The 113610-nt window shown below is 61.8% G+C and carries 105 protein-coding genes and 3 pseudogenes (2 of these 108 running past the window's edge); 52 read left to right on the forward strand and 56 right to left on the reverse strand.

Annotated features, from left to right (window positions below):
- Nucleotides 1-869 carry the 5' portion of an NAD(P)H-dependent flavin oxidoreductase gene (locus KI237_RS12205; protein WP_212800020.1) on the reverse strand. Its footprint begins 205 nt before the window's first position, so the window shows 869 of its 1074 coding nt (coding positions 1-869); the start codon lies at nt 867-869; its stop codon lies off the left edge, out of view.
- A gap of 147 nt (nt 870-1016) precedes the next feature.
- Here KI237_RS12205 and KI237_RS12210 point away from each other — a divergent pair, with 147 nt between their 5' ends.
- The gene (locus tag KI237_RS12210; RefSeq protein ID WP_212800021.1) at nt 1017-1505 is read left to right on the forward strand and encodes a GyrI-like domain-containing protein; all 489 of its coding nucleotides are present in this window, start codon (nt 1017-1019) and stop codon (nt 1503-1505) included.
- Here the strand turns inward: KI237_RS12210 and ada are convergent.
- The 5 genes from ada to KI237_RS12235 all read right to left on the reverse strand — a co-directional run bounded on the left by ada (nt 1469) and on the right by KI237_RS12235 (nt 4672).
- Nucleotides 1469-2542, reverse strand: a complete 1074-nt coding sequence (gene ada, locus KI237_RS12215; protein ID WP_212800022.1) for a bifunctional DNA-binding transcriptional regulator/O6-methylguanine-DNA methyltransferase Ada — start codon at nt 2540-2542, stop codon at nt 1469-1471. The genes KI237_RS12210 and ada overlap by 37 nt on opposite strands.
- 88 nt (nt 2543-2630) lie before the next feature.
- Entirely contained in the window at nt 2631-3311 is a 681-nt protein-coding gene (alkB, locus tag KI237_RS12220; protein ID WP_212800023.1) for a DNA oxidative demethylase AlkB, read from the reverse strand.
- On the reverse strand, nt 3298-4017 hold the full coding sequence (locus KI237_RS12225; RefSeq protein WP_212800024.1) for a 2OG-Fe(II) oxygenase: 720 nt from the start codon (nt 4015-4017) through the stop codon (nt 3298-3300). Before KI237_RS12225 ends, alkB begins: the two co-directional genes overlap by 14 nt.
- Nucleotides 4018-4168: 151 nt before the next feature.
- Nucleotides 4169-4339, reverse strand: coding sequence for a hypothetical protein (locus KI237_RS12230; RefSeq protein ID WP_165826019.1), 171 nt, complete (start codon nt 4337-4339; stop codon nt 4169-4171).
- 30 nt (nt 4340-4369) lie between these two features.
- Nucleotides 4370-4672, reverse strand: coding sequence for a DUF1883 domain-containing protein (locus KI237_RS12235; RefSeq protein WP_212800025.1), 303 nt, complete (start codon nt 4670-4672; stop codon nt 4370-4372).
- A 203-nt stretch (nt 4673-4875) separates the two neighbouring features.
- Between KI237_RS12235 and KI237_RS12240 the strand changes: the two genes are divergently transcribed.
- Together KI237_RS12240 and KI237_RS12245 are read left to right on the forward strand one after the other, a co-directional pair.
- Nucleotides 4876-5226 carry a hypothetical protein gene (locus KI237_RS12240; protein WP_212800026.1) on the forward strand — a complete coding sequence of 117 codons (351 nt, stop codon included), beginning with the start codon at nt 4876-4878 and terminating at the stop codon, nt 5224-5226.
- Between the two features lie 109 nt (nt 5227-5335).
- A complete protein-coding gene (locus KI237_RS12245) occupies nt 5336-5566 on the forward strand; it encodes a hypothetical protein (protein WP_212800027.1) in 231 nt (76 codons plus the stop codon).
- Between the two features lie 3 nt (nt 5567-5569).
- Here the strand turns inward: KI237_RS12245 and KI237_RS12250 are convergent, their stop codons facing one another.
- Nucleotides 5570-5851: a hypothetical protein gene (locus tag KI237_RS12250; RefSeq protein ID WP_212800028.1), complete on the reverse strand. Its 282-nt coding sequence runs from the start codon at nt 5849-5851 to the stop codon at nt 5570-5572.
- 126 nt (nt 5852-5977) lie between these two features.
- Nucleotides 5978-6193: a hypothetical protein gene (locus KI237_RS12255; RefSeq protein ID WP_212800029.1), complete on the reverse strand. Its 216-nt coding sequence runs from the start codon at nt 6191-6193 to the stop codon at nt 5978-5980.
- 236 nt (nt 6194-6429) lie between these two features.
- Here KI237_RS12255 and galU point away from each other — a divergent pair, with 236 nt between their 5' ends.
- The 4 genes from galU to ahpF all read left to right on the forward strand — a co-directional run bounded on the left by galU (nt 6430) and on the right by ahpF (nt 11383).
- Nucleotides 6430-7269 carry a UTP--glucose-1-phosphate uridylyltransferase GalU gene (galU, locus tag KI237_RS12260; protein WP_003182953.1) on the forward strand — a complete coding sequence of 280 codons (840 nt, stop codon included), beginning with the start codon at nt 6430-6432 and terminating at the stop codon, nt 7267-7269.
- 330 nt (nt 7270-7599) lie between these two features.
- Nucleotides 7600-8958 (forward strand): glutathione-disulfide reductase, encoded by a 1359-nt coding sequence (gene gorA / locus KI237_RS12265; protein ID WP_212800030.1) that lies wholly within the window; start codon nt 7600-7602, stop codon nt 8956-8958.
- A 174-nt stretch (nt 8959-9132) separates the two neighbouring features.
- Nucleotides 9133-9696, forward strand: coding sequence for an alkyl hydroperoxide reductase subunit C (gene ahpC, locus KI237_RS12270; RefSeq protein ID WP_020294651.1), 564 nt, complete (start codon nt 9133-9135; stop codon nt 9694-9696).
- Between the two features lie 124 nt (nt 9697-9820).
- Complete coding sequence (ahpF, locus tag KI237_RS12275) at nt 9821-11383, forward strand: alkyl hydroperoxide reductase subunit F (RefSeq protein ID WP_212800031.1); 1563 nt, start codon at nt 9821-9823, stop codon at nt 11381-11383.
- Between the two features lie 214 nt (nt 11384-11597).
- Here ahpF and gloA read toward each other — a convergent pair whose 3' ends face one another.
- A complete protein-coding gene (gene gloA / locus KI237_RS12280; RefSeq protein WP_212800032.1) occupies nt 11598-12119 on the reverse strand; it encodes a lactoylglutathione lyase in 522 nt (173 codons plus the stop codon).
- A 194-nt stretch (nt 12120-12313) separates the two neighbouring features.
- Between gloA and KI237_RS12285 the strand changes: the two genes are divergently transcribed.
- Nucleotides 12314-12841 carry a DUF4946 domain-containing protein gene (locus KI237_RS12285; RefSeq protein ID WP_212800591.1) on the forward strand — a complete coding sequence of 176 codons (528 nt, stop codon included), beginning with the start codon at nt 12314-12316 and terminating at the stop codon, nt 12839-12841.
- A 93-nt stretch (nt 12842-12934) separates the two neighbouring features.
- On the opposite strand, the gene KI237_RS12290 is transcribed toward KI237_RS12285, so the two are convergent.
- Entirely contained in the window at nt 12935-13300 is a 366-nt protein-coding gene (locus tag KI237_RS12290) for a histone-like nucleoid-structuring protein, MvaT/MvaU family (RefSeq protein WP_212800033.1), read from the reverse strand.
- A 447-nt stretch (nt 13301-13747) separates the two neighbouring features.
- Nucleotides 13748-14611, reverse strand: a complete 864-nt coding sequence (locus KI237_RS12295) for a LysR family transcriptional regulator (protein WP_212800034.1) — start codon at nt 14609-14611, stop codon at nt 13748-13750.
- Between the two features lie 240 nt (nt 14612-14851).
- Here KI237_RS12295 and KI237_RS12300 point away from each other — a divergent pair, with 240 nt between their 5' ends.
- Nucleotides 14852-15796, forward strand: a complete 945-nt coding sequence (locus tag KI237_RS12300) for a DMT family transporter (RefSeq protein ID WP_212800035.1) — start codon at nt 14852-14854, stop codon at nt 15794-15796.
- A 250-nt stretch (nt 15797-16046) separates the two neighbouring features.
- A complete protein-coding gene (gene hppD / locus KI237_RS12305; protein ID WP_212800036.1) occupies nt 16047-17123 on the forward strand; it encodes a 4-hydroxyphenylpyruvate dioxygenase in 1077 nt (358 codons plus the stop codon).
- Between the two features lie 177 nt (nt 17124-17300).
- On the opposite strand, the gene rarD is transcribed toward hppD, so the two are convergent.
- The 3 genes from rarD to KI237_RS12320 all read right to left on the reverse strand — a co-directional run bounded on the left by rarD (nt 17301) and on the right by KI237_RS12320 (nt 20697).
- The gene (gene rarD, locus KI237_RS12310; protein ID WP_212800037.1) at nt 17301-18185 is read right to left on the reverse strand and encodes an EamA family transporter RarD; all 885 of its coding nucleotides are present in this window, start codon (nt 18183-18185) and stop codon (nt 17301-17303) included.
- A gap of 52 nt (nt 18186-18237) precedes the next feature.
- Nucleotides 18238-19278 carry an aldo/keto reductase gene (locus KI237_RS12315; protein ID WP_212800038.1) on the reverse strand — a complete coding sequence of 347 codons (1041 nt, stop codon included), beginning with the start codon at nt 19276-19278 and terminating at the stop codon, nt 18238-18240.
- A gap of 108 nt (nt 19279-19386) precedes the next feature.
- On the reverse strand, nt 19387-20697 hold the full coding sequence (locus KI237_RS12320) for an MFS transporter (protein ID WP_212800039.1): 1311 nt from the start codon (nt 20695-20697) through the stop codon (nt 19387-19389).
- A 184-nt stretch (nt 20698-20881) separates the two neighbouring features.
- On the opposite strand from KI237_RS12320, the gene KI237_RS12325 reads away from it, so the two are divergent.
- The 7 genes and pseudogenes from KI237_RS12325 (at nt 20882) to KI237_RS12350 (ending at nt 28698) form a co-directional block, all read left to right on the forward strand.
- Entirely contained in the window at nt 20882-22006 is a 1125-nt protein-coding gene (locus KI237_RS12325; RefSeq protein ID WP_212800040.1) for a sugar diacid recognition domain-containing protein, read from the forward strand.
- A gap of 284 nt (nt 22007-22290) precedes the next feature.
- On the forward strand, nt 22291-23427 hold the full coding sequence (locus KI237_RS12330) for a glycerate kinase (protein ID WP_212800041.1): 1137 nt from the start codon (nt 22291-22293) through the stop codon (nt 23425-23427).
- Between the two features lie 193 nt (nt 23428-23620).
- Nucleotides 23621-24391: pseudogene (locus KI237_RS30965) on the forward strand (MCP four helix bundle domain-containing protein); the annotation flags it as partial.
- The gene (locus tag KI237_RS30970) at nt 24383-25246 is read left to right on the forward strand and encodes a methyl-accepting chemotaxis protein (protein WP_502937111.1); all 864 of its coding nucleotides are present in this window, start codon (nt 24383-24385) and stop codon (nt 25244-25246) included. The pseudogene KI237_RS30965 and the gene KI237_RS30970, both read left to right, overlap by 9 nt.
- Before the next feature lie 41 nt (nt 25247-25287).
- Entirely contained in the window at nt 25288-26472 is a 1185-nt protein-coding gene (locus KI237_RS12340) for a pyridoxal phosphate-dependent aminotransferase (RefSeq protein ID WP_212800043.1), read from the forward strand.
- A gap of 218 nt (nt 26473-26690) precedes the next feature.
- A complete protein-coding gene (locus tag KI237_RS12345; protein ID WP_212800044.1) occupies nt 26691-27392 on the forward strand; it encodes a response regulator in 702 nt (233 codons plus the stop codon).
- A 4-nt stretch (nt 27393-27396) separates the two neighbouring features.
- Nucleotides 27397-28698, forward strand: a complete 1302-nt coding sequence (locus KI237_RS12350) for an ATP-binding protein (protein ID WP_212800045.1) — start codon at nt 27397-27399, stop codon at nt 28696-28698.
- A 93-nt stretch (nt 28699-28791) separates the two neighbouring features.
- Here the strand turns inward: KI237_RS12350 and KI237_RS12355 are convergent, their stop codons facing one another.
- The gene (locus KI237_RS12355) at nt 28792-29433 is read right to left on the reverse strand and encodes a DUF1345 domain-containing protein (protein ID WP_212800046.1); all 642 of its coding nucleotides are present in this window, start codon (nt 29431-29433) and stop codon (nt 28792-28794) included.
- A gap of 41 nt (nt 29434-29474) precedes the next feature.
- Nucleotides 29475-30128, reverse strand: a complete 654-nt coding sequence (gene pncA, locus KI237_RS12360) for a bifunctional nicotinamidase/pyrazinamidase (RefSeq protein ID WP_212800047.1) — start codon at nt 30126-30128, stop codon at nt 29475-29477.
- Between the two features lie 359 nt (nt 30129-30487).
- Between pncA and KI237_RS12365 the strand changes: the two genes are divergently transcribed.
- Nucleotides 30488-32566, forward strand: a complete 2079-nt coding sequence (locus KI237_RS12365; protein ID WP_212800048.1) for a putative bifunctional diguanylate cyclase/phosphodiesterase — start codon at nt 30488-30490, stop codon at nt 32564-32566.
- Between the two features lie 7 nt (nt 32567-32573).
- Here the strand turns inward: KI237_RS12365 and KI237_RS12370 are convergent, their stop codons facing one another.
- Nucleotides 32574-33686: a DNA alkylation repair protein gene (locus tag KI237_RS12370; RefSeq protein WP_212800049.1), complete on the reverse strand. Its 1113-nt coding sequence runs from the start codon at nt 33684-33686 to the stop codon at nt 32574-32576.
- A gap of 289 nt (nt 33687-33975) precedes the next feature.
- Between KI237_RS12370 and KI237_RS12375 the strand changes: the two genes are divergently transcribed.
- Nucleotides 33976-34284 carry an RcnB family protein gene (locus tag KI237_RS12375; RefSeq protein ID WP_212800050.1) on the forward strand — a complete coding sequence of 103 codons (309 nt, stop codon included), beginning with the start codon at nt 33976-33978 and terminating at the stop codon, nt 34282-34284.
- Here the strand turns inward: KI237_RS12375 and KI237_RS12380 are convergent.
- Together KI237_RS12380 and KI237_RS12385 are read right to left on the reverse strand one after the other, a co-directional pair.
- On the reverse strand, nt 34281-34604 hold the full coding sequence (locus KI237_RS12380) for a protealysin inhibitor emfourin (protein WP_212800051.1): 324 nt from the start codon (nt 34602-34604) through the stop codon (nt 34281-34283). The two genes, KI237_RS12375 and KI237_RS12380, sit on opposite strands and share 4 nt — an antisense overlap.
- Nucleotides 34604-35665, reverse strand: a complete 1062-nt coding sequence (locus KI237_RS12385) for a M4 family metallopeptidase (RefSeq protein ID WP_212800052.1) — start codon at nt 35663-35665, stop codon at nt 34604-34606. The genes KI237_RS12380 and KI237_RS12385 overlap by 1 nt, the downstream gene beginning before the upstream one ends.
- 146 nt (nt 35666-35811) lie before the next feature.
- Between KI237_RS12385 and KI237_RS12390 the strand changes: the two genes are divergently transcribed.
- Both KI237_RS12390 and KI237_RS12395 read left to right on the forward strand, forming a co-directional pair.
- Nucleotides 35812-36153 (forward strand): FKBP-type peptidyl-prolyl cis-trans isomerase, encoded by a 342-nt coding sequence (locus KI237_RS12390; RefSeq protein WP_053122889.1) that lies wholly within the window; start codon nt 35812-35814, stop codon nt 36151-36153.
- A 168-nt stretch (nt 36154-36321) separates the two neighbouring features.
- Nucleotides 36322-37077: an ArsR/SmtB family transcription factor gene (locus KI237_RS12395; protein ID WP_212800053.1), complete on the forward strand. Its 756-nt coding sequence runs from the start codon at nt 36322-36324 to the stop codon at nt 37075-37077.
- A gap of 249 nt (nt 37078-37326) precedes the next feature.
- Here the strand turns inward: KI237_RS12395 and KI237_RS12400 are convergent.
- Nucleotides 37327-38117 (reverse strand): annotated as a pseudogene (locus KI237_RS12400) (AraC family ligand binding domain-containing protein).
- A gap of 109 nt (nt 38118-38226) precedes the next feature.
- Between KI237_RS12400 and KI237_RS12405 the strand changes: the two are divergent.
- Nucleotides 38227-39156, forward strand: coding sequence for a DMT family transporter (locus tag KI237_RS12405; protein WP_212800054.1), 930 nt, complete (start codon nt 38227-38229; stop codon nt 39154-39156).
- Nucleotides 39157-39220: 64 nt separating this feature from the next.
- Here KI237_RS12405 and KI237_RS12410 read toward each other — a convergent pair whose 3' ends face one another.
- The 5 genes from KI237_RS12410 to KI237_RS12430 form a co-directional block, all read right to left on the reverse strand.
- On the reverse strand, nt 39221-40240 hold the full coding sequence (locus tag KI237_RS12410) for a branched-chain amino acid aminotransferase (RefSeq protein ID WP_212800055.1): 1020 nt from the start codon (nt 40238-40240) through the stop codon (nt 39221-39223).
- Nucleotides 40241-40496: 256 nt separating this feature from the next.
- The gene (lpdA, locus tag KI237_RS12415; protein ID WP_212800056.1) at nt 40497-41879 is read right to left on the reverse strand and encodes a dihydrolipoyl dehydrogenase; all 1383 of its coding nucleotides are present in this window, start codon (nt 41877-41879) and stop codon (nt 40497-40499) included.
- 18 nt (nt 41880-41897) lie between these two features.
- Entirely contained in the window at nt 41898-43175 is a 1278-nt protein-coding gene (locus tag KI237_RS12420; protein ID WP_212800057.1) for a dihydrolipoamide acetyltransferase family protein, read from the reverse strand.
- Entirely contained in the window at nt 43176-44234 is a 1059-nt protein-coding gene (locus KI237_RS12425) for an alpha-ketoacid dehydrogenase subunit beta (protein WP_014337843.1), read from the reverse strand.
- A 1-nt stretch (nt 44235) separates the two neighbouring features.
- Nucleotides 44236-45471 (reverse strand): 3-methyl-2-oxobutanoate dehydrogenase (2-methylpropanoyl-transferring) subunit alpha, encoded by a 1236-nt coding sequence (locus KI237_RS12430; protein ID WP_212800058.1) that lies wholly within the window; start codon nt 45469-45471, stop codon nt 44236-44238.
- Nucleotides 45472-45663: 192 nt separating this feature from the next.
- On the opposite strand from KI237_RS12430, the gene bkdR reads away from it, so the two are divergent.
- Nucleotides 45664-46152, forward strand: coding sequence for a Bkd operon transcriptional regulator BkdR (gene bkdR, locus KI237_RS12435; protein WP_003202929.1), 489 nt, complete (start codon nt 45664-45666; stop codon nt 46150-46152).
- 885 nt (nt 46153-47037) lie between these two features.
- Here the strand turns inward: bkdR and KI237_RS12440 are convergent.
- Nucleotides 47038-47901: an MBL fold metallo-hydrolase gene (locus tag KI237_RS12440; RefSeq protein ID WP_212800059.1), complete on the reverse strand. Its 864-nt coding sequence runs from the start codon at nt 47899-47901 to the stop codon at nt 47038-47040.
- Between the two features lie 137 nt (nt 47902-48038).
- Here KI237_RS12440 and KI237_RS12445 point away from each other — a divergent pair, with 137 nt between their 5' ends.
- Nucleotides 48039-48839: a sulfite exporter TauE/SafE family protein gene (locus KI237_RS12445; protein ID WP_212800060.1), complete on the forward strand. Its 801-nt coding sequence runs from the start codon at nt 48039-48041 to the stop codon at nt 48837-48839.
- 40 nt (nt 48840-48879) lie between these two features.
- Here KI237_RS12445 and KI237_RS12450 read toward each other — a convergent pair whose 3' ends face one another.
- From KI237_RS12450 to KI237_RS12480, 7 genes are all read right to left on the reverse strand, one after another.
- Nucleotides 48880-49749, reverse strand: coding sequence for an aldose 1-epimerase (locus KI237_RS12450; protein ID WP_212800061.1), 870 nt, complete (start codon nt 49747-49749; stop codon nt 48880-48882).
- Between the two features lie 93 nt (nt 49750-49842).
- A complete protein-coding gene (locus tag KI237_RS12455) occupies nt 49843-51123 on the reverse strand; it encodes a TRAP transporter large permease (RefSeq protein ID WP_212800062.1) in 1281 nt (426 codons plus the stop codon).
- Nucleotides 51123-51650, reverse strand: a complete 528-nt coding sequence (locus KI237_RS12460; protein WP_212800063.1) for a TRAP transporter small permease — start codon at nt 51648-51650, stop codon at nt 51123-51125. Before KI237_RS12460 ends, KI237_RS12455 begins: the two co-directional genes overlap by 1 nt.
- Nucleotides 51651-51726: 76 nt before the next feature.
- Nucleotides 51727-52695 (reverse strand): TRAP transporter substrate-binding protein, encoded by a 969-nt coding sequence (locus KI237_RS12465; RefSeq protein WP_212800064.1) that lies wholly within the window; start codon nt 52693-52695, stop codon nt 51727-51729.
- A gap of 60 nt (nt 52696-52755) precedes the next feature.
- Nucleotides 52756-53658, reverse strand: a complete 903-nt coding sequence (locus KI237_RS12470; protein WP_212800065.1) for an SMP-30/gluconolactonase/LRE family protein — start codon at nt 53656-53658, stop codon at nt 52756-52758.
- A gap of 42 nt (nt 53659-53700) precedes the next feature.
- Entirely contained in the window at nt 53701-54522 is an 822-nt protein-coding gene (locus KI237_RS12475) for an NAD-dependent epimerase/dehydratase family protein (RefSeq protein ID WP_212800066.1), read from the reverse strand.
- A gap of 173 nt (nt 54523-54695) precedes the next feature.
- Nucleotides 54696-55880 carry an OprD family porin gene (locus KI237_RS12480; RefSeq protein WP_502937112.1) on the reverse strand — a complete coding sequence of 395 codons (1185 nt, stop codon included), beginning with the start codon at nt 55878-55880 and terminating at the stop codon, nt 54696-54698.
- Nucleotides 55881-56755: 875 nt separating this feature from the next.
- Between KI237_RS12480 and KI237_RS12485 the strand changes: the two genes are divergently transcribed.
- Complete coding sequence (locus KI237_RS12485) at nt 56756-57106, forward strand: DUF6124 family protein (protein WP_212800067.1); 351 nt, start codon at nt 56756-56758, stop codon at nt 57104-57106.
- Nucleotides 57107-57305: 199 nt separating this feature from the next.
- On the opposite strand, the gene KI237_RS30450 is transcribed toward KI237_RS12485, so the two are convergent.
- Together KI237_RS30450 and KI237_RS30455 are read right to left on the reverse strand one after the other, a co-directional pair.
- A complete protein-coding gene (locus KI237_RS30450) occupies nt 57306-57773 on the reverse strand; it encodes a hypothetical protein (protein ID WP_249410728.1) in 468 nt (155 codons plus the stop codon).
- On the reverse strand, nt 57770-58363 hold the full coding sequence (locus KI237_RS30455; protein ID WP_249410729.1) for an RHS repeat-associated core domain-containing protein: 594 nt from the start codon (nt 58361-58363) through the stop codon (nt 57770-57772). The genes KI237_RS30450 and KI237_RS30455 overlap by 4 nt, the downstream gene beginning before the upstream one ends.
- 271 nt (nt 58364-58634) lie before the next feature.
- Here KI237_RS30455 and KI237_RS12495 point away from each other — a divergent pair, with 271 nt between their 5' ends.
- Nucleotides 58635-59255, forward strand: coding sequence for a TetR/AcrR family transcriptional regulator (locus KI237_RS12495; protein WP_186729398.1), 621 nt, complete (start codon nt 58635-58637; stop codon nt 59253-59255).
- Nucleotides 59256-59399: 144 nt separating this feature from the next.
- Here the strand turns inward: KI237_RS12495 and preA are convergent, their stop codons facing one another.
- The 3 genes from preA to hydA all read right to left on the reverse strand — a co-directional run bounded on the left by preA (nt 59400) and on the right by hydA (nt 63645).
- Complete coding sequence (preA, locus tag KI237_RS12500) at nt 59400-60674, reverse strand: NAD-dependent dihydropyrimidine dehydrogenase subunit PreA (RefSeq protein ID WP_212800068.1); 1275 nt, start codon at nt 60672-60674, stop codon at nt 59400-59402.
- Nucleotides 60675-62042 (reverse strand): NAD(P)-dependent oxidoreductase, encoded by a 1368-nt coding sequence (locus tag KI237_RS12505; protein ID WP_212800069.1) that lies wholly within the window; start codon nt 62040-62042, stop codon nt 60675-60677.
- Between the two features lie 163 nt (nt 62043-62205).
- Nucleotides 62206-63645 carry a dihydropyrimidinase gene (gene hydA, locus KI237_RS12510; RefSeq protein WP_212800070.1) on the reverse strand — a complete coding sequence of 480 codons (1440 nt, stop codon included), beginning with the start codon at nt 63643-63645 and terminating at the stop codon, nt 62206-62208.
- Nucleotides 63646-64258: 613 nt separating this feature from the next.
- On the opposite strand from hydA, the gene KI237_RS12515 reads away from it, so the two are divergent.
- From KI237_RS12515 to KI237_RS12530, 4 genes are all read left to right on the forward strand, one after another.
- Entirely contained in the window at nt 64259-65737 is a 1479-nt protein-coding gene (locus tag KI237_RS12515) for an NCS1 family nucleobase:cation symporter-1 (protein ID WP_212800071.1), read from the forward strand.
- A gap of 239 nt (nt 65738-65976) precedes the next feature.
- Nucleotides 65977-67260 (forward strand): Zn-dependent hydrolase, encoded by a 1284-nt coding sequence (locus tag KI237_RS12520; protein WP_212800072.1) that lies wholly within the window; start codon nt 65977-65979, stop codon nt 67258-67260.
- Nucleotides 67261-67344: 84 nt separating this feature from the next.
- Entirely contained in the window at nt 67345-68829 is a 1485-nt protein-coding gene (locus KI237_RS12525; RefSeq protein WP_212800073.1) for a helix-turn-helix transcriptional regulator, read from the forward strand.
- Nucleotides 68830-69067: 238 nt separating this feature from the next.
- Nucleotides 69068-69316 (forward strand): DUF1652 domain-containing protein, encoded by a 249-nt coding sequence (locus tag KI237_RS12530; protein ID WP_212800074.1) that lies wholly within the window; start codon nt 69068-69070, stop codon nt 69314-69316.
- A 163-nt stretch (nt 69317-69479) separates the two neighbouring features.
- On the opposite strand, the gene KI237_RS12535 is transcribed toward KI237_RS12530, so the two are convergent.
- Entirely contained in the window at nt 69480-70865 is a 1386-nt protein-coding gene (locus KI237_RS12535; RefSeq protein ID WP_212800075.1) for a sensor histidine kinase, read from the reverse strand.
- The gene (locus tag KI237_RS12540; protein ID WP_003202897.1) at nt 70843-71526 is read right to left on the reverse strand and encodes a response regulator transcription factor; all 684 of its coding nucleotides are present in this window, start codon (nt 71524-71526) and stop codon (nt 70843-70845) included. The genes KI237_RS12535 and KI237_RS12540 overlap by 23 nt, the downstream gene beginning before the upstream one ends.
- Before the next feature lie 268 nt (nt 71527-71794).
- On the opposite strand from KI237_RS12540, the gene hcnA reads away from it, so the two are divergent.
- Genes hcnA through hcnC form a run of 3 tightly spaced genes read left to right on the forward strand, consistent with a single transcriptional unit; the run spans nt 71795 to nt 74782 of the window.
- Complete coding sequence (gene hcnA, locus KI237_RS12545; protein WP_212800076.1) at nt 71795-72121, forward strand: cyanide-forming glycine dehydrogenase subunit HcnA; 327 nt, start codon at nt 71795-71797, stop codon at nt 72119-72121.
- Nucleotides 72118-73527 (forward strand): cyanide-forming glycine dehydrogenase subunit HcnB, encoded by a 1410-nt coding sequence (gene hcnB / locus KI237_RS12550; protein ID WP_212800077.1) that lies wholly within the window; start codon nt 72118-72120, stop codon nt 73525-73527. The genes hcnA and hcnB overlap by 4 nt, the downstream gene beginning before the upstream one ends.
- Nucleotides 73520-74782: a cyanide-forming glycine dehydrogenase subunit HcnC gene (gene hcnC, locus KI237_RS12555; RefSeq protein WP_212800078.1), complete on the forward strand. Its 1263-nt coding sequence runs from the start codon at nt 73520-73522 to the stop codon at nt 74780-74782. Before hcnB ends, hcnC begins: the two co-directional genes overlap by 8 nt.
- Nucleotides 74783-76088: 1306 nt before the next feature.
- Here the strand turns inward: hcnC and KI237_RS12560 are convergent.
- On the reverse strand, nt 76089-77012 hold the full coding sequence (locus KI237_RS12560) for a MurR/RpiR family transcriptional regulator (protein ID WP_092349270.1): 924 nt from the start codon (nt 77010-77012) through the stop codon (nt 76089-76091).
- Nucleotides 77013-77325: 313 nt separating this feature from the next.
- Between KI237_RS12560 and KI237_RS12565 the strand changes: the two genes are divergently transcribed.
- From KI237_RS12565 to KI237_RS12625, 13 genes and pseudogenes are all read left to right on the forward strand, one after another.
- The gene (locus tag KI237_RS12565) at nt 77326-79263 is read left to right on the forward strand and encodes a bifunctional 5-dehydro-2-deoxygluconokinase/5-dehydro-2-deoxyphosphogluconate aldolase (RefSeq protein WP_212800079.1); all 1938 of its coding nucleotides are present in this window, start codon (nt 77326-77328) and stop codon (nt 79261-79263) included.
- A gap of 145 nt (nt 79264-79408) precedes the next feature.
- Complete coding sequence (gene iolE, locus KI237_RS12570) at nt 79409-80302, forward strand: myo-inosose-2 dehydratase (RefSeq protein WP_212800080.1); 894 nt, start codon at nt 79409-79411, stop codon at nt 80300-80302.
- Entirely contained in the window at nt 80299-81108 is an 810-nt protein-coding gene (gene iolB / locus KI237_RS12575; RefSeq protein ID WP_212800081.1) for a 5-deoxy-glucuronate isomerase, read from the forward strand. Before iolE ends, iolB begins: the two co-directional genes overlap by 4 nt.
- A gap of 30 nt (nt 81109-81138) precedes the next feature.
- Nucleotides 81139-82641 carry a CoA-acylating methylmalonate-semialdehyde dehydrogenase gene (locus KI237_RS12580; protein WP_212800082.1) on the forward strand — a complete coding sequence of 501 codons (1503 nt, stop codon included), beginning with the start codon at nt 81139-81141 and terminating at the stop codon, nt 82639-82641.
- Nucleotides 82642-82676: 35 nt separating this feature from the next.
- Nucleotides 82677-83513 (forward strand): TIM barrel protein, encoded by an 837-nt coding sequence (locus tag KI237_RS12585; RefSeq protein ID WP_212800083.1) that lies wholly within the window; start codon nt 82677-82679, stop codon nt 83511-83513.
- A 152-nt stretch (nt 83514-83665) separates the two neighbouring features.
- Nucleotides 83666-85597 (forward strand): 3D-(3,5/4)-trihydroxycyclohexane-1,2-dione acylhydrolase (decyclizing), encoded by a 1932-nt coding sequence (gene iolD, locus KI237_RS12590; protein WP_212800084.1) that lies wholly within the window; start codon nt 83666-83668, stop codon nt 85595-85597.
- Nucleotides 85598-85629: 32 nt separating this feature from the next.
- Nucleotides 85630-86640 carry a bifunctional inositol 2-dehydrogenase/D-chiro-inositol 1-dehydrogenase gene (gene iolG / locus KI237_RS12595; protein WP_212800085.1) on the forward strand — a complete coding sequence of 337 codons (1011 nt, stop codon included), beginning with the start codon at nt 85630-85632 and terminating at the stop codon, nt 86638-86640.
- A 735-nt stretch (nt 86641-87375) separates the two neighbouring features.
- Nucleotides 87376-88427, forward strand: a pseudogene (locus KI237_RS12600) (Gfo/Idh/MocA family protein).
- Between the two features lie 346 nt (nt 88428-88773).
- Nucleotides 88774-89700, forward strand: coding sequence for a sugar ABC transporter substrate-binding protein (locus KI237_RS12605; RefSeq protein WP_212800086.1), 927 nt, complete (start codon nt 88774-88776; stop codon nt 89698-89700).
- Between the two features lie 77 nt (nt 89701-89777).
- Nucleotides 89778-91331 (forward strand): sugar ABC transporter ATP-binding protein, encoded by a 1554-nt coding sequence (locus tag KI237_RS12610; protein ID WP_212800087.1) that lies wholly within the window; start codon nt 89778-89780, stop codon nt 91329-91331.
- Between the two features lie 34 nt (nt 91332-91365).
- Nucleotides 91366-92388 carry an ABC transporter permease gene (locus KI237_RS12615; RefSeq protein ID WP_053122794.1) on the forward strand — a complete coding sequence of 341 codons (1023 nt, stop codon included), beginning with the start codon at nt 91366-91368 and terminating at the stop codon, nt 92386-92388.
- Nucleotides 92389-92714: 326 nt separating this feature from the next.
- Entirely contained in the window at nt 92715-93119 is a 405-nt protein-coding gene (locus tag KI237_RS12620; RefSeq protein WP_003202859.1) for a TraR/DksA family transcriptional regulator, read from the forward strand.
- 558 nt (nt 93120-93677) lie between these two features.
- Nucleotides 93678-94901 (forward strand): methyl-accepting chemotaxis protein, encoded by a 1224-nt coding sequence (locus KI237_RS12625; protein ID WP_502937113.1) that lies wholly within the window; start codon nt 93678-93680, stop codon nt 94899-94901.
- Nucleotides 94902-95045: 144 nt separating this feature from the next.
- Here the strand turns inward: KI237_RS12625 and KI237_RS12630 are convergent, their stop codons facing one another.
- From KI237_RS12630 to KI237_RS30975, 3 genes are all read right to left on the reverse strand, one after another.
- On the reverse strand, nt 95046-95282 hold the full coding sequence (locus tag KI237_RS12630; protein ID WP_212800089.1) for a DUF2789 family protein: 237 nt from the start codon (nt 95280-95282) through the stop codon (nt 95046-95048).
- 87 nt (nt 95283-95369) lie between these two features.
- A complete protein-coding gene (locus KI237_RS12635) occupies nt 95370-95600 on the reverse strand; it encodes a hypothetical protein (protein WP_212800090.1) in 231 nt (76 codons plus the stop codon).
- A gap of 131 nt (nt 95601-95731) precedes the next feature.
- Nucleotides 95732-95968 (reverse strand): hypothetical protein, encoded by a 237-nt coding sequence (locus tag KI237_RS30975; protein ID WP_502937083.1) that lies wholly within the window; start codon nt 95966-95968, stop codon nt 95732-95734.
- A gap of 427 nt (nt 95969-96395) precedes the next feature.
- Between KI237_RS30975 and KI237_RS12640 the strand changes: the two genes are divergently transcribed.
- The 3 genes from KI237_RS12640 (at nt 96396) to KI237_RS12650 (ending at nt 98617) form a co-directional block, all read left to right on the forward strand.
- Entirely contained in the window at nt 96396-96845 is a 450-nt protein-coding gene (locus KI237_RS12640; RefSeq protein ID WP_212800593.1) for a hypothetical protein, read from the forward strand.
- Between the two features lie 184 nt (nt 96846-97029).
- A complete protein-coding gene (locus KI237_RS12645) occupies nt 97030-98040 on the forward strand; it encodes an ABC transporter substrate-binding protein (protein ID WP_212800091.1) in 1011 nt (336 codons plus the stop codon).
- A gap of 139 nt (nt 98041-98179) precedes the next feature.
- Nucleotides 98180-98617: a DUF3995 domain-containing protein gene (locus tag KI237_RS12650; protein ID WP_212800092.1), complete on the forward strand. Its 438-nt coding sequence runs from the start codon at nt 98180-98182 to the stop codon at nt 98615-98617.
- Between the two features lie 194 nt (nt 98618-98811).
- Here the strand turns inward: KI237_RS12650 and KI237_RS12655 are convergent, their stop codons facing one another.
- From KI237_RS12655 to KI237_RS12685, 7 genes are all read right to left on the reverse strand, one after another.
- Nucleotides 98812-99174 carry a Na+/H+ antiporter subunit G gene (locus tag KI237_RS12655; RefSeq protein WP_212800093.1) on the reverse strand — a complete coding sequence of 121 codons (363 nt, stop codon included), beginning with the start codon at nt 99172-99174 and terminating at the stop codon, nt 98812-98814.
- A complete protein-coding gene (locus KI237_RS12660; RefSeq protein ID WP_003202841.1) occupies nt 99171-99449 on the reverse strand; it encodes a K+/H+ antiporter subunit F in 279 nt (92 codons plus the stop codon). Before KI237_RS12660 ends, KI237_RS12655 begins: the two co-directional genes overlap by 4 nt.
- Entirely contained in the window at nt 99446-99934 is a 489-nt protein-coding gene (locus KI237_RS12665; protein WP_212800094.1) for a Na+/H+ antiporter subunit E, read from the reverse strand. Before KI237_RS12665 ends, KI237_RS12660 begins: the two co-directional genes overlap by 4 nt.
- Complete coding sequence (locus KI237_RS12670) at nt 99931-101616, reverse strand: monovalent cation/H+ antiporter subunit D (protein ID WP_212800095.1); 1686 nt, start codon at nt 101614-101616, stop codon at nt 99931-99933. The genes KI237_RS12665 and KI237_RS12670 overlap by 4 nt, the downstream gene beginning before the upstream one ends.
- Nucleotides 101613-101957 carry a Na+/H+ antiporter subunit C gene (locus KI237_RS12675; protein ID WP_003202835.1) on the reverse strand — a complete coding sequence of 115 codons (345 nt, stop codon included), beginning with the start codon at nt 101955-101957 and terminating at the stop codon, nt 101613-101615. Before KI237_RS12675 ends, KI237_RS12670 begins: the two co-directional genes overlap by 4 nt.
- Entirely contained in the window at nt 101957-104881 is a 2925-nt protein-coding gene (locus tag KI237_RS12680) for a monovalent cation/H+ antiporter subunit A (protein WP_212800096.1), read from the reverse strand. The genes KI237_RS12675 and KI237_RS12680 overlap by 1 nt, the downstream gene beginning before the upstream one ends.
- Nucleotides 104882-105008: 127 nt before the next feature.
- Nucleotides 105009-106013 (reverse strand): DMT family transporter, encoded by a 1005-nt coding sequence (locus tag KI237_RS12685; protein WP_212800594.1) that lies wholly within the window; start codon nt 106011-106013, stop codon nt 105009-105011.
- A 12-nt stretch (nt 106014-106025) separates the two neighbouring features.
- On the opposite strand from KI237_RS12685, the gene KI237_RS12690 reads away from it, so the two are divergent.
- Together KI237_RS12690 and KI237_RS12695 are read left to right on the forward strand one after the other, a co-directional pair.
- Nucleotides 106026-106589, forward strand: coding sequence for a helix-turn-helix domain-containing protein (locus KI237_RS12690; RefSeq protein WP_003202826.1), 564 nt, complete (start codon nt 106026-106028; stop codon nt 106587-106589).
- Between the two features lie 15 nt (nt 106590-106604).
- The gene (locus KI237_RS12695; protein WP_212800097.1) at nt 106605-108053 is read left to right on the forward strand and encodes an FAD/NAD(P)-binding protein; all 1449 of its coding nucleotides are present in this window, start codon (nt 106605-106607) and stop codon (nt 108051-108053) included.
- Nucleotides 108054-108234: 181 nt separating this feature from the next.
- On the opposite strand, the gene KI237_RS12700 is transcribed toward KI237_RS12695, so the two are convergent.
- The 3 genes from KI237_RS12700 to KI237_RS12710 all read right to left on the reverse strand — a co-directional run bounded on the left by KI237_RS12700 (nt 108235) and on the right by KI237_RS12710 (nt 111431).
- On the reverse strand, nt 108235-109350 hold the full coding sequence (locus KI237_RS12700; RefSeq protein WP_212800098.1) for a Gfo/Idh/MocA family protein: 1116 nt from the start codon (nt 109348-109350) through the stop codon (nt 108235-108237).
- A gap of 221 nt (nt 109351-109571) precedes the next feature.
- Nucleotides 109572-110339, reverse strand: coding sequence for an SDR family oxidoreductase (locus tag KI237_RS12705; protein WP_003180553.1), 768 nt, complete (start codon nt 110337-110339; stop codon nt 109572-109574).
- Nucleotides 110340-110363: 24 nt separating this feature from the next.
- Nucleotides 110364-111431 carry a phosphotransferase family protein gene (locus KI237_RS12710; RefSeq protein ID WP_212800099.1) on the reverse strand — a complete coding sequence of 356 codons (1068 nt, stop codon included), beginning with the start codon at nt 111429-111431 and terminating at the stop codon, nt 110364-110366.
- 190 nt (nt 111432-111621) lie between these two features.
- Between KI237_RS12710 and KI237_RS12715 the strand changes: the two genes are divergently transcribed.
- Nucleotides 111622-112017: a DUF4280 domain-containing protein gene (locus KI237_RS12715; RefSeq protein WP_212800100.1), complete on the forward strand. Its 396-nt coding sequence runs from the start codon at nt 111622-111624 to the stop codon at nt 112015-112017.
- A gap of 227 nt (nt 112018-112244) precedes the next feature.
- Here KI237_RS12715 and KI237_RS12720 read toward each other — a convergent pair whose 3' ends face one another.
- Together KI237_RS12720 and KI237_RS12725 are read right to left on the reverse strand one after the other, a co-directional pair.
- A complete protein-coding gene (locus KI237_RS12720) occupies nt 112245-112787 on the reverse strand; it encodes a toxin-antitoxin system YwqK family antitoxin (RefSeq protein WP_212800101.1) in 543 nt (180 codons plus the stop codon).
- A 13-nt stretch (nt 112788-112800) separates the two neighbouring features.
- Nucleotides 112801-113610, reverse strand: the 3' portion of a protein-coding gene (locus tag KI237_RS12725; protein WP_212800102.1) for a type VI secretion system Vgr family protein. It continues 1200 nt past the right edge of the window; the window shows 810 of its 2010 coding nt (coding positions 1201-2010); the start codon falls outside the window, past its right edge — the gene reads right to left on this strand; the stop codon is at nt 112801-112803.

The raw sequence follows: 113610 nt of genomic DNA on the forward strand, positions 1-113610 counted from the left end.
TCGCGCATCACCCGGTTGACGATGCCCCGGGCCGGGCGGCCGGTGAACAGGTTGGTGACAGCCGTCTGGCTTTCCTTGGCCGTGCGCAGCGCGCGGTGATGGGACGCGCTGATCTTGGCCTCAGGGGTGAACAGATAGGCGCTGCCCAGTTGCGCCGCCGAGGCGCCCAGGGCAAACGCCGCGACGATCCCCCGCGCATCGCCGATGCCGCCGGTTGCGATCACCGGCACCTTCACCGCATCCACCACCTGCGGCAGCAAGGCAAACAGCCCGACTTGGGTGTTGAGGTCATCGCTGAGGAACATCCCGCGATGACCGCCGGCTTCGTAACCCATGGCAATGATCGCGTCGCAACCATGTTGTTCCAGCCAGATGGCCTCCTCGACGGTGGTGGCCGAGGAGAGGATTTTTGCCCCGGTGGCCTTTACCCGGTCCAGCAGGGATTTCTCCGGCAGGCCGAAATGGAAACTGACCACTTTGGGACGCATCTCTTCCAGCACCCGGCAGGCGGCATCATCGAAAGGCGTGCGGTTGGACACTGGGGTCGGCGCGTCGAAGTCGGCGCCCAGTTCCTGGTAGTACGGCTTGAGCCGTTGCTTCCAGGCCTCGGCCCGTTGTTCGTCGAAGGCCGGAGGCTGGTGACAGAAGAAATTCACGTTGAATGGCTTGTCGGTCTGTTCGCCGATGGTCGTCAGCGCCTGGCGCAGTTGTTCGACATCGAGCATCGCAGCTGGCATCGAACCCAGCCCGCCGGCATTGCACGTCGCGACCACCATGGCCGGCCCGGTCACCCCGGCCAGTGGCCCCTGGATAATGGGCAACTCGATACCGAGCAGGTCAAGAATGCGAGTGTCTGGCCACTGGCTCATGTGGGGTCTCCGACGGCAGAAGGAAACAGTGTTTTTAGCAGGTGTGGGCCGGCGAGGGCCAGTCGAGTTTTTCAATCGTGCGCTGCAACTTGATCCCGACGACCGGAGGGTTACCATGCGGGCTTCATACATCAAGGAGCCCGACCCATGGACGTGAAACTCAAGACCGTCGAACCCTTCACCGTTGCCGGTTTGCAGGTGCGCACCCGCAACACCGACGAACAACAACCCGACACCGCCCGAATCGGCCCGATGTGGCAGCGATTCTTCACTGAAGGGCTGTTCGACACGATTCCAGCCCGGCAGTCGGAGTCGTTCGTCTACGGGGTGTATTCCAATTACGAGTCCGATGCCACCGGCTACTTCGATGTGACGGCCGGGGTTCAAGTGGATGCGACCAGCGCAGGCTACCCCGCCGTGGACATCGAGGGCGGGGATTACCTGATGTTTGCGGCCAAGGGGCCGATGCCCGACTGCGTGATCCAGACCTGGGGCCTGATCTGGGCGTACTTCGCCGACAACCCGCAGACGTTGCGCCGTTTCACCACCGATTTCGAGGTCTACAGCAGCCCCGATTCAGTGGCGATCTACATCGGTGTTCAGTCCTCGGACGAGCGCTCCAGCGCCAGCAACTGACGCTTGCGCTCCACGCCCCAGCGATAGCCCGACAGGTTGCCGTCGCTGCGCACCACCCGGTGGCAAGGGATCGCCACCGCCAGGCTGTTGGCGCCGCAGGCCTGGGCCACGGCGCGCACGGCCTTGGGCATGCCGATGCGCTGGGCGATCTCGGCGTAGCTGGCGGTGCTGCCTGCGGGAATGTCCCGCAAGGCTTGCCAGACCCGTTCCTGGAAGGCGGTGCCGCGCAGGTCCAAGGGCAGGTCCAGGCCCAGGGCCGGCGCTTCGATAAAGCCCACCACCTGGGCGATCAATTGCTCGAACTCGCGGTCGGCTCCGATGAGGTTGGCCCGGCGGAATTTGTCTTGCAGGTCGCGCACCAACGCGTCCGGGTCGTCTCCCAGCAGGATCGCGCACACACCACGCTCGCTTTGCGCCACCAGGATCGCCCCGAGGGAACATTGACCGACGGCGAAACGGATGTCGGTGTTCTGCCCGGCGGCGCGGTAGTCGGTGGGTTTCATGCCTAACACCTTGTTGGCGGCTTCATAGAAGCGGCTGTTGGAGTTGAAACCGGCGTCATACAGCGCCTCGGTGATCGTGCCACCATCGGTCAGGCGTTCGCGCACCTTGCGTGAGCGGTGGGCGGCCGCGTAACCCTTGGGGGTCAGGCCGGTGACTGCCTTGAAGACCCGATGAAAATGGAAGGGACTCAAGCCCGCGCTTTCTGCCAGCTCATTGAGGCCTGGCAACTCCTCGGCCGCCTCGATCTGCCGGCAGGCGGCGGCAACCCGTGCCGCTTGTTGGGCGGCGATCTGGGTCTGGTCCCGGGCTGCGCGCTTGCTGGGTCGGTAACCGGCTGCCTGGGCTTGCTCCGGCGTGTCGAAGAATTCGACGTTGCGCGGGTTGGGCAGGCGCGACAGGCTGCTGGGGTGGCAATAGATGCCGGTGGTTTTCACGCCATAGACGAAGGTGCCGTCGGCGCGTGGATCCCGGGCGAGCACGGCGGCCCAGCGAGGATCCAGTTCAGGGGCGAGATTGTTCGAAGTGCTGTTCATGGTCGTTATGTCCATTGGCCCGTTTTGTCTACCGTAACGAGCCATCCAAGTGACGACACTCCGGGTCTTGCGGTTGAATTCTGCGCTGTCATCCGGCGGTGCGAAACGTCAGGTTGATCCGCTGGGCGCCCAGGCGCGGGTGCTGGCCTTCCTTGAGCGGCAACACGCCGTGGTAGCGCAACCGGTCCACGCCGCCCCAGACCACGATGTCGCCATGGAACAACGCAATGCGCAGGCTTTTGTCGCTGCGCTCCAAGCCGCCGAACTGGAACACGGCCGGCAAGCCCAGGGACATCGAGACGATGGGGGCGGCGAGGGAGCGTTCGTTCTTGTCCTGGTGCAGCGACATTCGCGCGCCGGGCACGTAGCGGTTGATCAGGCAGGCGTCGGGTTCGAAATGCTCGAAGTGCGCCTGCCGGGCGGCGGCCTGGGCCAATTCGCGAAACACCGCCGGCATGTCGGGCCAGGGTTGGCCGGTCTGCGGGTCGTGGGCGGTGTAGCGATAGCCGCTGCGGTCGGTGGTCCAGCCCAGCGCGCCGCAACTGCTCAAGGCCACCGACATGGTAAAGCCACCGGGCGTGACCATTTGTCGGAACGGCGCGGCCTGCAAGACGCTTTCCAGCGCCGGCAGCAAGCGCTCGAGCCAGGGCAGGGCGAACCCGCGCAGCACGAACGCTTGCTGGCCGATCTGTTCGACCTGGCCAGGCGTGGTCGGCGCCTGGTCGGCGAACAGGTCCAATGTGAGCGGTGTGTCATTACTGCGCATCATGAAAAATGATTCCCAAGGTGTGCCGCCTGCCGCTGTGCACGCAGCTGACGCCATGGCGCATGTTCACCCGATAATACCCGCGAACGCCTTTGACCGGCCGTTGGTGCACGGCAAATATCACCGCGTCGCCCTGTTTCAGATCGATGACCTGGGGCCGCGACTGCATGCGCGGGCGCTGTTCGGTGAGGACAAATTCGCCGCCGGCAAAATCCCCGTCCGGTTCCGACAGCAGGATCGCCACCTGCAGTGGGAACACCTGCTCGCCATACAGATCCTGGTGCAGACAGTTGTAGTCCTGCGGACCATATTGCAGCAACAACGGCGTAGGCCGCGATTGCCCGGCGGCGTGACAGCGCCGGATAAAGTCAGGGTGTTCGTGGGGGTAGCGCACTTCAATACCCATGTGTTCATTCCAGCGGTTCGCCAGCGGCACCAACGCCGGATACAACGCCTGGCGCAACTGCTGGATGAGGTCGGGCAGCGGATAGCGAAAATACTGATATTCGCCGCGCCCGAACCCATGGCGGGCCATGATCACCCGCGAACGAAAAAGCCCGGGTTCGGCGTACAAACCACTCACTAGCCGGCACTGCGTTGCCGGTAGCAGGTTGCGGATGATGGCGCTGCCGTCCTGATCGAGGCTGTGTTCCAGGGCGGGCCAGTCCAGGTTGGCGAGGTGTGGGAGCAGGGAAGGTGTAGGGGGCACGATGGCAATCCTTGGTGGAAGGACTGTTCAGTCTGCGCAGTGCTGGGTTGCCGGGCACTCCGATTCTTGCGGTGCGACGTTTCGCTAAATCCCCTCGCCACAAAAGCATCGTGCCCAGCCAGATGGCACAAAAAACAATCAGGGTGAGCCGTTACAGCGCCTTGCTGACCTTGAGATCGCTGATCACATCGTCGGTTTCGCCGTGCAGCTTGTGCAGCGCCGCCCTGGCTTCTTCCTCGGTACCGGTTTGCAGTTGCGCGAACTCGAAACGGCGTTCGCCATTGAGCTTGTACTTGATGACGTATTTGGTCGTCTGGGCCACGGTTTTGCCTGTCTTGAAAGTGGGCGAGGCTCAGCTCAGTTTCGAGCTGGAACGCCGGATGATCTTGATCTTGTGGGTCAGGGTCGGCTTGCGCGTGACGCTGATTGCACGGTGGTTGACGGTGTCGATGGTAATGTTCCAGAAACCGGTGCTAGGGGCAGTGATCCGGGCCGGGAAGGTGTCGAACGCGCCGCCGTGATACGTGTGCCGGCCGCCGTTCTTGAAGCTACGGAAGTTGGCGTCGTTCATCAAACGAATGTTGCACATTTGGGAGCATTCGATGACGACGATGTCGTCTTCGTTCAGGTGCTCGCGCTGGTGGATGAATTTCATGGGCGCCTCCAGAAGGGCTTTTTCTACAAAATCAAAACGATAGAAAGGGGCAATGATGCGCAGTTTATCAGCCCCGAGTGTTAATATCCGACCCGCGCGCCAGGCTTTGTTCATTTATTGCAGGTTGCGGGAAAAATAAAGCGGTGCGGCACCGGAGAAAAACGGCGTCTGCACTGTCGGAGGATCTTTATCGGAGGAATCATATGAAGCGCAGCGTGTGGGTGTTGGCATTGGCCATGAGTGGATGTGCATCGGTATCGGACATCAACCAGACGCCCCCCACCATGAGCGTCATCTCTGGAAAGAAACCTCACGAATATGCCAAATGTATTTCCGACAAGCTGGCCAGCAGCCGTGGTTCGCTGCAAATGGAGCCGCACAAGAACGGCGTGCGACTGATCGTTCCGGGCAAGCTGTCGACCTTGCCGGCAGCGGTGTTCGACATTGATGAGCGCTCCAGTGGCAGTAGCATCAAGCTGCACGAAAGCATGTCAAACGTGCCTGTGCGTCCTGGCGACGTGCAGGACGCGGCCAACGCCTGCATTTCCGGCTGATCGCAGGCCGCGCCTGACGAGTGGGCCTGGCATCGGATAAACTGCAGCCCTCGACAAAAAATGCCGCCACGGTTCACGTTGGCGGCATTGTCATTTATGGAGCCAGTCAATGAAACGCGAGCAGGTGCGCGAGCGCCATGCAGAAGGTCTGATCTTTGCGACCCACGTGATTCAGAATCCGGCGAGCCCGGGTGAATGGATCGTCTTCTTCAAGAAAAGCGCCGGGCGCAGTTTTTTCCTGGTGGATGAGCAGGATGAGGTCGAGTCCTTCAGCAGCCTCGACGAACTGGTCGAGACGATACGCGGCCTGGGCATCAAGTTCGCCGAGATCCACATATAGTTCTTACTTGCACACCACCACGACGCTGCGGCTGGTGTAGTTGCCGACGTCGACACCCAGGGTCTTTTCGCTTTCCTTGGCCTGCGGTGTGCCATCGGTGCCGACGATGCGATAGCCGGTGCCAGCACAGGATGCATCGGCTTTTTCATAACAGGTGGCCCAGTCATTGGCTTCGCCGGAGCAATCGATGGTCAGCCCCTGTTCGCCATTGTCCAGGTAGGTTTTTTCGGCAGAGGCACAGCCTGCCAAGGCCAGGACTGCAAACAGCGCCAGAAGTGTTTTCATGGAATAGTCATCGAGAAGGGAGGGGCAGGCGCGAGATTATAGCGAATGGCCATTGCGGTACAGCTAAAGTACAGCTAAACCAGCCTCGTTCAATGCCCGGGTGACATCTACTGGAGGCTCGTCTGGTTACTTCTTGCGGCGGGGGCTGCGTGCGGGAGCGGTGTCGCGTTCTTTCGCCGCGGGGGCCTCGCGCTCATCCTGGAATACCGCGGCCACTTCCACTGCCATGGCCTTGCTGGGCAAGGGACCGGCGACCTGCTCACCGTGGTAGTTGATAATCCACCATTGGCCGTCCTTGCCCTGGCTGACCGAATAACCGTTTGCGTTTCTTGTTGCCGACATCTAGTTGCCTCAATTGGCGTGATCAAGGGCACCATGATACGTCAAATGCTCGCAAACAGCGCCTACTGGCGTACAGTGGGGGCCGCTGCAGCCATCGAAACGAAAGGCGATTGAACTATCCGCCGTTTTTTATTTCTCTATGATGGCACCGGTTGGCCAGTGCGGGCATTGTAAGGTGCCTGTTGCCTGATTAGACTGCGCCGAAACTCGTACACACCGCCTTTTCAAGGACTTATATGATCAAGAAATGCTTGTTCCCAGCAGCCGGTTACGGTACTCGCTTCCTGCCAGCGACTAAAGCCATGCCCAAAGAAATGCTGCCGGTGGTGAACAAGCCACTGATCCAGTACGGCGTCGAAGAAGCCCTTGATGCGGGCCTGACGGAAATCTCCATCGTCACCGGTCGCGGCAAACGCGCCCTGGAAGACCATTTCGACATCAGCTACGAGCTGGAAAACCAGATCAAGGGCACCGACAAGGAAAAATACCTGGTCGGCATCCGCAAACTGCTGGACGAGTGCTCGTTCTCCTACACCCGTCAGACCGAAATGAAGGGCCTGGGCCACGCGATCCTGACCGGCCGCCCACTGATCGGTGACGAACCGTTCGCCGTGGTCCTGGCGGACGACCTGTGCGTCAACCTCGAAGGCGACGGCGTACTGACCCAGATGGTCAAGCTGTACAAGCAGTTCCGCTGCTCCATCGTGGCGATCCAGGAAGTCGATCCGCAGGAAACCAACAAGTACGGCGTGATTGCCGGCGAAATGATCCGCGACGACATCTACCGCGTTCACAGCATGGTTGAAAAACCAAAACCTGAAGACGCACCGTCGAACCTGGCGATCATCGGCCGCTACATCCTGACCCCGGACATTTTCGACCTGATCGAACAGACCGAACCAGGCAAGGGCGGCGAAATCCAGATCACCGACGCCCTGATGAAACAGGCCCAGAACGGCTGCGTCATGGCCTACAAGTTCAAGGGCAAGCGTTTCGACTGCGGTGGCGCCGAAGGCTACATCGACGCGACCAACTTCTGCTTCGAGAACTTCTACAAGACCGGCAAGGCTTACTAAGCCAGCGCCACGCCTTGAAAAACGCCCCGACTGGTTCGGGGCGTTTTTTTGCGTGGGGAAAAGTCTTTCGAAAATCATCGATCACACAAACAAACCCCCTGTGGGAGCGAGCTTGCTCGCGATAGCGTCGGTACATTTAGCATCGATGCAAGCTTAGCCACCGCCATCGCGAGCAAGCTCGCTCCCACAGGGGTTGCGCTTAACTTGAGCATTGCTGCCAATTCGATCCGGTCCAGCTGGCTTTTTGGTTTTCCGCCCCCATAACCAACAGCATCGCTGCCTCAGGTGAAAACAGCAGGTATGCTGATGACCTGCCGAAGGAGATAGAAAATGGCCTACGATTTTGACTTGTATGTGGTTGGCGCCGGTTCCGGTGGTGTGCGGGCTGCGCGGTTTGCCGCCGGTTTCGGGGCCAAGGTGGCCGTGGCGGAAAGCCGGTACCTGGGCGGTACCTGTGTGAACGTGGGCTGCGTGCCGAAAAAACTGCTGGTCTACGGCGCGCATTACGCCGAGGACTTCGAGCAGGCGTCGGCCTATGGCTGGACAGCGGGCGAGGCGAGTTTCGACTGGGCCACGTTGATCGCCAACAAGGACCGGGAAATCAATCGCCTCAACGGCATCTACCGCAACCTGTTGGTCAACAGCGGCGTCGTGCTGCACGAAGGTCACGCCAGGCTGACCGGGCCCAATGAGGTCGAGATCAACGGCCAGCGCTACACCGCCAGGCACATCCTGATCGCCACGGGCGGTTGGCCGGTGATCCCGGACATTCCGGGGCGCGAGCACGCCATCAGCTCCAACGAGGCGTTCTTTCTCAAGGAGCTGCCCAAACGCGTCATCGTGGTGGGCGGTGGCTACATTGCGGTGGAGTTCGCCGGGATCTTCCACGGCATGGGCGCGCAGACATCCTTGCTCTATCGCGGTGAGCTGTTCCTGCGTGGCTTCGATGGTGCGGTGCGCAAACACCTGGCGCAAGAGCTGGACCGTCGTGGCCTGGACCTGCAATTCAACGCCGACATCGAGCGCATCGACAAGCTGGACGACGCCAGCCTCAAGGTGACTCTCAAGGACGGTCGCACGCTGCTGACCGACTGCGTGTTCTACGCCACTGGCCGACGGCCGATGCTCGACAACCTTGGGCTGGAAACCACCGGCGTCACGCTGGATGAGAAGGGGTTTGTCCAGGTCAACGAAAAATACGAGACCACCGAGCCTTCGATCCTGGCCATTGGCGACGTGATCGGTCGCGTCCAGCTCACCCCCGTTGCCCTGGCTGAAGGCATGGCGGTGGCGCGGCGTCTGTTCAAGCCCGAGCAGTATCGATTGGTGGATTACCGGATGATTCCCACCGCCGTGTTCAGCCTGCCGAATATCGGCACGGTGGGCTTGACCGAAGAGCAGGCTCGGGAGGAAGGGCATGAGGTGGAGATTTTCGAAAGCCGCTTCCGGCCGATGAAGCTGAGCTTGACCGAATGCCAGGAGCGCACCCTGATGAAACTGGTGGTGGATGCCCGCACCGACAAGGTGCTGGGTTGCCACATGGTCGGGCCGGATGCCGGTGAAATCGTCCAAGGGCTGGCCATTGCCCTCAAGGCCGGTGCCACCAAGCGCGACTTCGACGAAACCATCGGCGTGCACCCGACGGCTGCCGAAGAGTTCGTGACGATGCGTACCCCCGTAGCCTCCTGAATCCCCGACGAACCTATGGCGAGCGAGCCCGCTCGCCATATTATGTTTTCTTCTATCTATTTAGCGGCTGATAGCCAAAACCAATCATTCACATCAGGTTTGCCAATGAGCCAGCCTGGGGATGAGTGGTTAAGATCCTCTCCATCAACTTTCAACCCTGATGGAGAAACATCGATGCCTATCATCAACAGCCAAGTCAAACCGTTCAAAGCTACCGCCTTCAAAAACGGCGCATTCGTTGAAGTCTCGGACGCCGACCTGAAAGGCAAGTGGTCCGTCGTCTTCTTCTACCCAGCCGACTTCACCTTCGTTTGCCCAACCGAACTGGAAGACCTGGCCGACAACTACGCCGAGTTCCAGAAACTGGGCGTCGAGATCTACAGCGTCTCCACTGACACTCACTTTGCCCACGCCGCCTGGCACAACACTTCGCCAGCCATCGGCAAGATCCAGTACACCATGATCGGTGACCCAACCCTGACCATCTCCCGCAACTTCGACGTGCTGATCGAAGAAGCCGGCCTGGCCGACCGCGGTACGTTCGTGATCAACCCGGAAGGCCAGATCAAGATCGTTGAAATCAACGATGGCGGTGTAGGCCGTGACGCTTCCGAGCTGCTGCGCAAGATCAAGGCTGCCCAGTACGTTGCCGCTCACCCGGGCGAAGTCTGCCCAGCCAAGTGGAAAGAAGGCGAGGCCACCTTGGCTCCGTCCCTGGACCTGGTCGGCAAGATCTAAGTCTGTGAGTCATCCGAGGGCGATCCGCTCTTAATCAAGTAAGCCGCTTCGCCCCAAAAAACGCCCGGGCGAGATTCGCTCGGGCGTTGTTTTTTCTGAAATTCAAAAAATGGAAATCGCCCGTATGTTGGACGCCAATCTTAAAGCTCAGTTGAAGTCATACCTGGAACGGGTCACCCAGCCGATCGAGATCGTCGCCTCCCTCGACGACGGTGCGAAATCCCAGGAAATGCTCGCGTTACTCCAAGACGTTGCCAGTCTTTCCCATCAGATTACCTTGCTCGACAACGGCACCGATGCGCGCAAGCCTTCGTTCTCGTTGAATCGCCCGGGAGCCGATATCAGCCTGCGTTTTGCCGGCATTCCCATGGGCCACGAATTCACTTCGCTGGTGTTGGCCTTGCTGCAAGTTGGCGGCCACCCTTCGAAGGCCAGTGTCGAAGTGATCGAACAGATCCGCTCCCTGAAAGGCGAGTTCAACTTCGAGACCTATTTCTCGCTGTCGTGCCAGAACTGCCCGGACGTGGTCCAGGCGCTGAACCTGATGGCGGTGCTGAACCCCAACATTCGTCACGTCGCCATCGACGGCGCGCTGTTCCAGGCCGAAGTCGATGAACGCCAGATCATGGCCGTGCCAAGTGTGTACCTCAACGGTGTGAACTTCGGCCAGGGCCGCATGGGCCTGGAAGAGATTCTCGCCAAGATCGACACCAGCGGCATCGAACGCCAGGCCGAGAGACTCAGCGCCAAGGATGCCTTTGATGTGCTGGTGGTCGGCGGTGGCCCGGCCGGCGCTTCGGCGGCAATCTACGCGGCTCGTAAAGGCATCCGCACGGGCGTGGCGGCCGAACGTTTCGGCGGCCAGGTGCTCGACACCATGGCCATCGAGAACTTCATCTCGGTCCAGGAAACCGAAGGGCCGAAACTGGCCGTCGCCCTGGAAGAACACGTCAAGCAGTACGACGTGGACATCATGAACCTGCAACGTGCCGACGCCTTGGTGCCAGGCAAGGACGGCGGGCTGCATGAAATCAAGTTCGCCAGCGGTGCGAGCCTCAAGGCCAAGACTGTGATCCTGGCGACCGGTGCCCGCTGGCGTGAAATGAACGTGCCGGGCGAGCAGCAGTATCGCAACAAGGGCGTGGCGTACTGCCCGCACTGCGACGGTCCGCTGTTCAAAGGCAAGCGCGTGGCGGTGATCGGCGGTGGTAACTCCGGCGTCGAGGCGGCCATCGACCTGGCCGGTATCGTTGCCCACGTCACGTTGCTGGAGTTCGATGTGCAATTGCGCGCCGACGCGGTGTTGCAGCGCAAGCTGCATAGCCTGCCAAACGTGACGGTGATTACCAACGCCCAGACCACCGAAGTGACTGGCGACGGTCAGAAGGTCAATGGCTTGCGCTACAAGGACCGTCCAAGCGGTGAAGTGCGGGACGTGGTGCTGGAGGGGATCTTCGTGCAGATCGGCCTGTTGCCCAACACCGACTGGCTCAAAGGCACCGTCGAGCTGTCGCCGCGGGGTGAGATTATCGTCGACGCCCGCGGTGAAACCTCGATCCCTGGTGTGTTTGCCGCCGGTGACGTGACCACCGTGCCGTACAAACAGATCGTGATTGCCGTAGGCGAGGGCGCCAAGGCTTCGCTGAGCGCCTTCGACCACCTGATCCGTACCTCTGCGCCGGCCTGAATAGCCAATAGCGGAAAAAACAAAACCCCATGAGCCTGGCTCATGGGGTTTTGTTTTGGATCACACATAACCTGTGGGAGCGAGCTTGCTCGCGATAGAGGTCTGTCTGACACATCAATGTTGAATGTGCTGCAGCTATCGCGAGCAAGCTCGCTCCCACAGGGGGGCTAATGTGGTTGTAGCGTTTGTGTTTCCTGCAAACCCTACTGTGGGCCTAGAGCGGCGCCGGCTGGATGATTTCGACCCAGTAGCCATCCGGGTCCTTGATGAAGGCCAGGCTTTTCATGCGACCGTCGCTCAGGCGTTTCTGGAAATCGCAGCCCAGTGCTTCGAAGCGCTCGCAGGCGGCGACGACGTCCGGTACCGAGATGCAGATGTGGCCGAAGCCGCGTGGGTCGGTGTTGCCGTTATGGTAGGCGAACGCCGGGTCGCTTTCGGTGCCGTGGTTGTGGGTCAGTTCCAGGATGCCGGGGATCGACTTCATCCATTCGGTCCGCGCCGCCGCGTCTGCCGGGATCTGGTTCTTGTCCACCAGTGCCAGGAAGTACAGGCTGAATTCGGCTTCCGGGAAGTCGCGTTTCTCCACCAGCGAGAAACCCAGCACACGGGTGTAGAAATCCAGGGACCGGATGATGTCCTTGACCCGCAGCATGGTGTGGTTGAAGACGAACTTGGCCGTGGCGGCGTCGGGTTGGGCGGTGACGCCAGGGAAAGTATTGAGTTCGTGCAGGCTCATGGGCCCTCCGGAAATAAGTGGGGCAAACGGCGTCGCAAGCTTGCTTGCGACGGTTCCTGGGCTTGCGTCAGACAGCTTCCTTGCAGGTGTGCCCATGATACGCAAGGGGCGCGGTGTCGCCAAACCGCGCGTGGCTATTGCCTGCTGCTGCCTCGGGCTTCAGACTTTATGATTCGCCCTTGAGTGCCAACGCAATGATTCGACCGTTCCTTTCGCTGTTTGTCCTGTTGTTTGCCTGGATTGCGAGTGTCGGCGGCGTCCAGGCGGACGAACCGCAGATTGCCTGGCCCCAAGGCTGGGTTGCCGAGCCGCTGCCCGCCGATGCAGCGGCGCCGGGGCCGTTGCGACAACGTGCAACCAAGAGCGATTCGGCAGGCAACGCCGTGATGGTCATGGAGTTGACCACGACTGCTGTCGAGCCCGATCACCAGGTCAACTTGCAAGGCGTGTTGTTGGAAATGCGCAAATCGATCCAGAAGGATTTCTTCCAGGACGGTTACCAAAGTGTCTGCACTAAGATCCATGCTTCCATGTTGGGCGGCGTAACTGCGTTGGAAACCACTTGCACGATCACGCAAAACGGACGGCATGTATTGTCTCAGGCACTCGTCGCGGCACTAAATGAGGGCAAGGCTTATGTGCTGTCCTATGCAGGGCAGGCGCAGGTGTTTGTTGAAAGCCAGGATGAAATACAGTCGGTGCGAAACAGTTTGAAACTATAACGCCGTCAGCATAATACGCTCGGGGTTTAACCCAAAAGTTTAGCCCATAAAAAAGCCCTGAGTGTATTCAGGGCTTTTTTTGCATGGGGGCTGTCAACCGCGCAACCAGGAGTCGACGGTAGCTGCACCGTACTGTTCTTTCCAGGCTTTCAGGCCGCGGTGATTGCCGCCCTTGGTCTCGATCAACTCGCCGGAGTGCGGGTTCTGGTAAACCTTTACCACTCGCGCACGGCGGGTCTTGGTGGGTTTGGTCGATTGCAGGCTCGCCTTGGACGGGTTCGGGTCGAGGATCGCGACGATGTCGCGCAGGCTCTTGCCGTAGGTTTTCATCAGTCCCTGGAGCTTTTCCTCGAATTCGATTTCCTTCTTGAGCCCGGCATCGTTCTTCAGCGATTCCAACTGCTTGAGCTGTTCTTGAAGGGCCTTTTCGGCTGCACGAAATTCAGCGAGTCTGGACAAAATCGTTACTCCAATCAAAATATTTGGCTGATACCAACCGCAAACAAAGCTATAAGCCGAGCGTCTGGATGTTAATGACTCTCCTGCTATCTGGCACAGGTAGAAAAATTGTAGTAGTTAATCCGGAAAGTGTAAATCGTAACTTTTTCGTTATGTAACAACAGCAAAAGCTTTTTATCAGTTGGGCATCATCGTCAATTGATCGGCGGCGGTTAACTGCCATTATGGCCGGGCAAGGTCTCAATGAACGCCTGCCCGCTAATCGGTCGGCCAAATAGATAACCCTGAAGAAAGTTCACCCCGTGGGCGCTCGCGTAGTCGTTTTGCTCGACGGTTTCAACACCCTCGACATCATGTCCAGGCCCAGCTTGCCCTACAGTTCGATGATGCTGTCGATGGCTCGCCGAATGCTTGCCTTGCCTGCAATTGATGCAAGCTGGCAGAAACTCATGACTGCCGGGCCAGCTCGATAAACGCCAGGGTGGCGGGCGAGGCCTGGCGGCGGTCCAGGACTGCCAGGCCGATCTGGCGCGGCACCCGCGGCGACAAGGGGCGCGCGACGAAGCCCGAGCGCTCGTCCTCCGGCAACGAACCTTCTGACACCACGCTCACCGCGTCGCCACGGCTGACGATATCCAGGGTACTGAGCAATTGCGAACAACGGAAACGCACATTCGGGGTCAGCCGGGCGGCATTGAACAGGCGCGAAACCAGCTCCGACGATCCGGCCTCGGTGAGCACGAAGGGGTCGTTGCACAGGTCCTTGAGGCTCAGGCTGGCCTGGGCGGCGAGGGGATGGCGAGTGGGCAGCAGGGCGACCATCTGATCTTCCATCAACATGAACGTATCGAAACGCTCCTCGGGCAGCACCACGAAGCCGACGTCGATACGCCGTTCGTCCAGCCATTGGAGGACCTGCCTGTCGGGCCCTTCGTCGATGTGCACTTCGATGCCTGGGTGCAAGTCTCGATAGCGCCGCAGGATACCGGGCAACAATTTCATCGATGACGTTGGCCCGAACGAGCCGATGCGCAAGGTGCCGCGGCGCATGCCCCGGGCATCGGCGGCTTCCTGGCGCAAGGTATTGGCCAGCCCGAGCATGGCCCGGGCCCGCAGCAGCAACTGCTGGCCAATGTCGCTGAGCTCCACCGCTGACTGATGTCGCCTGAGCAATTCAACGCCCAATTCTTGTTCCAGGGATTTGATGGCGTGGGATACCGCTGACTGGCCGATGCCCAGACGCGTTGCCGCCGCCGTGAACCCTCGCAGCTCGGCGACCAGGGAAAAGATTTCGAGTTGGGTGAGGGTCATGAGGGATTACTCATTTTACGATGATCAAATATGAGCTCAATACTGACGTATCTGACTTGAATCAGGAAGCCGCATCGCCCTGTTGTGTGGGAACCTGTGGAAGTAAAGCTTGCTCGCGATGAACGATGACTCGGTTTGCCTGCTGAATCGCACCGCCTCCATCGCGAGCAAGCTTTGCTCCCACAATCAATCCCCTCACCACAGGTTTATGTCGTTCTCATTAGCGTGCCGTGGTGAACCATGAAAACCCTCGAACAAACCCTCCCAACCCCCTCGGACCTGCCGGTCTACCTGAAGCTCGCCATGGTCACCATGATCTGGGGCGCAACCTTCGTCGCTGGCCGGATCCTTGCCGATGCCCTGGCACCGATGTTCGCCGCCAGCCTGCGTTTCCTGTTGGCGAGTATCGCACTGCTGTCGTTTCTCGCTCTGGCCGGGATCCCGCTGGCCAGGCCCAGTGTGAAGCAGGCGCTGCAATTGGCGGCGCTGGGGTTCTTCGGCATCTTTTTCTACAACCTGTGCTTCTTCTATGGCCTGCAGTACATCACTGCGTCGCGGGCTTCGCTGATCGTGGCCTTGAATCCCGCCGTGATCGGACTGGCGTCCTGGTGGTTGTTCAAGGAGCGGCTGAACCGCTTGAAGGTGGCGGGCATCGTGCTGTGCATCGGCGGGGCGGGATTGGTAATCGTCAGCCGTGATCCGTCCTTGCTGCAAGGCGCGGCGCAGGGCTGGATCGGTGACCTGCTGATTTTTGGCTGCGTGTTGGGCTGGGGCATCTATTCGCTGTTTTCGAAAAAGCTGAATGACAGCCTCGGCCCCTTGCAGACCGTGACCTGGTCGATTCTGCTGGGCACGCTGATGTTGTGGCTGGCCTGCGCGGTGGCGGGCGAGATTCGTGTCCAAGCCCTGCGCGCGCTGGACGTGGAGCAATGGCTGAGCCTGTTGTACCTCGGCGTGCTGGGCTCGGCCCTGGCCTATATCGCCTGGTACGACGGAATTCGCCGGATCGGTGCGACCCGTTCCGGGGTGTTCATTGCGCTTAATCCGTTGACGGCGGTGCTGTTGGGGGCGCTGCTGCTGGACGAACGGCTCACGGCCTTGATGTGTGTCGGCGGGGGCGTGATTCTGCTGGGGATTTTCCTGTGCAACAAACCCCTTGCGCGGTCGAAGGAAAAGGCGATTTGATACACAGGGCGGACAAACCTGGTTACGCTGTGTAGAATCGAGTTACGCATATAAGAATAACGTCTTCTGGCAGCAGAAGCCTCGCCCGCAAGAGCCTTGGGTCGACAATGAAGATACTTGGGTTTCAACTGATCTATGGCGATTTCCTCGCCCGCAGCGTTCGTGGCATTTCCTGCGCGCCGCCCCGTGTCCTCAGCATCGCCAGCAACTAACGTTTTTTGTTAATTGACCCGACTGATGAGGCGCCGACATGGCAGATATATACGAAAACCCCATGGGCCTGATGGGCTTTGAATTCATCGAATTCGCATCCCCCACACCCAACACCCTGGAGCCGATCTTCGAGATCATGGGCTTCACCAAAGTGGCCACCCACCGTTCCAAGGACGTGCACCTGTATCGCCAGGGCGCGATCAACCTGATCCTCAACAACGAACCTCACAGCGTGGCGTCATACTTTGCCGCCGAGCACGGCCCGTCGGTGTGCGGCATGGCGTTCCGGGTCAAGGATTCGCAAAAGGCCTACAAGCGCGCCCTGGAACTCGGCGCCCAGCCGATCCACATCGAGACCGGCCCGATGGAGCTGAACCTGCCGGCGATCAAAGGCATCGGCGGTGCGCCGCTGTATCTGATCGACCGTTTCGGCGAAGGCAGCTCGATCTATGACATCGACTTCGTGTTCCTCGAGGGCGTTGACCGCAACCCGGTGGGCGCAGGCCTGAAAATCATCGACCACCTGACCCATAACGTGTATCGCGGGCGCATGGCCTACTGGGCCGGCTTCTACGAGAAACTGTTCAACTTCCGCGAGATCCGTTACTTCGACATCAAGGGCGAATACACCGGCCTGACCTCCAAGGCCATGACCGCCCCGGATGGCATGATTCGCATCCCGTTGAACGAAGAGTCGTCCAAGGGTGCCGGACAGATCGAAGAGTTCCTGATGCAGTTCAACGGCGAAGGCATCCAGCACGTGGCCTTCCTCACCGATGACCTGATCAAGACCTGGGATCACCTGAAAAGCATCGGCATGCGCTTCATGACCGCGCCGCCGGACACCTACTATGAAATGCTCGAAGGCCGCCTGCCGAACCACGGCGAACCGGTGGATGAACTGCAATCGCGGGGTATTCTGCTGGACGGTGCTTCCGAGCAGGGCGACAAGCGTCTGCTGCTGCAGATCTTCTCGGAAACCCTGATGGGGCCGGTGTTCTTCGAATTCATCCAGCGCAAGGGCGACGATGGTTTCGGCGAAGGCAACTTCAAGGCGCTGTTCGAATCCATCGAGCGCGACCAGGTGCGTCGTGGTGTGTTGGCGACCGAATAAGGCCTGAACCATGAAAAAGCCCGCCCGGCAGTGATGCCGGGCGGGCTTTTTATTGGCCACACACAATCCCTGTGGGAGCGAGTTTGCTCGCGATAGCAGTGGTTCAGCTTGCATCCATGTTGAATATCCTGCCGTTATCGCGAGCAAGCTCGCTCCCACAGGGGACAGGCGGGGATCTTACGTTCGGCGCTGCTGCCGCACCAAGTGCTTGAACCCTTCGAACACCAGCACCGCGACCGCCATCCAGATGGGGATGTAGGTCAGCCATTCACCGGCCTTGATGCTTTCGCCCAACAGCAACGCAACGCCCAGCAGCAACACCGGCTCGACATAGCTCAACAGCCCGAACAGGCTGAACGGCAGTAATCGACTGGCGACGATGTAGGACACCAGCGCGCTGGCACTGATCACCCCGAGCACCGGGATCAGCAGCGACAGCCACGGGTATTGATCAAAAACGTCGAGGCCCTGTTCGCCGCTTTGCACGAACCACAGTGCAACGGGGAGCATGAGGGTCATGTCCAGCCAGAGTCCACCCAGGTTGTCGGTCTTGATGCGTTTGCGCAGGATGAAATAGATCGGGTAGCCGATCACCACCAGCAAGGTTGCCCAGGAAAAACCGCCTACTTGGTACAGCTCGTTGAACACGCCAAGGGTGGCGAAGAACACGGCGACTTTCTGCAGGTAGGAAAGGCGTTCGCCATAGACGATGCGTCCGGTCAGGACCATCGACAGCGGCAACAGGAAGTACCCCAGCGAAACGTCCAGGCTGTAGCCATTGAGCGGTGCCCACATGAACAGCCACAGTTGCGCGCCCATCAGTGCCGAGGAGGCTATTGCCGCGATCAACAGCCGTGGCGTGGCGATCAGGCGTCGGATAAGCGCCGTGACCAGTTTCCATTCCCGTGCCACGAGCATGAATAGGGTCATGCACGGCATCGTCAGCAGCATGCGCCAACCGAAGATCTCCACGCCGGTCAGGGGGGAAAGCAGCGAGGTGTAGTAGTACATGACGGCGAACAGCGCAGAGGCCGAGACCGATAGAACGATGCCTTTGGACACGTTGATTCTCTTGAGGGCGATTAATCAACACCCAAACTGTTGGCTGGCAAATTTATTCATGGGAGCCAGTTTGTGGGAGCCCGGCTCCCACAGGCACCCGCCCCGGTACGAAATGGCTCACATCATTGAACCCCGGTGTCGAAGCATGCCCCGGCGTCACCAGCGAATCGATGAAGGCTTCGTCTTCTGCGCTGATCTTCACCGACTGCGCCTTGGTGTACGAATCCCATTGTTCCTCGGTGCGCGGTCCGACGATGGCCGAGGTCACGGCGCTGTTGTTCAGCACCCAGGCGATGGCGAACTCGACGATGCCCACGCCGCGGCCCTGGGTGTATTGCAGGATCTGCTGGGCAATGCGCAGGGACTCGACCCGCCACTCGGTTTCCAGGATGCGTTTGTCCTGGCGTCCGGCGCGGCTGTTGGCGTCCGGCGCCACGTCTGGCGCGTACTTGCCGCTGAGCACGCCTCGGGCCAGGGGGCTGAACGGCACCACGCCGAGGCCATAGTTCTGCGCCGCCGTGATCTGCTCGGTTTCCGCTTGGCGATTGACGATGTTGTACAGCGGTTGGCTGATCACCGGTCGGTCGATGCCCAGGCTGTCGGCGATCCGGATCACTTCGGCGATGCGCCAGCCACGGTAGTTCGACAGGCCCCAGTAGCGGATCTTGCCTTGGCGAATCAAGTCGCCGATGGCCGACACGGTGACGTGCAACGGGGTGTTGTGGTCTTCGCGGTGCAGGTAGTAGATGTCCAGGTAATCGGTGCCCAGGCGCGTCAGGCTGGCCTCGATACCGTTGAACAGGTGCTTGCGGCTCAGGCCGCTGCGGTTGGGCACCCCGTCCGCTGGGCCGAAGCCAACCTTGGTGGCCAGCACCCATTCCTGGCGACGACTGGCGATCGCCTCGCCGACGATTTCTTCGGAGCGACCGTTGGTGTAGACATCCGCGGTGTCGATGAAGTTGATGCCCTGGTCCCAGGCCTTGTCGATGATCCGCAGCGAATCCTCGGTGCTGGTCTGTTCGCCGAACATCATGGTGCCCAGGGTCAGCGTCGAGACTTGCAACCCGGAATGGCCTAGCGTGCGGTAGCTCATGACAAGATCCTTTTATCCATGGGGAAAAGCTCAATCAAACCCCAGAACCACCGCACGGATCAAACACAATTCTCAAGCACTTCCAAATCAACTGTGGGAAAAAGCGTGTCAGGCCTTTAGGGTGCGGGTCATGCGCAACGCCAGCAGGCTGCCGCAGACAATCACGCCCGCCAGAAGGTACAGCGCCGCGTCGGTCGAGCCGGTGGCGTCCTTGACCCAACCCACCAGGTACGGGCTCAGGAATCCCGCCATCTGCCCCATGGAGTTGATCAACGCCAACCCACCGGCCGCCGCGCCCGCGCTGAGCAGGGCCGTGGGCACGGGCCAGAACATTGGCAGGCCGGTGAGGGCGCCCATGGTGGCGATGGACAGGCCAATGATGGCGATGGCCGGGGTGGTGGCGAAGTTGACGGCGATCAGCAACCCGACGGCGCCCATCAGCATCGGCACGACAAGATGCCAGCGGCGCTCCTTGTGCAGGTCCGCCGAGCGGCCCACCAGCAACATGAACACGGCCGCCAGCAGGTAAGGGATTGCACTCAGCCAACCGATCACCAGGTTATCGCTGAAGCCCAGGCTCTTGATGATCGACGGCAGCCAGAAGTTGATCGCGTACACGCCGCTCTGAATGCAGAAGTACACCAGGCCGAAGGCCCAGATCGCCGGGTTCTTGAACACCGCCAACAGCGAGTCGGTGGTGGTCTTTGGCTTGTTGGCCAGGTCTTCGGCGTGGTCGGCGGTGAGCACGTCGCGCTCCTGGTCGGTCAGCCACTGGGCGTTGGCGAAGGTGTCGCTGAGCAGGAAGAACGCCAGCGCCCCGAGGATCACCGTCGGAATGCCTTGCAGCAGGAACATCCACTGCCAACCCGCCAGGCCGCCCTGGCCAGCCGCGAAGTGGTTGAGGATCCACCCGGAAAACGGACTGCCCAGCAGGCCGGACACCGGGATGGCCGACATGAACAACGCCATGATCCGGCCACGTCGGAACGTCGGGAACCATTGCGAGAGATAAAGCACCACGCCAGGAAAGAATCCGGCCTCGGCGGCGCCGGTAAACAACCGCAAGGTATAGAACTCGGTGGGGGTGGTGACGAACAGCAGGCAAGTCGACAGGGTACCCCAGGTGATCATCATCAGCGCGATCCAGCGCCGCGGGCCGAATCGGGTCAGGGCCAGGTTGCTCGGCACGCCGCACAGTACGTAGCCGATGAAAAAGATCCCGGCACCGAGGCCGTACACGGTTTCGCTGAATTTCAGGGCATCGAGCATCTGCAACTTGGCGAAGCCAACGTTGACCCGGTCGAGGTAGTTGAACAGGTAGCAGATGAAGATGAAGGGGATCAAGCGCAGGGTGATGCGCTTGTAGACGGTATTTTTTTCGTCGGGGGTAGCCAGGAGGGCTATTGCGCTCTGGGACATGGCGGGTCTCTCTTTATTATGATTTTCGCGAGCCAAGGGGTAACGTTGACCGCCCCTTGAGTCTCGGCCAGCCCAGGTGCCCGTGTCTTTGTGCCAGGGCACAGGGTTTGAATGCAGACCCTGTGCGCCGGACCAAATCCATGCCTAAAACAACAATCCACGCCGTTTGCAAGGAACACCGCCCATGTTCGAACTCGATCACGACCTGGCGCAGGACATCGTCGACCGGGCGATGGCGATCCTGCCGTACAACGTCAATGTCATGGACAACCAGGGCCTGATCCTCGGCAGCGGCGAGTCCGAGCGGGTCAACACCCGTCACGAGGGCGCGCAACTGGTCCTGGCGAACGGTCGGGTGGTGGAAATCGACGAGCACACCGCGATGCACCTCAAGGGCGTGCAGCCGGGCATCAACCTGCCACTGATGCTCGATCAGCGGCTGATCGGCGTGCTGGGCATCACGGGTGAGCCTGCGCAACTGCGCACCTACGCCGAGCTGGTGCGCATGACCGCCGAGATGTTGGTGGGCCAGCGTAACCAGCAGGCCGAGCAGCAGTGGCGTCGCCAGCGGTGTGATGACTTGCTGGCGCTGCTGCTGGGCGATGCGGGGGATTCGCCGCGTTTGTTGGACGAAGCCCGGCAAATGGGCCTCAAGCCGCAGCTGTCGCGGGTACCGTATCTGTTCGAACTGGGCCTGGAACATGGGCCCGGGCAGACCGTCGAGACGTTGAGCGCGTGGTTGATGTCGCGCTACCCGGACAGTTGGTGCCTGACGTCATCCAAATCCTCCTTGCTCTGGTGCCGGCCGGTCACTGCCTCGGTGGAGAACGAGCGGCTGCTGGGCAAGCTCGATGGGTTGGGCTGGAACATCCTGCGGATCGCGGTGGGCGGCCAGGCTGAAGGGTTGGCGGGCTTGCGGCGTTGCTATCGACGGGTGGCTGATCTGCTGGCCTATGGGCGTGATGTGTTGCCGCAATCGCGCCTGCTGGCCCTCAGCCGTTATCGCCTGCCGGTGCTGCTCTGGCGCCATCGCAGCGACGATGCCCTGGACGAGCTGCTGACCCCATTGCGCAAGGTCATCGCCAAGGACAGCAACGGCCAACTGCTCGCCACCTTGCGCAGTTGGTGCGAACACGACGGCCAGAGCCAGGCCTGCGCCGATGCCCTGGGCATCCACCGCAACAGCCTGCGCTACCGCATGGAACGCATCGCCGAACTCAGCGGCGTGGACCCGTTGCGCCTGGACGGGATGCTGGCGTTGTACCTGGGGGTGCAACTGCTGCCCCAGACCCAGAGCACACAGATATAAACCTGTGGGAGCGAGCTTGCTCGCGATGACGGTGGCACATCCAATCCCTATGCAAGCTGACACACCGCTATCGCGAGCAAGCTCGCTCCCACCGTTTGGTCAGCGCAACTACCTCTGTGGGAGCGAACTTGCTTGCAATGAAGCCCTCACTGCCAGCAACAATTTCCCCCGACAACCGGCATTTGTGAATTTGAACAATAATGCCCGGTGTCTTTTGTGCGGCGGACTGGCGTCACGGCTGCGGTCAACTGGCAGCATGCTGTGCATCGGAACCGGAGAATAATATGAAAATAATCATCGCCCCCGACTCGTTCAAGGACAGCCTCAGCGCCCAGGGTGTCGCCGATGCCATCGCCCTTGGGCTGGCCGAGGTCTGGCCGGATGCGCAGTTGATCAAATGCCCGATGGCGGACGGCGGGGAGGGGACGGTGGAGTCGGTGCTGGCAGCCTGCAACGGTCAGTGGCGCCACACCCGTGTCCGCGGTCCGTTGGGGGTTGCCGTCGAGGCGCGCTGGGGCTGGTTGGCCGAGAGCCGCACCGCGATCATCGAAATGGCCGAGGCCAGTGGCTTGCAATTGGTGCCGCCGGGGCAACGCGATGCCTGTTCCAGCAGTACCTACGGCACTGGCGAGCTGATTCGCGCCGCCCTCGATGAAGGCGCCGGGCGGGTGATCCTGGCGATCGGCGGCAGTGCCACCAACGACGCCGGGGCCGGTGCGATGCAGGCCCTTGGCGTGGTGTTGCTGGATGACCAGGGCCAGCCGCTTCCTCCCGGCGGCCTGGCCTTGGCGAACCTGTCGCGCATCGACCTGAGCGATCTCGACCCACGCCTGGCCCGGGTCAGTTTCGAGATCGCCGCCGATGTCGATAACCCGCTGTGCGGCCCCCATGGTGCGTCCGTGGTTTTCGGTCCGCAGAAGGGCGCCTCGGTTGCTCAAGTGCAGGCGCTGGACCGGGCGTTGGGGCATTTCGCCGAACATTGCGCCCAGGCGTTGAACAAGGATGTGCGAGATGAGCCGGGCAGCGGTGCCGCCGGTGGCCTGGGGTTCGCGGCCAAGGCGTTCCTGGGCGCGCAGTTTCGTACCGGTGTGGACGTTGTCGCCCAGTTGACCGGGCTGGCCGAGGCGGTCAGCGGTGCCGATCTGGTGATCACCGGCGAAGGCCGTTTCGACGCCCAGACCCTGCGCGGCAAGACCCCCTTCGGCGTGGCCCGTATCGCCCGCCAGCACGGAGTACCGGTGGTGGTCATTGCCGGCACGCTGGGGGAGGGTTACCAGGCGCTGTACGAACATGGCATCGACGCCGCCTTCGCCCTGGCCAACGGACCGATGACCTTGCAGCAAGCCTGCGCCGACGCCCCGCGCCTGCTGAGCGAGCGTGCGCGGGACATTGCACGGCTTTGGCGGGTGGCGCATCGATAAAACGGTCGAGCACTGTACCCGTGGCGAGGGAGCAAGCTCCCTGGCCACAAAAAAAGCCTTTGAAATATTTTTTTACATAACCCTGCGCAAACCCTGAAGCCCTGCCGATAACGGGTTAAGCGTATACACCCATAACACCAATCAGTGCGCTTGCCAGCATGGATGCTCGACTCAACATTTTCGAGGTCTTTCCATGTCCCTACGCAGCCTGAATATCGCGCCACGCGCCTTTCTCGGTTTCGCCGTCATCGCGTTGCTCGTCGTTGTCCTCGGCGTATTCGCCGCCAACCGCATGTCCGTCATTCGTCAGGCGTCGCTGGATATGGAACAGACCCAGGTGCCTAGCGTCGGCCATCTGGCCAATGTGCTGGAGAGCGTGCTGCGCATGCGCATCCTCTCGTTTCGCATTCTGGTCAACCGGGATCCGGCCAGCCTGACCGAGGCCGAGAGCCGTATCGGCGTGCTGGTGGAAAAACTGAACAAGGCCAACAACAGCTACGCCGCGCTGCCGAGCACGCCGCAAGAGGCCGAACTGTACAAGGTCTTTTCCGCGACCCTGGAAAAATACCTGCAGGCCCAGAAGGAAATGCTCGACCTGTCGCGACAGAACAAGGCCGATGAGCTGCGTACCCTCATCAATACGCGAATCAAGGAAGGCACCGATCTGATGGGCGAGCAGCTCAACAAGCTCATCGCTATCAATGTGGCCAGTGCCGGCGAAGCGTCGGCCAAGGCGGGTGAGAACTACGACAGCGCGATCACCGGCATCATTATCGTCTCCATCGCTGCCGCGTTGGCCACCGTGGTGCTGGCCTTGCTGCTGACCCGCAGCATCGTCGCGCCGCTCAACCGGGCATTGGAGGCCGCGCGGACCATTGCCAGTGGCAACCTGGTCCAGGTCATTGCGGACGATGGCAAGGATGAGCCTGGGCGCTTGCTCCAGGCCTTGGCCGCCATGCAGGGCAGCTTGCGCCAGACCATCGAGCAGATTGCCGGTTCGGCCACTCAACTGGGCGCTGCGGCGGAAGAGCTGAGCGCCGTGACCCAAGAATCCTCCCTCGGCCTGCAACAGCAACACAACGAAATCGAACAGGCGGCCACGGCAGTCAACGAAATGACCGCTGCGGTCGAAGAGGTGGCCCGTAACGCGGTGTCCACGTCCGAGGCCTCGAACCAGTCGACCCAGGCCGCCCAGGAAGGCCGCACCCGCGTGGTCGAAACCGTCGATGCGATCCAGACCATGACCCACGACGTGCAAGCCACCGCTTCGATGATCGAAGGCCTGGCGGTCCAGGGCCGTGACATCGGCAAGGTGCTGGACGTGATCCGTGCCATCGCCGAACAGACCAACCTGCTGGCGCTCAACGCCGCCATCGAAGCCGCTCGCGCCGGAGAGGCCGGACGCGGTTTCGCGGTGGTGGCCGACGAAGTCCGGGCCCTGGCCCATCGCACTGCGCAATCGACCCAGGAAATCGAAAAAATGGTCGCCGGCATCCAGAACGGCACTGGCCAGGCCGTGCAGTCGATGCAGCAAAGCAACCAGCGTACTCAAAACACTCTGCAAATGGCCCGCGCCGCCGGTGTGGCCCTGGAGCAGATCACTCAGTCGATCCACCAGATCAACGAACGCAACCTGGTCATCGCCAGTGCGTCGGAGGAGCAGGCCCAGGTTTCCCGTGAAGTGGACCGCAACCTGGTCAACATCCGCGACCTGGCCACCCAGTCGGCCAGCGGCGCCAAACAGACCAGCGACGCGACCCACGAACTGTCGCGCCTGGCGGTGGGGTTGAACGCGATGGTGGCGCGGTTTGTGATTTGAGATAGGGTTGAGGCTGGATACCGCGCAATCAGGAGAGATACATGCGCTTTTCAGTCTTGACCCAACGCATCACCGGCGATGGTGCGGCCGCCTGGCAGATTCACGACCGGGCGCTGGCCATGCGCGAACAGGGCATGGATGTGTTGTTGCTGTCAGTGGGTGATCCGGACTTCGACACCCCGCGCGCCATTGTCGACGCCGCCGTGGGCAGCCTGCGGGCCGGTGAGACCCACTATTCGGACATCCGCGGCTTGCACACCTTGCGGACCAGCATTGCCCGGCGTCATCGCCTGCGTTGCGGCCAGCCTGCGAGGGCCGAACAGGTCGTCGTACTGCCGGGGGCGCAGTGCGCGGTGTATGCGGTCGCGCAATGCCTGCTCAACCCTGGCGACGAAGTCATCGTCGCCGAGCCGATGTATGTCACCTATGAGGCGGTGTTCGGTGCCTGCGGGGCGAAAGTGGTGCCGGTGGCGGTCCTCCCGGAGAACGGTTTTCGGGTCGAACCTGCGGACGTTGCCCGTCTTGTGACCCCGCGTACCCGGGCGATGCTGCTCAACAGCCCGAACAATCCGTCCGGCGCCAGCCTGCCGATGTCCACCTGGCAGGCATTGGCCCGCTTGTGCATCGAACATGACCTGTGGCTGATCAGTGACGAGGTCTACAGCGACTTGCTGTACGAAGGCGAACACATCAGCCCGGCCAGCCTGCCGGGCATGGCCGAGCGCACCGCGACGATCAACAGCCTGTCCAAATCCCACGCCATGACCGGCTGGCGAATCGGCTGGGTCATCGGCCCTGAATCCCTCGCCGACCATTTGGCAAACCTTTCCTTGTGCATGTTGTTTGGCCTGCCGGATTTCGTGCAACGGGCCGCCCACGTTGCCCTGGAGCAGGCGTTGCCGGAAGTGGCGCAGATGCACGAGGAGTATCGCCAGCGCCGGGACCTGGTCTGCGCGATGCTCGACGACTGCCCGGGCCTCAAGCCGGTGCGGCCCGATGGCGGCATGTTCGTGATGGTCGACGTGCGTCGCACCGGCCTTGATGCCCAGGCATTTGCCGAGCGGCTGCTGGACGACTACGGCGTGTCAGTGTTGGCCGGCGAGGCATTCGGGCCGAGTGCGGCAGGGCATATCCGCCTCGGGTTGGTGGTCGATCAGGTGAAGCTTGCGGATGCGTGCCAACGGATCGCCTCGTGTGCGGCGGATTTGCTGCGGGCCCAACGGTAACGTTTTGTAGTGGCTGTGTGAAATTGTGTAAGGGTTTTGCTCGTCGATGAGCGAGGGCGTATATCCTTGGCAGCTTGAGATTTTCTGCGCCTGTGGCATCGCCATCGCGAGCAAGCTCGCTCCCACATTGAGGCTTCAATGCAACTCAGGCCCCTGTAGGAGCGAGCTTGCTCGCGATGAGGCCCAACCAGGCGCCACAGCACTTTCTGGAAGCACCCATGCCCAACATCCTCCTGGTCGAAGACGACACCGCACTGTCCGAACTGATTGCCAGTTACCTGGAGCGCAACGGCTATCAGGTCAGCGTGCTCAGCCGTGGCGACCATGTGCGTGAACGGGCGCGGGTCGATCCGCCGGACCTGGTGATCCTCGACCTGATGCTGCCGGGGCTGGACGGCTTGCAAGTCTGCCGCCTGCTGCGGGCCGACTCGGCGACCTTGCCGATCCTGATGCTCACCGCCCGGGACGACAGCCACGACCAGGTGCTGGGCCTGGAGATGGGCGCCGACGACTACGTCACCAAACCTTGCGAGCCCCGGGTATTGCTGGCACGGGTGCGTACCTTGTTGCGGCGCAGCAGCCTCACCGAGCCGCAGACGGCCAACGACCGTATCGTCATGGGCAACCTGTGCATCGACCTGTCCGAGCGCACCGTGACCTGGCGCGGTCAGGCGGTGGAATTGTCCAGCGGCGAATACAACCTGCTGGTGGTGCTGGCCCGTCACTCCGGGGAAGTACTGAGCCGCGACCAGATCCTGCAACGCCTGCGCGGCATCGAATTCAACGGCACCGACCGTTCGGTGGACGTGGCGATTTCCAAGTTGCGGCGCAAGTTCGACGACAACGCCGACGAAGCCCGCAAGATCAAGACCGTATGGGGCAAGGGCTACCTGTTCAGTCGTTCCGAATGGGAATGCTGAGCTGATGTGGAAGCTGCTGATTCGCCTTTACCTGGTCACCATCGTGTCCTATAGCGCGGCGATCTACCTGATGCCGGAACTGGTGATCCGCCTGTTCCATGAGCGCTTCCTGACCTACAACCTCGATTATTCCCGTGGCCTGCAAACCTTGATGGTCAGGCAGTTCCATGCGGTGCCCAGCGAGCAGTGGCCGACGCTGGCGGCGCAGATGGACAAGGAGTTCGAGCCGCTGCGCATCGAGCTGGCCGCTGTCGATGACGGCGGCTTCAGTGTCGATGAGCAGGCGCGGCTCAAGCGCGGCGAGAACGTGGTGCGTATCGGCGACTGGGCCTGGCGCACCTTGGCGGCGGCGCCGCTGGACGGGCGCACGGCGGTGAAGATGGTCGTGCCGCCGGACCCGGCCGACGTCAGCTGGTTGTACTGGAGCATCAACGTGTTGATCGGTGCGACGATGCTGGCCTGCCTGTTGCTCTGGTTGCGGCCTCACTGGCGCGACCTGGAACGCCTCAGGCGCACCGCCGAACGCTTCGGCAAAGGTCATCTGGGTGAGCGTACGCACATTGCCTCCAGTTCTAACATCGGCAGCCTGGCCTACGTGTTCGATACGATGGCGGGGGACATCGAGAACCTGCTCAACCAACAGCGGGACCTGCTCAACGCCGTGTCCCACGAACTGCGCACGCCACTGACACGGCTCGATTTCGGCCTGGCCCTGGCGCTGTCCGATGAGCTGCCGCCGGCCAGTCGCGAGCGCCTGCAAGGGTTGGTGGCGCACATTCGCGAGCTGGATGAGTTGGTGCTGGAACTGCTGTCCTACAGCCGTTTGCAAAACCCGCAGCGCTTGCCCGAACGGGTCGAGGTGGCGCTGGATGAGTTCATCGACAGCATCCTGGGCAGTGTCGACGAGGACCTGGCGGCACCGGACGTGGTGATCGACGTGCTGTTGCATGGGGCTCTGGAGCGTTTCGTGCTGGACCCACGCTTGACCGCACGGGCGTTGCAAAACCTGCTGCGCAATGCCATGCGTTATTGCGAAAAGCGCATCCAGGTCGGTGTTCTGGTGGGTGATCAAGGCTGTGAGATCTGGGTCGACGATGATGGCATCGGCATTCCCGACAGCGAACGCGAGCGCGTGTTCGAGCCGTTCTACCGTTTGGATCGCAGTCGCGACCGCGCCACCGGGGGCTTCGGCCTTGGCCTTGCCATCAGCCGCCGCGCCCTGGAAGCCCAGGGCGGCACGCTGACTGTCGAAGCCTCGCCACTGGGTGGGGCGCGCTTCAGGCTGTGGCTACCAACGCCGTCCTGAACCTGGACACAATCGTTGTGGCGAGGGGATTTAGCGAAGCGTCGCACCGCCCCGCTGGGCCGCGAAGCGGCCCCAATGATTGCGCCAAAAAATCTACCCAAACAACCCCGCCGCAATATTGATCGAAAACCCCAGGATCGCCGTGTTGAACACAAACCCGATCAACGATTGCGCCAGGACGATCTTGCGCAGTTGCCGGGTGGCGACGCCCACGTCCGAGGTCTGCACTGCCACGCCGATGGTGAAAGAGAAATACAGGAAATCCCAATAGTTGGGCGTGGTCAGCCCTTCGGCAAACCGCAAGGCCGGCTCCTTGCCTTCCCAGGTGTAATACAACCGCGCGTAGTGCACGCTGAAGATCACCCCGATCAGCAACCAGGAACCGATCACGGTCATTGCCGTGAAGCCGTAATGCAACAGCTTGCCGGCGGCGTGCAGGTCGCGGCTGCCAGCCAGTTCGACGGTGATGGTCGCCAGGCTGGCCAATGCCGCGATGCAGACCACCAGCAGGACCAGCCCGGCGTTCTCGTCTTCGATTTCGGCGATGCGCTTCACATCGGGCGCCTTGGCCCGCACGGTCAGCCAGGACATCAGCACCAGGTAGGTCCAGACGCCGGCATTCCAGCCAATCAGGATTTTGCTGATGATCGAGTCCACGGGAACCAGGATACCCACCGCCAGGCCAAGGACCGTGGCGCTGGACAGACGCGGGTGGGTGCGGGCGAGGAAGGGCATGGGGACTCACTGTCCGGAAAGGGGGCGCCTAGTATGAGCCGTCAAGCGAAGGGGCGGCCATCTATCGCGCTGGACTCGACCAATTGCACGCCTGCTTCCTGCATCCTTCGGATTGCCGTCTCCATCGAGCCGTCGATATCGATGCCCCGGCAGGCATCCAGTATCACCACCGCATTGAACCCCGCCAACCGGGCATCCAGCGCCGAGAACATCACGCAGAAATCCAGGGCCAGTCCCACCAGGTACACCGTGTCGATGCCGCGCTCCTTGAGATAGCCGGTCAAACCAGTGGGGGTCTGGTGGTCCGCTTCCATGAAGGCGGAGTAACTGTCGATGTCCGGATTGCAGCCCTTGCGAATGATCAGCTTGGCATGGGCGAGGTCGAGTGCCGGGTGCAGCGCGGCGCCGTTGCTGCCCTGTATGCAGTGGTCGGGCCAGAGTTTCTGCTCGCCGTAGGGCAATTGGACGATGTCGAACGGTTGCTTGCCCGGGTGGCTGGACGCAAACGAGGCGTGCCCGGCCGGGTGCCAGTCCTGAGCGAGGACGACGTGCCTGAATGAATTCCCCAACTGGTTGATCAGCGGCACGATTTCATCGCCCCCCGGCACCGCCAGTTGGCCGCCGGGGATGAAATCGTTTTGTACATCGATGACTACCAGCGCGGTGGTCAAGGCCCGGTTGGCGTGAACGCCCATGAATGAATCCTCCTTGAAGTGGTTCTTCGATAGTAGCTGAACGGCTCTGGGCCAGGTGCGCAGACTGATATATACCGCTATCGCGAGCAAGCTCGCTCCCACAGCGGTCTCAGGGGGCATGGATCGCATTGTGGGAGCGAGCTTGCTCGCGATGACGAAGTCGCATCCAATGCCCAGTCAAACTGACGCACCGCCATCCAAAAATATTCCCGCTGCGGCAATGTGTCTTTCGTCGAAAACATTCCAGGTTTGATGGCTTTTTGACATTTGGTTCGTGCGTCCCTGTCACGATTCAGTACAATCGCCGGCCTTCAACCGGGCATGGAAGCAGTCCGGTTCTCCAGTTACGAGAAACAACCATGCTCACCGGTAGTTATTCCCCCGCCCTTGTTTCGATTTCCTTGTTTGTCGCGGTGCTGGCTTCCTACACCGCGCTGGATCTGGCCGGGCGTATCGCGACCACCCAGGGACGCGCCGCGCATGTGTGGATGACCGGGGGAGCGCTGGCGATGGGGGTGGGCATCTGGTCCATGCACTTCATCGGCATGTTGGCGTTCACCTTGCCAATAGAGCTTGGCTACGATGTTTCGATCACCGCGCTGTCGCTGCTGACGGCGATTCTTTCCAGCGGTTTTGCCCTATGGCTGGTCAGCCAGCCGCGATTGCCGGCGTGGCAACTGGCCTTCGGTGCGTTGATCATGGGCGCCGGGATCAGCGCCATGCATTACACCGGCATGGCCGCGATGCGGATGCAGCCGGGCCTCGATTACGACCCGACGCTGTTCGGGGCTTCGTTGGTGATCGCCGTCGGCGCGTCGGCGGCGGCGCTGTGGATTGCCTTTCGCCTGCGCCAGAACACGCCCCATGTGCGTCTGGCTCGCGCGGGCGCCGCGGTGGTTATGGGTGTTGCCATCGTTGGCATGCACTACACCGGCATGGCCAGCGCGCGGTTCAGTGAGGGCAGCTTCTGTGGTTCGTTGGACGGCTTGAGCGGCAAGGGCCTGGACAATCTGGTGTTGATCACCACCCTGGCGGTGCTGGCCATCGCCTTGCTGACGTCAATTCTCGATGCGCGCCTGGAGGCTCGCACCGCTGAGCTGGCCCAGTCCCTGACCCTGGCTAACCGGGAGCTGACCCAGCTGGCCCTGCACGATCCTCTCACCGGGCTGCCCAACCGTGTGTTGCTGGCCGATCGTATCGACCAGGCTATGCATCGGGTGCAAGAGCAGGGTGGGTGCTTTGCCTTGATGTTCATCGACCTCGATGGTTTCAAGCCGGTCAACGACGCCTTTGGTCACCACATGGGTGACTTGCTGCTGCGGGACGTGGCCCTGCGTCTGCGCGAAGACCTGCGCAGCCAGGACACCCTGGCGCGGATCGGCGGCGATGAGTTCGTGCTGCTGGTGCAACTGACCGAACCCGACGATGCCCTGCGACTGGCGGCACGTCAGGTCGGCTTGATCGGGCGCACGTTCCGGGTGACGGAGCATGACTTGCAGATCTCCGCCAGCGTCGGCATCGCCCTGTACCCAGGCAATGGCCAGGGCGCCGAAGAGCTGCTGATGAATGCCGACGCGGCGATGTACCACGCCAAGGGCGCCGGCAAAAACGGCTACAGCTTTTTCGATGCGTCGATGAACAGCAACGCCCGCAAGCAATTGCAACTGCTGCAAGATTTGCGCATGGCCGTCGAACAGCGGCAGTTCAGCCTGTACTACCAGCCTAAGTTCGATGCGGCCAACGGCCGGCCGGTTGGTGCCGAGGCGTTATTGCGCTGGACCCATCCGACCCAGGGCCTGTTGATGCCCGACAGCTTCATCGACCTGGCGGAAAAGACCGGGTTGATCATCCCCATCGGCGAATGGGTGCTGAACGAGGCCTGTCGGCAGATGCGCGAATGGTACGTTCTCGGTTATACCGACTGGCGCATCGCGGTGAACCTGTCGGCCTTGCAGTTCTGCCACACCGGCCTGGTGCAGAGCGTCGCCAAGGCCTTGGAGACGCATAAGCTGCCGGCCAACAGCCTGACCCTGGAAATCACCGAAACCACCGCCATGAGCGATGCGGACGCGAGCATGACGGTGCTGCAACAGCTCTCGGACATGGGCGTGGACCTGTCCATCGACGACTTCGGCACCGGCTATTCGAGCCTGATGTACCTCAAGCGCCTGCCGGCCAACGAGCTGAAGATCGATCGCGGCTTCGTACGCGACCTGGAGCACGACAGCGATGACGCGGCCATCGTCTCGGCCATCGTCGCCCTCGGCCAGGCCCTGGGCCTGCGGATTGTCGCCGAAGGCGTGGAAACCGATATGCAACAGGACTTCCTGACCCAGTTGGGCTGCGACTCGCTGCAGGGCTATCTACTCGGTCATCCGCTGCCGGCCGAGCGTTTCCTGCAGGAGATTCGCCAGGCCAAACGCGTGGAGATGATCTGAGACGCCCTCAGGGAACGATATCGAACGCCGTGCTGCCCAGCCGCTCGCCGTTGACCACCAGGTGCACGGCATGCCGACCCGCGTAATGTTTGCGGGTGGTCAGCTCGCGAATGTGTTGGGATCGGCTAAGGTTGACGCAGCCCTGGGCGGGCAGGTCGAAGGTCTTGAGCTTGAAGACTTTGGCCGAGGTGCCGCCCGAGGCCTTCACGTAGTCGACGGCATAGTCGATCACCAGCCGTTGGCTCTGCTCAAGGGTTGATTGCACCGTGAAGGACAGGGTGACCTGTTCCCCCAGGCGAATCACCGCGGGCGTCACCTGCAAATCCAGCACCTGGACCTGTGCCTTGCCGCCGACCCCGATGACACCCAACGCCCTGGGGTTGCCTTGTTTGATCAGGCTACGCAGCGCATGCCGGGCGATCCACGCCGTGTGGCGGTCTTGCAGTGGCCAACCTTCGATGTGGTCCAGCACCCAGTCGGGATGCTGTTTGGTGACGTCGTTGAGGTGGTTGGCCACGGATTTGCGCACATAAAGGCTATCGTCGGCCTTGAGCGTGTCGAGGATCGCGGCGGCGAGGTCAGGGTTGGCCTGGATCGGCTCCAGGTGAAACGACCATGGCAAGCGCGGCCGGCTGCCTTCGCTGGCCAGGCGGCGTACGTGTTCGTTGGCGTCCAGCGCCCAGTTGTGCATGACCTTGAGGGTGCGCTCCAGGTCATCGCGCAGGAAGTGCCGCACGGCGAACTCCGACGAGCCGAACCGGGTGAAATACTGGAGCGCGTCCATCGATACGTCGAAGCGGTGCCGGCCATAAGAGGCCACGTAGTGTGGCAGGAACATGCTGACAAACATGCTGTTCAGGCGTGGGGCCAGGGCGCGCAGCACCTCCAGTGAAGCTTCATAGTCGAGGGGCAGCACCGCGTGCAGACACTCGCTTACCCGGGCCATGCGCTGCATCACCGACAACTCGGCCAGCCCGTCGTTGGCCATGTGCAAGAACGCCGCGGCATCGAACGTCGGGTACACCGCGCGCATTTCACTGGCGATGTGCTCCAGGCGGGCGTTGTTGAAGATTTCCTTGAGGGCAGGGGCAGGGGCAGGGGCAGAGGCGGTGGAGCTCATGGTGGGGCCGTCCGGCGAGTGTTGTAGTTCCAGGCTTGTCACTATGCCATGCGCGCCCCGTGGCGAGGGAGCTTGCTCCCGCTCGGCTGCGCAGCAGTCGTAAACCCGGTGAATGCCGTATCACTGGATGACCGCGTCGCCTGGATTGGGGCTGCTGCGCAGCCCAGCGGGAGCAAGCTCCCTCGCCACGAGAGATGGAGGGCTCCCAGCTTCAGTCTTTGCAGTAAAAGGAATGATTCGCCGTCCGCGAAGTCCCAGGTTCAGTCCCTCGAATAACTGGAGTTTTTTTATGCGCAAACCATCCCTGATCGCCAGCCTGGTCCTGATCGCCGGCCTTGGAGCCCTTGGGCCTGTTGCGCAAGCGGTCGAGAAAACCGGCGACGCCCTGGAGCATTCGCCGAGCAATGGCCGCAGGCTGGTGGAGAACGACCGGGTGCCGGCGGACTACCAGCGCGCGGACAGGGCCATGAAAGACTGGAAACAGAAGAAACTTGAGCAACCGACAAACGAGCAGCAATGGGTGCAGATCGATGACAAGTACTTGCTGATCGAAATCGTGTCCGGCGCAATCGTCAAGATCGTGCCGGCGACACGTTAGAGCACCTCGCCTTTATCCCACAGATGAACCAACTCGCCGGGTGCCTGGTCCTCAGGCACCCGTAACACCATCTCGTCATCCTGGTCGTTGGCGCGATAGCGCACCTCGATCTGGAAAAACCGTTGGTCGCCGCGCCCGGGCGTGGAGGAGGTCAGCGGCAGGCAGCCTTCCAGCACCGAGCAGATGCGTGTGCGCTGGTTGAGGTCGCATTGGGCGAACTCGATTTCCCGTGGCCGGGTCAGCGCATGGATGGCGGCGACGCCGCCCTGGCGCGACAGCCGCACCACCGCCTTGTCGTCGAGGTCTGGAAGGGTTTTCATCAGCTCTCCTGTGTCAGGTCGACGCCGACCTGGGCCCAGCCATTCTGCACTGCTTGCACTTCCCGTGTGCCGAAGCGCTGGCGGGCGTGCTCGACGGTCAGGCGGGCAAAGGCGCTGAAGGACGCGTCATTGGCCAATCTTCGGTCGCACAAGGTTTCATACCAGATCCGGCCGGCCTTTTCCCAGGCAAATCCGCCCAGCGTGGTCGCCACCAGATAAAAGGCCCGGTTGGGGATGCCGGAGTTGATGTGCACGCCGCCGTTGTCTTCACGGGTAATGACGAATTCGCGCATGTGCGAAGGTTGCGGGTCCTTGCCCAGCAACGGGTCATCGTAGGCGCTGCCGGGGTTGGACATGCTGCGCAGGCCGTCGCCGTTGATCTTGTCGGTGAGCAGGTCGGCTCCGATCAGCCAGTCGGCCTGGTCGGCGGTTTGTTCGAGCACGAACTGCTTGACCAGCACACCGAACACATCGGAGATGGACTCGTTCAGCGCACCGGATTGGTTGGCGTAGATCAAGCCGGCCTCGCTTTCGGTGACGCCATGGGCCAGTTCGTGGGCCACCACGTCCAGGGAGCGGGTGAAGCGCTGGAAGATTTCGCCATCGCCGTCGCCGAACACCATCTGCGCGCCGTTCCAGAAGGCGTTTTCATAGCCCTGGCCATAATGCACGCTGCCCACCAGCGCGAAGCCTTTGTTGTCGATGGAGTCGCGCCCCAGGACCTTCCAGAAAAAATCATAGGTGGCGCCGAGGGCGTCGTAGGCTTCGTCCACGGCCGGGTCGCCACTGGCCCGCTGGCCTTCCAGGCGGACCGGTTGGCCGGGCAGCTCCATGCCGTTCTGGGCGTCATGCACGCTGCGTTGCGGCTGTCCGGCCTTGCCGGGTTTGGGCAGCTTCGCGGCGGCGGGAAGGTTGCCGGGCGGGCCGGGGTTGTGTCGCAGGTTGCGCACGTGGGTCAAGGTGCCGAGGGCGCTGGAGCGTTGCTGTTCGGAGCCGTGGGCGATGATGCGATTGAGGATGTAGGGCGGAATGAAACCGTGGAGCGGACGAGAGTCGAACATCAGAAAATCCTTATCTGAAATGCAGGGTCGATACCCATGTGAACCGAAGAGGTCGTCGCGGTTCCCTGCCGTATGGCATACAACGTTTGCCATGGGCCTGGATTTCTGCGAAAACCCCGCGCCTGGATCACACGAGGGATACCGCCATGAATGAAGAGCTGCAAATCATCGACCTGCAACAGGGCGACGGCAAAAGCGTAGTCAAAGGTGCGCTGATCACGACCCAATACCGCGGCACCCTCGAAGACGGCACCGAATTCGATTCGTCCTACAGTCGCGGCAAACCCTTCCAATGCGTCATCGGCACCGGTCGTGTCATCAAGGGCTGGGACCTGGGCCTGATGGGCATGCAAGTCGGTGGCAAGCGCAAGTTGTGGGTGCCGGCCCATCTGGCCTACGGTGAACGGTCCATGGGCGCCCATATCAAGCCCAACGCCAACCTGATCTTTGAAATCGAGTTGCTGGAAGTCTTGACTCGGGACGATTGAGGGGCGGCTGCGGGTCATGGTGTGTCAGCACATGGCCGTTCGCTGACCGGGCGCCAGTCCGTCGGGTTGAAATCAGGTGGGCCTCTGGGCGATGGTCTTGTTCGTGATGGAGAAAGTGTTGCTACTATCTCCAGTCGATGCATGGCTTGATTCGTCGGGGAGCGAAACATGAACGCAGAGCACCATGACCTGGGGGTGTCCCAGGTGGCGGCGGCCATTGCCGAACCGGCGCGCACCCGGATGCTGTGTGCGTTGATGGACGGCCATGCCCGCACCAGCACCGAATTGGCGAGCATCGCCGAGGTCAGCGCCTCGACCGCCAGCGCCCATCTGGCGAAACTCAAGCAAATGGCCCTGGTGCGCTTGCATGTCCAGGGCCGTCATCGTTATTACAGCCTGGCCGATCCGCGCGTTGCCCAGGCACTGGAGGCGCTGATGGTGATCGGCCAGAGCGCTACGCCGACCTTCACCCCGCGCACACCGGATCGCCTGCAGTTTGCTCGCACCTGTTACGACCACATGGCCGGTACCTTGGCGGTGCGCCTGCATGACCGAATGATCGAGGCTGGGTGGCTAGTGGAACTGCAGGACGAGGGTTATCGGCTGAGTGAATCCGGCGAGGCGGTGTTCGAGGGATTGGGCATCGATGTCCAGCAACTCGCCACGCAACGCCGCCGATTCGCCTGTCCCTGCCTGGACTGGAGCATGCGCCGCCCCCACCTGGGCGGTGCCTTGGGGGCGGCGTTGCTGCAAGTGGCGATCAAGCGCAAATGGGTAATCCAGGACCTGGACAGCCGCGCGCTGGGGGTGACGGCCAGTGGTCGCCGGGAGATGGCAGGGCGGTTTGGGGTCAGTGCCGAAATCGATGCCAAACCCAACGGCGCCATCGCGAGCAAGCTCGCTCCCACAGTGGGCCTGCGCTGAACCCAAAACTCATGCACACCCACAGTGCATCTGAGCTGAACCCAAAACTCATGCACACCCAGAGTCCTTGTGGGAGCGAGCTTGCTCGCGATGACTGCGGTACATTCAATACTTATGCAAGCTGACCCACCGCAATCGCGAGCAGGCTCGCTCCCACAATGGATCGGCGACGAAGACATGATCGATGTCCACCGCAAGCCCCTGTGGGAGCGAGCTTGCTCGCGATAGCCATTCCAGCCCCCCTCATCATCAAGCCATGTGCCGGCGTCGATACTCATCCGGCGTAGTGCCCATCATCTTGCGGAACATGCTGATGAACGCCGAGGCGCTGCTGTAGCCCAGGTCCAGGCCGATGGTTTCCACGCTCTGGCCACGCTCGAGCAGGGCCAGGGCCTCGATGACTTTCAGCGTTGGCGCCATTCCACCAATGACATGCCCAGGTCCCGCTGGGCCCGGCGCATCAGCGTGCGCTCGGTGGTGTTGGCGGCGCGGGCCAGTTGCGGCAAGGAGCGCGGGTCGCTGGGGTTCGCTTCCAAGGCCCGCAGCACGGGGCCCAGCAGCGGATCATCCGAAGACGGCAGGTAGCTGCCGACATGGGGCGCCTGCGCCAGCTTGTCCACCAACACCTGCAGCAAGCGCTGCTGTTCGGGCGTCTGCGGTTGGCTCGGTGGATCGCTGCGCAGCTCTTCCAGCAGGGCGCGGATCAGCGGGCTCAAGGTCAGCGCACAGGGTACGGCTGGTAGCGCACCGCACAGTTCGGCGGCCAGGTACAACGAACAATGGCAGGCCTCATGCCGATTGAACCCAACGTGTTCCATGTCCGGTGGCAACCAGATGCCGTACTGCGGCGGCGCCAGGTAATGATGCTGGGCGATCTCGATTTCCATCACCCCGCTGTAGGAGTAGACGAACTCACCCCAGGCATGCCGGTGCCGTGGGTAAGTGGCATGGGCCGGCATGCAGGCGCTGCGAAAGAAAATCGGCGAGGGCAGGGCCGCGTCGAACGGTGGAATCTTCAGATGTTGAGCTGGAGGCAGCATATCGACCGCAATGGCGGATTACCGGGATGGCTTGTCGGGTAATCACTATATCCAGCAAAGGTGTCAGGCAGACAATCCTTTCATCTATTTCTGCCCGAGGACCTTTCCCATGATCACCCGCCGCGCCCTGGATGGCCAGGTCTGCGCCCTGATGACCGGCCTCTGTGCCATTTGGGGGTTCCAGCAAGTTGCGATCAAGGCCGGTGCCACCGACATGGCGCCGATGCTGCAACTGGGCGTGCGCTCGGCCATCGCGGCGGTACTGGTCTGGCTCTTGGTGTTGGCGCGGGGCGAGCGTTTTTCGCTGGCCGATGGTAGCTGGCGTCCAGGCATGCTGGTGGGGTTGTTGTTCGCCCTGGAGTTCGTGATGGTCGGCGAAGGCCTGCGTCATACGACGGCTTCGCACATGGTGATTTTCCTGTACACCGCACCGATGTTCGCCGCCCTCGGCTTGCACTGGAAACTGCCGAGCGAGCGCCTCAAACCGACGCAATGGCTGGGCATCGCCGTTGCATTCGGCGGGATCGTGGTGGCTTTCAGCGGGGGCTCGGGCGCGGCGAACGGCAGCACCTTGCTCGGTGACGGCATGGGCTTGTTGGCGGGCGCGCTATGGGGCGCAACCACGGTAACGGTACGCTGTTCGCGGCTGACGGACCTGCCGGCCAGCCAGACGCTGCTTTACCAATTGGTTGGCGCCGGGGTGCTGTTGACCGCCATGTCAGTGGCGCTGGGGCAAACGACGATCAACCCCACACCACAACTCATTGCCAGCCTGGCGTTCCAGGTGTTGCTGGTGTCCTTCGCCAGCTTCCTGATCTGGTTCTCCCTGCTGCGTCGCTACCTCGCTTCGCAATTGGGCGTGCTGTCGTTCATGACGCCGCTGTTCGGCATCGGTTTTGGCGTCTGGTTGCTGGATGAGCCGTTGGAGCCGAATTTTATTGTCGGCGCGGTTCTGGTGCTGGGCGGGATCTTGCTGGTCAGCGGTTACGGATGGTTTCGCCAGCGTTGGGGACGATGGCCGGTTTTGCGGCGGGAGTGAAACGGGTGCGGGCCTTTGTGGCGAGGCAGCATGCTCCCTCGCCACAAAGGCCCTTCAGGGCTAATCAGACCTTGACGATCCAACCCGCTGGGGCTTCCACGTCACCGGTCTGCACGCCGGTCAGCTCTTTATAGAGCTTCTGGGTGATCGGGCCGACTTCGGTTTCGCTGTGGAACACGTGCAGCTTGTCCTTGTAGCTGATGCCGCCAATCGGCGTGATCACCGCAGCGGTACCGCAGGCGCCGGCTTCCTTGAAGTCCGACAGCTTGTCGATGAACACGTCGCCTTCGATCACTTCCAGGCCCAGGCGCGATTTGGCCAGTTCGATTAGCGACAGGCGGGTGATGCCTGGCAGGACCGAAGGGGAGTTGGGGGTGATGAATTTGTTGTCGTGGGTGATGCCGAAGAAGTTGGCCGAGCCGACTTCCTCGATTTTCGAATGGGTGAGCGGGTCCAGGTAGATGCAGTCGGCGAAACTGGCTTTCTTGGCCTGGGAGCCGGGCATCAGGCTGGCGGCGTAGTTGCCACCGACCTTGGCCGCGCCGGTGCCTTGTGGGGCGGCACGGTCGAAGCTGGAGATCAGGAAGTTGTGCGGGGTCAGGCCGCCCTTGAAGTAGGCGCCGACCGGGATGCAGAAAATCGAGAAGATGAACTCGGGTGCGGTGCGCACGCCGATGTTGTCACCCACGCCGATCACGAACGGGCGCAGGTACAGCGCGCCGCCGGTGCCGTAAGGCGGGATGAAGCGCTCGTTGGCGCGGACCACTTGCTTGCAGGCTTCGACGAACTGCTCGGTCTCGACGTGCGGCATCAGCAGGCGGGCGCAGCTGCGCTGCATGCGGGCGGCGTTCTGGTCCGGGCGGAACAGGTTGATGGAGCCGTCCTTGCAGCGATAGGCCTTCAGGCCTTCGAAGCATTGCTGACCGTAGTGCAGGGCGGTGGAGCCCTCGCTGATGTGCAGCACGTTGTCTTCGGTCAGGGTGCCCGCGTCCCAGGCACCATCGCGCCAGTGCGACAGGTAGCGCTTGTCGGTCTTGATGTAGTCAAAGCCCAGTTTGTCCCAATTGATGCTCTCGTTACCCATGACACCCTCTATTTCTTAGCAACCGTCGAAACGGTTCAAGGCTTCTGACGTTTTTTGGATGGGGACAACAATACTTCATTCCGGGGCTGTTTCGCAGCCTGTTACATGGATCCTGCAGCTGAAAATAGCTCTGCGGTCGTTGTGAGGGATTGTGGGAGCAAGGCTTGCCCGCGATACAGGCGATGCGGTCCTTCAGAAACCGAGTCGCCTGTATCGCGGGCAAGCCTAGCTCCCACAAGTTATTCACCCACAACTGTCACAGATGCAACGCATGCCCCAACGCCCGCAACGCCGCTTCCTGCACCGCCTCGCCCAGCGTCGGGTGAGCGTGGATGGTGCCGGCGATGTCCTCCAGGCGCGCGCCCATCTCCAAGGATTGGCCGAACGCGGTGGACAGTTCCGACACGCCGACGCCGACCGCTTGCCAGCCAACGATCAGGTGATTGTCCCGGCGCGCCACGACCCGCACGAAACCGCTTTTCGATTCCAGGGTCATGGCCCGACCGTTGGCAGCGAACGGGAAGCTCGACACCATGCAATCGAGCCCGGCCGCCTTGGCCTCGTCCGGCGTCTTGCCGACCACCACCAGTTCCGGGTCGGTGAAGCACACCGCGGCGATGGCGGTCGGGTTGAACTCGCGATGCTGGCCGGCGATCAACTCGGCGACCATTTCACCCTGGGCCATGGCCCGGTGGGCGAGCATCGGTTCACCGCTCAGGTCGCCGATGGCCCAGACATTGCGCATGCTGGTCTGGCAGCGATTGTCGATTTTCACCGCCGGGCCGTTCATCTCCAGATGCAGGGCTTCAAGGTTCCAACCCTGAGTGTTGGGCTTGCGCCCGACGGCCACCAGCACCCGGTCGGTGTCCAGGTTCAACGTGTCGCCATTGGGATCACGCACTTGCAAGGTGCTGGCCTGGGCATCGAAACCTTCGACGCTGTGCTTGAGGTACAGCTTCACGCCCAACTGCTTGAGCGCCTCGTGCACTGGCTGGGTCAGTTCGCCGTCGTAGGCTGGCAGGATCCGTTCCTGGGCCTCGACCACGCTGACCTCGGCGCCGAGCTTGCGGTAGGCAATGCCCAGCTCCAGGCCGATGTAGCCACCACCGACCACCACCAGGTGCTTGGGTACCGAGGTGGGGGCGAGGGCTTCGGTGGAGGAAATGATTGGCCCGCCGATGGGCAGCATTGGCAGGTTGACACTTTTCGAACCGGTGGCCAGCAGCAGGTGTTCGCACTGGATGCGGGTATCGCCGACCTCGACGGTCTTGCCATCGATCACCTTGGCCCAGCCGTGAATGACCTGGACCTTGTGCTTTTTCAACAACGCCGCGACGCCGGTGGTCAGGCGATCGACGATGCCGTCCTTCCATTCCACACTCTTGCCGATGTCCAGCGTCGGCGCCGCCACCGTGATACCCAAGGCCGAACCCTGGCTGTGGTGCCGCGTCTGGTGGAACTGCTCGGCCACATGGATCAACGCCTTGGACGGAATGCAGCCGATATTCAGGCAGGTCCCGCCCAGCGCCTGGCCTTCCACCAGGATGGTCGAGATGCCCAGTTGCCCGGCGCGGATCGCTGCTACATAACCGCCAGGACCGCCGCCGATGATCAGCAGCGTGGTATTCAAAGTTTGCATCGCCTGCTCCATTGAGGATTAGTCCACAAACAATGTGGCGGGTTGTTCGAGCAGGCCACGCAGGGCCTGGATGAATTGCGCCGCGTCCATGCCGTCGACCACCCGGTGATCGAAGGAGCTGGAGAGGTTCATCATCTTGCGGATCACGATCTGGCCCTTGATCACCATGGGCCGCTCGACGATTTTGTTCACGCCGACAATCGCCACTTCCGGCAGGTTCAGTACAGGAGTGCTGACGATGCCGCCCAACGCGCCGAGGCTGGTCAGGGTGATGGTCGACCCGGACAGCTCATCGCGACTGGCCTTGCCCGTGCGGGCGGCCGTGGCCAAGCGGGAGATTTCCGTCGCGCTGTCCCACAGGCTGCGGGCTTCGGCGTGACGCACCACCGGCACCATCAGGCCAACATCGCTCTGGGTGGCGACACCCACGTGCACCGCGCCTGAGCGATGGATCACCTGGGCTTCGTCGTCGTAACGGGCGTTCATCTGCGGGAAATCCCGCAGGGCCACGACCAACGCGCGGACCAGGAACGGCAGCAAGGTCAGCTTGCCGCGACTGGCGCCGTGTTTTTCATTCAAGTGAACCCGCAGCTCTTCCAGGGCCGTCACGTCGATTTCCTCGACGTAGCTGAAATGGGCGGCGCGCTGGGTCGCTTCCTGCATACGCTGGGCGATCTTGCGGCGCATGCCGATCACCGGGATCTGCTGCTCGTCGTGGCGTTCGGCATAACCCGAGCCGCCCTTGGCCTGGGTCGACGGACCTTGGGCCAGATAAGCCTCCAGGTCTTCGTGCAGGACCCGCCCGGCAGGGCCGCTGCCCTGGACCAGGCGCAACTGAATGCCCAGGTCCAGCGCGTGCTTGCGCACGGCCGGCGAGGCCAGTGGACGCTCTTCGGGGGCGCGGGCCACAGGCGCTTGCGGGGCGCAGCGCGGCGCGGAGGTCTTTTCCAGCGCCGGTTCAGGTGTTGCCACGGTCGCCGGCTTTGGCGCCTGCACAGCGGTCTGCGTAGCCGCAGCTGGCGCCGGTTGTGCCGACTCTTTCAAATTACCCGCGCCTTCGACTTCAATGCGGATCAGTTCACTGCCCACCGCCATGACTTCACCCGGTTCGCCACCCAGGGCGATGACCCGGCCGTGCACGGGCGAGGGGATGTCGACCATGGCCTTGTCGGTCATGACGTCAGCCAGCACCTGGTCCTCGACCACCAGGTCGCCGACCTTGACGTGCCACACCGACAGTTCAACTTCGGCGATGCCTTCGCCAATGTCCGGCATCTTGATAACGTGCGTGCCCATTCAGACCTCCATGACCCGTTTCAACGCCGCGCCCACTCGGGACGGCCCTGGGAAATACGCCCACTCCTGCGCGTGCGGGTAGGGGGTGTCCCAACCGGTGACACGCTCGATAGGCGCTTCCAGGTGGTGGAAGCAGTGTTCTTGCACCAACGCCACCAGTTCGGCGCCGAAACCGCAGGTGCGGGTGGCTTCGTGGACCACCACGCAGCGACCGGTCTTCTTCACGGATTTGACGATGGTCTCAAGGTCCAGCGGCCACAGGCTGCGCAGGTCGATGACTTCGGCGTCGATGCCGGTCTCTTCGGCAGCCACTTGGGAGACATAGACCGTGGTGCCGTAGGTCAGGACAGTCACGTCCTTGCCCGGACGGGTGATGGCGGCGACGTCCAGCGGCACGGTGTAGTAACCGTCCGGCACTTGCGCCGAAGGGTGTTTGGACCACGGCGTTACCGGGCGGTCGTGGTGGCCGTCGAACGGGCCGTTATACAGGCGCTTGGGCTCGAGGAAGATCACCGGGTCATCGTTTTCGATGGAGGCGATCAGCAGGCCCTTGGCGTCATAGGGGTTGGAGGGCATGACGGTGCGCAGGCCGCAGACCTGGGTGAACATCGCTTCGATGCTCTGGCTGTGGGTTTGGCCGCCGTAGATACCGCCGCCGCAGGGCATGCGCAGGGTCATCGGCGCGGTGAATTCGCCGGCCGAGCGATAGCGCAGGCGCGCCGCTTCGGAAATGATCTGGTCCGACGCCGGGTAGACATAGTCGGCGAACTGGATCTCGGCCACCGGCCGCAGGCCGTAGGCGCCCATGCCCACCGCCACGCCAACGATGCCGCTTTCGGAAATCGGTGCGTCGAACACTCGCGAGGTGCCGTACTTGTTCTGCAGGCCTTCGGTGCAGCGGAATACGCCGCCGAAGTAACCCACGTCCTGGCCGAACACCACGACGTTGTCGTCGCGTTCGAGCATCACGTCCATGGCCGAGCGCAGGGCCTGGATCATGGTCATGGTGGTAGTGGTCATGGCGGTGTCCAACGCAATATTGTTGTTGTGATCGTTCATGTCAGATCCCCAACTGCTGACGCTGGCGCTTCAAGTGCTCCGGCATCTCTTTGTAGACGTCTTCGAACATCGTCGCGGCGCTTGGAATCTGCCCGCCGGCAAGGGTGCCGTACTGCTCGGCTTCCTTCTGCGCGGCGATCACCTCGGCTTCGAGCTCGGCGGTGACGGCGGCATGTTCCTCTTCGGACCACTGGCCGATCTTCACCATGTGCTGCTTGAGGCGCGCAATCGGATCGCCCAGCGGGAAGTGGCTCCAGTCGTCGGCGGGACGGTATTTCGAAGGGTCGTCCGAAGTGGAGTGCGGGCCGGCGCGGTAGGTGACCCATTCGATCAGCGCCGGGCCGAGGTTGCGGCGGGCACGTTCGGCGGCCCAGCGCGAGGCGGCGTAGACCGCCATGAAATCGTTGCCATCGACACGCAGGGAGGCGATACCGCAACCGACGCCGCGTCCGGCGAAGGTCGTGGCTTCACCGCCGGCAATGGCCTGGAAGGTGGAAATTGCCCACTGGTTGTTGACCACGTTGAGGATCACCGGCGCGCGGTAGACGTGGGCGAAGGTCAGTGCGGTGTGGAAGTCCGATTCGGCGGTGGCGCCGTCACCGATCCAGGCCGAGGCGATCTTGGTGTCGCCCTTGATCGCCGAGGCCATGCCCCAGCCCACGCCCTGGACGAACTGTGTGGCGAGGTTGCCGGAAATGGTGAAGAAACCGGCGTCCTTGACCGAGTACATGATTGGCAACTGCCGGCCCTTGAGCGGATCGCGCTCATTGGACAGCAGCTGGCAGATCAGGTCCACCAGCGGCACTTCGCGGGCCATCAGGATGCTTTGCTGGCGGTAGGTGGGGAAGCACATGTCGTCGATGTTCAACGCCAGGGCCTGGGCGCTGCCGATGGCTTCCTCGCCGAGGCTCTGCATGTAGAACGACATTTTTTTCTGGCGTTGGGCGACCACCATGCGGTTGTCGTAGATGCGCGTCTTGAGCATGGCACGCATGCCCTTGCGCAGGATCTCGACGGGAATGTCCGCGGCCCAGTCGCCCAAGGCATTGCCTTGATCGTCGAGTACGCGGATCAGGCTGCGAGCCAGGTCGGCGGTGTCGGCGGGTTCGACGTCGATGGGTGGTTTGCGCACCGTGCCGGCATCGGACAGATGCAGGTAGGAAAAGTCGGTTTTACAGCCGGGACGGCCCGAGGGTTCGGGGACGTGCAGGCGTAGCGGTTCATACGCTGGGTTCATGGCTTTCTACGCTCGATCTTGTGAATTTCTTGTAGTGGGCGCGCTAGCTGACGAATTTCCCGGGGTACGGGAAATTGTCCTACAACAATCATAGGCTCGACGAAGAAGAATATTTTTCTCTGTTGGCTTGCTGTTCAGATCATTTGCAGATAAAAAATCTGCACAACGATAAAAAACAGGATTATTTGTCTCATGCGTAAATTGGATCGCACCGACATCGGGATTCTGAACAGCCTTCAGGAAAACGCCCGCATCACCAACGCCGATCTCGCCCGTTCGGTCAATCTGTCGCCGACGCCGTGCTTCAACCGCGTCCGGGCCATGGAGGAGCTGGGGGTGATCCGCGAGCAGGTCACGCTGCTGGACGCCGACCTGCTGGGGTTGCACGTCAACGTGTTCATCCATGTGAGCCTGGAGAAGCAGGTGGAAGAGGCGCTGCAGCACTTTGAAGAAGCGATTTCCGATCGGCCGGAGGTGATGGAGTGCTACCTGATGGCAGGCGATCCGGATTATCTGATCCGCGTGCTGGTGCCGACCATCCAGTCGCTGGAGCGGTTCATGATGGACTTTCTGACCAAGGTCCCGGGCGTGGCGAACATCCGCTCCAGCTTTGCCCTCAAGCAGGTGCGCTACAAGACCGCGTTGCCCTTACCGGCCAACGGGTTGACCTTGGGCACCTGAACATCAGAAGACCGCACCAATCCCTGTGGCAGCCTGCTCGCGAAGGGGTCATCACCTTCACCACAGATGCAAGCAGGCCCACCGCCATCGCGAGCAAGCTCGCTCTCACACGGGATCTCTGGGGTTGCCAGGCCCTGCGCCCGCCGCCGATCACCCTGTGGGAGCGAGCTTGCTCGCGGTGGGGCCATCACCTTCACCACAGATGCAAGCAGGCCCACCGCCATCGCGAGCAGGCTCGCTCCCACATGGGATTTTTGGTGTTGCCAAGTCCTGCGCCCGCCGCCGATCACCCTGTGGGAGCGAGCCTGCTCGCGAAGGGGCTATCACCTTCACCACAGATGCAAGCAGGCCCACCGCCATCGCGAGCAGGCTCGCTCCCACATGAGATTTTTGGTGTTGCCAAGTCCTGCGCCCGCCGCCGATCACCCTGTGGGAGCGAGCCTGCTCGCGAAGGGGCTATCACCTTCACCACAGATGCAAGCAGGCCCACCGCCATCGCGAGCAGGCTCGCTCCCACATGGGATTTTTGGTGTTGCCAAGTCCTGCGCCCGCCGCCGATCACCCTGTGGGAGCGAGCCTGCTCGCGGTGGGGCCATCACCTTCACCACAGATGCAAGCAGGCCCACCGCCATCGCGAGCAGGCTCGCTCCCACATGGGATTTGTGGTGTTGCCAGGCCCTGCGCCCGCCGCCGATCACCCTGTGGGAGCGAGCCTGCTCGCGAAGGGGCCATCACCTTCACCACAGATGCAAGCAGGCCCACCGCCATCGCGAGCAAGCTCGCTCCCACATGAGATTTTTGGTGTTGCCAAGTCCTGCGCCCGCCGCCGATCACCCTGTGGGAGCGAGCTTGCTCGCGATGGGGCCATCGCCTTCAATATCAGTGCTAGAGCTGGTTGATCGGGATTTTCAGGTAGACCACGCCATTCTCTTCGGCTGGCGGCAGGTTGCCGGCCCGCACGTTCACCTGGATCGCCGGCAATAGCAGCGTTGGCATTCCCAGTGTCCCATCGCGCTGGGTGCGCATGGCGACGAACGTGGCCTCGTCGATGCCGTCGTGGATATGAATATTGTGCTGGCGTTGCTCACCCACGGTACTCATGCAGTGCGGTTCGCGGTGCTCCGGGGGATAGTCGTGACACACGTACAGCCGCACGCTGGCAGGGAAGGCCAGCAGCTTGCGGATCGAGGCGTAGAGCTGATGGGCGTTGCCGCCGGGAAAGTCACAACGGGCGGTGCCCACGTCAGGCATGAACAACGTGTCGCCCGCCAGGATCACATCACCGTCGATCAAGTACGCCATATCCGCCGGAGTATGACCGGGCACATGCAGCGCGGTGGCCTTGAGGTTGCCGATGAGAAAGGACTCGTCGGCGGCGAACAGATGATCGAATTGCGAGCCATCCACGGCAAACGGCGCTTCGAGGTTGAACAGTGTCTTGAAGACGCTCTGGACCTGCCCGATGGCTTGGCCGATGGCGATCTTGCCGCCCAGTTCCCGGCGCAGGTACGGCGCGGCAGACAGGTGATCAGCGTGGGCGTGGGTTTCCAGCAGCCATTGCACGCTCAACTGGTGTTCGCGCACGAAGGTGATGACTCGGTCGGCCTGGGTGGTGGCGCTGCATCCCGAGGCTGGATCGTAGTCCAGTACCGGGTCGACCACAGCGCATTGCCCTCCATCCTGTTCATACACGACGTAGGTGTAGGTCTTGGAGGCGGGGTCGAGAAAACTTTGGATCTGCGCGGACATGACAGCGGACCTGTGCGGGAAGAAGCGGTTGCTACGCTTGGGTTTACACCCTATGGTCCGCAGCTTAGTGAGGGCCGAGGCGTCCTGCAAATGCGATCGCACCTGCCAACAGGTGCGCGCGGCGTGAGAGATCCTGAATGGTACTGGCAAGTTTTTTTGGCGTGGTCATGGGCCTGGTGCTTGGCCTGACAGGGGCGGGCGGTGGCATCCTGGCGGTGCCGGCGTTGGTATTGGGCCTGGGTTGGAGCATGACCCAGGCCGCGCCGGTGGCGTTGTTCGCGGTGGGCAGCGCAGCGGCGGTGGGCGCCATCGACGGGTTGCGCCATGGCCTGGTGCGCTACCGCGCGGCCCTGCTGATCGCGCTGCTGGGCGCGGTGTTTTCGCCGCTGGGCATCTACCTCGCCCATCAGCTTTCGGAAAAAATCCTGATGATGCTGTTCAGCCTGTTGATGGTGCTGGTGGCTACGCGCATGTTGCGCCGGGAAACGCCGCAAGCGGGGCCCAGCGATCACGGTGCCGCCAGTTGGGGCCAGAAGAATTGCATGCTCGACCGCGAGACCGGGCGCCTGGCCTGGACCGCTCGTTGCACCGCCACGCTGTCGGCGTTGGGCGCCGTGACTGGAATAATCTCGGGCCTGCTGGGCGTGGGTGGCGGTTTCCTGATTGTGCCGGCGTTCAAGCAACTGACCGACGTGCAGATGCGTGGGATCGTCGCCACTTCCTTGATGGTCATCAGCCTGATTTCGTTGATCGGCGTGGTCGGGGCGTTTCATGCCGGAGTGAGCATCGACCAGGTGGGCGCAGTGTTCATCGCCGCCAGCATCGTCGGCATGGTAGTGGGCCGGCGCCTGGCGGCCAAGGTCCCGGCCCGGGCGTTGCAGGTGGGGTTTGCCGGGGTGTGCTTGGGGGTGGCGGTGTACATGTGGGTACGGGCGTAGCGACCTCATCGCCACAAGGGATGAGTGCAACTTTGGATTGTTATAGCTCCCGGCACTGCATCGTAAACCCCAGCGCCACCGACTGCCCTTGCTCCAGCAAACGCAACCCTGGCCGTCCTGGCAGATGATGGGCATTGACCGGATGGCTGACCGGTTCGATGCAGAAGAAATCCAGGCCCACGGGGCAATAGAGCAGGAAGTAGTCGCTGCCGCTTGCCCGGCATTGCAATTCATACCCCAGGTCCGGTTGCTGGATCAGGCAATCGCCGTTCCAGCCACCGAAGCCATTGTCCACCAGTGTGTCGGGCAGCCCCCGGGCTTGCTGGAAATCCCACTCGGCAGGAATGGCGCTCAGCTCCGTTGGCAGTTTGCTGGCATCGCATTTCCAGACTTCGCTCGCCCGGGTTTGCAGGCGTGTGCCGGCGGTGCGCGGAAAATACGGATGTAAGCCCAGTCCATGCCAGGCAGGCTGTTTTGCCGTGTGGGTGACGAGCATTGCGATCTGCAGTTGGCCGCCGCTGAGGCGGATCCGCAGGCTGGCGCAGTAGGCGAACGGGTGTTGGCTGTCGAGTTGCAGCAAGGCTTCCTGGGCACTCTGCTCGATCACTTGCCACGGTTGTTGCCAGGCACTGCCATGGATCGGAAACGGGTCGTTGGGACTATTGGCTTCCAGCGCGAGCCAACCCGCCGGGCAGTCGAAACCGCCGTTGGCGATCCGGTTCGACCAGGGAATCAACGGGAAACAGCCGAGTTTGCCCGGCAGGCCGTTTTCCAGCGCTTGCGGCGCGGGAGGGCGTAGCAGGGGAGCACCGGTGCTGCGCAAGGTCCATTCAACGAGACTGGCGCCCAAATGCGGGGCCAGGGTGAGACGGGTCAGTTCGTCTTCGAGTTGGAGAAGAGGCGGCGTCATGGGAGTTGTCTGTTGGTTGGAATGGTGTGGGGGCAGATGCTGTTGTGGCGAGGGGATTTATCCCCTCTCCACAAGGGGATTTGTCGTTGTCTCTTACAACACCAGGTGCGGCAGCCACAGCGAAATGGCGGGGACGTAAGTCACCAGCAGCAGGACGAAGAACAGCATGGCGTAGAACGGCAGCAGCGCCTTGACGGTGCTTTCGATGCTGACCTTGCCGATAGCGGAACCGACGAACAACACGGCGCCCACCGGTGGCGTGATCAGGCCGATGCCCAGGTTCACCAGCATGATCATGCCGAACTGCACCGGGTCCACGCCGATGCCCACGATCACTGGCATCAGGATCGGCGTCAGGATCAGGATCAATGGCGCCATGTCCATCACGGTGCCCAACAGCAGCAACATCACGTTGATGCACATCAGGATCACGTAGCGGTTGTCCGACAGGGTCAGGAACGCGGTGGTGATCTTCGCCGGAATCTCCATCAGCGTCATGATGTAGCCGAAGCTGGCGGCGAAGCCGATCAGGATCATCACGATGGAGATGGTGCGTACCGTGCGGTGCATCAGTTTCGGCAACTCGCTCCACTTGTAGTCGCGATAGATGCACATCGTCACGAAGAACGCCCACACCACGGCAATGGCGGCCGATTCGGTGGCGGTGAAAACACCCGAGAGAATGCCGCCGAGGATGATGAACAGGGTCATCATGCCCCACATGGCTTCCCGGCAGATCTTCAACGCTTGCTTGAGCGGAATCACTTCGCCCTTGGGGTAGTTGCGTTTTTTCGCGAAAACCAGGCACAGCGCCATCAGGCAAAGGTTCATCATGACGCCGGGGACGATACCGGCCATGAACAGCGAACCGATGGAGACGGTGCCGCCAGCGGCAAGTGAGTACAGCACCGCGTTGTGGCTGGGCGGTGTCAGCAGCGCTTGTACCGAACCGCTCACGGTGACGGCGGTGGCGAACTCACGCGGGTAGCCCTGGCGTTCCATTTCCGGGATCAGCACCGAGCCGACCGAGGCGGTATCGGCCACCGAGGAACCGGAGATCGCGCCAAAAAAACTCGAGGCCACGAGGTTGACCAATGACAGGCCACCTCGCACGAAGCCCACCAACACACTGGCGAATGCCACCAGTCGGCGGGACATGCCGCCCTCGGCCATGATCGCGCCGGCCAGGACGAAGAAGGGAATGGCCAGGAGCGAGAACTTGTTCACGCCGCCCGTTATCTGAATCATCATGGCCTGAAACGGAATATCGATCCACCACGCTCCGATCAGGGCGGCAGCGCCCAGCGCGTAGGCGACCGGCATGCCGATCAGGATCAACAACAAAAAACTGCCCAGCAGAATCAGCGCGTCCATTAAGCGGCACCTTCGTTTTCTTCGACCAGGTCGAACTGCACAACCCGACGCTTGCTTTGATCACCCAGAAAGAGTTTTTCCAGGACAAAAATCAATGTCAGGAAACCACCGACCGGGATCGGCATGTAGGTGATGCCGACGCGCAGGGTGGGTATGGCGCTCATGAATTGGTTCCAGGTGGTCATGCACAGCTTGGTGCCCCAGATGGTCATGAAAATGCACACCGCCGCCATCAAGAGCTGGGTGAAAACCGAGGCCAAGGTTTGCCAGTGCCGGGGCAGGCGGCTGGTGAGCATGTCCACGGCCATGTGCGAGCCGGAGCGGTAGCTGGCGGCGGCACCGATGAAGGTAAACACGATCATCAGCAAAATGGCGGTGGGTTCAGGCCAGCTTGAGCCGGTACCGAGTACATAGCGGGCGAACACCCCCCACGGAATCATCAGCGCAACGGCGAGGACAGAAAGGCCGGCCACCCAGATGCAAGTCATGTAAATCGTGTCGTTGATACGCAGCAGTAAATTCTTCATCGGGTTCCACCGTAACCGGGCGCGCCTTTTAACCGCAGGCGCGCCCAGCCTTTTCATGAGTACAGATCGAGAGGTGTTACTGGACAGCTTCGATACGCTTGATCAGGTCGGCATACGGTGCGCCGTATTTGGCCCGGATCGGCGCGGTGGCGTCGTAGAAAGGTTTTTTGTCGACGGTGATGAACTCGACGCCGGCAGCCTTGAGTTTTTCTTCACTGGCGGTGGACTTCTTGTCCCACAGCACGCGCTCTTCGGCCTGGGCCGCCTTGGCGGCTTTCTTCACCATGTCCTGCTGCGCCGGGGTCAGTTTTTCCCAGGTGATTTTCGACATCACGATCGGCTCAGGCAGGATCAGGTGACCGGTCAGGCTGTAGAACTTGGCGTTCTGGTAGTGGTTGTGCTCGAGCATGGTCGGTGGGTTGTTTTCCGCGCCGTCGATCACGCCGGTCTGCAAGGCGCTGAAGATCTCGCCGGTGTCCATGGCGATACCGTTGCCGCCCATCGCATTGATGGTCTCGATGAACATCGGGTTGCCTTGGACGCGAATCTTCATGCCCTTGAGGTCTTCGAGCTTGCGCACTGGCTTCTTGGTGTAGAGGTTGCGTGTGCCGCCGTCCATCCAGGCCAGGGCCACCAGGCCGAATTCGGAATTGGTGATCCGGTCCAGGATCGCATCACCGACTTCACCGTCGATGACGGCGCGCATGTGGGCCTGGTCGCGGAAGATGAACGGCATGTTGAACACATTCACGTCCGGCACCACCGGGCCGACGATACCCAGGCTGACCCGGGACATCTGGATCGCGCCGGCTTGCATCTGCTCGATGACTTCTTTTTCAGAACCCAGTACGCCGCCTGGGAAATACTTGAACTTCAGCTCGCCGTTGCTCTCCTTTTCCAAGGTTTTACCCATGGACTCCTCGGCGACCACGGTCGGGTAGCCCTTGGGATGGATGTCGGCGATCTTGATATCGAGGGCATGAGCCGCCTGTGCCAGAAAGGCCAGGGGGAGGGCTGCGATCAAAAGCGTGCGTTTGAAATTCATCGTCAATCTCCAGTCTTGTTGTTTTTTTTAATGACTCATCCAGTGAAACGGTGCAGCAGATCAGTTCGCGGCCTGTTCCCGTCCGAAAGCGGGTTCAGCCAGGCCCTTGACGCCGGGGTCGAGGGCGAACACCCCACCGGCCAGGGATTGCGGGTCGTTGTCGTCGCCCGGGCGGATCGAGGTGACGAAGAGGGTGTCCAGGCGGCTGCCGCCAAAGGCGCACATGGTCGGTTTTTTCACCGGCACTTGCAGCGAACGGTCGAGACGGCCATCCGGGGTGAAACGGTGAATCAGCCCGGCATCGTTGGCGCAGATCCAATAGCAGCCGTCAGCATCCACCGCGGCGCCATCCGGACGACCGGCCAACGGCAGCATGTCGACGAACAACCGCCGGTTGGACGGTGTGCCGCTGTCGATGTCGTAGTCGAAGGCCCAGATCTGCTGGATCAATGGGTGCGAGTCGGAGAGGTACATCGTGCGTCCGTCCGGGCTGAAACCCAGGCCATTGGGTACGATGAAACCGCTCAGTTGCGCCTCGACCGGGCTGCGTTGCCCAGCCTCATACCGGTACATCCGGCCTTCGTCGGCGTTGGCGCCCATGTTCAGCACCATGCTGCCGGCCCAGAAGCGCCCCTGGCGGTCGCAACGACCATCGTTGAGGCGCATGTCGGCGCGGCTGTGCTGCACGCTTGCGCACAGCTCGCTGTCGAGGCTGCCGTCGTCATGGGGGTGCAAGCGGAAGAAACCGCTTTCCATGCCCGCGACCCAACCTCCGTCCTGGTGACGGGTAATGCAGGCGAGCATTTCCGGGGCTTCCCAGCCGTGGATTTTTCCACTGCTGGCATCCCAGCGTTGCAGGCCGCCACTGGGAATGTTCACCCAATACAGGGCGTTTTCCTCGGGGACCCATACCGGGCTTTCCCCGACGGCATTGCGTGCATCGACAATCAATTCGGCTTGCATGGTGATTCCTTTGTGCGTGCGTATCCCATGAAGAACAGCGAATCAGTTATCGAATGGGCCGGCCGCCACAAAGGCGCCACCCTGATAAACCATGGCCGGGTCATCGGCGGCCGGCATCGGCTGCGCTTGGACCTTGGCGCGGAAGATTTCCGAGGTGTCCTTGGGCTGGTAGCCCAGGTGTGCGGCTTGGCTGTTGTCCCACCAGACGTCGCGGTTGGCGGACACGCCGTAGACCACGGTGTGGCCGACTTTCGGGGTGTAGAGCGAGCATTCGATCAGTTGGGTGAGGTCGTCGAAGCTCAGCCAGGTGCTCATCATCCGGCGGTTCTGCGGTTCGGCGAACGAGGAGCCAATGCGGATGCTGACCGTCTCGATGCCGTAGCGATCGAAGTAGAAGTTGGCGACGTCTTCGCCGTAGGACTTGGACAGGCCGTAGTAACCATCAGGGCGGCGAGGGGAGAGCGCGTCGATGGTCTGGTCTTGTTTGTAGAAACCGATGACGTGGTTGGAGCTGGCGAAGATCACCCGCTTGACGCCGTGTTTGCGGGCGGCTTCATAGATGTGGAAGACGCCGCTGATGTTGGCGCCGAGGATTTCTTCGAACGGGCGCTCTACCGAAACACCACCGAAATGCAGGATGGCATCGACGCCTTCGACCAGTTGATGCACGGCCTGTTTGTCCGACAGGTCGCACGGCACCACTTCTTCGCTTTCGTCGATGGCCGGGGCCATGTTGGCGATGTCCGACAGGCGAATGTGGCGGGCGAAAGGCTTGAGGCGTTCGCGCAAGACTTTACCAAGGCCGCCGGCGGCGCCGGTCAACAGGAGGCGATTGAAGGGGTGGCGAATCTGTGTCGTGGTCATGGCATTACCTGAGCAAACAATGAGAGGTACAGCTGTTATAAGTTGTCGTATGACCTGGAGGGAATATCCTTATCCTTCCGTTACCTTGTCAACGCTTGATCGACAAACCGCTCTGGGTCGGCGTCCCTGCCGCAGATTGCCATGGGATGCGCTCATGGCAATCGATCCTGGTGTTACAGAAGCGAAATCGGGTAGCTGATGAAAATGCGGTTCTCGTCGAATTCGTTGGTGCTGTAGTCCCGACGAATCGATGCGTTACGCCATTTCACGTTGAGGCTTTTCAGCGCGCCGCTCTGCACGGTATAGGCCAGTTCGGTTTCACGGCCCCATTCCTTGCCATCGTCAACGGTGGCGGTGTGCACGTTGTCGCCGCTGATGTAGCGGTTCATCAGGGTCAGGCCCGGCACGCCGACGGCGGCGAAGTTGAAGTCGTGGCGCAGTTGCCAGGATTTTTCCTTGGCATTGTCATAACTGGAGTTGTAGCTGTCGTTCGCCAGGGTGCCGCCGCTGGTGCCGTTGACGCGCATCCAGGCATCGTCGCCACCGACTTTTTGCAGGCCGACATAGAAGGTGTTGCCACCGTATTTGGCCGAGAGCATGGCGAACGTAGTTTTGTTGTCCAGGTCGCCGGCCAGGGCGCTGCCGTTTTCCTTGCCAGTGAAATAGCCGAGGTTGGCGCCCAAGGTCCAGTCGCCGATGGGTTGGCTGTGGGTCAGGTTGAAATATTGCTGCTGGTAGATGTCGGACAGTTCCGCGTACCAGACGCCGACCTGGGTGCGTTTTTCGTTGAAGGCATACTCGCCGCCGCCGAAGTTGAACCGGTCGGAGGTGAACGCGCCGCGGCCGTTCATCGACATGTCTTCCATGCTCGCGTCGTTGCGCGGGCTGTTGGCGCGGAACTGGCCGCCGTAGAGGGTCAGGCCGCTGATTTCGGTGGAGGTTACCTGGCCGCCACGGAAGGTCTGGGGCAGGGAGCGGCCGTCGTCGGAACGCAGGATCGGCAGCACCGGCATCCACTCACCAACCTTCAGCTCGGTCTTCGAGACCTTGGCCTTGAGGGCCACGCCCAGGCGCCCGAAGTCATCGGCCGGGCGACCGTCGTCGTGCACCGGCAGCAGTTGTGTACCTGTCGTGCCACGGCCGCCGTCGAGCTTGAGCGAGTACGTGCCCAGCACATCCACGCCGAAACCGACCACGCCCTGGGTGAAACCGGACTTGGCGTCGAGGATGAAGTTCTGGGTCCATTCCTCGGCTTTGCCCTGGGCATTGTTCGGGTTGGTGAAGTTGCGGTTGAAGTAGGCGTTACGCAGAGTCAGCGTGGCCTTGGCATCATCGACGAAGCCTTCGGCGCTGGCCATCGTTGGCAGAAACGTGGCAAGACTGCTGCAACCGAGCAGGAGCAGCGTGGGGCTGGCGTTGAGAAGGGTACGGCGGTTTAGACGGATGTTGGGCGAAAAACGGACACATGTGCTCACTATGACGCTCCCTACTTTTTGTTGTTTTTATTTGTCATACGTCGTCGTACAACATGGGGGATTATTTGGAAGCCGTTGCTCGTTGTCAACTGGCCATTATCGGAATTATCCAACTCGGATGTGCTTCAAAATGAGGCGTTTCAATGGTCGTTGTCCACCGAGGTCAAGATTGAAGGCCGTGGGGCCGGGCAAACCTGTGGCCTGAGAATAGCGATGAGTGCGCTGGGTTGTGCGATGACTGGTCTAAGACATTAGTCGAATGATCACGATCTAACGGTCTGGAAAGTCTCTCGTGGCGAGGGAGCTTGCTCCCGCTGGACTGCGAAGCAGGCCCACGTTCTTTGTTTCAACGCAGAATTCCTGGGGCCGCTTCGCGCCCCAACGGGAGCAAGCTCCCTCGCCACAGGGGTCGGTGTTTATCCAGATGTAGGATCGTTCTGGATCGGGCTACGTTGTCTTGCGCCGTTGCCTACAACTGCGCCAGAATCCGCCGGCTTGTGCGCCTTGGGGCCAGGGCTTTATCGTTTCCGGGTCGCTGATTGAATCAGTGATCGGGTTTGGTAGCCCGTGGTGTCGGTGCATAGCGTCATCTCTTGCAAGTGCAATCATGCACTTCGTTTTTTGGTGGCCATGCGCAGGGTCTCTTCGGAGGCGCCGGCTCCGATGCCCGGTCTACCAACCTTCGTATGGCCGCCACCCTAATTCGTTTGGTAGCGAAAGGGTGCTGGCTCCTTTACAACTGCATCGGAGCTTTATCTATGTTCAAAGTAACCCCCAACCCACCAGATACAGATCCAACCCGCCCCAACTCAAAAGCGTTCGACAAAGCCGCCGACCGCATCCTCGACCACTACCTCAAGCCCAAACCCAACAAGCCCGAAACCGAACCCGGCCAACTGTTCACTGTCGCCAACGGTGTTGACACCGAAACCCTGCTCGCCAACCTCAGCGAAACCCTGGCCTCGGCCAACGCCATGGTCAGCGACCTGGCTTTCGACCTGGAAGGCCCAAGGCGTCATGTCCTCCTGGGTATCCAGCAACTGATCGAACTGAGCGGATTGCTGGCAAATCGCGCGCTGGACAACATCGAGCCCCGCCAGTCGACATAGCGCATCCCCCCCCTGTGGCGAGGGAGCAAGCTCTCTCACCACAAGAGCACCTGCGTACGCTGGCCTAACAAATGAGGAGCGAGCTTGCTCGGGATTACGGTGGGCAGCCTACGTCGCAGGATGCTCGGCGGTGCCAGCTCGAGTTGCGAATATTATGTGTTGACCGAAGCTATAGCATGCATACCGGGCCGCTCGTCAGTTACTGATCGGTGCGAATTGCCTGGGCTGCTTTCATTGCTTTCATTGCTTTGAGAAGCCTCCATTTGAGTTCATGGCGAGTGTCTTGTACTCGTGCGCGTGCTTTTTTCTTCACCGCCGTCGATGGTTTATTTTTCAGCAGCGCGGTTAAATCGGCTTCAGCTTGCAGGTATTTTTCCTGCCATTGGGGATCTCCCGAGATCGGAACCCGTCCGTTCTCTTTCACGAACTTGTCGAATTCCCGTGCAGATGCAGCACGGGCTCTCTTCCAACGGCCTTGTTTTGTCAAGCTACTATCTGGCCTCTTGAGGCCATAGGCTGATTGCTCCCAAGGTAATACAAATGTCTTGTCACTTTGTTCAGGAACAGCTGCTGCTGGAGTGGCAAGGGCTGAGCTGGTCTCGGCCTTGGTGATTTCGGAAGCAGGAGGAGATACACGAGGAGAAGTAGTTTTGGAGGAAGAACTCAACGTGCCTGATGCGTTTGGTTTGGTCTCCCATGGTCGGAAGTAGCGAACCCACGGCCGGAAAAATGGAGCATTCCCACTCGGATCATACCGATTAACCGGATCCCCTCCGCAATACGCATACGCATTAATCCCCCATCCCCAAAAGGGCTCAGCTCATCCGGGCTGTTGAAACGCATCAACGCCGGGTTAAAAGCCCGGTTGCCCTGTCCCAGTAAATAGTGCCCGGTTATCGAGTCGGGGGGCGCGCCGTTGAAACCGAGCAAGCTGCTCAAACCACTTTCGGCAGAGTGGTAACCGTATGCGGTATAGGCCAGGTGCCGGATGTCTGTGGCCGTCCGGGTTTTTAATACTGAATGTTGTTGATCCGTTGCCAACAGCGTCGTCTTGGCGACGTCAGCCACGCGCAGGCGTTGCGCCAGCGGCTGGGCTTCATTTCGCGTGATCGTGAGCTGTTCCTGACCCTCTATCTCATTCACCAAATCGTTCCTTTGATAGAACCGTTGTGTGCCGGTGCTTTCCAGAGGCTTTAACCCTATGAGGCGATCCAGCGGGTCGTATTGATAGCGGCACAGTAACTTCAGCGATGACATGGGCGAGGTTCTTCCGGGCGAACTGGGTTGTGTCAGGCTCGGATATTTTACGCGTAGCGTCTACTAGCAGAGCTGTTAGTTTGGGGCCTGCTTTTGGTGGGCGGGGCTTAGACGGTGACCGGTATGCTTTTGCCTGAGGGGGGTGGAGCACTCAGATCTTGGGGTGAAGCTTGTGGCCCTTTCATGAGCAAGCCCGCTTCCGCAGGGAGCCCAGTGTTTTTGAAAGTAGGCGAATGCTAGTCTTGGTCAACGCTGTCGTCAGGGAGCCCTCATGGGCAATCACAAGATCGAGATTCGTCGCAGTAACGTCGAGAAAATCCTGCTGGCCGCCGAAAAGGTCTTTGCCGAGAAAGGCTTCGGCAGCACCGCCATGGCCGACATCGCCGCCGAAGTGCAGTTGCCCCGTTCCAACCTGCATTACTACTTCAGCACCAAGAGCGAGCTGTACAGTGCCGTGCTGTTCGACCTGCTGGAAGTCTGGAAGCAGGACGCCTTGTGCTTCGAGATGTTCGACGACCCCCGGGTGGTGCTCAGCAGCTACATCCGCGCCAAGATGAACCACTCCCGCAGCCGCCCCTACGGCTCGAAAGTCTGGGCCAACGAAATCATCCACGGCGCCCCGACGCTAGGCGAGGCCCTGGACGCCAGCCTCTACGACTGGGCCAAGATGAAGGAAGCGAAAATCCGCCAGTGGGTGGAGGACAAACGCATTCTCCCCGTGGAGCCTTCAAGCCTGCTCTACATGATCTGGGCCTCGACCCAGCACTACGCCGACTTCGACCATCAGATCAACATCCTCAATGATCACCAGCCGCTGTCGGACATGCAGTTCGAGCGGGCGGTGCAGACGGTGACCAGTGTGATTTTGCGGGGGATTGGGTTGGAACCTTGAGGTTGTGTAGTGAGATTGCTGGCCTCATCGCGAGCAAGCTCGCTCCCGCACTGGAGCTCTGGCGAACACGAGTTTGGTGTTCGCAACCGATCCCCTGTGGGAGCGAGCTTGCTCGCGATGGCGCCAGTCCAGACACCTCACATTTCAGACAGCAACATGGTAGGGATTACGCGGATCATGGTTCCAATCCAAAAACGGCTTGCCCGTGTCCACCGTCACCATCTCAATGCAGTCCTGCACCGGGCAGGTGATCTGGCACAGGTTGCAGCCCACGCATTCGTCATCGATCACTTCATATTTACGTGTTCCGTCCGCTTGCTTGAGGCTGGCGATGGCCTGGTGCGAAGTGTCTTCACAGGCGATGTGGCAGCGGCCGCACCCGATGCAGGCGTCCTGGTCGATCTTGGCAATGACCTGATAGTTGATGTCCAGGTACTTCCAGTCGGTGGTGTTGCCCACCGCGCGCCCGGAAAAAGCCTGGAGGTTGGCATGCCCGTGATCGTCCATCCAGCGTGACAGGCCGTCCTTCATCTCTTCGACGATGCGAAAACCATGCAGCATTGCCGCCGTGCACACCTGTACCGCGCCGCTGCCCAGGGCGATGAATTCGGCGGCGTCGCGCCAGCTGCCGATGCCGCCGATGCCACAAATGGGCAAGCCCTGAGTCTGCGGGTCACGGGCGATTTCGGCGACCATATTCAGCGCGATCGGCTTGACCGCCGAACCGCAGTAACCGCCGTGGGTGCTCTGGCTGCCGACGCTGGGCAGGGCGACCATGCGATCCAGGTCGACGCTGGTGATGGAGTTGATGGTGTTGATCAATGACACCGCGTCCGCACCGCCGCGATGAGCCGCGCGGGCGGCGACGCGGATGTCGGTGATGTTCGGCGTGAGCTTGACGATCACCGGCAGCGAGCAATAGGTCTTGCACCAGCGGGTCACTTGCTCGACGTACTCCGGCACCTGGCCGACCGCCGCGCCCATGCCCCGTTCCGGCATGCCGTGGGGGCAGCCGAAGTTCAGTTCGATACCGTCGGCGCCGGTGGCTTCCACCAGGGGCAGGATGCGTTTCCACGACTCTTCGACGCAGGGCACCATCAACGATACGATCAAGGCCCGGTCCGGCCAGTCCTTTTTCACCTGGGTGATTTCCCGCAGGTTGATCTCCAGCGAGCGGTCGGTGATCAGCTCGATGTTATTGATGCCCAGCACCTCGCGATTGGCGCCGTAATGGGCCGAATAGCGCGACGATACGTTCACCGCCGCCGGGTCTTCCCCGAGGGTTTTCCAGACCACGCCACCCCAGCCGGCCTCGAAGGCACGGACCACGTTGTAGGCTTTGTCGGTGGGCGGCGCGGAAGCCAGCCAGAATGGGTTGGGGGCTTTGATGCCGGCGAAGACAATCGACAGATCGGCCATTTACGCAGCCTCCACGTTGAGCATCAGTTGAGCGTTGATCGCCTCGGCGGCGAGCTTGCCATGTTGCACGGCCTGCACGGTGAGGTCCTGGTCCAGGCTGGTGCAATCACCGCCGGCGTAGACACCGGGAATGCTGGTGCGCAGGTGTTCGTCCACCAGAATCCGCCCGTCCTGGCGCTTGAGTTCCCGGGCCAGCGGATCCACCAGTGCGTTGTCGTCGAAAGCTTGGCCAATGGCTTTGAAAATGGCGTCGGCGGGCAGGTCGAAGGTGTCGGTGCCGATGACCAGCCGACCGTTCTCCAGATGCGTGCGGGAGAAGCGCATGCCGCGCACATGACCGGCGTCATCAAGCAACACCTGTTGCGGTTGGGCCCAGGTCAGCAGGCGCACCTGATTGGCCTTGGCGATGTCTTGCTCGTGCAAGGTGGCACCCATGTCTTCAAGGCCGCGACGGTAGACCAGGTTGACGTCCCGGGCGCCGAGGCGAGCCATTTGCACGGCCATGTCGATGGCGGTGTTGCCGGCACCGAGCACGATGCAACGATCCGCCAGCGGCAACTGGCTGAGGTCGTCGGCCTGGCGCAGTTCGCGGATGTACTCGGTGGCGGCCAGCAGCCCCGGTGCCTGTTCGTCGCTCAGGCCCAGCTGTTTGCTGGCGGCCAAACCGAGGCCGAGGAACACCGCGTCGAACTGCTGGTGCAGGTCGCTCAGGCTCAGGTTCTCGCCGAGTTTCTGGCCGTGGCGGATTTCGATGCCGCCGATCTCCAGCAGGAAGTCCAGTTCGCGTTGGGCGTAATCGTCCACCAGTTTGTACTTGGCGATGCCGTATTCGTTGAGGCCACCGGCCTTGTCCCGGGCTTCGAACATCACCACCTCATGGCCGTGCATGGCGCTGCGATGCGCACACGACAACCCCGCCGGCCCGGCCCCGACCACGGCGATGCGCTTGCCGGTGGCGGCGGCACGCTGGAAGGGGTGTTCGCTGAAGTGGGCGTTGTCCACGGCATAGCGTTGCAACGAGCCGATCAGCACGGGTGCGCATTCATGAGCGTTGTTGCGTACGCAGGCTTGCTGGCACAGGACCTCGGTGGGGCAGACCCGAGCGCAACTGCCACCGAGGATGTTGGCTGAAAGAATCTTCTGCGCCGCGCCTTGGACGTTGTCCTGATGGATGTTGCGAATGAACGAAGGGATGTCGATCTCGCTCGGACAGGCGTTCACGCAGGGCGCGTCGTAGCAGTACAGGCAACGAGACGCTTCCAGGTGGGCCTGGCGCGCATTGAGTGGCGGCGCCAGGTCGCTGAAACGGGCGGCGAGGGTGGCCGGGTCTTCCTGGGAATGGGGGAGGTGACTCAAGGGCTGGATCATGGAATGGGCCTCACGGTGTTGAGGTGCTGCCTCGGGTGGGCAGTGGTTTTTTCGTTGTCTGGGCTGGTCTCATCGCGAGCAAGCTCGCTCCCACAGGGAATTTCAGTGCAACGCAGATCCAGTGTGGGAGCGAGCTTGTTCGCGATAGGCCGAAGGCCTGGGTTCAGCGCTTCACAGCCGTCGGGCGCTGCAACTCAGCCCGCTTGCTCAGCAAATCAAACACCGCCGGATACGCCGGCCGTTCGATGTAGCGCCCCGCGCCCCGTTCGGCCCGCAGGTCGCCATCGGCCCAGACCAGCCGGCCCTGGCTGATGGTGTGGCTGGGCACGCCGCGCACGGTCTTGCCTTCGAAGATGTTGAAGTCCACTTGCTGATGGTGGGTCTTGGCGGAAATCGTGCGGCTGCCTTGTGGGTCCCAAAGCACCAGGTCGGCATCGGCACCGACGCGGATCGCCCCTTTGCGCGGGTAGAGGTTGAAGATTTTCGCGGTGTTGGTGGAGGTGAGGGCGACGAAGTCCTGCATCGACAATTTGCCGCTGTTGACCCCCTCGTGCCAGAGCACCGCCATGCGGTCTTCGATGCCGGCGGTGCCGTTGGGGATCTTGCTGAAGTCGTCACGGCCGGCGGCTTTCTGTTCGGCGCAGAAACAGCAGTGGTCGGTGGCGGTGGTGTGCAGGTTGCCCGATTGCAAGCCGTGCCAGAGTGCTTCCTGATGCCCGCGCGGGCGGAAGGGTGGGCTCATCACGTAACCGGCGGCGGTCTGCCAGTCCGGGTCGCGATAGACGCTGTCGTCCAGCAGCAAGTGGCCGGCCAGTACTTCACCGTAGACCGGTTGGCCCTTGCTGCGGGCGTAGGTGATTTCGTCCAGGGCTTCTTTGGTCGACACATGCACCAGGTACAGCGGTGTACCCAGGGTTTCGGCGATGCGGATGGCGCGGCTCGCGGCTTCGCCCTCCACTTGTGAGGGGCGCGACAACGGATGGGCTTCGGGCCCGGTGATGCCCTGGGCCAGCAACTTGCGTTGTAGGTGATAGACCAGTTCGCCGTTCTCGGCGTGCACGGTGGGCACCGCGCCCAGTTCCAGGCAGCGCTCGAAGCTCGCCACCAAGGTGTCGTCGGCGGCCATGATTGCGTTCTTGTAGGCCATGAAGTGCTTGAAGCTGTTCACGCCGTGATGATTGACCAGCTCGGCCATTTCTTCGCGGACCTGTTCGCTCCACCAGGTGATTGCCACGTGGAAACCGTAGTCGCTGGCGCTTTTTTCGGACCAGCCGCGCCACTGGTGGAAGGCTTCCATCAGCGACTGCTGGGGATTGGGAATCACGAAGTCGATGATGGATGTGGTGCCGCCGGCCAGGCCCGCCGCCGTGCCGCTGAAGAAGTCTTCACTGGCGACCGTGCCCATGAACGGCAACTGCATGTGCGTATGGGGGTCGATGCCGCCGGGCATCAGGTATTGGCCGCTGCCATCGAGCACTTCGACGCCGGCTGGAACATCCAGGTTTTCACCAATGGCCTTGATCACGCCGTCGGCACACAACACGTCGGCGCGATAACTTTCATCATGGGTAATAACGGTGGCACCACGGATCAACAGAGACATTCCGAGTTCCTCGCAGGCATGACCGACTGTTGCCGGTTCTTTATGTTTTATCGATCACGGTTATTAAATGACGGGGTCATGCAGAATTTTATTCTTGTCACGACTGTCAGGATTAGAAGCTAGCTGGAGTTTTTGAAATGAGCAAGATTATTTTTTATAAGCTTATGCTCTTATTAACTTATTGAAAATAAAGGATTAAATATTTAAATCACCAAAATTGTGAGTGTGCTCACCATTTTGACGCACTTGACAGGATCGTTATTTGAGCGAGATTTGTCATGGGAAATCAGCGGCTTGAAAACACTTGAAGTGCGGGCTAGACCCCTCGCCTTGATTCGGGGTGCACCACTTTGAATCTCGAACTCGACAGGACGTATAGGTCATCTAGCCTCAAGTCGATGAGCCCGACGTGAAGCGGGGCGGTGAATTGGCTTTAAATCTTTAGATATCAAATGTTTGAGAAGGTTATATCGATCATCCGGTCAGCTCGACGCGTTATTCGGCACGGTTATTGAGTGCCGTCGTGGTCTGGCGGGGTTGTCGGGAGCACACGTGCAAGTACTCCGGCCATCGCCAGTCGATGAGCAAAAATAATGAAAACAGTGGAGCGGACATGACCAGATCAACAGTGACTGAGCGCGACGGGTTGTTCGAGCTTGAAGCCGGCAGCGACGTCCTCGACAGCCCCCGTTATAACCACGACATCGCGCCGACCAAGGTGCACGAGCGAACCTGGAACAGATGGCACATCACCGCACTGTGGGTGGGCATGGCGATCTGCGTGCCGACCTACACCCTCGGCGGCGTGCTCACCGCCTATTTCGGCTTGACGGTGGGCGAGGCGCTGCTGGCGATCCTGTTTGCCAACATCATCGTACTGATCCCCCTGACCCTGAATGCCTTTGCCGGAACCAAGTACGGCATCCCGTTTCCGGTGCTGTTGCGCTCGTCTTTCGGTGTGATTGGTTCCAACGTGCCGTGCCTGATCCGGGCCCTGGTGGCCTGTGGCTGGTTCGGGATCCAGACGATGTTCGGCGGGCTGGCGATCCACCTGTTTCTCGGCTCGGTGTTCGAAGGCTGGAAGAGCCTGGGCGGTACCGGCGAGGTGATCGGTTTCATGCTGTTCTGGGTCATGAACCTGTGGGTGGTGTTGCGCGGTGCCGAGTCGATCAAGTGGTTGGAAACCTTGTCCGCGCCGCTGCTGGTGCTGGTGGGCGCGGGGTTGTTGGTGTGGGCATTGCCCAATGTCTCGCTGACCGAGCTGATGGCGGTCCCGGCCAAACGCCCCGAAGGCGCCGGGGTAACGGGCTATTTCCTGGCCGGGCTGACGGCCATGGTCGGCTTCTGGGCCACCCTGTCGTTGAACATTCCCGACTTCAGCCGTTACGCCAAGAGCCAGAAAGACCAGATCGTCGGGCAGATCATCGGCCTGCCGCTGACCATGTTCCTGTTCGCCTCCCTCGGCGTGGTCATGACCGCCGCCTCGGAAAAGCTGGTTGGGGTGACCGTCTCCGATCCAGTGAGCTTGATCGGGCATATCCAGAGCCCGGTGTGGGTGGCCCTGGCCATGGTGCTGATCATCGTCGCCACGCTCTCGACCAACACCGCCGCCAACATCGTCTCGCCCACCAACGACTTCCAGAACCTGGCGCCGAAACTGATCGGCCGGACCAAGGCGGTGATGCTCACCGGGTTGGTGGGGCTGGCGCTGATGGCTCACGAACTGCTGAAAAAACTTGGCTTGATCGTTTCCGAGGTCAGTCTGGAGTCGGTCTATTCCAACTGGTTGCTGGGCTATTCGAGTTTGCTGGGGCCGATTGCCGGGATCATGGTGGTGGATTATTTCCTGATCAAGAAACAGCAACTGGACCTGGCCGGGTTGTACCGCGACGACGTTTACCCGGCGTGGAACTGGAACGGCTTCATCGCCTTTGGCGTGCCGGTGCTGCTGACGTTGCTGTCCCTGGGCAGCGATGCGTTCAGCTGGTTCTACAGCTATGGCTGGTTCACCGGCTCGGCGCTGGGCGGGGTGATTTATTACGGGTTGTGCAGCATGCGAGCGAGCCCGTCCGTCGCTAAATCTGCGGTGTGAAGGAGGGCCTCATCGCGAGCAAGCTCGCTCCCACATTGGATTGGGGTGGATGCAAAGTCTGTGTGCTCAGCAGATACCCCTGTGGGAGGGAGGGCCTCATCGCGAGCAGGCTCGCTCCCACATTGGATTGGGGTGAATGCAAAGTCTGTGTGCTCAGCAGATCCCCCTGTGGGAGCGAGCTTGCTCGCGATAGCGGCCTCAAACACACCTGAAAAATGCCTGAAAAAAAGGAGATCCCCATGAACGCAGCCCTCGACGTCCTGCAATCGACCCATCAGCACATCAACCGTGATCGCCTATGGCAATCGCTCATGGACCTGGCCCAACTCGGTGCCACGGTCAAGGGCGGAGTGTGCCGGCTGGCCCTGACCGATCTCGACCGCCAGGCCCGCGACCTGTTCGTGCAATGGACCCAGGCGGCGGGCTGCACCGTCAGCATCGATGCGGTGGGCAATATCTTCGCGCGGCGCCCGGGGCGCAACCCGAACCTGCCGCCGGTGATGACCGGCAGCCACATCGACACCCAGCCCACCGGCGGCAAATTCGACGGCTGCTTTGGCGTGCTCTCCGGGTTGGAGGTGCTGCGCACCCTCAATGACCTGAATATCGAAACCGAAGCACCGCTGGAAGTGGTGGTGTGGACCAACGAAGAAGGCTCGCGCTTCGCCCCGTGCATGATGGGCTCCGGGGTGTTCGCCGAGAAATTCACCCTGGAAGAAACCCTCGCCAAGACCGACGCCGAAGGCATCAGCGTGGGTCAGGCGCTCAATGCCATCGGCTATGCCGGCACGCGCCCGGTCAGTGGGCATCCGGTGGGCGCGTATTTCGAGGCGCACATCGAACAGGGACCGATCCTGGAAGACGAGGGCAAGACCATCGGCGTGGTGATGGGCGCCCTGGGGCAGAAATGGTTCGACCTGACACTGCGCGGCGTCGAAGCTCACGCCGGCCCGACCCCGATGCACCTGCGCAAGGACGCTCTGGTAGGCGCCTCGATCATCGTCGGTGCAGTCAACCGCGCCGCCCTCGGTCATCAGCCCCATGCCTGCGGCACGGTCGGTTGCCTGCAAGCCTATCCGGGCTCGCGTAATGTCATCCCGGGTGAGGTGCGCATGACCCTGGATTTTCGTCACCTGGAACCGGCGCGCCTGGACTCGATGATCGCCGAGGTCAAGCAGGTGATCGAAGACACCTGTCGCCAGCACGGCCTGACCTTTGATTTGAAACCCACGGCCGACTTCCCGCCGCTGTATTTCGATAAAGGCTGCGTCGACGCCGTACGCGGCGCCGCCCAAGGGCTGGGCCTGTCCCACCTGGACATCGTCAGCGGTGCCGGCCATGACGCGATCTTCCTCGCCGAACTGGGCCCGGCCGGGATGATCTTCGTGCCCTGCGAAGGCGGCATCAGCCACAACGAAATCGAAAACGCCGCCCCGGACGACCTCGCCGCTGGCTGCGCGGTGCTGCTGCGAGCGATGCTGGCGGCTTCACAGGCGATTGCCGAGGGGCGCATGGCAGCTTGAAGGCACGATGCACTATTGCAAACCCATGTGGTCGTAACCTTCAACGCATCCATGCTTGAAACCTACTGACCACATGGAGACCCAATGAATCAGCAAGTTCCGACCACCGATACCAACCGTCGTCAATTGCTGCAGATCATTGCCGGGCTGTCCGACGGGGTGATGTTGATCGAGGTCGACCAGACCATTGCCTGGGCCAACGCAGCGGCCTTGGCGATGCACGGGGTCGAGGACCTCAGTGAACTGGGCACCACGGCCCGGCAATACGCCCGGCGTTTCAATCTGCGTTATCGCAACAACCACCCGCTGACCGAAGATAACTACCCCATCGCCCGGGTTGCCCGTGGCGATGAGTTCAGTGATGTGCTGGTGGAAGTCACGCCCCAGGCCGACCCGGATCGCACCTGGGTGCATCGGATCCGCAGCATGGTGCTGGCCGACCGTAACGGCGAGCCGGAGCTGCTCGTGCTGATCCTCAGCGATGCCACCGAATGGGCCAGCGCCGAGCAACGCTTCGAGAAAACCTTCGGGGCCAACCCGGCACCGGCGGTGATCTGTCGCCTCAGTGACCTGCGTTACATCAAGGTCAATCCGGGGTTCCTGGAGATGACCGGCTACAGTCGTGAGCAGGTGATCGGGCGTTCGGTGTATGAACTGGACGTGCTTGAAGCCGCTGAAAGGCGCGACCTGGCGATCGAGCGCCTGGGGCAGGGCGCGACCATTCCGCAAATGGAGGCCGAGTTGAAATTGCCCGACGGCACCAGCAAGCAGGTGATCGTCGCCGGCCAGCCGCTGGACCTGCATGACGAAGACTGCATGCTGTTTTCCTTCATGGACATGGAGCCGCGTCGCAAGGCGCAAACGGCGCTGCGCCAGAGCGAGGAGCGCTTTGCCAAGTCGTTCCGCCTGTCGCCCGTGCCCACCCTGGTATGCAGCGCCGAACAACAGTTGTTGGAAATCAACGAGGCGTTTCTCCACACCTCCGGTTACGCCAGCGAAGAACTGTTGGGTAAAACCGTGGAGGAAATCGGCTTTCTTGACAAGGACGCCAGCGCCGCGCTGTTTGCCCGGCTGGAAAAGGCTGCCGCGGTCTCGAGTATCGACGTCAAGGTGCACAAGAAGGGCGGCGAACTCATCGACTGTGAGGTCGCCGCTGATACGGTGGTCATCCAGGACAAGCCTTGCTATCTGCTGGTGTTGATGAACATCACCGAGCGCAAACGCTCGGAGCTGGAGCTGGTGGCGGCTATCGAAGAGGTGATGAAAGACGCTTCCTGGTTCAGTCGGACCTTGATCGAAAAACTGGCTAACGTGAAGAGTATCAACGCCCAGGTGCCCAGTGTGTCATTCACCGAGCTGACGGCCCGGGAGCGGGACGTGCTGGGGCTGATCTGCGAAGGCCTGGCCGACAAGGAAATCGCCGCGCGGCTCAAACTGGCGCCCAATACCGTGCGTAATCACGTGGCTACGCTGTATTCGAAACTGGATGTCCATAGCCGCAGCGAAGCGATTGTCTGGGCGCGGGAGCGGGGTTTGTTCGCTAACGAATGGCGGATGAAGGCACCATGATAGCCAGTGCAAATGCACCGGGCATGCTGGTGCAAATTCGGGTTTTGCATGGGGGTTCGGTTCCTTAGGCTGTCAGGGTGCGGCATCGTCCATGATGTCGCGTCCCGACGAAACACTTAAGGAACACGCCACAATGTGCAACGAACGAACCCAGTATCAGAGCGACGGGATGTCTACGTGGACCAGGAGGTCGCAGCTGTGCACCGTTCATTTGCCCCCCGCGGCTGAGGTGCATCGCATGACCCATCTGGCCCCCTTGCGCAGCCGCCTCGAAGAAAGTTTTACGCCGCTGGCCTGCGAATGCAGCCTCAATGGCGACGGCACTCTCACTGTGCGCCTGTATCACCGTGAAAGCGGTGAGGTGGACCTGGTAGTGAGCGGCATGAGTGTCGACAGCGTCCGTTCGGAAGCGAGCATCGCCAAGTTGATCGAAGAGCTGCGCTATGAGCTGGAAAACATCCCGCTGCATCGCAATGACCCGGCATAAATAAAGGCCAGGCACCTCAACCTCTGTAGGAGCTGGCGAAGCCTGCGATCTTTTGATCTTGATCTTTTGCTCTAGATTCAATTGCTTTCGCTCTAGATTCAATTGACTGTGGAAAGATCGCAGCCTCGCTTCGCTCGACAGCTCCTACCGAGCTCCTACAGGGCTACAACAACGTCGCCCGGCAATCGAGCACCAACCGCGCGCCGCCGTGCTCACTGCTGCCCACCTCCAGCGTGAACCCATGCAGATTGACGATCGCCGCGACGATGGACAGGCCCAGGCCGAATCCGCCGTGCTGGCTGCTGCCTTCGGCACGGTAGAAGCGGCGAAACACGGCCCTGCGCTCCGCCTCGGGGATGCCCGGGCCAGAATCGAGCACTTCGATGCGGGTGCTGTCGCCCTGATCGACCCCTCGCAGGATCACTGTGCCGCCTGGCGGGGTGAACTTGATGGAGTTGCTCAGCAGGTTCGACACGGCCTCGAACAATAATGCCCGGTCGCCATTGAGCAGGGGCAGCGCATCAGGCACCTCTAGGGTGAAGGTCAGTTCGCCTTCTTCGGCCAGCGGCAGGTAAAAGTCATGCAGCTCCTGCAATAACTGCAACGGGTCGAGGCGCACGAACCCCGAGCGCCGTTGTTGGTCTTCCAGTTCGGAAATCCGCAACAGGCCCCGAAACCGAGCCATCAGGGTGTCGGTTTCGGCGATCACCTGGTCCATCTGCAAGGCCTCGGGCGAGCCGTCCGGCGCTTGCTGCTGGATGCGATAAAGTTGGGCACGCAGGCGCGTCAGCGGGGTGCGCAGGTCATGGGCGATGTTGTCGCACACGCCCTTGACTTCATTCATCAAGCGTTCGATGCGGTCGAGCATGGCATTGACGATCGCCGCCAGCATGTCCAGTTCATCACGCCGGCTCGACAGCGGCAGGCGATGGGTCAGGTCGCCGGCGACGATAGCCTCGGCGCTGGCTTGCAGTTTGCGAATACGCTGCAGCGGTCGGCGACGCAACAAATGCCAGCCGGCAATGCCCGGCAGGATCGTCAGCGATACTCCCCAGAACAGCGCGTGCAAGATGATGCGGGTCACGGCGAACAGCGAGCCGTTGTCACGGGCCAGGACCAGCCAGCGACCGTCCTGGGTCCGGGTCGCCACCGCGTCACAACTGTCGGAAGGTACGCTCGGGTCGTCGGAATCGACGCAACCGCCGAGCATGTGGATCCTGCCGTCCAGTGGCAGGTCGGCGGGGATGCGTTGGATCGGCCCGTTCAAATGCCGCAATTGCGGATCGAACAGTCCGTAGGCATCGACACCGCGATCGTCCAGCGTCAGGCTGGCCATGAGCGCATCTTCGAGTTGATCGCCATGGATCCGGGCGAACAGGTGCTGGCGCTGCATCAGGGAGTGCTTGGCCAGGCTGTCGAGGTAGCCAAACACTTCGTAGTACATGACCCCCATCAGGATCGCGCTCCATATCACGAACAGCGAACTGTACAGCGCCAGCAGACGGCTGCTGGAGGAGCGCCAGCCTTTAGCAGGGTTCAGCAATGACATAGCCGGAACCCCGTACCGTGCGAATCAGCGGTTCCAGGCCCGGCGGGTCGATTTTCTTGCGCAGGCGGCCGATGTGGACATCGATCAGGTTGGTGCCTGGGTCGAAGTGATAACCCCAGACTTCCTCGAAAATCATCATGCGCGAGAGGATCTGCCCGCTGTTGCGCATCAGGAACTCGAGCAGCTTGTATTCGGTGGGCAGCAGGCTGAGCAGTTGCCCGTTGCGGCTGGCTTCGCGGCTGATCAGGTTCAACTCCAGGTCGGCGACACGCAGCACGGTTTCCGGCTCGCGGGCACCATTGTTGCGTCGCAGCAGCACCTCGACCCGGGCAGCCATTTCGTCGGTGGCGAACGGCTTGGTCAGGTAATCATCGCCGCCGGCCCGCAGGCCACGGACCCGCTCATCCACGTCGGAGAGGGCGCTGATCATCAGGATCGGCGTGGCCACGCCCATGGTGCGCAGCGTGGTGACGATCACCAGGCCGTCGAGCTCGGGCAGCATGCGGTCGAGGGTGATCAGGTCGTAGTCGCCGCTTACTGCCCGTTCCAGGCCTTCGCGGCCGTTGTCGACCCAATCGACGTCCAGGCCGTTGCGGGTCAGCTCGGCGACGATCTCACGGGCGGTCACGGCGTCGTCTTCGATGGTCAGGATGCGGTTCATGGGCGGTACCGTGTTGGGAAATTGGTGCTATTGCGCAGCATTCTGCCAAAAAATACCTGTCGGCTTTCTGAAAAAAAGTTCATGAGCCGACGAGCCGATTCGCTGGCCTGGATCAACACTTGGTCACAAATAACTCCTAACATTAATGGGTGCGAACCATCATGTTTTGTCTGCTGCCCTGTTGTAGTGCGCTGTCGCTGCCGGGCACTGATGTACGTGGCGTGCCGCAAGGAGCCGAAACCTCACAGAACCTTCAAGGAAGAGCAGTATGATCCAATCTCAAGACCTTCTACGCCGAAAATTTGATATCCAGCCGCTGACCCATGCCGACATGACGGTGCGCCTGGACGGGCAGGTTGTCAGCGCCGCCCACGGTGAAACCGTCCTCACCGTCATTCAATCCCTGGGCCAACGTCAGGTGGCTCGTAACGATCACGACCAGATCAGCGGTGCCTACTGCGGCATGGGCGTGTGCCAGTGCTGCCTGGTCAAGATCGACGGTCGCCACAAGCGCCGCGCCTGCCAGACCCTGGTGCGCCCCGGCATGCAGATCGAAACCCGGGTCAACCGCATGACCGAAACGGAGGCGCCATGAGCCTCGATCCGGTGATTGTCGGCGGTGGGCCGGCGGGCATGGCCGCGGCCATCGAACTGGCCTCCCACGGTGTGCGCTGCACCTTGCTCGAAGAAGCGCCGCGCCTGGGTGGCGTGGTGTATCGCGGACCGTTGCGCGATGGCGTGCGCCTGGATTACCTGGGCCCGCGCTACAACGAAGCCCTGGAGAAACTCCACGGTGAATTCCAGCAACACGCCGGCCTGATCGACGTGCGATTGAGCAGCCGTGTCATCGGTGCCGAAGGCTTCCGGGCGCTGATGCTGCTCGATGCCGACGAGCGCCTGGGCGAGGTCGCCTATTCCCATCTGGTCCTGGCGGCCGGTTGCCACGAACGCAGCGTGCCGTTTCCTGGCTGGACCCTGCCGGGCGTGATGATGCTCGGGGGCCTGCAATTGCAGATCAAGAGCGGCGTGGTCAGGCCGCCGAGCCCGGTGGTGATCGCCGGCACGGGGCCGTTGCTGCCTTTGGTGGCCTGCCAGCTGCACGCTTCGGGCGTGGCGGTGGCGGGTGTCTATGAAGCCTGTACGTTCGGTCGGATCGCCAAGCAAAGCCTGGCGTTGCTGAACAAGCCGCAACTGTTCCTCGATGGCCTGAGCATGCTGGCCTACCTCAAGCTCAATCGCATTCCCGTGCGCTATGGCTGGGGCGTGGTGCAGGCCGACGGCGAGGGAGAGTTGAGCGTTGTTACCGTCGCGCCTTATTCCACGACCTGGGAACCCGACCTCAAACGTGCTGAACAGGTACCGGCCCAGACGTTGGCGATCGGCTACGGGTTTATCCCGCGGACGCAATTGAGCCAGCAGATGGGCCTGGAGCACGGTTTCAGCGAGGACGGCTATTTGCGGGCGGTGTCCGATGCCTGGCAACAAAGCAGCGAAGCGCACATCCATCTGGCCGGCGACATGGGCGGGATTCGCGGCGGTGAGGCCGCCATGCTCAGTGGACGCATCGCGGCGCTGTCGATCCTGATGCAACGCAACGTGCTGGATCCGTCCACGGCCCTGGCGCGCCGCGAACGTTACCAGGCGCAGCTGGACCGGATCATTCGCTTTCGCGCCGCCGTGGATCGCTACACCCAGCGTGGCGCCGGGCAAACCGCGCTGCCGGCCGCCGATACGGTGATCTGCCGCTGCGAGCACGCCACGCGCGCCGACATCGACCGGGCGCTGGAGCAAGGCGTGCAAGACATGGCCAGCCTGAAGATGCGCACCCGCGTGAGCATGGGCGATTGCCAGGGGCGGATGTGCGTCGGCTACTGCAGCGACCGCTTGCGCGAGGCCACCGGGCGTGCCGACGTGGGCTGGCTGCGGCCGCGTTTTCCCATCGATCCGATTCCCTTTTCAGCGTTCCAGAACGTCGGCATGGAGGTCGTTTCCCATGATTAAGGACTATGACGTGGTCATCGCCGGTGGCGGTGTGATCGGGGCCTCCTGTGCCTATCAACTGTCCAAGCGCAAACACCTGAAGATCGCCCTGATCGACGCCAAGCGTCCCGGCAACGCGACCCGTGCGTCGGCAGGTGGCCTGTGGGCCATTGGTGAGTCGGTGGGCCTGGGCTGCGGGGTGATTTTCTTTCGCATGATGTCGGCCGACCGCAAGCGCCAGACCCAGGGCGCTGCCGTGGCGGTGGACGCCAGCACGCCGCACATCCTGCCCCAGTCGTTTTTTGATTTCGCTTTGCAGTCCAACGCGATGTATCCGCAGTTGCACCGCGAGTTGATCGACAACCATGGCATGGATTTCAAGTTCGAGGAGACCGGGCTCAAGTTCGTGATCTACGACGATGAAGACCGTCTGTACGCCGAGCACATCGTCGCCTGCATTCCTCACCTGGCAGACCAGGTACGCTGGCTTGACCAGGCTGCCCTGCGTGAGGCTGAGCCGAATGTCAGCCATCAAGCCCTGGGGGCGCTGGAGTTTCTCTGCGACCATCAGGTCAGCCCGTTCCGTCTGGCCGACGCCTACACCGAAGGCGCCCGGCAGAACGGCGTCGACCTGTTCTTCAACACCAGCGTGACCGAGGTGCTGCGCAGCGGTACGCGGGTGACAGGCGTGAAAACCGCCGAGGCGGGGACGTTCAACTGCCGGACCCTGATCAACGCGGCCGGTGCCTGGGCGGCGGACCTGAGTGAGCAGGCCACTGGCGTGCGGATTCCGGTCAAGCCGGTCAAGGGGCAGATCCTGTTGACCGAGCGCATGCCGAAAATCCTCAACGGCTGCCTGACCACCAGCGACTGCTATGTGGCGCAGAAAGACAACGGTGAGATCCTCATTGGCAGCACCACCGAAGACAAAGGCTTCGACGTGACCACGACCTATCCGGAGATTGAAGGGTTGGTGCAAGGCGCGGTGCGGTGTATCCCGCAACTGGCCGACATCAACCTCAAACGGACCTGGGCCGGCCTGCGCCCGGGGTCTCCTGATGAATTGCCGATCCTGGGGCCGATGCGCGGGGTGGACGGCTATCTCAACGCTTGCGGGCATTTCCGCACCGGCATCCTGACCTCGGCCATCACCGGGGTGCTGCTGGACAAGCTGGTGAACAACGAGCCCTTGCCGCTGGACATCACGCCGTTCCTGGCGGACCGCTTCGAGGTTGCGCCGAAGGCCGTTGAACCGAAGGAAGTGGAGCTGGCTTGAGATAAGCCTTCACTCACTACAGAGATTTGTAGTGAACACAGGTCCAGTCACTGTGGGAGCCGAGCTTGCTCGCGATGACGGCGGCACAGTCAGCATCAATGCAAGCTGATCCACCGCTATCGCAAGCAAGCACAGCTCCCACACTGTTCTGGATGTTCACAAATCCTGCCTTCCCCCCAGACCCCCTGTGGGAGCCGAGCTTGCTCGCGATGACGGCGGCACAGTCAGCATCAATGCAAGCTGATCCACCGCTATCGCAAGCAAGCCCAGCTCCCACCTTGTTCTGGATGTTCACAAACCCGGCCTTCCCCCCAGATCCCCTGTGGGAGCCGAGCTTGCTCGCGATGACGGCGGCACAGTCAGCATCAATGCAAGCTGATCCACCGCTATCGCGAGCAAGCTCAGCTCCCACACTGTTCTGGATGTTCACAAACCCGGCCATCTCCCCAGATCCCTGTGGGAGCCGAGCTTGCTCGCGATGACGGCGGCACAGTCAGCATCAATGCAAGCTGATCCACCGCTATCGCAAGCAAGCACAGCTCCCACACAGTCCTGGATGTTCACAAATCCGGCCTTCACTCCAGATCCCCTGTGGGAGCCGAGCTTGCTCGCGATGACGGCGGCACAGTCAGCATCAATGCAAGCTGATCCACCGCTATCGCGAGCAAGCTCGGCTCCCACCTTGTTCTGGATGTTCACAAACCCGGCCTTCCCCCCAGATCCCCTGTGGGAGCCGAGCTTGCTCGCGATGACGGCGGCACAGTGAGCATCAATGCAAGCTGATCCACCGCTATCGCAAGCAAGCACAGCTCCCACACAGTCCTGGATGTTCACAAATCCGGCCTTCACTCCAGATCCCCTGTGGGAGCCGAGCTTGCTCGCGATGACGGCGGCACAGTCAGCATCAATGCAAGCTGATCCACCGCTATCGCAAGCAAGCCCAGCTCCCACACTGTTCTGGATGTTCACAAACCCGGCCATCCCCCCAGATCCCTGTGGGAGCCGAGCTTGCTCGCGATGACGGCGGCACAGTCAGCATCAATGCAAGCTGATCCACCGCTATCGCGAGCAAGCTCAGCTCCCACCTTGTTCTGGATGTTCACAAACCCGGCCTTCCCCCCAGATCCCTTGTGGGAGCCGAGCTTGCTCGCGATGACGGCGGCACAGTCAGCATCAATGCAAGCTGATCCACCGCTATCGCGAGCAAGCCCAGCTCCCACACTGTTCTGGATGTTCACAAATCCGACCTTCACTCCAGATCCCCTGTGGGAGGAGCTTGCTCGCGCGATTCATGGGGCCGGGGGCGTTAATCCTCGAACCCGACCTGTTCATGGATTTCATCGACCTTGAGCTCCAGTCGGTAAGCCACGGCGATGAACAACGCCTGGCACAGGCACAAGGTGGCACTCAACGAGCGGAAGGCGAACGAACTGCCTTCGTTGACCAGCAATACCGCGTTGGCCCGTTTGGCCAGGGGTGACAGGTTGCTGTCGGTGATGATCAGGGTCTTGGCCTGGTGGTGCTGGGCAATGCGCAGGCAGTGCTGGGTTTCCTTGCCATAGGGCGTGAAGCTGATGGCGATGACCAGGTCGTTGGCGCGCACGCTGCGCATCTGCTCGCGGTAACTGCCCCCCAGGCCGGACACCAGGTGAATGCGTTTATTGGTGTGTTGCAGGTTGTAGACCAGGTAATCGGCGACCGCGAACGAGCGGCGCACACCCACCACGTAGATGTTGTCGGCGTTGACTACCAGGTCCACGGCTTTTTCGAACGCCTGGTCGTCCAGCTCCAACCCCAGGCGCTCGATGCCCGACAGGGTCGCGTTGACGCATTCGCGGGCCAGGTCGCCGCCGCTGGCCTTCTGCGACTTGTTGGCGATCATGCTGCGGATGCGCTGCTGGTAGTTCTGCACCGGGGTGGTCTTGTGGGTGTAGGCCTCGCGGAACAGCGCCTGCATTTCACTGAACCCGCTGAAACCGAAACGCTGGGAAAACCTGACGATGGCCGAGGGGTGCACTTCGCACTCGCGGGCGATGTCGCTGATGCGGTCGACCATGATCCGGTCGCTCTGCTGGCTCATGTAGCTGGCGATGCGTTTGAGCTGGCGCGGCAGGCTTTCGTATTCATCGGTGATCAGTTGCAGCAGGCGCTCGGCATTGATCGGTGGGCTCGAGAGGGCGGGGTCGGACGCGCTCTCGGACGGCGCCGGCAGATCATCGGGGCGGGTCATAGAAAATCCTTCTGGCTTGTTCTTATAGGGCGGCCCGAAAAAAGGTCGGCCCTCGACAATAGGTTGGCTGGTCGCAGTCTACAGCGTAGGCGCAGGGAAAATCATGGGCGGACAAATGTTGCGGCATCTGCTGAAACGATGCACTGCGCCTGGCTCGCTTTGGTCATAGCGTATTGGAAAAAATATTCCACGTAAAAAATTTATAGAATAATTATTGATTATTGCGCGTCGCTCGTTTTAGTCTGCATTCACCAACAGCGTTGGCGCCGGTTTCGGCTCCAAGCGCAGGCTGATAAAAATAACAGGAGCCAGCATGGGCCAGACTCGTTTTGCCAGTGGGCGTCAATTGGATGTGATCTGCCTGGGACGCCTGGGCGTCGACCTTTATGCGCAGCAAGTCGGCGCCCGCCTGGAAGATGTCGCAAGCTTCGCCAAGTACCTGGGCGGCTCGTCGGCCAACATCGCTTTTGGCACGGCACGCCTGGGGCTCCGATCGGCGATGCTGAGCCGGGTAGGGGACGACCACATGGGCCGCTTCCTGGTGGAGTCCCTGGCACGTGAAGGCTGCGATGTCAGCGGCATCAAGGTCGATCCCGATCGCCTGACGGCCATGGTCCTGCTGGGAATCAAGGACCGGGAAACCTTTCCCCTGGTGTTCTACCGGGAAAATTGCGCCGACATGGCGTTGCGCGCCGAAGACATCGACGAAGCCTTCATTGCCTCCAGCAAGGCGCTGCTGATCACCGGCACCCATTTCTCTACCGATGGCGTCTACAAGGCCAGTACCCAGGCGCTGGATTACGCTGAGAAGCACAACGTCAAATGCGTGCTGGACATCGATTATCGGCCGGTGCTCTGGGGCCTGGCGGGCAAGGCCGATGGGGAAACCCGTTTTGTGGCCGACCAGAAGGTCAGCCAGCATGTGCAAGGCATCCTGCCGCGTTTCGATCTCATTGTTGGCACTGAAGAAGAATTTCTGATCGCGGGTGGCAGCGAAGACTTGCTGAGTGCCCTGCGCACCGTGCGCTCGCTGACGGCGGCGACCCTGGTGGTCAAGCTTGGTCCGCAAGGTTGCACGGTGATTCATGGCGCCATTCCGGCCCGCCTTGAAGACGGCGCTCTTTACCCGGGTGTCCGGGTCGAGGTCTTGAACGTACTGGGCGCCGGTGATGCATTCATGTCGGGGTTCCTCGCCGGTTGGCTGGAGGACGCCAGCGATGAGCGCTGCTGTCAGTTGGCCAATGCCTGCGGCGGCCTGGTGGTGTCGCGCCATGCCTGTGCCCCGGCGATGCCGACTCGGGCTGAGCTCGACTATTTATTCAAGAGCCCGGTGCCGATTACCCGGCCGGACCAGGATGCCGTGCTGCAACGGCTGCACCGGGTCAGCGTCCCCCGCAAGACCTGGAAGCAGCTGTTCATCTTTGCGTTCGACCATCGCTGGCAACTGGTGGAGCTGGCCCAGAAGGGCGGCCGCGACCTGAGCTGCATTGGTGACCTCAAGCAACTGTTCATCCAGGCGGTAGAGCGGGTCGAAGCCGACCTGCAAAGCCAGGGCGTCGAGGCCGACGTCGGTCTGCTGGCCGACCAACGCTTCGGCCAGGACTCGCTGAACGCTGCCACCGGACGTGGCTGGTGGGTGGCGCGGCCAGTGGAGGTGCAGAACTCGCGACCACTGGCGTTCGAACACGGGCGCTCCATTGGCAGCAACCTGATCGCCTGGCCACAGGAACAGATCATCAAGTGCCTGGTGCAATTTCACCCTGACGACGAACCACTGCTGCGCCTGGAGCAGGAAGCGCAATTGATGGGGCTGTACAAGGCGTCCCAGGTCAGCGGCCATGAATTGCTGCTGGAAGTCATCCCGCCCAAGGATCATCCGTCACCCCACCCGGACGTGCTCTATCGCGCCCTCAAGCGCCTCTACAACCTGGGTATTTATCCGGCGTGGTGGAAGATTGAAGCCCAGAGCGCGCAGGAGTGGAAACAGCTTGATGAGCTGATCCAGCAACGCGACCCGTATTGCCGTGGCGTGGTCCTGCTGGGCCTCAACGCCCCGGCGGCCGCCCTGGCCGAAGGCTTCCGCCAGGCCAGCCAGAGCACCACCTGCCGCGGTTTTGCCGTGGGTCGCACGATCTTCCAGGAACCGAGCCGGGCCTGGCTGGCCGGGGAAATCGATGATGAAACGCTGATCAGGCAGGTGCAGGGCAGGTTTGTCGAGTTGATCGAGGCGTGGCGCAGTGCCCGTGCTTGAAAATGTGGGAGCGAGCTTGCTCGCGATGACGGTGGCACATCCAACATTGAGGTGACTGTCAAACCGCTATCGCGAGCAAGCTCGCTCCCACAGGGATCCAGCGTCGTTTTTACTGAATGTGTGAAAAACAATAAAAGGTGCAGCCATGCCCGCTATTCGAATTGGCATCAACCCGATTTCCTGGAGCAACGATGACTTGCCGTCGTTGGGCGGCGAGACGCCGTTGAGTACGGCGCTGAGCGAAGGCAAGGACATCGGCTACGAAGGTTTTGAACTCAACGGCAAATTCCCCAAGGACGCCAAGGGCGTCGGTGATGTGCTGCGTCCTTATGACCTGGCGCTGGTGTCCGGCTGGTATTCCAGCCGGCTGGCCCGGCGTTCGGCGGCTGAGGAAATCGACGCCATCGCCAGCCACGTGGAGTTGCTGGCGCAGAACGGCGCGACGGTGCTGGTGTATGGCGAAGTTGCCGACTCGATCCAGGGCCAGCGGATCTCGCTGGTCGAACGGCCGCGTTTTCACACCGATGAAGCCTGGCAAGCCTACGCCGACAAACTCACCGAACTGGCGCGCTTCACCTTGTCCCAAGGCGTGCGCCTGGCCTATCACCACCACATGGGCGCCTACGTCGAATCGCCCTCGGACATCGACAAGCTGATGGCCCTGACCGGCAGCGAAGTGGGCCTGCTGTTCGACTCGGGCCACTGCTACATGGGCGGTGGCGAACCGTTGCAGGTGCTGCGCAAACACATCGAACGGGTCTGTCATGTGCACTTCAAGGACGTGCGCAAACCGGTGGTGCAACTGGCGCGCAATAACCTGTGGAGTTTTCCCGACTGCATCATCAACGGCACCTTCACTGTGCCGGGGGACGGTGACATCGACTTCGCCGCGTTGCTCGACGTCCTGCTGGCCGCCGATTACCAAGGCTGGCTGGTGGTGGAAGCCGAGCAGGATCCTGCCGTAGCACCGAGTTATGCCTACGCCAAGAAGGGCTACGACACGCTGCGGGCCTTGCTGCAAGAAAGGAGTCCGTCATGAGCCTGTTGATCAAGAGCCATTCCAGCGGCCGAACCATGGTCCAGTTGCCGGCAGGTGAGCTGGAATACGTCGGGTTCGCCGCCTATCGCTTGAGCCTGGGCGAAACCCTGCCGGTGGCCGCCGACGACAAGGAATTGTGCCTGGTGCTGCTCAGCGGGCGCATCAACCTCAAGGGCGAAGCACCGGGGCAGGGCGCTTTCGATTGGGACAACCTCGGTGATCGCCAGTCGGTGTTCGAGGACAAGTCACCTTATGCCGCTTACCTGCCGCCTGGCAGTCAGGCCCAGGTCACCGCCCTGAGCGATGTACAGATTGCCGTGTGCGCCGCGCCGGGGTCTGCGCAGAACAGTTATGGCCCACGGTTGATCCGCCCGGACAGCATGAAGCGCAGCGTGCGTGGCAAGGGCGCCAACACCCGTTATGTCTGCGACATCCTGCCCGACAGCGAACCGGCCCATTCGCTGTTGGTGGTGGAAGTGCGCACGCCGTCGGGGCACTCCTCAAGCTACCCGCCGCACAAGCACGACACCGACGATCTGCCGCACCAGAGCTTTCTGGAAGAAACCTATTACCACCAGGTCAACCCGTCCCAAGGCTTCGTGTTCCAGCGGGTCTACACCGACGACCGCAGCATCGACCAGGCCATGGCCGTGGAAAACAGCGACCTGGTGGTGGTGCCCAAGGGTTATCACCCGGTCAGCGTGCCCTACGGGTACGAGTCGTATTACCTGAACGTCATGGCCGGCCCGAAGCGGGTCTGGCAGTTCCATAACGATCCGCAGCACAGCTGGCTGCTGGACCTCTGATTTCCAACATTCGCACGGAGAACAAGCACAATGAGTGACGCCCCGGTAGTAGGCCATTACCTCAACGGCCACGTGCAGGACCGCGACAGCACGCGGTTCAGCAATGTCTTCAACCCGGCCACCGGCGCGGTGCAGGCCCGGGTGGCCCTGGCCGAGCCGGGCACCGTCGACGCGGCAGTGGCCTCGGCGCTGGCGGCGTTCCCGGCCTGGTCCGAGCAGTCGTCATTGCGCCGTTCACGGGTGATGTTCAAGTTCAAGGAACTGCTGGACCGTCATCACGACGAACTGGCGCAGATCATCAGCCGTGAGCACGGCAAGGTGCTGTCCGACGCCCACGGCGAAGTCACCCGCGGTATCGAGATCGTCGAGTACGCCTGCGGTGCGCCGAATCTGCTCAAGACCGATTTCAGCGACAACATCGGCGGCGGCATCGACAACTGGAACCTGCGCCAGCCCCTGGGCGTTTGCGCCGGTGTCACGCCGTTCAACTTCCCGGTGATGGTGCCGTTGTGGATGATTCCCCTGGCGCTGGTCGCCGGTAACTGCTTCATCCTCAAGCCTTCGGAGCGCGATCCGTCCGCCAGTTTGCTGATGGCCCGTTTGCTGACCGAAGCCGGCTTGCCGGACGGGGTGTTCAACGTGGTCCAGGGCGACAAAGTGGCGGTGGATGCGTTGTTGCAGCACCCGGACATCGAAGCGATTTCCTTTGTCGGCTCCACGCCGATTGCCGAGTACATCCACCAGCAGGGCACGGCACGCGGCAAACGTGTGCAGGCCCTGGGCGGGGCCAAGAACCACATGATCGTCATGCCCGACGCCGACCTCGACCAGGCGGCGGATGCGTTGATCGGCGCCGCCTACGGCTCGGCCGGCGAACGCTGCATGGCGATTTCCATCGCCGTGGCGGTGGGTGATGTGGGCGACGATTTGATTGCCAAGCTGTTGCCCCGCATAGATCAACTGAAGATTGGCAACGGCCAGCAGCCCGGCACCGACATGGGGCCGCTGGTCACCGCCGAGCACAAGGCCAAGGTCGAAGGTTTCATCGACGCCGGCGTAGCCGAGGGCGCTCGGCTGATCGTCGATGGCCGTGGTTTCAAGGTGCCCGGGGCCGAGCAGGGCTTCTTTGTCGGCGCGACGCTGTTCGACCAGGTCACCGCCGAGATGAGCATCTACCAGCAAGAAATCTTCGGCCCGGTGCTGGGGATCGTTCGCGTACCGGATTTCGCCACGGCGGTGGCGCTGATCAACGCCCATGAATTCGGCAACGGCGTGTCGTGTTTCACCCGTGACGGCGGCATCGCCCGGGCGTTCGCGCGCAGCATCAAGGTCGGCATGGTGGGCATCAATGTTCCGATTCCGGTGCCCATGGCCTGGCATTCCTTTGGCGGCTGGAAGCGTTCGTTGTTCGGCGATCACCATGCCTACGGTGAAGAAGGCCTGCGCTTTTATAGCCGCTACAAAAGCGTGATGCAGCGCTGGCCCGACAGCATCGCCAAGGGGCCTGAGTTCAGCATGCCGACTGCCCAATAACTCATTTTCGAATGACTGCCGGAGGGAGAACAACAATGAACAAGCCCCTGCGTTTTGCCTTGAACCGAATGGTTGCGCCACACCTGTCACTGCCCGCTTTCATCGACCTGGCCCTGGCGTTGAAAACCGATGCCATCGAGATCCGCAACGATCTGAAGGGCGTCGAGATCGAAGACGGCATGCCGCCGGCCAGGGTGCGCGAGTTGTGCGAGGCGCGCGGCATCAAGGTGCTGTCGATCAACGCCCTGTATCCCTTTGACGTGTGGAACGAAGAGCGCCGCGCCCAGGCCGTGCGGTTGGCCGATTACGCCCGAGAATGCGGCGCCGAGGGCCTGGTGATGTGCCCGCTCAATGACCGCGCCGACCCGCGTGGTGAGGCCGAGCGCGCGGCGGGGCTGCGCACCGCCCTCAGTGAATTGGCACCGATCCTGCGCGCCTTCGGCATCTACGGGTTCATCGAGCCCCTGGGTTTCGAGGAATGCTCGTTGCGCCGCAAGCGCACGGCGGTGGAAGCGATCAAGAGCATTGGCGGGCTGGATGTGTTCCGCCTGGTGCATGACACCTTTCACCATCACCTGGCCGGTGAACAGGAATTCTTCCCCGAGCTGACCGGGTTGGTGCACATCTCCGGTGTCGAGGATGCCCAGGCGCCCTTGGCAACGATCCGCGACGGCCATCGGGTGTTGGTGGGCGAGGCCGACATCCTGGGCAACGCTACGCAGATCGAGGCGCTGCGGGCCGGTGGCTACGAGGGCTACCTGTCCTTCGAACCGTTCGCCGAGAGCGTCCATGACCTGGCCGACATCCGCCAGGCGCTGGGGGCGAGTATGAGCCACCTGCAAAGCTCCCAGGCCTGCCCCGGTTTTCAATAACGACGAAGCCCCTCTTTGTGGGAGCGAGCTTGCTCGCGATGGCCGCAGTACATTCAACACATAGGCGCCTGACACACCGCTATCGCGAGCAGGCTCGCTCCCACAGGGGAACGATTCAGCCGCCAAATTTGCATTCCAGACAAGGTGCAAGCATGACCACAACACGACTGACCATGGCCCAGGCCCTGGTGAAATTCCTCGATAACCAGTACATCGAGGTCGATGGCGTCCAGAGCAAGTTCGTCGCCGGGGTTTTTACCATTTTTGGCCATGGCAACGTGCTGGGCCTGGGCCAGGCGCTGGAGCAGGACAGCGGCGACCTGGTGGTCCATCAGGGCCGCAACGAGCAGGGCATGGCCCACGCCGCCATCGGCTTTGCCAAACAGCATCTGCGGCGCAAGATCTACGCCTGCAGCTCGTCGGTCGGCCCTGGCGCGGCGAACATGTTGACCGCCGCCGCCACCGCGACGGCCAACCGTATTCCGTTGCTGCTGTTGCCCGGCGATGTCTACGCCAGTCGCCAGCCAGATCCGGTGCTGCAGCAGATCGAGCAGTTCCACGACTTGAGCATCAGCACCAACGATGCGTTCAAGGCCGTGAGCAAATATTGGGACCGCATCAACCGCCCCGAGCAACTGATGACCGCCGCGATCCATGCGATGCGCGTGCTGACCGACCCGGCCGAAACCGGCGCGGTGACCCTGGCCTTGCCCCAGGACGTACAGGCCGAAGCCTACGATTACCCGGACTACTTCCTGCAAAAACGTGTTCACCGCATCGATCGCCGCCCAGCCACCGCAGCGATGCTCGGCGATGCCCTGGCGCTGCTCAAGGGCAAGCGCCAACCGTTGATCATCTGTGGCGGCGGCGTGCGCTACGCCGGTGCCAACGCCGCGTTGCAGACCTTTGCCGAGCGCTTCGACATTCCGTTCGCCGAGACCCAGGCGGGCAAGAGCGCGGTGGTGTCCAGTCACCCGCTGAACGTTGGTGGTATCGGTGAAACCGGTTGCCTGGCGGCGAACCTGTTGGCCAAGAAAGCCGACCTGATCATCGGTATCGGCACGCGCTACAGCGATTTCACCACGGCGTCGAAATGGTTGTTCCAGCACCCGGATGTGCAGTTCCTCAATCTCAACATCAGCCCGTGCGATGCGTTGAAGCTCGACGGCGTGCAACTGCTGGCGGACGCCCGTTCGGGGCTGGAGGCACTGTCTGGCGCGATGGGCGACTATCGCGCCGAATGGGGCGCACAGATCGCCGATGCCAAGGCCCAGCTGGACGCCGAAGTGGACCGGATCTATCAGGCGGACTTCCAGACCGAGGATTTCGTCCCGGAAATCAACGACCACATGGACCCAGCGGTGTTTCGCGAATTCATCGAACTCACCGGTTCCTGCCTGACCCAGAGCCGCGTGCTCGGCACGCTCAACCAAGCCCTGGCGGATGACGCCATTATCGTCGCCGCCGCCGGCAGCCTGCCCGGCGACTTGCAGCGCAGTTGGCGCAGCAAGGGCGTTGACACCTATCACGTCGAGTACGGTTATTCGTGCATGGGCTATGAGGTGAATGCGGCGCTGGGGGTGAAGCTCGCCGCGCCGGACAAAGAGGTCTATGCCCTGGTGGGCGACGGCTCCTACATGATGCTGCATTCGGAATTGGCGACCTCGATCCAGGAGCGCCGCAAGATCAATGTGGTGTTGCTGGACAACATGACCTTCGGTTGCATCAACAACCTGCAAATGGAACACGGCATGGACAGCTTCGGCACCGAGTTCCGCTTCCGCAACCCGGACACCGGCAAGCTCGACGGCGGTTTCGTGCCGGTGGATTTTGCCATGAGTGCCGCGGCCTACGGCTGCAAGACCTATAAGGTCAAGACCCTCGACGAACTGCACGCGGCCCTGGCCGATGCGCGGCGCCAGAGCGTCTCGACGCTGATCGACATCAAGGTTTTGCCCAAGACCATGATCCACAAATACCTGTCGTGGTGGCGGGTCGGCGTGGCGCAGGTGTCCACCAGTGCCCGCACCGATGCCGTCGCCAAGACCCTCAATGAACGACTGGCCAAGGCCCGTCAATACTGATTGCCCCCAACAATACGAAAGGAGTGCTCTACATGTCTTTGAAGCTGGGCGTCATCGGCACCGGGGCCATCGGCCAGGACCATATCCGTCGTTGCAGCCAGACCTTGCTCAACAGCCAGGTGGTGGCGGTGACCGACATCAACCTCGCCCAGGCGGCGAAGGTGGTGGCCGATTTGAAACTGACTGCCGAGGTGTACCCCGACGGTCATGCGTTGATCAAGGCGCCGGACGTGGAGGCGATTCTTGTGACCTCCTGGGGCCCGAGCCACGAAGAATTCGTGCTGGCGGCGATTGCAGCCGGCAAACCGGTGTTCTGTGAAAAGCCCCTGGCCGTTACAGCCCAAGGCTGCCGCAAAATTGTCGAGGCCGAAATAGCCCACGGCAAACGCCTGGTGCAGGTTGGTTTCATGCGTCCGTACGATGAGGGTTATCGGGCACTCAAGGCGGTGATCGACAGCGGCCAGATCGGTGAGCCACTGATGCTGCATTGCGCCCACCGTAACCCGAGCGTGGGCGAAAACTATAAGACTGACATGGCGATCACCGACACCTTGATCCACGAGCTGGATGTGTTGCGCTGGCTGTTGGCCGATGACTACGTGTCGGTGCAGGTGGTGTTCCCGCGCAAGACCAGCAAGGCCCTGGCCCACTTGCGCGACCCGCAGATCGTCTTGCTGGAAACCGCTCGGGGCACGCGCATCGACGTTGAAGTGTTCGTCAACTGCCAGTACGGCTACGACATCCAATGCGAAGTGGTGGGGGAGACCGGCATCGCCAAGCTCCCGGAACCGTCCCAGGTGCAACTGCGCAGTGGCGCCAAGTTGTCCAATGCGATCCTGATGGACTGGAAGGACCGCTTCATCGCGGCCTACGACGTCGAATTGCAGGCCTTCATCGACGGCGTGCGCGCCGGACAGGTGGGCGGGCCGTCGGCCTGGGATGGTTTCGCCGCAGCGGTGGCGGCTGATGCCTGTGTGGCAGCGCAGCAGAGTGGGCAGATCGTCAAGGTCGACCTGCCCGAGCGCCCGCGTTTCTACGGCTAACCACAATCCCTATGGGGATGCAGTCAATTGTGGGAACGAGCTTGCTCGCGATAGCGGTGGGGCAGTCAACACGATGCAGGGCTGTTCCACCGCCATCGCGAGCAAGCTCGCTCCCACAGGGTAGTGCTTGAACCTTGATCTAAGGAGCTTCTCATGCGTGGTGAGCAGGGTTCCCGCAGTCACCCGAGAACAAACTGTGGGAGCTGAGCTTGCTCGCGATGACGGTGGCACATTCAGCATCAATGCAAGCTGATCCACCGCTATCGCGAGCAGGCTCGCTCCCACAGGGAATCTGTGGTGAGCAGGGTTCCCGCAGTCACCCGAGAACAAACTGTGGGAGCTGAGCTTGCTCGCGATGACGGTGGCACATTCAGCATCAATGCAAGCTGATCCGCCGCTATCGCGAGCAGGTTCGCTCCCACAGGGAATCTGTGGTGAGCAGGGTTTCAGCAGTCACCCGAGAACAAACTGTGGGAGCTGAGCTTGCTCGCGATGACGGTGGCATATTGAGCATCAATCCAAGCTGATCCACCGCTATCGCGAGCAGGTTCGCTCCCACAGGGAATCTGTGGTGAGCAGGGTTTCAGCAGTCACCCGAGAACAAACTGTGGGAGCTGAGCTTGCTCGCGATGACGGTGGCACATTCAGCATCAATGCAAGCTGATCCACCGCTATCGCGAGCAGGCTCAGCTCCCACAGCGATTGCATTCATTCAGTGATTAACAAGGAGCTTTCATGCGAATCGGACTAGTGGGCTACGGCAAGGGCGGGCGCTTTTTTCATGCGCCGCTGATCAGCAGCCTGCCGGGGGCTACGTTTGTTGGCGTGGTGACCCAGTCCGCCGAGCGGCGCGAGCAACTGGCGAGTGATTACCCGCACGTCCAGGCCTTCGACACGCTCGAACAACTGGTGGCAGCGGGCGTCGATGCGGTGGTGGTGTCCACGCCGCTGGACGGTCGCCCAGCCGTGGTGATGCAAGCCATCGAACTCGGCGTGGCAGTGGTCAGCGATAAGCCTTTCGCCCAAGACGCCGGGCAAGCCGAGGCCATGGTGCTGGCGGCCGAACGGCGCAACGTGCCGTTGAGCGTGTACCAGAACCGCCGCTGGGATTCGGATTTCCTGACCCTGCGCAAGCTGCTGGCCTCCGGTGCCCTGGGGCAGGTCATTCGTTTTGAATCCAGCGTCGAGCGCTATTCGCCGACCTCGGTCGGCAAAGGCAGCGGTGGCGGGTTCCTGCGCGACTTGGGCAGCCACCTGGTAGACCAGGCGCTGCAACTGTTCGGGCCGGTGGAGCGGGTCTACGCCGAGCTGGACTACCGGCAGCCCGACCAGGCGTTCGACAACGGCTTCTTCATGTCCTTGACCCATGCCAGCGGCGTGATTTCCCACTTGAGCGGCAATTGCGTGCAAAACGCAGCGCGCCCGCGTTTTCGGGTCAACGGCACCCAGGGCTGCTATACCGTCGAAGGCCTGGACGGGCAAGAGGCCCAGGCACTGGCGGGCTTGAGCCCGGCGACCGAGGGTGAACGCTGGGGGCTGAAGAGCATCGGCGCTGGGGCTGGTTCGAACACGGCACCGAGCGCGAGCGGGTGACCTCGGAGCGTGGCTGCTGGCTGGCGTTCTACCAACACCTGCAAACCGCGTTGCAGGGCGCAGGCCCGCTGCCGGTGGAGGCCCGGGATGCACTGGCGACCACGCGCATCCTTGATGCAGCCAGGCAGAGTGCCGAGCAGGGCGAAGTGGTGCGGTTGTCCACGCCTGTGGGTCATGGAATAAAAAACGAATAAAATTCTAAAATGAGTTGATATGGAAAATATTTTCCAATAAAGTCAATTCCAGGTTACCGACAATCCTGTCTGTCTCTCGTCAAGCCAGCCTTGAACGTAAGACAGACGAAACAAAAACAAGAAACACAGCTAGGTACCGTCGATGAAAACCTTCAGTCGCTCTGCGTTTCACCTGTCACATCTATTGCGCCTGTCCGCAGTCCTTCCCCTGTTCCAATCCCTGTGTATCCAGCGCAACGGCGCCGTGGTGTGTTGCATGCCCGGCGCGCCCATCGTGCGCTTGCCCCGTTCCTGATCCGTCACGCCTTATCCATAAAACCAACAAAAAAGTGGAGAAAGACCGTTCATGAAGACCAAGACCCGTATCGCCTCGCTGGCCCTGTCGTTGATGCTTACCAGCGGCGCTGCCCTGGCGGACCTGAAGATCGGCGTCAGCATGTCCCAGTTCGATGACACCTGGTTGACTTACCTGCGCGAATCCATGGACAAGAAAGCCAAGTCCCTGCCGGACGGCGTCACCCTGCAGTTCGAAGACGCGCGCAGCGACGTGGTCAAGCAGTTGAGCCAGGTGGAAAGCTTCATCAGCCAGAAGGTCGATGCGCTCATCGTCAACCCGGTGGACACCGCCGCAACCCAGCGCATCACCAAGGCCGCCGTGGCCGCCGGTATTCCACTGGTGTACGTCAACCGCCGTCCGGACGATCCGAAGTTGCCAGAAGGTGTGGTCACCGTGGCCTCCGATGACCTGGAAGCCGGCCGCATGCAGATGCAATACCTGGCCGACAAGATGGGCGGCAAGGGCGACATCGTGATTCTGCTGGGCGACCTCGCCAATAACTCCACCACCAACCGCACCAAGGGCGTCAAGGAGGTGCTGGCCAAATACCCCGGCATCAAGATCGAGCAGGAACAGACGGGCACCTGGTCCCGTGACAAGGGCATGACCCTGGTCAATGACTGGCTGACCCAGGGCCGCGAGTTCCAGGCTGTGGTGTCCAACAACGACGAGATGGCCATCGGTGCCGCCATGGCCCTCAAGCAGGCGGGCACCAAGAAGGGCAGCGTACTGATTGCCGGGGTCGATGGCACGCCGGACGGTTTGAACGCGATCAAGAAAGGCGAGATGGCCGTCTCGGTGTTCCAGGACGCCAAGGGCCAGGCCGACGGCTCGATCGATACGGCGGTGAAAATGGTCAAGAAACAGCCGGTCGAACAGTCCGTCTGGGTGCCGTATCGCCTGATCACGCCGGAAAACGTCGATCAGTTCAAGTGACGTTTGACGCACCGGTCCCACCACAACAATAAACAGGCAAGGTTGCAACGCCGACCTTGCCGAGGGAGTACCTGATCATGTTCGCTTCAGCGACTGCTTCGAGCGCCCCGGCGATGACTTTCCGGCCGGACGCAATACCTGATGAACCGTATCTGCTGGAAGTCGTCAATGTCAGCAAAGGCTTTCCCGGCGTGGTGGCCCTGTCCGATGTACAACTGCGGGTACGCCCCGGTTCCGTGCTGGCCCTGATGGGCGAGAATGGCGCGGGCAAATCCACCTTGATGAAAATCATCGCCGGTATCTACCAGCCGGACGCCGGCGAACTGCGTCTGCGCGGCAAGCCGGTGACGTTCGACACGCCGCTGGCGGCCTTGCAGGCCGGCATCGCGATGATCCATCAGGAACTGAACCTGATGCCCCACATGAGCATCGCCGAAAACATCTGGATCGGTCGCGAGCAGCTCAACGGCCTGCACATGGTCGACCATGGTGAGATGCATCGCTGCACCGCCCGCCTGCTGGAGCGCCTGCGCATCAAGCTCGACCCCGAGGAGCAGGTGGGCAACCTGAGCATCGCCGAGCGGCAGATGGTGGAGATTGCCAAGGCCGTCTCGTATGACTCCGACATCCTGATCATGGACGAGCCGACCTCGGCCATTACCGAGACCGAAGTCGCCCACCTGTTCTCGATCATTGCCGACCTCAAGTCCCAGGGCAAAGGCATCATCTACATCACCCACAAAATGAACGAGGTGTTTGCCATCGCCGATGAAGTGGCGGTGTTTCGCGACGGTGCCTACATCGGCCTGCAACGGGCCGACAGCATGGACGGCGACAGCCTGATTTCGATGATGGTCGGGCGGGAACTGAGCCAGTTGTTCCCGGTGCGCGAGCAACCCATCGGCGAATTGGTACTGTCGGTGCGCGACCTGAGCCTGGACGGCATCTTCAAAGGCGTGTCCTTCGACCTGCATGCCGGGGAGATCCTCGGCATCGCCGGGTTGATGGGCTCGGGCCGGACCAACGTGGCCGAGGCGATTTTCGGCGTGACCCCGAGTACCGGTGGCGAAATCCTGCTCGATGGCCAACCGGTGCGCATCAGCGACCCGCACATGGCCATCGAGAAAGGCTTCGCGCTGTTGACCGAGGACCGCAAGCTCAGTGGCCTGTTCCCGTGCCTGTCGGTACTGGAAAACATGGAGATGGCGGTGTTGCCCCATTACGTCGGCAACGGCTTCATCCAGCAGAAAGCCCTGCGCGCCTTGTGTGAAGACATGTGCAAGAAGTTGCGGGTCAAGACCCCGTCGCTGGAACAGTGCATCGATACTTTATCTGGCGGCAACCAGCAGAAAGCGCTGCTGGCCCGCTGGCTGATGACCAACCCGCGCATCCTGATCCTCGACGAGCCGACCCGTGGCATCGATGTCGGTGCCAAGGCCGAGATCTACCGGCTGATCTCCTACCTTGCCAGCGAAGGCATGGCGGTGATCATGATTTCCTCGGAGCTGCCGGAAGTGCTGGGCATGAGCGACCGGGTCATGGTGATGCACGAAGGCGACTTGATGGGCACCCTCGACCGCAGCGAAGCGACCCAGGAACGAGTCATGCAACTGGCATCAGGCTTGTCCTGATGCTCGTCAGTCCAGATAAAAAAGGTAAGTGGCTATGAACGCGATACTGGAAAACAAACCCGCGGCAGCACCGAACAGGACCCGCCGACGGTTGCCGACGGAACTGAGTATCTTCCTGGTGCTGATCGGCATCGGCCTGGTGTTCGAAATGTTCGGCTGGATCATGCGCGACCAGAGTTTCCTGATGAACTCCCAGCGCCTGGTGCTGATGATCCTGCAAGTGTCGATCATCGGCCTGCTGGCCATCGGCGTGACCCAGGTGATCATCACCACCGGTATCGACCTGTCGTCCGGCTCGGTGCTGGCGCTGTCGGCGATGATTGCCGCCAGCCTGGCCCAGACTTCCGACTTCGCCCGGGCGGTGTTTCCCTCCTTGACGGACTTGCCGGTGTGGATACCGGTGGTGGCGGGGCTCGGCGTAGGGCTGCTGGCCGGGGCGATCAACGGCAGCATCATCGCCATGACCGGTATTCCGCCGTTCATTGCCACCCTCGGCATGATGGTCTCGGCCCGTGGCTTGGCGCGCTACTACACCGAAGGCCAACCGGTGAGCATGCTGTCCGATTCCTATACCGCCATTGGGCATGGCGCGATGCCGGTGATCATCTTCCTGGTGGTGGCGGTGATCTTCCACATCGCCCTGCGCTACACCAAGTATGGCAAGTACACCTACGCCATCGGCGGCAACATGCAGGCGGCGCGTACGTCGGGCATCAACGTCAAGCGCCATCTGGTGATCGTCTACAGCATTGCCGGGTTGTTGGCGGGGTTGGCCGGGGTGGTGGCCTCGGCGCGGGCGGCGACCGGACAGGCGGGCATGGGCATGTCCTATGAGCTGGACGCGATTGCCGCGGCCGTGATCGGCGGCACCAGCCTGGCGGGCGGGGTGGGGCGCATCACTGGCACCGTGATCGGGGCGCTGATCCTCGGGGTGATGGCCAGCGGTTTCACCTTCGTCGGTGTCGATGCTTACATCCAGGACATCATCAAGGGGCTGATCATCGTGGTGGCGGTGGTCATCGACCAGTACCGCAACAAGCGCAAACTCAAGCGCTGAGACCCGGAAATTGTGACAAAGCGCCACGCCTGACCCGCGTGGCGTTGCCATTTGTCTTCTCAATACAGCTATTGCACCGAATTTCTTGTTATAAACGCACTCCGATGACTGCCAAAAGCCTGTCAGAGAACATTTGAAGGGGTTGTCGGACATTTTACCTATGTTTTCAGTTGCTGAGGCCTCGACTCGGCCTTAGACTGCCGCCCCTCTTAAATTGAGTGCCGGGTGGCGCTTGGAATAGACGGCGCCTTCCTGATGAGCGTCGCAGCTGCGCTGCGGGACGCTCCATAATTCGCCTTAATGCACGTTTTTTTATAGAGATATCAATGACAAAGGAAAAGTTGCTGGCCATGCCGGCGGATGACTACATGAATGCCGAGCAGCTGGCTTTCTTCACCAAGCTGTTGCAGAACATGAAAGTTGAAACCCACGAGCGCATCGAACAGAACCGAATCGCCATTGAGAGCCTGGACACCCCGGCTGACCCGGCGGACGCTGCTTCCGTAGAAGAAGAGCGTACCTGGCTGGTCAACGCCATCGATCGCGACCAGCGCATGCTGCCTCAGTTGGAGCAGGCCCTGGACCGCATCAACGACGACAGCTTCGGCTGGTGCGACGACAGCGGCGAGCCGATCGGCCTCAAGCGCCTGCTGATCAGCCCGACCACCAAGTACTGCATCGAAGCCCAGGAACGTCACGAACAGATCGACAAGCACCAGCGTCAGGCCTGATTCGCGTTTTCCAAAAAGATCGCGACCTTTTGACGAAGGCCGCGATCTTTTGCTTTCGCCTGTGCTCGTTCGTCTACTCCCGTTGATCTGCTGCAAGAACGCGACTAATGGACCATGGATAATGGCTCTGTAGTGGCGTTTAATGCGGTCATAACAACGAGAGTGTGGGTGACGAACATGGCGACAGACGGAACGCTGACCGGTGCAGTGTCGGCCTCGGTACCTGAGACAAAAAGCACGGCGCGCTGGCTGACGCCGACCTTGCAGAGTCTCGCCCTGGCATTGCTGCTGTGCGGCATGGCCCTGGGCGGCTGGTCGCTGTACCTGGGCCTGCCGCTGGTCATGCTCATCGTCTGGTTGCCACGCCTGCGTTCGCGCGTGGCCGCAGCGTCCGCACCCGCGACCGACACACTGGCCGAGCTGACTCGCGACCTGTCCTACACTACCAGCCATAATGCGCTGTCAGCGGCCGGTGTCGCCTATTCGGTCAAGCAACTGGCCGGCAAGGTCCAGTCCCAACTCGACGCGGCGGCGCAGATCGTCAGCAATGCCGAATCGATGATCGCCACCGAGCAAGCCACTTCGCAACTCAGCCAGCAAGCGCTGGGCGCCGCCAGCGAGGCCCATCGCAGCAGTGTGGCCGGGCGCAGCGAACTGGTGGAATCGATCAGCCGCATGCACCAGCTCAGCCAGCGCGCAAACGACAGCCGTGAGTTGATCGAGGCCTTGAGTGTGCGCAGCGATGAAATCCAGCGGGTCAGCCTGGTGATCCAGTCGATCGCCAGCCAGACCAACCTGCTGGCGCTGAACGCGGCCATCGAGGCGGCGCGGGCTGGTGAGCATGGCCGTGGGTTCGCGGTGGTGGCCGATGAGGTCCGCGGCCTGGCCGGGCGCACGGCTGCGGCGACGGGCGAGGTCGGCGTGATGGTGGCCGACATCCAGCAGCGCACCGCCCAGGTGGTGGAGCAGATCCGTCAACTGGCCGCTGACCTGGACATTGGCGTGCAGCAGGTCGAACACACCGGCCAACACTTGGAAAACATCGCCCGGCTCGCCGCTGGCGTCGAAACCCAGGTCAGCGCCATCGCCGAAGGCACCGACACCAATCGCGAACAACTCGACAGCCTGTTCCACGCCATCGAGCAGATGCGCGGCGACCTGTCCATCAGCGACCAGCAGACCCAGCGCCTGGCCGAGGCGGCGGTACAAATGGAAGGTCAGGCCGAAACCATCAGCGAACGCCTGGCCGAGGTGGGTCTCGACGATTATCACCAACGGGTCTACGACCTAGCGCGGGAAGGGGCGAGCCAGATCGCTGCGCAGTTCGAAGCCGATATCGACCAGGGCCGTGTCAGCCTGGATGACCTGTTCGACCGCAACTACCAGCCCATCCCCAATACCCAGCCAGCCAAATTCCAGACCCGTTTTGACCGTTACACCGACCAGGTACTGCCGGCGATCCAGGAGCCCTTGCTTGCCCGGCATGAGGGCCTGGTGTTTGCGATTGCCTGCACCCAGCAGGGCTATGTGCCGACCCATAACAAGGTCTTCAGCCAACCGCTGACCGGCGATCCCCAGGTGGACACGCTGAATAACCGCACCAAGCGCAAATTCTCCGATCGCACCGGGATCCGCTGCGGCAGCCACCAGCAGCCAGTGCTGCTCCAGACCTACACCCGCGACACGGGTGAGTTGATGCACGATCTTTCGGTCCCGATCATGCTCAAGGGGCGTCACTGGGGAGGCTTGCGCCTGGGCTACAAACCCGAGAAGCCGCGCTAGGCTGCGGGAGCAAAGCTAGCTCGCGATGCAGGCGCCTCGGTTCCCTGGAAAACCGCGTCGTCTTCATCGCGAGCAAGCTTTGCTCCCACAGGTAAATCCCAATCGCCACAAAGGCGCTGGTGCACACGCCAATGGGACTTGCCGCTACTTGCCGTCGTGCAGGCGCACGTTCAGCTGATCCACCAGCACTGCCTCTTCGCCATCGGCGAGCAGCCATTCCCGGAGCAGGTCTTTTTGCTGGTCCGACCAGAAATCGGCCTCCACCAGCTTGGTCTCCGGGGTCAGCGGGTGGGCGATGATGAAGTCGTCAATGGCCTTGTCGTCGGAGGGTAGGCCCAGTTGGTCGAACAGGGTCTTGAGTTCGTGGGAAGGTTGTTCCATGGGAGTCTCCTTTGGGCAGGGCGCCGTCGTGGCGCCTCGGTGCTTCCCTTTATCTGAGGCAAGCGGTCATCAGGAGTTCGATCGGGCTCAGGCTTTCAAGGCCCCTTCGTCCACGGCGGCCTTCAAGGCCTTGGCCGCTTCCCTGGCTGCCTCGGCGGCGATCTCCGCAGTCTTGAACCAGCGATCCTTCTCCACCTGGTGGCAACTGACGGTGGTCAAGGGTGGCTTGGCGCGCATAACGATGACGGCCTGGAACTCGCCTTCGATTTCTCTGGCTTCGCCCCGGATAAAAAATTCGCCGATATCAAATTCCGTCACGTCGCGCCTTCTCCTCGAAGTCATACTATGGGTGCGCGATCCGTCGATGGGCGACGGCTTCGCTGGGCGGGCAGTATGGCAGCAGTTGCCCGTCGACGGCTGAGTTAAGTCATGGACGGGCATAGATAAGCTCAGGCGCTGCGTTCGAGACGCCTGGCCAGGTAGCAGGCTTCGTTATGATCGGTTCGGAATCCTCTTACACGTCCGGTCGATGTTTCCTCAATGTGAAAAAAACACTTGCCCGCCAAAACGACTCGATAACGCGGCTGTATCAACGAAATAGGCAGGCGATCGACGCCGTCGAAGGTGTCAGCTGGATCAGCGATGCAAGGTGGGAAGGGGTGAGGCAGGGTTGTGAAAGTGGCCATGTGAATTCCTTTTCTATGGTTTACCGACGAATTGTCGGGTACTTCGAGTAGTCTCCACGCCGTCGGCTGCTCTAGAATCAGCAGTGTCGTGTGGACGGTTGCGCCTATCTAAAGCAATTTTTTTTGGGCTCGATGTCAGAAAATTGCTTTTTTAAGTGAGAAACTTCCCTAAAGTTAGTAGTCCCATCTTTTCCGATGCTCAGAGTGGCTTTTTCCTTCAGCCTCTGGCGACCCCCCGGGAAAGACGGCGAGAGCGGCAACCTTTAGTCTGCTCTCGGCCCGGGACAGGGCGCGCCGTTCACTTCGAATTTCAGTTACAGGTCCATTACGACACTACAGTCGGCACGGGTTCTCGTGGTCCGTCCTTTGCGCAGGGCGGGCCTTTTTCAAAGATGGGGATGTTTCCTTGGCAGTAAGTAATCTCGACATGCATGCGTTATTCGTACTTGGTGACCTGCGGGCAAAACTGGTCAAACTCTTCCAGTCACGTTTCGTCTACATCACCGAGCAGACCGCCGAAGGTATTTATGTCGCCGAAATCGACACCGAGTCGGCCCTGGTGGTCGATGACAAGCCCAGGCTCGAACTCAAGGTCGGTGATCATTTTCGCGCAGCGGTGTTGCCCAGCCGCGAAGGTGGCAAGTTTGAAATCCGCTTTCGCGAAATCAAGCTGGCGGTCTATGGCCTTGGCGATTACGCCTTCGTCACGACCCCCGGTGGTCAGGCAATCCTGTTCAAGGAAGGCCACAGCGTGGTGACTGTGTTTGCGGCCAACGAACAGCTGCAAGAAGGCTTGACCAAGACCCTGAAGGCGGTCACCGCCAAGGCCGCCAAGTGGCGCAAGGGCGAACTGGTGACCTTCAAGGCCAGCGAGTGATCGCTTCGGACCGCTGAAAAGTGCATAGGCATCGGGCTTGTGGGGCTGTGCGCCCAAACCGCCGACAGTTTCGCAAGATCTCGCTGGAACCTCGGCTACAGTCAATTGACTGAACTATTCAGGGCTTGCGTTCGGTTACGCAGGGCCGTTCAGCTATTGCTGTATCTAGCATGAGGTGCAAAGCATGAAACGAGTTCGACAGTGGCTGGCTGCCTGGGCCACCTTCGCTGTGTTGGTTTCACCCCTTCCGGCGTCGGCCGCCACGGCGCCGATCCACTTTGCCGACTTGAACTGGGAAAGTGGCAGCCTGATCACCGATATCCTGCGGATCATCGTCGAAAAAGGCTATGGGCTTGCGACCGACACATTGCCGGGTACCACCATTACCCTGGAAACCGCCTTGGCCAATAACGACATCCAGGTGATCGGCGAGGAATGGGCCGGTCGTAGCCCGGTGTGGGTCAAGGCCGAGGCCGAAGGCAAGGTGGTTGCCCTGGGTGACACCGTCAAAGGCGCGACCGAAGGCTGGTGGGTACCCGAGTACGTCATCAAGGGCGACCCGGCCAAGGGCATCAAGCCCCTGGCCCCGGACCTGCGCAGTGTCCAGGACCTTGCGCGCTACAAGCATGTGTTCAAGGATCCGGAGAGCCCCGACAAGGGCCGCTTCCTCAACAGTCCCATCGGCTGGACATCGGAAGTGGTGAACAAGCAAAAGCTCAAGGCGTATGGCCTGACCGACAGCTACGTGAACTTCCGCAGCGGCTCGGGGGCGGCGCTGGACGCGGAGATCACATCGTCGATCCGCCGGGGCAAGCCGATCCTGTTCTACTACTGGTCACCCACGCCATTGCTCGGACGTTTCAAGTTGGTGCAGCTGCAAGAGCCGCCGTTCGATGCCGAGGCCTGGAAAACCCTGACCGACGCCGATAACCCCAACCCGAAGCCGACCCGCTCACTGGCCTCGAAACTGTCGATTGGCGTTTCTGCCCCGTTCCAGAAGCAATACCCGGACATTGCCGAGTTCTTCAGCAAAGTCGATTTGCCCATCGAACCGTTGAACAAGGCCCTGGCCGACATGAGCGAGAAACGCACCCCGCCCCGTGAAGCCGCCGAGGCATTCCTCAAGGCACATCCGCAGGTCTGGCAGGCCTGGCTGCCCAAGGAGGTGGCGGACAAAGTGTCTGCCGACCTCTAGGACGGCCTGTGTGCCAACAGGTTGAACTCTTGATCCTGGGCAATGAGTCATTCGTTGGAAACTGGCAACCTGCGCCCGTCCAGCGAAATGCCAAATTCGAGCTAGGATGATTGTTCAACCTTTTTCAGGAGGCTGGCGAATGACGCTTTTATTGGCTCGGTCGCTGGTCGCAATGTTTGCGGCCATCAGCTTGATTCATATGTATTGGGCCCTGGGTGGGCGGTGGGCGGCCAAGGCTGTGGTGCCTCAGGTGCCGGTGAAGCAGGGGGAGGCGCTGCGACCGGCGTTCGATCCCTCGGGCTGGCTGACCTTGCTGGTGGCCCTGGCGCTGCTGATGATTGCGCTGCTGGTGTGCCTGCGGGTCGGCCTGCTGGCGCAGCCGGTCACTCATCGGGCGTTGCAGTGGCTGATCAGCGCGATTGCCTTGCTGATGTTCGCCCGGGCCATTGGCGAATCGAACCTGGTGGGCTTCTTCAAGGAGTTCAAGGACTCGACATTCGCCAGGCTCGACACCTGGGTCTATTCGCCGTTGTGCGTGGTGCTTGGGGCTGGGTTGCTGACGGTGGCCTGGGCCTGATCCTTCTAAAGGCGAACCCGATCCCAAAGGCGAACACAATGTGGCGAGGGAGCTTGCTCCCGCTGGAGGGCGCAGCCCTCCCAAAAAACTGGACACAATCAGCCTGGCACACCGAGGTGACAGGTCTCGGGGCTGCTGCGCACCCCAGCGGGAGCAAGCTCCCTCGCCACAAGGGTGTTCGCCTCAGGTAGCCGTCAGCCGTGCTGCCCGGTTTTGCGACTACTGACCTCCGCTGGCACATCATCCCCAGCCATGCGCTTTCGAAACAATGCCGCCCGGGCCAGCAGCAGGGTGGTCACAGGGACGGTGATGGACAACAGGATCGGTATCAGCCAGGCGTGCAATACCGGCCCGGACTTGAGCGCGGAAAAGTAGATGATCGAAGCCAGCGCCACGCACCAGGCCCCCAGTGTGGACGCCAGGGCCGGTGGGTGCATGCGCTGGAAATAATCCTTCAGCCGCACCAGGCCGATGGCTCCGGCCAGGGCGCAGAGGCTGCTGAGCACCAGCAGGATCGCCACCGGAATTTCGACCCACATCGACAGTTCGCCGGTCATTCGATCACCTCGCCGCGCAGCAGGAACTTGGCCAGGGCAAACGAGCCGACAAAGCCGAACAGGGCGATCAGCAGCGCCGCCTCGAAATAGGTGTCACTGGCATAACGGATGCCCAGCACCAACATCATCAGCATCGCCACGATGTACAGGTAGTCCAGGGCCAATACCCGATCCTGGGCCGATGGGCCCTTGAACAGCCGCCACAGGGTCAACACCATCGCCAGGGAGAACAGGAACAGGCTCAACAGGATCGCGTTGGACAGCAAGGGGCTCATTGGAAAATCTCCATCAACGGGCGCTCGTAGGTGGCCTTGAAATGGGCGATGAAGGACGCCTCGTCCGCCAGATCGAACACATGCAACAACAGGATGCTGCGGTCCAGGGCCAGTTCCGACCAGACGGTCCCGGGAACCACCGTGGTGATCATCGACAGCGCCGCCAGGCCGTTGGCGTCGTGCAGGTCCAGCGGCACCTTGACGAACCGCGAGCGTGGCGGGCGGCGGCTGGCGTTCAGTACACCCCAGGCCACCGCCAGGTTGGACACCAGTACGTCGCGGCCCACCAGCAGGAACAAGCGCAACACTACCCACGGCCGACGGATACGGATCGGCCGCGGTCGCAGCGGACGCATCATCAGCGGTGCCAGGAAGCCCAGCGCGGCCCCCAGCAACAGGTGGCCAGCGCTCAGTGACAGGTTCATCACCAGCCACAGTATCCACAGTGCCAGGGACAGCCACGGGGCGGGGAACAGGCGCTTCATGGCTGCACCTCCCGCAAGGCGGCGCGAGTTTCGGGGCTGGGCACGGCGCGAGTGGCGAGGACCGACATCACGTAGTGCTCCGGATTGTTCAGCGCATCGGCCGCCGATTGTGTATAGCGCAGCAGCGGCTCGGCCTTGAAGGTCAGGGCGATGCCCAGGCCCAGCAGCACGATGATCGGCAGGCATTCGAACGGTCGCAGCAACGGCGACGGGCGTTCCTGGGGCGTCCAGAACCGTTGGATGCCCAGCCGCGAGAACGCGATCAACGAGGCCAGCCCCGACAGGATCAGCAGCGCCAACAGGCCCCACGCCTGGTTCGATACCTGCCCCCCGACGCTGGCTTCGAGCCCCTGAGGATTGAGCAAGGCGCTCAGCAAACTCAGCTTGCCGATGAACCCCGACAACGGCGGCATGCCGATAATCAACAGCGCACAGAAGATAAAGCTCAAGCCAAGGAAGGCCATGGTCCAGGGAATCACTTGCCCAACCACGGCTTTCTGCTCGTCATCGAGGTTGATGCCCTTGGGCGGTTGCAAGGATTCCAGCGGTCGCGGCAAGGTGTCGAAGTCGTCGTCCAGGGCCATGTCATTGGCCGAGCGCGAACGTTCGATCAGCTCCGCCAGCAAGAACAGCGCGCAGAGTGCCAGGGTCGAACTCACCAGGTAAAACAGCGCCGCGCCCACCAGGTTGGGTTGGGCGAAGCCGATGGCTGACAACAGGATCCCGGCCGACACCAGGATGCTCAGGCTCGCCATGCGCTCCAGGCGTTGGGCCGCCAGAATGGCGATGGCGGCGCAGACGATGGTCGCCATGCCGCCATAGACCAGCCAGTCGGCGCCGAAATACGCCGAGGCGCCGGCCTGGCCGGAGAACAGCAACGTCCACAGGCGCAGGATCGTGTAGACGCCAACCTTGGTCATGATCGCAAACAGCGCCGCCACTGGTGCGCTGGCGGCGCTATAGGCCGGCACCAGCCAGAAGTTCAGCGGCCACATGCCAGCCTTGGCCAGGAACGCCACTGCGAGGATGCCTGCCCCTGCGTGCAGCAAGCCGCGGTCGGCCTCTGGTACCAGCGGGATTTTCAGGGCCAGGTCGGCCATGTTCAACGTGCCGGTAACGCCATAGATCAGCGCTGCGCCGATCAGGAACAACGACGAAGCCAGCAGATTGATGGAGATGTAGTGCAAACCCGACGACACCCGCGCCCGGCCCGAACCGTGCAGCAGCAAGCCGTAGGAGGCCGCCAGCAGCACCTCGAAGAACACGAACAGGTTGAACAGGTCCGCCGTCAGGAAGGCGCCGTAGAGGCCCATCAACTGGATCTGGAACAGCGCGTGGAAACTCGCCCCGGCGCGGTCCCAGCGGGCCATGGCGAAGAGCAGGGCGCTGACGCCAATGATGCCGGTCAGTACCAGCATCAGCGCCGACAGGCGATCGACCACCAGGACAATGCCGAACGGCGCCTGCCAGTTGCCAGGCAGATACACACCAATGGACGCGGGCAGGGCCTGGTCCTGGGTCCAGTACAGCAACAGTACGGCGATGCCCAGGCCCAGCAGGCTGGAAAGCAGATTGATCCGGGCCTTGAGCGGGCGGTGTTTCTCGCCCAGCATCAGCATCAACGCGGCGGTCAGCAGCGGCAGCAGGATGGGCGCGGCGATCAGATGGGGGGTCAACATCATTCCTTGGGCTCCCGTCCGTCCACGTGGTCGGTACCGGTCAGTCCTCGGGACGCCAGCAGTACCACCAGGAACAGCGCGGTCATGGCGAAGCTGATCACGATGGCGGTCAGCACCAGGGCCTGGGGCAGCGGGTCGGTATAGTGCAGCAGGTCCTGGGGCACGCCGTCCTTGATGATCGGCTCCTTGCCGATGAACAGGCTGCCCATGCTGAAGATGAACAGGTTGACGCCGTAGGACAGCAGGCACAGGCCCATGACCACCTGGAAGGTCCGTGGCCGCAACACCAGCCAGACACCGGAAGCGGCCAGTACGCCGATTGCGATTGCGATGACTTCTTCCATCAGGCGGTGGCTCCTTTGGCGGGGGCAATGGGTTTGGCTTGCAGGCCCGGCTTATGGGCCCGCACCGACTGGTGCGCCAGGGCGGTGAGGATCAACAGCGTGGAGCCGACCACCACGGCGTACACACCGATGTCGAAGAACAGCGCGCTGGCCACATGGAGATCACCCAGCAGCGGTAATTCGAAATGCCAGGTGTGGGTGGTCATGAACGGGTAACCCACGGCCATCGATCCCAGGCCCGTGGCGGTGGCGAACAACAGCCCGGTGCCCATCCAACGCAGTGGACGCAGGCTCATTTGCGCTTCGACCCACTGAGTGCCGGCAACCATGTATTGCAGGATGAACGCCACCGACATCACCAACCCGGCCACGAAGCCGCCACCGGGTTGATTGTGGCCGCGCATGAACAGGTAGAACGACACCACCAGGGCGATCGGCAGCAGCAAGCGCACCAGCACCGACGGCACCATCATGAAGCCCAATGCGGTGTCGCTGGCATGGCGCGGGTTGACCAGGTCGGTGACCACGTCCGGCGCGAGCAGACGCTGTTGCGCCGGCAGTTGCATGCTTTCCTTCGGTGGACGGAAACGCCGCAGCAGGGCGAACACCGCCAAGGCCACCGCCACCAGCACGGTGATTTCCCCGAGGGTGTCGAAGCCCCGGAAATCCACCAGCATCACGTTCACCACATTGCTGCCGCCACCTTCGGGCAGGGCACGGCTCAAGTAGAACGAAGAAATGTCGTTAGGCGTCTGCCGCGTGAGCATCGCATAGGACAACAGCGCCATGCCGCCGCCGACGGCGATGGACAGCAGCAGGTCCCGCAGGCGTCGGATACGCGCGCGCCGCTCGCTGTTGGGCAGCGGTGAGACGTCCTCGATCCGCCGTGGCAGCCAGCGCAGGCCCAGCAGGATCAGCACGGTGGTGACCACTTCCACCACCAGTTGCGTCAAGGCCAGGTCGGGGGCGGAGAACCAGACGAAGGTTACGCAGGTCATCAGGCCGCAGACGCTGACCATGGTCAGGGCCGCGAGCCGGTGGTACTTGGCCTGCCAGGCCGCGCCCAGGGCACAGGCGATTGCCAGCAGCCACAGGGTGACGAAGACGATGGAACCGGGGATCTTCGGCCGGTCGCCCCAGACCAGCGTGCTGTGCAGCATCGGGATCAGCCCCGCGAGCACGGCGGCGAGGACCAGCCAGAACAACTGGGCCTGCAGGCGGCGGGTGCTGATCCGTCGTTCCAGGCGCCGGCCCTGGCGCATCATCAGCACCAGGCAGCGCTCGAACAGGCGCTTGCCGCTGAGGCGGCCAATGAACGGCGGATGCTTGATATGCCCCTGCCTGAGCTGGTTGCGCAGCAGCAGGTACAGCACGATGCCGCCGGACATCGCCACCAGGCTCATGATCATCGGCGCGTTCAGGCCGTGCCAGATCGCCAGGCTGTACTGCGGCAGTGTGCCGCCCACCACCGGCAGTGCAGCCGCCGCGAGCAACGCGCCGACCACCTGGGCCGGAAAGATCCCCACCAACAGGCAGGTGAACACCAGCAACTCCACCGGCGCGCGCATCCAGCGCGGTGGTTCGTGGGGGGTATGGGGCAGGTCGGTGGCGGTGGGGCCGAAGAACACGTCCACGGTGAATCGCAAGGAGTAGGCGACGCTGAAGGTCCCGGCGATGGTGGCGATGATCGGCAGCGCCAGTTCGACCCAGGCCGTGGCGGAAATGAACACGGTCTCGGCGAAGAACATTTCCTTGGACAGGAAACCATTGAGCAGCGGCACCCCGGCCATCGCCGCGCTAGCGACCATGGCCAGGGTCGCGGTGAACGGAATCAGTCGCACCAGGCCGCTGAGCCTGCGAATGTCGCGGGTGCCGCTTTCGTGGTCGATGATCCCGGCGGCCATGAACAGCGAGGCCTTGAAGGTGGCGTGGTTGAGGATATGAAACACGGCCGCCACGGCCGCCAGTGGACTGTTCAGGCCCAGCAGCAGGGTGATCAGCCCGAGGTGGCTGATGGTGGAGTAGGCCAGCAGGCCCTTGAGGTCGTTCTGGAACATTGCGCAGTAGGCGCCCAGCAGCAACGTACAGGCCCCCGCGCCGCCGACGATGTAGAACCACTCTTCGCTGCCCGACAGCGACGGCCATAACCGCGCCAACAGGAACACCCCGGCCTTGACCATGGTGGCCGAGTGCAGGTACGCCGACACCGGCGTGGGGGCGGCCATGGCATGGGGCAGCCAGAAATGGAAAGGGAATTGTGCGCTTTTGCTCAGGGCGCCGATCAGGATCAGCGGCAGCAGGATGGGGTAGAGGGCATGAGTACGGATCAAGTCGCCGGCGGCCAGGACCTTGTCCAGGTCATAGCTGCCCACCACATGGCCGAGCAGCATCACCCCGGCCAACAGGCACAGACCGCCAGCCCCGGTCACCATCAACGCCATATAGGCTCCACGCCTGGCGTCGGCGCGGTGGTGCCAGTAACCGATCAGCAGGAACGAGAACAGGCTGGTCAGTTCCCAGAAGAACACCATCTGGATCAGGTTGCCCGAGATCACCAGGCCGAGCATGGCGCCCATGAACGCCAGGAAAAACGCGAAGAAGCGCGGCACTGGATCGTCCGGCGACATGTAGTAGCGGGCATACAACGACACCAGCGTGCCAATGCCCAGCACCAGCAGCGAGAACAGCCAGGCGAAGCCGTCCAGGCGCAGGACGAAGTCCAGGCCCAGGCTGGGCAGCCAGGAATAGGTTTCACGGATCACGCCGCCGTCGGCGATCTGCGGGTACAACAAGGCCACCTGCACAGTGCCGACCAGGGCCACGAGGCCGGCCAGCAGCGATTCGGCGTTACGGGCGTTATGCGGCAGCAGCGCCGCGACACAGCTGCCGATGAAGGGCAAAAGCAATAGAACTATCAGTGACATAGGCTTCTATTCGGCGGTAGGTTCTCAAGGATCATACGTACCCTGACCCGGATCACCAACCGCGAGGATGTCGCAGAATCCTACAAGATAGGTGGAGTTTTCTGACTTTGCCGGGATTCAGGCAGCCTCAGCCCTCACGCTCCAACACTTCGTCCGCGTCGATGGCGACTTTGCTCCGTGTCTTCAACTCACTGACAATCACCGCCGCCACGATCAGCGCCGCGCCGAACAATGCGATCGCCGGCAGCCGCTCGCCTGCCAGACGCCCGGCAATGCCGGCCCACACTGGCTCGCCGGCATAGATCAGCGTGGCGCGGGTCGGTGAGACGCTTTTCTGTGCCCAATTCATCGCCACCTGGATCGCTGCGCTGGCGGCGCCAAGGCCCACGGCGCTGACCAGCAGCAACATGGAAAAGTCCGGGATCGCTTCCTGGGTCGGCACCACCATCAGGAAGGCCAGCACCGCCGTGGTTGCCAGTTGCACCACGGTCACCCGGCGCACATCGACCTGGCCGGCATAGGCGCTGATCAGGATGATCTCGGCGGCAATCGCGATGGCACTGATCAACGTGGCGATTTCACCGGGGCTGAAGTTCAGCGAGGCCCCGGCCGGGCCCGACACCAGCATCAGCCCGGTGAACGCCAGCATGATCCCGATGCTGGGCATCAGGCTAGGGCGACGGCCCAGCACCAGCCATTGCAACAAGGGCACGAACGGCACGTACAGCGCGGTGATGAAGGCCGATTGGCTGCTGGGGATGGTTTGCAGGCCGACGGTCTGCAAGCCGTAGCCGAGCATGATTGCCACGCCGATGAAACAGCCTGCCTTGAGTTCGAACAGCGTCAGGTCGCGCAGGTGACGCCAGGAGAACAGCGCGACAAATGCGGCCGCGGCGGCAAAGCGCAGGCCGACGAAAAACATCGGTCCGCTGACCGTCATGGCATGCTGCACCAACAGGAACGTCCCGCCCCAGATCATGGTGATCAGCACCAGCACGCATTCGGCCTTGCTGAACCTTGAGAAACGGGAGGAAGCTTGCGGGGAGTTCACCGATGCCATGACCTTGCGCGCCACTTGAGGCGGACGCACAATGCGCCCGAAGTTGGGCAGTATAATGCGCAACCCAGCCATGTGAGCAATATAGTGCACAAAGAATCCGGCCAGCGGGCGTCCGTCCTGCAACACGTCAGCCAGAACGTCCGTCGCCTGCGGCATGCCGCCGAGCTCAGCCAGACCGCGTTGGCCGAGTTGTCGGGGGTCAGCCGGCGGATGTTGGTGGCCATCGAGGCGGGCGAAAAGAACGTCAGCCTGACTACTCTGGATCGCGTCGCCGAAGCCCTCGACGTGGCTTTCAGTGACTTGATCCAGGCCCCCGATGCCCGCGACCCGAGCCGCATCAACGAACTGGCCTGGGCCGGGACCATTGCCGGCAGCAAAGCCGTATTGCTCGCCAAGGCCACCGCCAGCCGCGAGGTGGAACTCTGGGAGTGGCGCCTGGAGCCCGGCGAGTATTACCCTTCAGAGCCCGACGCCGACGGTTGGAGCGAGCAACTCTACGTATTCGAGGGCTGCCTGACGCTGCTGTTGGGCAGCGAGGAGCGTCGGATTGGCGCCGGTGAGTTTTTCATGTTCGCCAGCAACCAGCCCCATGCCTATCGCAACGATGGCCCGGTGGCGGCGAGATTCGTACGCAACGTGGTGATTTGATTCCTGGAGAGCGGTATGGACACAGCGCTGGAGCGACATGAGCAGGGCATCACCCGGGAGGCCGATATCCTGATCATCGGCGGCGGCCTGAGCGGTGCCATGCTGGCCGCGCAGCTGCTGCGCCTGCCGGGCCGGCGTGAGGTGCTGATTGTCGAGCCGCGCAGTGAACTGGGCCGGGGCGAGGCCTACAGTGCCGTGGAGCTGGGGCACACCTTGAACGGCAACGCGGCGCGGATGAGCGTCGAACCGGACAACGCCGATGACCTGACCCAATGGCTCACCGCGTTCATCGAGGCTGGCGGCTGGCCCGAGTCGGATCAACAGCACGTGCCGATCAGCGAGTTGTTCCCGCCCCGGGGGATGTTTGGCCTCTATGTCCAGCAACGTCTGGCCGAGGCTCGCGAGTTGGGCGCACGAAACGGTTCGACCGCCGAGCACGTGCGTGGGGAGGCCGTGGACCTGCGGGTTGCTGACGATGCCGTAATGCTGAAGCTGGATGACGGCCAGGTCTTGCGCGGCCGTTTCGCGGTACTGGCCACCGGCATGTTCCCGGCGGCGCGAACCCCGCAAACCGAATCCAGCGGCTTGAATGCCGCGGCCCTGGACCCCTGGGATGTGGCTGCGATGCGCCAGCTCGATCCGCAGTCCACGGTGCTGATCATCGGCTCGGGACTGACCATGGTCGATGCCGTCGTGTCCCTGGAGCAGGCCGGGCACCGTGGGCCGATCGAAGTGTTTTCCCGTCATGGTTTGTTGCCCCATGTGCGCCGCCAGCCACCTGCCTGGGTGGATTTTCTCGCCGACGATCACAGCCTGCGCTCGCCACGTCAATTGATGCGGGCCCTGCGCGAGCAATGCCGTCAGGCCCAGGCTCAGGGTGTCGATTGGCAGGCTCCGTTGGACACGGTGCGCGCGCACATCGGGCGGTTGTGGAACCAGGCCAGTGATGTGCAACGCCGGCAGTTCGTCCGGCATGTACGACCATGGTGGGAGAGCCATCACCATCGTTCGCCACCGCTGAGCGCCGAACGGGTGGCGCGCCTGCACGAAGAAGGGCGGTTGCGGATCCAGGCGGCATCGTTCAAGGGGCTGGTGTCCTCTGCCGAGGGCACGCTGGGAATTACCATCCGTCGCCGGGGCGAGGCCGGGTTGACCGTGGTGCAGGGCGCGGCACTGATCAACTCCAGCGGCATCGAGTATGACTGGCGCCGGGTTGCGCGACCGTTGCCGCAACAGCTGTTGGCCCGGGGGCTGATCCAGCCCGGGCCGCTGGCCCTGGGCATCGCCGCGCGTGCTGACGGTGCGGTGTTGGATGCCAACGGCAAGCCCGCCGAACGCCTGTTCGCCATGGGCCCGCCACTGCGGGGGATGTGGTGGGAAAGTACTGCCGTGACTGATGTGGCGAGTCAGGCCAAGGCGTTGGCGGGGCGGTTGGCTGAACTGCAAGCCCAGGACCCAGGCTGAGCAGCGTTTCCTGTGGCGAGGGGATTTATCCCCGCTGCGTGGGAGCAAAGCTTGCTCGCGATGCAGGCGCCTCGGTTCCCAGGGGGACCGCGTCATCTTCATCGCGGGCAAGCCTTGCTCCCACAGATGGGGATAAATTCCCTTTCCACAGGGGGCACACAAAATGGGCACAAATGAGCGCTTATAGCTCGCTGATGCTCACCCAACGCTCCTCCCGCGCCGCCACACGAATCGCCGCCGCCAGCCGCTCCACTTCCCAGGCCTCTTCGAAGTCGGTCCCGCTGCCGCCTTCGCCGGCGAGGGCCATCATCAATTCGTGCACTTCCAGGGTCTTCAATTCGTTGTACCCCAACTGGTGCCCGGCCGCCGGACTGAACGCGGCATACCCCGGTAAATCCGGACCGGCCAGCAGGCGCTGGAAACCTGCCTGGCCGACGCGACACAGGCGCAGTTCATTGAGCCGTTCCTGATCGAACACCAGCGTGCCGAGGGTGCCGCTGATCTCGAAGCTCAGGTGGTTCTTGTAGCCGTGCTTGAGCCAACTGCTGCTCACCGTGCCTCGGGCGCCATTGGCGAAACGCAGCAGGGCGTGGACCTGGTCGTCCACCGCAATGGCGCGTTGTTCGGCATTGCCTGCGCTGGCGGGGCGTTGGCGGTGCACGGTCTGGCTGTCGGCGCACACCGCTTCGACGTCGCCCAACAGGTGACGGGCCATGGCCAGCAAGTGACTGCCCAGGTCGGCCAGTGCGCCGCCGGCGTGGGCCGCTTCGCAACGCCATGACCACGGCGAGGCGGGGTCGGCCATGAAGTCTTCACTGAATTCGCCCTGGAAACTGATGATCTGTCCCAGTTCCCCGCGCTGGATCATGTCCCGCGCCAGTTGGATGATCGGGTTGTGCTGGTAGTTGTAGCCGACCCGCGTCACCACCCCGGCGGTCTTGGCTGCCTGGCGCATCTGCTCGGCCTGTTCCAGGGACACCGCCAGGGGCTTTTCGCAATAGACCGGCTTGCCCGCCGCCAACGCCGCCATGGCCATGGGGAAGTGCAGGTGGTTGGGCGTGGTGATGGCGATCAGATTGACCTTCGGGTCGTCGATCAGTTGTTGCCAGTCGCTGTGAGCCGTCTCGAACCCCCAGCTGTGGGCACATTGCCGGGCACGCTGCGGATCGGCGTCGGCCAGGGCCGCCAGTTTCAGGTTCAGGGGGAGGTCGAACACCGCCTTGGCGTTGTGGAATGCCAAGGCATGGGCACGGCCCATGAAGCCGGTGCCAATCAGACCGATGCCGAGTTCACGCATGAGGAAGAGCCCTTTGAATTGTTATTTTCAGGAGGGCTATTTATGGAATAAATATTCTTTAATTGCAAATAGTAGAATAAATATTCATTTCGGCTATTGCTGAAGATTCCTTTGTGTGAGCGAGCTTGCTCGCGATAGCGGTCGGTCAGCAGTACTTGTGTGACTGATGCAATGCTATCGCGAGCAAGCTCGCTCCCACAGGGGCCCCTCGGGGCAAGCTGTCAGGACAGGAACCCCCCATCCACATTCAACGCCACACCCGTGGTGTAGCTCGATGCATCGCTGGCCAGGTACAACACCGCGCCGGCCATTTCGCTCGGGTCGGCCACGCGCTTGAGCGGGATCTGCGCCAGGGCGGTCTTCAGGATGGCGTCGTTCTTGACCAGTGCCGAGGCGAACTTGGTGTCGGTCAGGCCCGGCAACAGGGCGTTGCAGCGGATGCCGAATTGCGCACACTCCTTGGCGAAGACTTTGGTCATGTTGATCACCGCAGCCTTGGTCACCGAGTAGATGCCCTGGAAGATCCCCGGCGAGATGCCGTTGATCGACGCCACGTTGATGATGCTGCCGCCGCCGTTCTCGCGCATCAGCTTGCCGGCCTCCACCGACATGAAGAAGTAGCCGCGAATGTTCACGTCGACGGTTTTCTGGAACGCCCCCAGGTCGGTGTCCAGGACGTTGCAGAATTGCGGGTTGGTGGCGGCATTGTTGACCAGGATGTCCAGGCGCCCGAACTGCTCGCGGATGCCCGCGAACACCTGGCTGATCTGCTCCATTTCACCGATGTGGCAGGCAATGGCGGTGGCCTTGCCGCCAGCGGCGATGATGGCGTCGGCCACATGCTGGCAACCATCGAGCTTGCGGCTGGAAACGATCACATGGGCGCCTTGCTGGGCCAGCAGTTTGGCGATGGCCTCGCCGATGCCGCGGCTGGCGCCGGAAACGAAAGCGATTTTACCGTCGAGGTCGAACAACTGGGTCTTGGACATGCTGTTTCCTTGTTATAGGTGCGCTCAGAGCGTGGATTTGCTGATGACCTGCAGGCTCATTTGCTCCAGCAGTTTGTTCATCTGAACGAACTGCGCGAAGCGTTTGTCCTGGGTCTGGCCATGGTAGAAGCGGTAGTAGATCTGCTGGACGATGCCGGCCAGGCGGAACAGCCCGTAGGTGTAATAGAAGTCGAAGTTGTCGATGCGGATCCCGGCACGCTCGGCGTAGTAATCGACGAACTCGCGGCGGGTCAGCATGCCGGGCGCGTGGCTTGGCTGGCGGCGCATCAGTTGCACCGGCGCCGGGTCGCCGGCTTCGATCCAATAGGCGAGGCTGTTGCCCAGGTCCATCAACGGATCGCCGAGGGTGGTCAGCTCCCAGTCCAACACGCCGATGATCTGCATCGGGTTGTCCGGGTCGAGAATGACGTTGTCGAAGCGGTAGTCGTTGTGCACGATGCTCGAAGTCGGGTGGTCGGCCGGCATCTTGTCGTTGAGCCAGGCCTTGACCGCTTCCCACTTCGGCGCATCGGGCGTCAGGGCTTTTTCGTAGCGCTCGCTCCAGCCGCGGATCTGCCGGGCCACGTAGCCTTCGGGCTTGCCCAGGTCGGCCAGGCCGCAAGCGTTGTAGTCGACCCGGTGCAGTTCCACGAGCCGGTCGATGAAGCTCTTGCACAGCGTTTCGGTGCGGGCGGCGTCGAAACCCAGCTCCGGTGGCAACTCGGAGCGCAGGATGATGCCCTTGACCCGTTCCATCACATAGAACTCGGCACCCATCACCGACTCGTCGGTGCAGTGCACGTAGGCTTTGGGGCAGTAGGGGAAACCTTCGCGCAATTGATTGAGGATGCGGAACTCACGGCCCATGTCGTGGGCGGACTTGGCCTTGTGGCCGAACGGCGGACGGCGCAGGACGAATTCCTGTCCGGGGTATTCCAGCAGGTACGTCAGGTTCGACGCGCCACCGGGAAACTGGCTGATCTGCGGCACGCCGGTCAGGCCGGGAATGTGGGCCTTGAGGTACGGGTCGATCAAGTTGGCATCGAGTTCTTCACCGTCGCGCACGCGGGTGGACTGATCAGTAAACGCCATGCTTATCCCTTCTGCTTATTTTGGAGGCCATCGATCATTGGCTAATCTAATGGCGCGCGGGAGGCGTCACAAGCACGCCAGGGTCTTATAGGTTAGCGTGTTGCAGGATAATCATCGGGCCTGATGCACGCGCACGAGCAGATTGGCCGCGGACCGGCTAAGGTTTCGGGATCTTCAGGGAGGAGCCGCGATGGGATGCCCGCAGGTCTGCAGCACCGCCACCTTGCAATGCAGCTTCGGCGCCGCGCCGGCGGTGCTCAACGTATTGCCGGTCAACCGAATGCTGACCGGCGGGATGCCGGCAGCGAACATCATGGATCACATTCCGTTGGTGAATGTCACCACGTTCGGGATGTGCACGAGCCTGGCAAACCCGACCGTCGCTGCCGCCACGGCAGCCGCCCTGGGCGTACTCACCCCCATGCCGTGCATTCCCGCCACCGCCACCCCCTGGATCCCCGGCGGCGCGCCAACCCTGTTGCTGGGCAACATGCCGGCCATCGACGCCAACAGCACCTTGATGTGCACCTGGGCCGGGGTGATCAAGATCGTGGTGCCGGGGCAGGTGCAGATGTTGATTCCCTGAGCAGCACCAAGCTCTCTGTGGGAGCGAGGTGATTGCAGAATAGGTGGGTTACCACAATCCCTTGTGGGAGATGATTGTGGAGTAGGTGGCTCAACAATCCCCTGTGGGAGCGAGCTTGCTCGCGATGGCGGTGGGTCAGTTGGCGGCAATGTTGACTATGAAACCGTCATCGCGAGCAAGCTCGCTCCCACAGTATTTCGAGGCGGCTGCAGGAACCGGTCCCCCGTTCAAGCCTGTGCTGGATCATTCCAGCGCCTGAACCACCAGCGCACCCGGGAGATCGGTTTACCTTCTGCATCCAGCGGCCGGCCGTCTTCGGCGTAGGCGTGGGCCGGTTCCACCAGTTGGCCATTGAGGTAGCGCGCCTCGACGGCGGGGTTGCCGTTGGCATGCAGGCGGCGGTAGCGACCGTCGCGCACGCCGTCGCGATAGAACTCGGCTTCGGCCAATTGTCCGTCGGGAAAGTAGTTGTTCGCCTCACCGTGCAGCAAGCCATTGCGATACGTGGCCTGGCGCTGCAACCCACCTTCGGCTGCATAGAAGCTCGCCACGCCCTGCAACTTGCCTTTGACGAACGGCATCACTGCCGAGACCCTTCCATTGGGGTGATACAAGGTGCTGGTGCCTTGCAGTTCACCCTGGCTGTAGTTGAGTTTTGCTTGCGGGCGCTGGGCCTCTTCAATCTGCAGTGGGCCGTCGAGCCGGCCATCGACCAGTTGCCCGCTCAGTTGGCTGTCGCCACGTTCCAGGTCGAGCTTTTTCGAGGTCATCGGCGTGCTCCCATCAGTTGACCTTCACCAGGCCGCCCTTGATGGTCAGCATGCCGCCGCCGTCCACGGTCTGTTCGGCGGCGGCCTTGTTCACCAGGCTGATGCCAGCGTCGTTGGTCAGTGTGGTGCCGGCCTTGTTCTCCAACGACGTCCCGGCCTGGTTGCTCAGGGCCGTGCCGGCCTTCTGGCTGATGGACGTGCTGGCCTGGGCGGCCAGGTCGGCGCCGCTCTTGATCGCGAAACTGCCGCCGCTTTGCAGGGTCAGGGTGCCGCTGACCTTGATGGTCAGGTTGCCGTCCACGGTCAGGTTGTAGTTGCCAGTGACCTTGTGCTCGTAATTGCCGCCGGTGCTGTGGGTCTGGTCCGATCCCACGGTGACGGTGCGGGTGTCCTTCACATCGAGGCTGTCGCTGCCGGTCTGGATGGTCACGCTGCGCTTGCCTTTCTCCAGGGTCACGGTTTCGTCGCCGTCCTTCACCGTGCGGGTGCGGGCGTTCTGCACCGTGAGCGTTTCGTCGTGGCCGACGGTGGCGGTGGTGTCGTTGAGCACGTTGATGTTGAAGTCTTTCTGGGCCTGGAGAAACACCTCTTCGGCGTCCTTCTTGTCTTCGAAGCGCAGTTCATTGAAACCACCACCGCCCTTGGATGAATTGGTCTTGATCCCGGACTGGGTCTGGTTCGCCGGCAGCGCGTAGGGCAGGGCATTGTCACCGTTGTAGACGCAGCCGGTGACCAAGGGACGGTCCGGGTCGCCATCAATGAACGTGACGATGACTTCCTGGCCGATGCGCGGCACGAACTGCATGCCAAAGCCTTTACCGCT

Source organism: Pseudomonas sp. St316 (assembly GCF_018325905.1).
GTDB lineage: Bacteria > Pseudomonadota > Gammaproteobacteria > Pseudomonadales > Pseudomonadaceae > Aquipseudomonas.

Excerpts from the sequence above, each read along its gene's own strand:
- KI237_RS12210 (WP_212800021.1), top strand. The coding sequence starts at position 1,017 with ATGGACGTGAAACTCAAGACCGTCGAACCCTTCACCGTTGCCGGTTTG.
- ada (WP_212800022.1), bottom strand. The coding sequence starts at position 2,542 with ATGAACAGCACTTCGAACAATCTCGCCCCTGAACTGGATCCTCGCTGG.
- alkB (WP_212800023.1), bottom strand. The coding sequence starts at position 3,311 with ATGATGCGCAGTAATGACACACCGCTCACATTGGACCTGTTCGCCGAC.
- KI237_RS12235 (WP_212800025.1), bottom strand. The coding sequence starts at position 4,672 with ATGAAATTCATCCACCAGCGCGAGCACCTGAACGAAGACGACATCGTC.
- KI237_RS12240 (WP_212800026.1), top strand. The coding sequence starts at position 4,876 with ATGAAGCGCAGCGTGTGGGTGTTGGCATTGGCCATGAGTGGATGTGCA.
- KI237_RS12245 (WP_212800027.1), top strand. The coding sequence starts at position 5,336 with ATGAAACGCGAGCAGGTGCGCGAGCGCCATGCAGAAGGTCTGATCTTT.
- KI237_RS12250 (WP_212800028.1), bottom strand. The coding sequence starts at position 5,851 with ATGAAAACACTTCTGGCGCTGTTTGCAGTCCTGGCCTTGGCAGGCTGT.
- KI237_RS12255 (WP_212800029.1), bottom strand. The coding sequence starts at position 6,193 with ATGTCGGCAACAAGAAACGCAAACGGTTATTCGGTCAGCCAGGGCAAG.
- galU (WP_003182953.1), top strand. The coding sequence starts at position 6,430 with ATGATCAAGAAATGCTTGTTCCCAGCAGCCGGTTACGGTACTCGCTTC.
- gorA (WP_212800030.1), top strand. The coding sequence starts at position 7,600 with ATGGCCTACGATTTTGACTTGTATGTGGTTGGCGCCGGTTCCGGTGGT.
- ahpC (WP_020294651.1), top strand. The coding sequence starts at position 9,133 with ATGCCTATCATCAACAGCCAAGTCAAACCGTTCAAAGCTACCGCCTTC.
- ahpF (WP_212800031.1), top strand. The coding sequence starts at position 9,821 with ATGTTGGACGCCAATCTTAAAGCTCAGTTGAAGTCATACCTGGAACGG.
- gloA (WP_212800032.1), bottom strand. The coding sequence starts at position 12,119 with ATGAGCCTGCACGAACTCAATACTTTCCCTGGCGTCACCGCCCAACCC.
- KI237_RS12285 (WP_212800591.1), top strand. The coding sequence starts at position 12,314 with ATGATTCGACCGTTCCTTTCGCTGTTTGTCCTGTTGTTTGCCTGGATT.
- KI237_RS12295 (WP_212800034.1), bottom strand. The coding sequence starts at position 14,611 with ATGACCCTCACCCAACTCGAAATCTTTTCCCTGGTCGCCGAGCTGCGA.
- KI237_RS12300 (WP_212800035.1), top strand. The coding sequence starts at position 14,852 with ATGAAAACCCTCGAACAAACCCTCCCAACCCCCTCGGACCTGCCGGTC.
- hppD (WP_212800036.1), top strand. The coding sequence starts at position 16,047 with ATGGCAGATATATACGAAAACCCCATGGGCCTGATGGGCTTTGAATTC.
- KI237_RS12315 (WP_212800038.1), bottom strand. The coding sequence starts at position 19,278 with ATGAGCTACCGCACGCTAGGCCATTCCGGGTTGCAAGTCTCGACGCTG.
- KI237_RS12320 (WP_212800039.1), bottom strand. The coding sequence starts at position 20,697 with ATGTCCCAGAGCGCAATAGCCCTCCTGGCTACCCCCGACGAAAAAAAT.
- KI237_RS12325 (WP_212800040.1), top strand. The coding sequence starts at position 20,882 with ATGTTCGAACTCGATCACGACCTGGCGCAGGACATCGTCGACCGGGCG.
- KI237_RS12330 (WP_212800041.1), top strand. The coding sequence starts at position 22,291 with ATGAAAATAATCATCGCCCCCGACTCGTTCAAGGACAGCCTCAGCGCC.
- KI237_RS30970 (WP_502937111.1), top strand. The coding sequence starts at position 24,383 with ATGCAGGGCAGCTTGCGCCAGACCATCGAGCAGATTGCCGGTTCGGCC.
- KI237_RS12340 (WP_212800043.1), top strand. The coding sequence starts at position 25,288 with ATGCGCTTTTCAGTCTTGACCCAACGCATCACCGGCGATGGTGCGGCC.
- KI237_RS12345 (WP_212800044.1), top strand. The coding sequence starts at position 26,691 with ATGCCCAACATCCTCCTGGTCGAAGACGACACCGCACTGTCCGAACTG.
- KI237_RS12350 (WP_212800045.1), top strand. The coding sequence starts at position 27,397 with ATGTGGAAGCTGCTGATTCGCCTTTACCTGGTCACCATCGTGTCCTAT.
- KI237_RS12355 (WP_212800046.1), bottom strand. The coding sequence starts at position 29,433 with ATGCCCTTCCTCGCCCGCACCCACCCGCGTCTGTCCAGCGCCACGGTC.
- pncA (WP_212800047.1), bottom strand. The coding sequence starts at position 30,128 with ATGGGCGTTCACGCCAACCGGGCCTTGACCACCGCGCTGGTAGTCATC.
- KI237_RS12365 (WP_212800048.1), top strand. The coding sequence starts at position 30,488 with ATGCTCACCGGTAGTTATTCCCCCGCCCTTGTTTCGATTTCCTTGTTT.
- KI237_RS12370 (WP_212800049.1), bottom strand. The coding sequence starts at position 33,686 with ATGAGCTCCACCGCCTCTGCCCCTGCCCCTGCCCCTGCCCTCAAGGAA.
- KI237_RS12375 (WP_212800050.1), top strand. The coding sequence starts at position 33,976 with ATGCGCAAACCATCCCTGATCGCCAGCCTGGTCCTGATCGCCGGCCTT.
- KI237_RS12380 (WP_212800051.1), bottom strand. The coding sequence starts at position 34,604 with ATGAAAACCCTTCCAGACCTCGACGACAAGGCGGTGGTGCGGCTGTCG.
- KI237_RS12385 (WP_212800052.1), bottom strand. The coding sequence starts at position 35,665 with ATGTTCGACTCTCGTCCGCTCCACGGTTTCATTCCGCCCTACATCCTC.
- KI237_RS12390 (WP_053122889.1), top strand. The coding sequence starts at position 35,812 with ATGAATGAAGAGCTGCAAATCATCGACCTGCAACAGGGCGACGGCAAA.
- KI237_RS12395 (WP_212800053.1), top strand. The coding sequence starts at position 36,322 with ATGAACGCAGAGCACCATGACCTGGGGGTGTCCCAGGTGGCGGCGGCC.
- KI237_RS12405 (WP_212800054.1), top strand. The coding sequence starts at position 38,227 with ATGATCACCCGCCGCGCCCTGGATGGCCAGGTCTGCGCCCTGATGACC.
- KI237_RS12410 (WP_212800055.1), bottom strand. The coding sequence starts at position 40,240 with ATGGGTAACGAGAGCATCAATTGGGACAAACTGGGCTTTGACTACATC.
- lpdA (WP_212800056.1), bottom strand. The coding sequence starts at position 41,879 with ATGCAAACTTTGAATACCACGCTGCTGATCATCGGCGGCGGTCCTGGC.
- KI237_RS12420 (WP_212800057.1), bottom strand. The coding sequence starts at position 43,175 with ATGGGCACGCACGTTATCAAGATGCCGGACATTGGCGAAGGCATCGCC.
- KI237_RS12425 (WP_014337843.1), bottom strand. The coding sequence starts at position 44,234 with ATGAACGATCACAACAACAATATTGCGTTGGACACCGCCATGACCACT.
- KI237_RS12430 (WP_212800058.1), bottom strand. The coding sequence starts at position 45,471 with ATGAACCCAGCGTATGAACCGCTACGCCTGCACGTCCCCGAACCCTCG.
- bkdR (WP_003202929.1), top strand. The coding sequence starts at position 45,664 with ATGCGTAAATTGGATCGCACCGACATCGGGATTCTGAACAGCCTTCAG.
- KI237_RS12440 (WP_212800059.1), bottom strand. The coding sequence starts at position 47,901 with ATGTCCGCGCAGATCCAAAGTTTTCTCGACCCCGCCTCCAAGACCTAC.
- KI237_RS12445 (WP_212800060.1), top strand. The coding sequence starts at position 48,039 with ATGGTACTGGCAAGTTTTTTTGGCGTGGTCATGGGCCTGGTGCTTGGC.
- KI237_RS12450 (WP_212800061.1), bottom strand. The coding sequence starts at position 49,749 with ATGACGCCGCCTCTTCTCCAACTCGAAGACGAACTGACCCGTCTCACC.
- KI237_RS12455 (WP_212800062.1), bottom strand. The coding sequence starts at position 51,123 with ATGGACGCGCTGATTCTGCTGGGCAGTTTTTTGTTGTTGATCCTGATC.
- KI237_RS12460 (WP_212800063.1), bottom strand. The coding sequence starts at position 51,650 with ATGAAGAATTTACTGCTGCGTATCAACGACACGATTTACATGACTTGC.
- KI237_RS12465 (WP_212800064.1), bottom strand. The coding sequence starts at position 52,695 with ATGAATTTCAAACGCACGCTTTTGATCGCAGCCCTCCCCCTGGCCTTT.
- KI237_RS12470 (WP_212800065.1), bottom strand. The coding sequence starts at position 53,658 with ATGCAAGCCGAATTGATTGTCGATGCACGCAATGCCGTCGGGGAAAGC.
- KI237_RS12475 (WP_212800066.1), bottom strand. The coding sequence starts at position 54,522 with ATGACCACGACACAGATTCGCCACCCCTTCAATCGCCTCCTGTTGACC.
- KI237_RS12480 (WP_502937112.1), bottom strand. The coding sequence starts at position 55,880 with ATGGCCAGCGCCGAAGGCTTCGTCGATGATGCCAAGGCCACGCTGACT.
- KI237_RS12485 (WP_212800067.1), top strand. The coding sequence starts at position 56,756 with ATGTTCAAAGTAACCCCCAACCCACCAGATACAGATCCAACCCGCCCC.
- KI237_RS30455 (WP_249410729.1), bottom strand. The coding sequence starts at position 58,363 with ATGTCATCGCTGAAGTTACTGTGCCGCTATCAATACGACCCGCTGGAT.
- KI237_RS12495 (WP_186729398.1), top strand. The coding sequence starts at position 58,635 with ATGGGCAATCACAAGATCGAGATTCGTCGCAGTAACGTCGAGAAAATC.
- preA (WP_212800068.1), bottom strand. The coding sequence starts at position 60,674 with ATGGCCGATCTGTCGATTGTCTTCGCCGGCATCAAAGCCCCCAACCCA.
- KI237_RS12505 (WP_212800069.1), bottom strand. The coding sequence starts at position 62,042 with ATGATCCAGCCCTTGAGTCACCTCCCCCATTCCCAGGAAGACCCGGCC.
- hydA (WP_212800070.1), bottom strand. The coding sequence starts at position 63,645 with ATGTCTCTGTTGATCCGTGGTGCCACCGTTATTACCCATGATGAAAGT.
- KI237_RS12515 (WP_212800071.1), top strand. The coding sequence starts at position 64,259 with ATGACCAGATCAACAGTGACTGAGCGCGACGGGTTGTTCGAGCTTGAA.
- KI237_RS12520 (WP_212800072.1), top strand. The coding sequence starts at position 65,977 with ATGAACGCAGCCCTCGACGTCCTGCAATCGACCCATCAGCACATCAAC.
- KI237_RS12525 (WP_212800073.1), top strand. The coding sequence starts at position 67,345 with ATGAATCAGCAAGTTCCGACCACCGATACCAACCGTCGTCAATTGCTG.
- KI237_RS12530 (WP_212800074.1), top strand. The coding sequence starts at position 69,068 with ATGACCCATCTGGCCCCCTTGCGCAGCCGCCTCGAAGAAAGTTTTACG.
- KI237_RS12535 (WP_212800075.1), bottom strand. The coding sequence starts at position 70,865 with ATGTCATTGCTGAACCCTGCTAAAGGCTGGCGCTCCTCCAGCAGCCGT.
- KI237_RS12540 (WP_003202897.1), bottom strand. The coding sequence starts at position 71,526 with ATGAACCGCATCCTGACCATCGAAGACGACGCCGTGACCGCCCGTGAG.
- hcnA (WP_212800076.1), top strand. The coding sequence starts at position 71,795 with ATGATCCAATCTCAAGACCTTCTACGCCGAAAATTTGATATCCAGCCG.
- hcnB (WP_212800077.1), top strand. The coding sequence starts at position 72,118 with ATGAGCCTCGATCCGGTGATTGTCGGCGGTGGGCCGGCGGGCATGGCC.
- hcnC (WP_212800078.1), top strand. The coding sequence starts at position 73,520 with ATGATTAAGGACTATGACGTGGTCATCGCCGGTGGCGGTGTGATCGGG.
- KI237_RS12560 (WP_092349270.1), bottom strand. The coding sequence starts at position 77,012 with ATGACCCGCCCCGATGATCTGCCGGCGCCGTCCGAGAGCGCGTCCGAC.
- KI237_RS12565 (WP_212800079.1), top strand. The coding sequence starts at position 77,326 with ATGGGCCAGACTCGTTTTGCCAGTGGGCGTCAATTGGATGTGATCTGC.
- iolE (WP_212800080.1), top strand. The coding sequence starts at position 79,409 with ATGCCCGCTATTCGAATTGGCATCAACCCGATTTCCTGGAGCAACGAT.
- iolB (WP_212800081.1), top strand. The coding sequence starts at position 80,299 with ATGAGCCTGTTGATCAAGAGCCATTCCAGCGGCCGAACCATGGTCCAG.
- KI237_RS12580 (WP_212800082.1), top strand. The coding sequence starts at position 81,139 with ATGAGTGACGCCCCGGTAGTAGGCCATTACCTCAACGGCCACGTGCAG.
- KI237_RS12585 (WP_212800083.1), top strand. The coding sequence starts at position 82,677 with ATGAACAAGCCCCTGCGTTTTGCCTTGAACCGAATGGTTGCGCCACAC.
- iolD (WP_212800084.1), top strand. The coding sequence starts at position 83,666 with ATGACCACAACACGACTGACCATGGCCCAGGCCCTGGTGAAATTCCTC.
- iolG (WP_212800085.1), top strand. The coding sequence starts at position 85,630 with ATGTCTTTGAAGCTGGGCGTCATCGGCACCGGGGCCATCGGCCAGGAC.
- KI237_RS12605 (WP_212800086.1), top strand. The coding sequence starts at position 88,774 with ATGAAGACCAAGACCCGTATCGCCTCGCTGGCCCTGTCGTTGATGCTT.
- KI237_RS12610 (WP_212800087.1), top strand. The coding sequence starts at position 89,778 with ATGTTCGCTTCAGCGACTGCTTCGAGCGCCCCGGCGATGACTTTCCGG.
- KI237_RS12615 (WP_053122794.1), top strand. The coding sequence starts at position 91,366 with ATGAACGCGATACTGGAAAACAAACCCGCGGCAGCACCGAACAGGACC.
- KI237_RS12620 (WP_003202859.1), top strand. The coding sequence starts at position 92,715 with ATGACAAAGGAAAAGTTGCTGGCCATGCCGGCGGATGACTACATGAAT.
- KI237_RS12625 (WP_502937113.1), top strand. The coding sequence starts at position 93,678 with ATGATCGCCACCGAGCAAGCCACTTCGCAACTCAGCCAGCAAGCGCTG.
- KI237_RS12630 (WP_212800089.1), bottom strand. The coding sequence starts at position 95,282 with ATGGAACAACCTTCCCACGAACTCAAGACCCTGTTCGACCAACTGGGC.
- KI237_RS30975 (WP_502937083.1), bottom strand. The coding sequence starts at position 95,968 with ATGGCCACTTTCACAACCCTGCCTCACCCCTTCCCACCTTGCATCGCT.
- KI237_RS12640 (WP_212800593.1), top strand. The coding sequence starts at position 96,396 with ATGCATGCGTTATTCGTACTTGGTGACCTGCGGGCAAAACTGGTCAAA.
- KI237_RS12645 (WP_212800091.1), top strand. The coding sequence starts at position 97,030 with ATGAAACGAGTTCGACAGTGGCTGGCTGCCTGGGCCACCTTCGCTGTG.
- KI237_RS12650 (WP_212800092.1), top strand. The coding sequence starts at position 98,180 with ATGACGCTTTTATTGGCTCGGTCGCTGGTCGCAATGTTTGCGGCCATC.
- KI237_RS12655 (WP_212800093.1), bottom strand. The coding sequence starts at position 99,174 with ATGACCGGCGAACTGTCGATGTGGGTCGAAATTCCGGTGGCGATCCTG.
- KI237_RS12660 (WP_003202841.1), bottom strand. The coding sequence starts at position 99,449 with ATGAGCCCCTTGCTGTCCAACGCGATCCTGTTGAGCCTGTTCCTGTTC.
- KI237_RS12665 (WP_212800094.1), bottom strand. The coding sequence starts at position 99,934 with ATGAAGCGCCTGTTCCCCGCCCCGTGGCTGTCCCTGGCACTGTGGATA.
- KI237_RS12670 (WP_212800095.1), bottom strand. The coding sequence starts at position 101,616 with ATGATGTTGACCCCCCATCTGATCGCCGCGCCCATCCTGCTGCCGCTG.
- KI237_RS12675 (WP_003202835.1), bottom strand. The coding sequence starts at position 101,957 with ATGGAAGAAGTCATCGCAATCGCAATCGGCGTACTGGCCGCTTCCGGT.
- KI237_RS12680 (WP_212800096.1), bottom strand. The coding sequence starts at position 104,881 with ATGTCACTGATAGTTCTATTGCTTTTGCCCTTCATCGGCAGCTGTGTC.
- KI237_RS12685 (WP_212800594.1), bottom strand. The coding sequence starts at position 106,013 with ATGGCTGGGTTGCGCATTATACTGCCCAACTTCGGGCGCATTGTGCGT.
- KI237_RS12695 (WP_212800097.1), top strand. The coding sequence starts at position 106,605 with ATGGACACAGCGCTGGAGCGACATGAGCAGGGCATCACCCGGGAGGCC.
- KI237_RS12700 (WP_212800098.1), bottom strand. The coding sequence starts at position 109,350 with ATGCGTGAACTCGGCATCGGTCTGATTGGCACCGGCTTCATGGGCCGT.
- KI237_RS12705 (WP_003180553.1), bottom strand. The coding sequence starts at position 110,339 with ATGTCCAAGACCCAGTTGTTCGACCTCGACGGTAAAATCGCTTTCGTT.
- KI237_RS12710 (WP_212800099.1), bottom strand. The coding sequence starts at position 111,431 with ATGGCGTTTACTGATCAGTCCACCCGCGTGCGCGACGGTGAAGAACTC.
- KI237_RS12715 (WP_212800100.1), top strand. The coding sequence starts at position 111,622 with ATGGGATGCCCGCAGGTCTGCAGCACCGCCACCTTGCAATGCAGCTTC.
- KI237_RS12720 (WP_212800101.1), bottom strand. The coding sequence starts at position 112,787 with ATGACCTCGAAAAAGCTCGACCTGGAACGTGGCGACAGCCAACTGAGC.